This is a genomic window from Mesorhizobium sp. M6A.T.Cr.TU.014.01.1.1, from assembly GCF_004022765.1.
In the GTDB taxonomy this organism is placed as follows: Bacteria; Pseudomonadota; Alphaproteobacteria; order Rhizobiales; family Rhizobiaceae; genus Mesorhizobium; species Mesorhizobium mediterraneum.
Genome location: NZ_RZPG01000020.1, coordinates 1 through 115,343, shown reverse-complemented (window position 1 = coordinate 115,343; position 115,343 = coordinate 1). Strand labels below are relative to the sequence as shown.

The following is a 115,343-nucleotide window of genomic DNA, read 5'->3' as shown; positions in this document are numbered from 1 at the left end:
GACACGCCGCCGACGACCCCGGCGCGCGCATCGCGCCCGAACACCCGCGTGGTGACCAGATGGCCTGCAGCCCACGTGACTGCCGCCGCTGTGAAATAGGCTCCCCAGAACGACCAGGGCGCGGCGCCATGGAAATCGGCATTCACCATGGTGCGGAACAGAAGCAGCGGCATCGCCACCCCGACAGCGAATTCGGCGATGGCCTCGCCCGCCTCGGCCTTCAAATAGCCGGTGAGCCCGGCGAGATAGCCGAGCGCGACAAGACCGAAGACAAAAAGGACGGTTTCGATGAGTGGAGACATTTTTCTCCTGATAGGCGAGCCGCGATCGCAGTGCAATCGCCCCCACCTTCCGAAGCGTTCTGTCCTCGCAAACAGCCGGGATTGGTCGTGCCTTGTCTTTCAGCCGGCTTTGCCGTCCCTATATCAGGTCACCGGAACCCACCTGCGGTGACCGGAAAAGGACGTCTGATGCTTCGATTTGTGCTGGCTCTATTGCTGCTCGTCGTTCCCGCCGCGGTCCATGCGACTGAAGCCGGCTGGGCGCTGTTGCGCGACGGCGGACATGTGGTGCTGCTTCGCCATGCCATGGTCACCGGCACTACCGATCCGGCGAGTTTCGACATCGAGAAATGCGCGACCCAGGTCAACCTCTCGGTGCGTGGCAAGCAGCAGGCACGAAAGATCGGCGCGCTGTTCGCCGCCCGCGCCGCGCCCATAGAGCGCATGCTGTCCAGCCGCTATTGCCGCAGCCTCGACACCGCCCGCATCGCTTTCAGAGCGGAGCCCGAACCGTTCGCACCACTTGACCTGCTGAAGACCGACCCGAGCGAGAAAGCCGCCCAGCTCGAGGCGGTCATGACCGAGATTCGCAATTATTCCGGCTCCGACAATGTGGTCATGGTCACCCATCTGGAAAACATAATGGCCCTCACCGGCATCTCGCCGCGCGAAGGCGAAGCCGTGATCGTCGAGCCGCAAGGCGACGGCCTGCGCGTGCTCGGTCGCGTCACCTTCTAATCCGCGCTGGAGCTGGTTGAAGCGTTCGCCAGTGGTGAAAATCTAACGCTTGGTACGCTAACTGGAATGCCGGTTCCGACCATTCTCACACACATCTACCGCCTAAAGCTGCACATCCGCGCCGATAGGCTCAAATGACCAGAGCGGCCTCGTCAGCTGGTCGATGCGGCAGTGAAAACCGCCAATTGAGCGTCGAAAGCACGCTTGAAGGCCGGCCGCGCTTCGCCGCGGGCTAAATAGGCGGAGAGGTTCGGATATTCGTCCAGTATCCCCGATCCGTTCAACCTGCGCAGGACCCCCACCATCATGAGGTCGCCGGCGCTGAACGCACCATCGAGCCAGTCGGCATCGCCCAGGTGAGCGGAAAGATCGGCTAGCCGCTTACGGATGCGATCCTCAACCCTAGGCAGACGCTTTTCGTGCCAGGTCTCGTCGCGCTCCAGCAGCACGGCTGTTTCCCGTTCAAGGATCGGCGGCTCCAGCGTGCTAACCGCGGCAAACATCCATGTGATCGCGCGCGCCCGGGCATTCGCATCGTCTGGCAACAGGCCACCATGGCGCTCCGCGATGTGGAACACGATCGCCCCCGACTCGAACAAGGCGAGATCGCCTTCTTCATAGGTCGGAATCTGCCCGAAAGGATGAAGCGCACGATGCGCGGGTTTCTTCATCTCGCTGAACGAAACAAGACGAACGTCGTAAGGTTGATCCACTTCTTCGAGCGCCCAACGAACACGCATGTCACGTGCCTGTCCCCTGCCGCGGTCGGGCGACCGTTCAAAGGCTGTAATGGTGGGGGTCATTGGAAGCTCCGGGTGATTACATGAGGCTGTCGGTTAGGTATTCGGTTCTTGCGCTTTGCGTGCAGAGGACGAACGACCGGCGCGGCTCCCGACAACTTACCTCGTTTTCGTTGACCATGGGATTTCGCGGTCCGAACCTTAGCTGCGCGCTCCCTAGGCCTTTGAGCGCGGTTTATTGTGGCCGGAGGGCTGTTCTACGGCATGTACGCTGAGCTTGGAACGATGGCGCCGACGACAATCCGATCGGATGGTTGCGGAACATCGCCGGGAGGTTCCCGCAACACCTATTGCCCTGACAGAACTGCCACCCCATCTGCGCCCGGCGCATCAGGCCCTTTTCCTGCCCGGAAAAACCGATTAGACAGCGCGCAAACACATGCGGACAGATTCCGCCCGCAACCGAAGGAAAAGCCCTTGTCCACCACGTTCGCCAAAGTCGCCAAGATCATCGCCGACACCAGTGAGATCGATATCGACACGATCACCCCTGAAAGCCACACTATCGACGACCTCGGCATCGACAGCCTCGACTTCCTCGACATCGTCTTTGCCATCGACAAGGAATTCGGCATCAAGGTGCCGCTGGAAAAGTGGACGCAAGAGGTCAATGACGGCAAGGCCTCGACCGACGATTACTTCGTCATGAAGAACCTGTGCGCCAAGATCGACGCCCTGGTCGCGGCCAAGAACGCCTAAAATAGTTCGTCTTCAAGCCTGACCCACAACAGCCGCCCATGAGCCCTCACCACGTCGTCATATCAGGCATCGGCCTTGTCTCTTCGCTGGGCGAAGGTCCGGATGCGCATTGGCGCAAACTTGCCCAGCCGGGCCTGGAACCTGTGCTCGAAGCCGCGCGCTTCTCGCCCTACACCGTCCACCCGCTGCCCGAGATCGACTGGAACCTGCAGATCGCCAAGCGCGGCGACCAGCGGCAGATGGAAACCTGGCAGAGGCTCGGCACCTACGCCGCCGGTATGGCGCTGGACGACGCCGGCATCAAGGGCAATGACGAACTCTGCGCGACCATGGACATGGTGGTGGCTGCCGGCGGCGGCGAGCGCGACGAGGCGGTCGACGCCGATATTCTCGTCGCTTCGGAAAGCCGCAACGACCGCGACGTGCTGCTCAACGAGAAACTGACCACCGAATTGCGGCCGACGCTCTTTCTGGCGCAGCTTTCCAACCTGCTCGCCGGCAACATCTCGATCGTCCACAAGGTGACGGGATCGTCGCGCACCTTCATGGGCGAGGAAGGTGCAGGCGTCGCCGCCGTCGAGACAGCCGCCGCGCGCATCCGCTCCGGGCAATCGACGCACATACTGGTCGGCGGCGCCTTCCAGACCGAACACTCCGACATGCTGCTCGGCTATGAACTGGCCGGCTACCTGCATCGCGGTCCCTGGAGACCGGTCTGGCAGAGGCAAGGCGCCGAAGGCGGCGGCGTGGTGACCGGATCCGGCGGCGCGTTTCTCGTCCTGGAACAGCGCGAGCACGCGATCAGCCGCGGGCGAAAGATCTATGCCGAACTCGGCCCGGTCGTATCCGGCCGCGCCAAACGCCGGCAGGGCGAGCTCGATGGCGAGATTGCCGCGCTGCTCAGGCAGGCTGCATTGCCGAACGGCGAGTTGCTGACGATTTCAGGCGCTTCGGGCGCCCATGCCGCTACTGCCGCCGAGAAATCGGTGTTCGGCGCCAACCCGGCGATTGCCGCACGCGGCTTTTCGACGCTGACCGGTCACATGAAGGAAGCGCAGTTTCCCTTCGCCGTGGCGCTGGCGGCACTGGCTGTCGAGCGCAAGGCCGCCTACCCGGCTTTTGACGCCGCCACCGAGAAGCCGTTCAACGGCGTTCCCAGGACCGTCCTTGCAACGGCGATCGGCTATCACCAATTCGAGGGCATGGCGTTGGTCAACGCCGCCGATTAAAGGTCTCAGGACAACAACATGGCCAATCTGAACGATCACATGGGCAGGCCGATCGTCGCCGTCACCGGTATCGGCGTGGTAACGTCGCTGGGCGTCGGCAAGGCCGACAATTGGGCAGCGCTCACAGCGGGCAAGTCCGGCATCCATCCGATCACCCGCTTTCCGGTCGACCATCTGAACACCCGCATCTCCGGCATGGTCGATTTCCTGCCGTCGAGCTCCAAGGGCGCCAGTCTCCTCACCTATGAATTGGCCGAGACCGCCGCGCAGGAAGCCGTGGCCGAAGCCGGCCTTAATCCGGGCGATTTCGGCGGGCCGCTTTTCCTCGCCTCGCCGCCGGTTGAACTCGACTGGAGCGAGCGCTTCTCGCTCTACAATTCCGACAAGCACGACATCGGCGCCGAGAGGCTGCTTCGCGTGGCGCGCGGCTTGAAAGAACTCGATGTTTTCGAGACCACCCAGTTCGGTTCGATCGCCGACCGGCTCGCCGACCGTTTTGGGACGCGCGGCCTGCCGATCACGCTGTCGACGGCTTGCGCCTCGGGCGCCACCTCGATCCAGCTCGGCGTCGAGGCGATCCGCCGCGGCGAATGCGACCGGGCGCTGTCGATCGGCGCCGACGGTTCGGCGACGGCCGAGGCGCTGATCCGTTTCTCGCTGCTTTCCGCGCTCTCCACCCATAACGACATCCCCGAAAAGGCGTCCAAGCCGTTCTCCAAGGACCGGGACGGTTTTGTCCTCGCTGAGGGTTCTGGCGCGCTGGTATTGGAATCGCTGGAGGCCGCACTGGCTCGCGGCGCGACCATTCTCGGCATCCTGCGCGGCTGCGGCGAGAAGGCCGACGATTTCCATCGCACCCGCTCGAAGCCGGACGGTTCGCCGGCGATCGCTGCGGTTCGCGCTGCCCTCGCCGATGCCGGCCTGAGCGAAGACGAGATCGATTATGTCAACGCCCATGGCACCTCGACGCCGGAAAACGACAAGATGGAGCATCTGTCGCTGTCGACCGTGTTCGGCGAGCGGATCGGCTCGATGCCGATCTCGTCGAACAAGTCGATGATCGGCCACACGCTGTCGGCGGCCGGCGCCGTCGAGGCCGCGTTTTCGCTGATGACCATGCGCGAAAGCGTCATTCCGCCGACCATCAATTACGACAATCCCGATCCGGCGATCGTGCTCGACGTGGTGCCGAACATGAAGCGCAACGCCGAGGTCGGCACGGTGCTGTCGAACTCCTTCGGCTTCGGCGGCCAGAACACCTGCCTTGTCATGGCGCGGGAACCGGTCTAAGCGAGCGCTTTCCGCTCAACAGAACCGACAGGCCTAATGCGCGCATTGCAACTTATCGAGGACCGCCGCCTTGAAACGGTGGACCTGCCGCCTCCGGCGCAGCCTGCGCTGGGCGAAGTGACGCTGCGCATCAAGGCCGTGGCGCTCAACCATATCGACGTCTGGGGCTGGCGCGGCATGGCCTTCGCCAAGCGCAAGCTGCCGCTGGTCGTCGGCGCCGAAGCCTCCGGCGAGGTCGAGGCGGTCGGCCCCGGCGTCTCCAGCCTTGTGCCCGGGCAGCTTGTGTCGATCTATGGCGCGCGCACCTGCGGGCTTTGCCGCGCCTGCCGCGAAGGCCGCGACAATCTTTGCGAGCATGTTTCGGGCGTTCACGGCTTCCATCTCGACGGCTTTGCGCAAGAAAAGATAAACCTACCGGCGCGCCTGCTGGTCCCTGCCCCGCCCGGCGTGACGGACATCGGCGCGGCCGTCGCGCCCGTCACCTTCGGCACGGTCGAGCACATGCTGTTCGATAATGCCAAGCTGCAAGCTGGCGAAACCATCCTCATCCATGCCGGCGGCTCGGGCATCGGTTCCGCCGCGATCCAGCTTGCCAGGAAAATGGGCTGCACCGTGATCACCACGGTCGGCTCAAACGATAAGATCGACAAGGCGAAGGCGCTTGGCGCCGACCATGTCATCAACTATCGCGAGGACCGTTTCGAAGGCGTGGTGCGCAAGCTGACGAAGAAGAAGGGCGTCGATGTCGTCTTCGAGCATGTCGGCGCCGACACCTTTGCTGCCTCGATGCTGTGCCTGAAACGCGGTGGTCGCCTGGTGACCTGCGGCTCGACCTCGGGCGTCTCGACCCAGATCAATCTGATGCAATTGTTCCAGCAGCAGCTGAAGCTGCTCGGCTCCTTTGGCTGCCGCATGGAAAACATGGCGGACGCCATGCAGAAAATGGCGGCGGGGCTGGTTTCTCCGGTTATCGACACAGAAGTCGGCTTCGGCGACATCGAGGCCGCGCTGAAGCGCATGGAAGGCCGCGACGTGTTCGGCAAGATCATCCTGCGCGTCGGTTAGACCATGATGTTGGTCTAGGAATGATCGGCGACGCCTTCAGGAAGCTCCGCAGGGACCTGGCGTTCCGCCATGGCAGGCGGTTGCGCCAGTTCAACTATTGGCTGCTGGCGCGCGCCGCGATGACGATGATTTGGGTGCTGCGCCTGCTGCCGGTCGACAGCGCGCTCAATTTCGCCGACCGCGTCGCCCGCCGCGTTGGGCCTTGGGTTGGGCGCCACAACGTCGCCATCGCCAATCTGCGCAAGGCATATCCGGAAAAGAGCGACAGCGAGATCCAGGCCATCGCTTCCGACATGTGGGGCAACATGGCTCGCCTCGCCGCGGAATACATCTTTCTCGATGCGCTCTTCGATTACGACCCGAAAGCGACGAAACCGGGCCGCGTCGAGGTCCGCGGCGTCGATCATTTCGGCGAGATCGCCGGCGAGCAAAAACCGCATATCATCTTCACCGGGCATCTCGGCAATTTCGAGCTGCTTCCGGTGGCGGCAGCCACTTTCGGCATGAACATCACGGCGCTGTTTCGCCCTCCCAACAACCCTTACCTTGCCGACTACATCCTCTCGACGCGCCGCTCGACCATGGGATCGCTCCTGCCCTCCTCGACCGGCGCTTCATTCGCGCTTGCCGCTATCCTGGAGAAAGGCGGCAATATCGGTGTGCTGGTCGACCAGAAATTCTCGGGCGGGCTCGAAACGACCTTCTTCGGCCGCCCATGCGAGAGCAACCGGGTTCTGGGCACTCTGGCGCGGCACTATGACTGCGATGTCTATCCGGCGCGCTGCGTGCGCCTGCCGGGCAACCGCTTCCGGCTCGAGATCGAGGACAAGCTGACCTTGCCGCGCACTGCCGGCGGCAGTGTCGACGTCCATGGCACCACCCAGCTGCTCAACGACGTGGTCGAGCGTTGGGTGCGCGAGGATCCCGGCCAGTGGATGTGGTTCCACAAAAGGTGGGAAATCAGCGGCCGGCGCCGAAAGCGTCAACAGGCGAGACAGCGCGGCAAAGCCGCCTGAGCGGAAGCCGCAACATTGCTTTGTGACGGCAGTTATGCTATAGATTTTGGCGTGGTGCTGATTTGCGCCACCGACCCGCCCGGCTCCCGAGGCGGGTTTTTTTGCGGCGTTCCTGATCGGTCAAAGCTTTGCCTCATCGGCCGTAAGTGCGTGCTCTCGCGTGCCGGAGACGATGATCTCCAGGACCTCATGCTCGTCGGTGTTCCTGATGTAGCGATCGCCGACGTTCTCGCCGCGCTTCAGCACCATCACGCGATCGCCGACAGCGAAGATGTCAACGAGGCGGTGGGAGATGATGATCTGGGCAACGCCCTGCTTTTTCAGTTCCAGCATCGTTTCGAGCAGCCGCTCGGTCGCCATCACCGAGAGATTGGCGGTCGGCTCGTCGAGGATCACCACGCGCGGCTGGAAGGAGATAGCGCGGGCAATCGCCACAGATTGCTGGCGGCCGCCCGACAGGCTCTCGACCTTTTGATAGACGGAGTTCACGTCGACCTTGAGCCGCTTCAGCACACTGTCGGCTTCCGCGTACATTTTCCGCCGATTGACGAAAAGGCCCTTGAGCGGCCAACGGCCAAGAAAGATATTCTGACCGACATCCATATTCCCGCAAAGAGCGAAGTCCTGGTAGATCATCTCGATGCCGGCGTCGCGGCTTTCGTGCGGGCTCTTGAAGTGCACCGGCTGCCCGGCGACGAAGATCTCGCCGGCGTCGCGCTGGTAGGCGCCGGTCAGGATCTTCATCAGCGTCGACTTGCCGGCCGAGTTGTCGCCGACGAGGCCCAGTATCTCGCCGGGATAGAGCACGAGGTCGACGTTGCGGAGCGCCTGCACCGCACCGAAGGCTTTTTCGATGCCCCGCATTTCTACGATCGGTGCAGGCCTGGTCGCGTCACGCATGGGTGGTTTCCGCCGTTCTTGTGCGCCGCGCGAGGCGCGCCCGCAGGCGGCCGAAGATGTTGGCCTGGCGCACCCAGATGTCGATCAGCACCGCCACGATCAGGATGCCGCCGATGAAGACGTTGATCCAGTGCTGCGGCATGGCGAAGCCCTGAACGTTGAGCTGCAGCAGCGCCCGGATCAGGGTGATCACTGCCGCCCCGGCGAGCGCCCCGATCACGGTGCCGTAGCCGCCGAAGATCGAACCGCCGCCGATGATCACCGAGGCGATGGCGTCGAGCTCGCGGAACTGGCCGGCCACCGGGTTGAAGCTGCGGAAGTAGGCGACGTTGATGATCCCGGCCATTGTCGCGCAGAGCGCCGCCAGCATGAGCGCGAGGAACCGCACCCGGTTGGTGTTGATCCCGGCATAAGCGGCGGCGCGAATGTTGCCGCCGGTCGCATAGACCTTCTGCCCGAACGGCATGTAGGCGAGCACGACGCCGGCAATGAGGGCGACGAACAGCATCCAGATGGTCTGGACGCTCACCACCTCGGCGATCGAGCGCAGGAGCCCGTCCGGCAGCGAGATGCGGTAGTGCAGCAGGATGTCGTTCACCTTGCGGCCAAGCAGGTTGTAGCCCTCGGGCCAGCCGGTGAGCTGCTGCCCGGCGACGAACCAGGCGGCGAGGCCGCGGGCGATGTAGAACATGCCGAGCGTGGCGATGAAGGCCGGCAGCTTGAAGCCGACGGTGACGATCGCGTTGACGAGGCCGGCGCACATGCCCGCGAGCAGGCCCATCGCCACGGCGGTCACGGGGTCGGCGCCGAGGACCTTGAGAAAATAGGCGGCGGTGCTGCCGGCGAGGGCAAGCACCGCCCCGACGGAGAGGTCGATATCGCCGGCGGCGATGACGTAGGTGAGCCCGATGGTGATCAGCGCAAGCTCGGTGTAGTTGAGCAGGATCGCGAAGCTATTGGACAGGTTCCACCAGTAGTCCGGCCGGAGCGCGAGGCCGGTCAGCCACAGGAGCACGGCCAGGATGATGGCGAGCGCGTCGCGCCGGGCGAGGAACTTGCCGAACCCGGTGGCCGACAGCGCCATGTCGGTCGCCATCGCGCCCTTGGTCTGCACCCCCTCGATCGCGATGCTGCCGATCTCGTAGGCCGGTGGCGGCGGCCGGCCGCGGAGCCAGGCCCAGAGGCGCCCTGCCACCTGGCGGCGGATGAGATAGGGCTCGATGAGCACCGCGACGATGAGCAGCAGCCCGAGGAACACAGGCACCGCGCCGACCGGCAGCGAGAAGACGGCGTTGACCGTGATCTCCTCGTCACCGATCTTGATAATGCGCGTGATCGGCCAGCCCTCACGCAACACCTTGTCGAGCAGCACCACCAGCAGGGCGCCAAGGCAGGATCCGACGACCCGGCCGCGGCCGCCGAGGATCGAGGCGCCGCCGATGATCACGGCGGCAATGACGATCAGCTCACCGCTGACGCCGTAGAGGGGCGTCACGCCCTTGTCCTGGGCCGCCGACAGCAGGCCGGCAAGCGCCGCGCAGAGCGAGGAGATCAGGTAGGCTCGGATGCGCACCCAGTTGGTCGGGATGCCGGCATAGGACGCCGCCTGCTCGTTGCCGCCGGTGGCGAAGGTCTCGTAGCCCCAGCGCGTCTTGGCGAGCACATAGGCGCCGATTACGGCGACAATGACGAAAATCACGATCTGGTTGTTGAAACCCAGGGCGTTGGTCTCGCCGAGGTGGAAGAACAGCGGATGCTCGCTCGCCTTGGCGGGATAGTAGATCGACTGACCGTGGGTCAGCGCCAGCACGAAGCCGCGGCCGATGAAGAGGATGGTCAGCGTGGCGATGAACGCCGGCACCTTCAGGATGGTGACGAGCACGCCGTTGATCAGCCCGATCAGCGTGCCGAGCAGCAGGCAGAGGACCACCGAGGGGACGATGCCGAGATCGAGGAAGTTCGGCGCGAACAGCCTGGCGAAGACGACGGCGACTAAGCCGTAAGTTGAACCGACCGAAAGATCGAGGTCCTTGTTGACGATGACGAAGGTCACCCCGACCGCGATGATGGCAACCCGCGAGGTGTCGCGGAGCAGCGAGTGGAACGCCCCTGTTGACCCGAAGAACGCGGGATTGACGAGAGCGCCGCCGAGATAGAGCAGCAAAAGCAAGGCAACGAGCCCCACCTCCCAGCCGCCGACAATCTGGGACGGCGCACGGCCAAGTGATGTGGTCGCGGTAAGCGCCATGGTCTCTTCTGGTCGATTTCCCTGCTGCCGCATTGCGGGAGAACTTGCGCCCTCCCGCAATGATTTCAGACGTTCCGAGCGGACTCAGTTCTCGAAGCGCTTGCCGACGTCCTCGACGGTCTCCTTCGTCACCAGTTGGGCACGTGTGTCGAGGTTGGCCGCCGCGATTCCGCGGTCGATCTCCAGATAGAGCTGCATGACCGGCCAGAAGCCCTGCAAGAAGGGCTGCTGCCCGAGCGCACCGGTCAGATCGCCGCTCTTCATCGCATCCTGCTGGGCCGGGCCGAGGTCGAAACCGTAGGCGCAGATCTTGCCGGTCATTCCGGTCTGAGCGACGGCCTTGGCAAGCGCCGGCGTGAACACGTTGTTGCCGGCGAACGCGCCAACGACGTCGCCGCGCGACTCGAACAGCGTCACGATGCCGTTCACCGGATCATTCGGATTGGTGTCTATACCGGTGTTCTCCGGACCCGCGTCGACCTTGAAGGCATCGAGCTTGCCGGCATCCTTCAAGCCCTTGACGATGGCGTTGAAAGCCGAAGTGACGCGATTGTTCACCTCGATGTTGCCCATTGCGGTCGACGACGGCAGGACGATCGAACCCTTCTCGATGCCCTTGTCCGCGAGGCACTTGACGAGCGCCTCGCCGGCGATTGCGGCAGCGGAGGCGTCCTGGCCGGTGTGGCCGATGCCGCTGCGGTTGAGGATCGTGCCGTCAAAGGAATTGGTCGTGGCGACCGGTATGCCCTTCGCCTCGGCGGCCTTGACGATGTCGTTATAGGCGCCGACCTGGGGCGTTGTCATGATCAGCCCGTCGATCGTCGGATCCTGCACGATCTGGTTCAGGATTTCGATCTCGCGGGCAGGGTCGTCGGTCGGCGATTCCGAGCCGAGCAGCAGGATCTTGGCGCCGATCAGGTTGCCGGCGACGGTGGCGCCGACGTAGACCGGATCGAAGAAGCCATTGCCGGCAGTGTGTGTCACGATAGCGAAAGTGAGGTGGCCATCGGCCGAATGGAAGTCCTTGGTACCGGGGGCCTCCTTTGCAGCTTCTTCGAAGCTGTAGCCGCCGACCGCCTTATCGACACCGCCCGATTGTGCGTAGGCGTTCGATACGCCGAGCGATAACGCCGCGGCACACGCCGCGAGCGAGAAAATGCGTTTCATGATTTTCCTCCCTTGCAACCAACGGTCGGAAGCCGTTCGGGCGCGTTTATTCAGGGATTCCGAATGCTTCCTCCCACCCCTCATATTCTGCCCAAAGCCCGCCCACGTAAATAGTGCTCCCACTTTCACCGATGTTCAGAGCGGAAGCCGTCGTCGCTTCACAAGAAGCGCCCGCTCTGACTTCTTGTAGGAGCCGGCGAACCTTCGGTTTTCCGGCTCGCTTGCAGCCAGCCACAGCTAGTTGGTCACGACGATCCGCGTGTTGCGGAAGCCTGCCTGCCTCACCATCGAATAGAAGGCGGCGGCATTGGCGGGGTGCAGCCGGACGCAGCCATGCGACGCCGGACGCCCGAGAGACTTCACCGCGCCCGTGCCATGGATGGCGTAGCCGCCGCGGTAGAACACCGAATGAGGCATCGGCGACATGTCGTATTTGCGCGAATACCACATCCGTGCCGTTCGTTGCGGCCGGTAGGTGCCTCGCGGCGTGATATAACCTTGGCGTGCCGTGGATACGCGCCAGCGGTAGACCGCCTGACCATATCTTACAGTCATCGTCTGCGATGACACGTCGATCCTTGCAACCAGCTTGGCTGCCCAGCCCTCGACCGAAGAACCGAACAGCATTGTTGCCAGTAACGCTACCATGAGAACGGTCTTTTTCATGCGATCAAACCCCTTTGATTGCCCTTGCCTGCCTGCCTTCATGCTATTCTTCTTCTTTTGGCAAGTGAATGAGGTAACCACACACCTCTAACGAAATCACCAATCCAAAGCAGCGAATTTGAACGATTTCCCGCGATAGTTGCCGCAACGACACGCAACCAAGGCGCACCCACCAACAGGCTTGCCAAAGGGCGTTGTTGGCTGCTCAATTCGCCGAATGAACGAACTTCTCCTGAAAGCGGTCGATGATCGGATCGACGACCTGGTCGCACTGACCGCCGACCTGATCCGCTTTCCGACCATCAATCCGCCCGGCGAAGCCTACCGGCCATGCGCCGAATACGTTGGAGCGCGGCTGAAGAAGCGCGGTTTCGACGTCGAATTCATCCGCGCCGAAGGCACGCCCGGCGATACCGATCGCTACCCGCGCGTCAATGTCGTCGCCCGCTTCGATGGCCGCTCGCCCGGCGCCTGCGTGCATTTCAACTCGCATATCGACGTGGTCGAAGCCGGCGACGGCTGGAGCCTCGATCCCTTCGCCGGCATCGTCAGGGACGGCAAGGTCTATGGCCGCGGCGCCTGCGACATGAAGGGGGGCTTGGCCGCCTCGATCATCGCCGTCGAAGCCTTCATGGAGGTCTTCCCCGACTTTCCGGGCGCCATCGAAATATCAGGCACGGTCGATGAGGAGTCTGGCGGCTTTGGCGGCGTCGCCCATCTGGCCAGGCTCGGCTATTTCTCCAAGCCGAAGGTCGATCACGTCATAATCCCCGAGCCGTTGAACAAGGATCGCATCTGCCTTGGCCATCGCGGGGTGTGGTGGGCGGAGATCGAAACCAAGGGCGAGATCGCCCACGGCTCGATGCCGTTCCTCGGTGATAATGCGGTGCGCCATATGGGCGCCGTGCTGGGGGCTTTCGAGGACGAGCTGTTCCCGGCGCTCGACCGCAAGGTGACAAGCATGCCGGTCGTGCCCGACGGCGCAAAGCGCTCGACCATGAACATCAACTCGATCCATGGCGGCCAGACGGAGGATTTCCGGCCCGGCCTGCCCTCGCCCAACGTGCCCGATTCCTGCCGGCTGACCATCGACCGCCGCTTCCTGCTCGAAGAGGATTTGGGCACGGTCAAAAGCGAGGTGACCAATATCCTCGACCGGCTGAAGCGCGAGCGGAAAAAATTCGACTACGAAATCCGCGACCTGATGGAGGTGCTGCCGCTGATGACCGAGCGCGATGCGCCGGTGGTCAAGGCGGTGGCGCAAGGCATCATGGAGATATTCGACCGCGAGCCCGACTACGTCATTTCGCCCGGCACTTACGACCAGAAGCACATTGCCCGCATCGGCCACATCTACGACTGCATCGCCTATGGCCCGGGCATTCTCGACCTCGCCCATAGGCCCGACGAATGGGTCGGGATATCGGACATGGTCGAATCGGCCAAGGTGATGGCGATCGGGCTGAACATACTGCTCAGGAGCGCACGGTAATCCGGCAGCGACGGGGCAAGCTTCAATTGCTTGAGTCGGCGGCTAACGGAAAAACATTCCTGCTGGCGCTGCCGGAAAGCACGAAACGCAATTTACTCCTCGGCGAAATCACGCTTCTATCCACCGGGTTTTGAACATTTTTTTGAGCATATCGGGAGCTGCACGATGAAATTGTGGAAAACCATTCTCACCGCTGCGGGCCTGATTCTGGCCGCCGGAACATCGGCATTTGCCGCGCGGACCGATCTGGTCATCGGCATTCCGCTCGAACCCCCACATCTCGATCCGACCGCGGGTGCCGCGGCGGCGATCGATGAAGTGCTTTACGCCAACGTGTTCGAGGGGTTGACCCGCATCGGCCCGAACGGCGAGGTGCTGCCGGATCTCGCCGACAGCTGGACCATTTCCGATGACGGCAAGGCCTACACCTTCAAGCTCCACACCGGCGTGAAATTCCATGACGGCACCGATTTCAACGCCGACGACGTGAAATTCTCGCTCGACCGCGCCCGTGCCGACAACTCCGTCAACGCGCAGAAGGGCCTGTTCGCTGCCATCGATACGGTCGAGGTGGTCGATCCGACGACGGTCAAGATCGCGCTGAAGAACCCGCAAAGTTCCTTCCTCTACAATATGGGTTGGGGCGACGCGGTCATCGTCGCGCCTGAGACAGCCGACACCAACAAGGAAAAGCCTGTCGGCACCGGGCCGTTCAAGTTCCAGAGCTGGGCCAAGGGCTCCTCGATCACGCTGATCAAATCCGACACTTACTGGGGTGCCCCGGTTGCTCTCGACAAAGCCGAATTCCGTATCGTCACGGATGCCGCAGCCGCCGTGCCGGCGCTGCTTTCCGGCGATGTTCAGGCCTTCCCTTTCTTCGATCCCGACAGCGTCGCGCAGATCCAGGGCGACCCGCGCTTCAAGGTGGTGATCGGCGCGACCGAGGGTGAGACCATCCTTTCGATGAACAACAAGAAGTCGCCTTTCGACAAGCTGCAGGTCAGGCAGGCGATTTCGTTTGCGCTCGACCGCAAGGCGATCATCGACGGCGCCTCGGCCGGCCTTGGCGTGCCGATCGGCTCGCACATGTCGCCCGCCAACAAGGCCTATGTCGACCTCACCGGCCTCTATCCGCACAATGTCGACAAGGCCAGGGAACTGCTGAAGGAAGCCGGCCTGGAGAGCGGCTTCAAGGCGACGCTGAAACTGCCGCCGCCTTCCTATGCGCGGCTTGGCGGCGAGATCATCGCGTCGCAGCTTCGCGACATCGGCATCGATCTGGAAATCGTGCCCGTGGAATGGGCGCAGTGGTTGGACCAGGTGTTCACCAAAAAGGACTACGACCTGACCATCGTCTCCCACACCGAGCCCAATGACATCGATATCTATTCGCGCAAGGATTATTACTTCAACTACGACAATCCGACCTTCGACAAGATCATCGCCGATCTGAACCTCACCTCCGATGAGGCCAAGCGCATGACGCTGCTCGGCGAGGCGCAGAAGATACTGGCCGACGACGCCGTGGTCGGCTTCCTCTACGAACTACCGAAAGCCGGCGTCTGGGACGCCAAGCTCGAGGGTTTTTGGGAAAACGCGCCGATCCAGGCCAACGATCTGACCAAGGTGAAGTGGACGGAATGAGGCAGCTGACAGAAAGGCGAAACTTGCACTCCGTCGCACCCCCCTCTGTCCTGCCGGACATCTCCCCCTCAAGGGGGGAGATCGAGCCCTCATCGCGGCTTTCGCTAACCATCAGCGTTGCAAGGCCAGCGCCGGCATGGAAACTGCCAATCTCCCCCCTTGAGGGGGAGATGTCCGGCAGGACAGAGGGGGGTCCGGCGCGACAGCCCGACCGCTCGATCGCTTCCGTTCCGCCCCCATGACCGCCTATCTCCTCAAGCGTCTTGCCATCGCCCTCATCACGCTGGTTCTGGCCTCCATGGTGGTCTTCGCCGTGCTGGAGATCATTCCCGGCGACCCGGCGCGGCTGATGCTTGGCATGAACGCCAGCGCCGACCAAGTCGATTTGCTGCGCAACCAGATGGGTCTCAACGCGCCCCTTGCCTCGCGCTATCTGCACTGGGCCGGTGGCTTGCTGAGCCTCGATTTCGGCCGTTCCTACACCTATTCGGTGCCGGTCATCGATCTGGTCCGCGAGCGCGTCGTTGTCTCCCTGCCGCTGGCGCTGATCGCGCTGGCGCTGTCCACTATCATTGCCATTCCGGTCGGGCTGTTTTCCGCCGGCCGGCACGGACGGGCCGGGGACACGATTGCGATGGGTGCCGCCCAGCTTGGCGTCGCCGTGCCGAACTTCTGGTTTGCGCTGATGCTGATCTACCTGTTTGCCGTCTGGCTGCGGCTGGTGCCGGCGGGTGGCTTTCCGGGGTGGAGCGCGGGCGTCTGGCCAGCACTGAAATCGCTGTTCCTGCCGGCGATCGCGCTCGCCCTGCCGCAAGCGGCGATCCTCGCCCGCGTCACCCGCTCGGCGCTGATCGAAGTGCTGAACGAGGACTATATCCGCACCGCCCGCGCCAAGGGCCTGCCCTATCGCGCGGTGCTTTGGCGGCACGCGCTGCGCAACGCCATGATCCCGGTGCTGACCATTCTCGGCCTGCAATTCGCCTTTCTGCTCGCCGGCACCATCATCATCGAGAACGTCTTTTACCTGCCGGGCCTTGGCCGGCTGGTGTTCCAGGCGATCACCCAGCGCGACCTGATCGTCGTCGAAAGCGTCGTCATGCTGCTGGTCGCCGCCGTCATCGCCGTCAACCTGCTTGTCGATCTCTCCTATGCGGTCGTCGATCCGCGCCTGAGAAGCCGCCAATGACGCTGCGCTTCGACATCCCGGAAGAAAATTTTGCCGACATCCTGGCCAAGGCCTTCACCAACCGCTCGTTTCTCGCCGGCTTCGTCATCACCGCACTGGTGGCAGTGATTGCCATCGTCTCGTTTTTCTGGACGCCTTTTGACGTCACCAGGCTGATCATCGCCGACAAGACCCAGGCACCCTCGCCGGCGCACTGGTTCGGCACCGACCATTTCGGCCGCGACATTCTTTCCATGATCATGGTCGGCGCCCGCAATTCGATCGCCGTGGCGTTGGTGGCGGTCGGCATTGGCATGGGCATCGGCGTGCCGCTCGGCGCCTTTGCCGCGGCGCGCGGCGGCATCGTCGACGAAGCGGTGATGCGGCTGAATGATCTCGTCTTCGCCTTCCCTGCCCTGCTCTCGGCGATCATGATCACCGCCATTTTCGGGCCGGGCGCGCTCAACGCCATCATCGCCATCGGCATCTTCAACATCCCGGTCTTTGCCCGCGTCGCCCGGGCCGGTGCGCTGGCGATCTGGCCGCGCGAATTCATCCTTGCCGCGCGCGCCGCCGGCAAAGGCAAAACGCTGATCACGCTGGAACATGTGCTGCCCAACATCGTCACATTGCTCCTGGTTCAAGGCACCATCCAGTTCGCGCTCGGCATCCTGGCCGAAGCCGGGCTTTCCTATGTCGGGCTGGGCACACAGCCGCCAATGCCGAGTTGGGGGCGGATGCTGTTCGATGCGCAGACCCGCATGGTGGCGGCGCCGTGGATGGCGATCTTTCCAGGCATGGCGATCGTCGTCACCGTGCTTGGCCTGAACCTGCTCGGCGACGGTATTGCCGACATCCTCGATCCCAAATCGCGGCGGCAGCGATGAGCTTGCTCGAAATCGAGAAACTGTCGCTGAGCATCGGCAACACACCGATCCTGAGGGATGTCGAGCTCTCCGTCGCGCCCGGCGAGGTGATGGGGCTGGTCGGCGAATCCGGCTCGGGCAAGTCGATAACGGCGCTGACGGTGATGCAGCTTCTGCCCTGGGCGGCGCGCGCCACGGGGCGCGTCACCTTCGACGGCATCGACATCCTTGCGGCCAGCGAAGACCAGATGTGCGCGCTGCGCGGCGACGATATCGGCATGGTTTTCCAGGAGCCGATGACGGCACTGAATCCGGTCAAGACCATTGGCGAGCAAGTCGCCGAAGGCATCCGCTGGCACACCAGGGCAAGCCGAGCCGACGCCGAGGACCACGCGCGAAAAATGCTCGACCGGGTCGGCCTGCCGGCGGCGCAGTTTCCTTTGTCACGCTATCCGCACGAGCTTTCCGGCGGCCAGCGCCAGCGCGTCGTCATCGCCATTGCCTGCGCGCTGAAACCCAAGCTGCTGATCGCCGACGAGCCGACGACGGCGCTCGACGTCGTGCTGCAGGCGCAGATCCTCGACCTGTTGCGCGACCTGGTCGCGGAAAACCGCATGGGCCTGCTCTTGATCTCGCACGACCTTGCGGTGGTGACCGAGATGGCGGATCGCATCACCATCCTGCGCCATGGCGAAGTGATGGAGGCCGGCGACACGGCGCGCACTTTGTCGGAGCAGCTTCATCCCTACACGCGACAACTGGCGCAGGCCTCTATGCATGTCCCGGCGCGCGCCAGGACACATGAGGTCGGCCTGGACAACCCCCTGCTCCAGGGTGCCAAACCCCTGCTCCAGGTAGACAGCGTGACGCGGGACTATCCGGGACGTCGAAAATCGCTGCTGAAGCGGGCGGCCCCGATCCGCGCCGTCGACGATGTCTCGTTTTCGATTGATCCCGGCCAGTCAGTGGCTCTGGTCGGACGTTCGGGCTGCGGCAAGTCCACGCTTGCCCGCATGGTCCTGGCGCTGGACGGGCCGACATCGGGAACGATCCGGTTTCGGGGGCAGGTCATCACCGGCAAGAGCGAGGCTGAGCTCAAGCCGGCGCGCCGCGACATGCAGGTGGTGTTCCAGGACCCTTACGGCTCTTTCGACCCGCGCCTGAAGGTCGAAAAGCTGGTCGCCGAGCCACTGCACGTCCTGGAGAAGAAGCCGACGAATGCCGAGCGGCGCGAGATGGTGGCAAAGGCCTTGCACGAGGTCGGCCTCAGCCCACGCGACATGGACAAATATCCCCACGAATTTTCAGGCGGCCAGCGCCAGCGCCTGTCGATCGCCCGCGCTATCATCACCCGTCCCAAACTGGTCGTCGCCGACGAGCCGGTCTCGGCCCTCGATGTCTCTATCCGCGCCCAGGTTCTCGACCTGTTCGCCGAGCTCAACCAGAAGCTCGGCATCGCCTACGTCTTCATCACCCACGATCTGACCGTCGCCCGCGCCATCACCGACGCGGTGATGGTCATGCATGAGGGCAAGATCGTCGAGCGCGGTAGGACGAGCGAGGTTCTCGACCATCCGCAATCCGAAGCCGCCAAGGCGCTGGTCGCCGCGGCGCCCGATTTGCACAGGGCAATAGGGCGCCGGTTACAGGAACAAGGGTGAGCGGCGGGCCGCTTCAGGCTTGCGTTTGCGGCTTCACCGCATCGGCAGGGCTGATGTCGAGCAGGTCGAGCGTGCGGCGCAAGAGCTTCATCTCGTTCCCGGCAAGTTGTGAATCGGCCTTGGCGATCTCGGCCATGTGGCGGGCAAGCAGCTTGCGCCGCTCGACGTCGAGGTCACGAAACTGCGCGATGGCTTGCGAGCTGTTGGTCTCGTAGCCGAACTCGTTGAGATATTCGATGACGCTGTCGATGCTGGCTTCCGGAATGCCGAAGGCTTCCCGGCAGATGCGCCTGAGCGCGACCATTTCGCTCTCGCTGACCGAGCCGTCGGCGAGAATCATACGAAACAGCATGAGCAGTTCCGCCGACAGCACAGGATCGTCCGCAACCTTGCGCACGCCGGGGTCGCCGTCGAAGATCAAGCGTATCTGGTCCAGTAAAGCGAATGCCATCAGCGTCCCTTTCCGATTCGTCAAATGCATGTCGCTCAAAAGTGCGTAGCGGTTTTGAGATAACGACATGCATAAAACAAAAGAGCCAAGCGCGTCGCGGCGCGCTTGGCATAGGTAGCGCGGAATCGGCCTTGCGCAAACGGGTCGGCTGGGTTCGAACGGGGCAATCGCTTCAGGTTTTTAATTCGCCTCCTCATCCTTTTCCGGGCATTGGCGCTGCCCTTCACCTGCCTGCCGGCATCCTCTCCCCGTATAGCGACGGGGAGAGGGGCGCTCTCGTCACCGGTTTCGCCAATCACCAGCGTCGCAGGAAGGGCGCCGAAGCTGCGGCCAGCCCCTTCTCCTGCCCGGCAGGGCGATGAGGGGCGGCGCCAAGATCGACAATTGGTGGTCTCCGCCACAATTTGGAAACTGTCATCCGTCTGAAGGGATTGCCCCTCGTGATCGAACGCGCCGCATCCTTCTGTCCACTTCCCACCAAGCTGCTGGCCGATCCGGCGAACCCGCTGCGCGCGCTGATTGGTGTGTGACGGCGCGCCTGATAGTATGCGGTTGTACGAATCATGTTGGAGGAGCCACACATGAATCTCAGTGCGCCTACACAGCTTATTTTCATCATATCCCTTGTTATCGCCATTCTCGGCCTTCTTGCCGCTTTTGGCGTCCTTGCGTTTATTCCCATACCCGCGGTTTGGATTGCCCTCATCGCTTATATCGTGCTTGCCGGTGGCTGCTTGATGCGCGGCGCTTAAGCACTCGGATCTCAGGCAACTCGGAGCGCCCGGCCACAAGCCGGGCGCTTTTGATTTGGAGGGATGGTCTGTTAGACTCCATGGGCGGAAGGAAAGCTCATGCCCGCCGAGAGCGAAGACGGCAGCCGCCATGAAAATCCCGGCCTCGACCCGTTCGAGATGGTGCGGCGCGCGCCCGGCCCTCGGCTCCGGTGCGCGGTCACCGACATCTGCGGCTACCGCGAAACAATGCCCGGCCGTTTCCGCAACGTCGAATATGCATCGCTGATCGTCCCACTGGTCATCAGCTTTGCTGAACCCTTCGCCATCGGGCTCGGCAAGGAGCCGGGCGACAATGACCGCTTCGCCAGTTTCGCCGCCGGCCTCTATGCCGGTCCGGTGGTGATCGAATCCTTCGGTGGCGCCTGCTGCGTCCAGGTCAATTTCACCCCGCTCGGCGCACGACGCTTCTTCGGCCTTCCGATGAGCGAACTGACCGACCGCATGGTCGGCCTCGACGATGTGCTTGGCCTCGAAGGCATCGCGCTGCGCGAAAGACTTGGCAATGCGCGCGACTGGAGCGCACGCTTTGCCACCGTCGAGGCATTCGTCGCCGCGCGGCTGACTGAGAGCCGGGAAACGCAGTCCGAAATCGCTTGGGCCTATGAACGGATCATCGTCTCGGGCGGCCGCATTCGCGTGTCGTCGCTCGCCGACAGGATAGGCTGGAGCCGCAAGCATCTCGCAGGAAAGTTTTCCAACGCGATCGGCGTCGGCCCCAAGACGCTGTCGCGCATCGTCCGCTTCAACCGGGCGCTCGGCCTTTCAAGGCACGGCCAATCCGGTTGGGCCGATATCGCCGCCGATTGCGGCTATGCCGACCAGGCGCATCTGGTTCGTGAATTCCGCAACCTTGCCGGCGAAACGCCGACGACGCTTGCCACCCAGGCATAGACGCTCAGCGTCTTTACAGAGAACGCTCAGGTAACATTTCTTCAAGACGGGCGAACAGCCTTCGCCCAGACTGGGTTATCCACCAATCCAAACGAAGGAGATCGTCATGCCGAACACCACCGAAGCGCCCAGGCTCTATCCAACCTTGCGCTATCGCAATGCCGCCAAGATGATCGACTGGCTGGGCGAAGCCTTCGGCTTTGCCGTTCATGCCCGCTACGGCGAAGGCGATATCGTCCATCACGCCGAACTGACTTTCGGCTCCTCGATGATCATGCTGGGCACCGCACGCGACGACAAGTTTGGCCAGATGATCGGTGCACCGAGCCCAGGTGGTGGCAGATCGATCTATGTTGCCGTCGACGATGCCGATGCCGCTTATGCCAAAGCAAAAAAGGCCGGCGCCGAAATACTGGAAGAGCTGACCGACCGTGACTATGGCAGCCGCGAGTTCATCTGCCGCGATCCGGAAGGCAATGTCTGGTCCTTCGGAACCTACTGGCCGAAGGCCACCGAGCCCGCCAGCTAACGCGCGAGGGCAAAAATCGCGTCGCAGTCGAGGTGGGTCTCCAGCTTGGCTGCAACCTCGTCCAGCGCCCGTTCGACCTCGGCGCGGTAGTCGATGCCGCCGCCTTTGACGCCGAGGTTTTCGAGGAATTTCGCCCGAAAAGCGTCGGCGGAAAACAGCCCGTGCAGATAGGTGCCCGATACCTTGCCGTCGGTCGAGATAGCGCCGTCATCGACGCCATTGATGACGGCGGATGGCCGCAGCGTGTCCGGACCGGTGGTGCGGCCGAGATGGATCTCATAGCCTTCGAGCGGCAGGTCGAATTGCACCGAGTGCGCGCTGACGTTGCGCACCGTCTTTTCCGGCTCCATCACCGTTTCGACGTCGAGCAGGCCAAGCCCTTCGGTCTCGGTAACGCTGCCCTCGATGCCGTCGGGGTCGCGCACGATACGGCCGAGCATCTGAAAGCCGCCGCAGATGCCGACCACATGCCCGCCGCGCTTGCGATGGGCGACAAGATCACGGTCCCAGCCATTCTCGCGAAATCTCAGGAGATCGCCGATCGTCGACTTGGAGCCGGGAATGACCACCAGCCCGGCGTCCTCCGGGAGATGCTGACCGGGCGGCACGAAGACAACCTCGACTTCGCGTTCGGCCTTGAGCGGGTCGAGATCGTCGAAATTGGCGATGCGTGAAAGCATCGGCACCGCGACCTTCAACGCGCGCTTCTCGCCGGAAGTCAGGCGCTCAAGCACAACCGAATCCTCCGAGGGCAACCGCGCCGCCGCCTTCAGCCACGGCACGACGCCAAAACAGTGCCAGCCGGTGAACCTCTCGATCGCCTTGATGCCGTCATCGAACAGCGAGACATCGCCGCGGAACTTGTTGATGAGGTAGCCGACGATCATGCGCCGGTCCTCTTCCGGCAGGATCAGATGGGTGCCGGCGATCGAGGCGATGACGCCGCCGCGGTCGATGTCGCCGACGAGGATCACCGGCACGTTGGCGCGCGTGGCAAAGCCCATATTGGCAATGTCGCGGCTCCTGAGATTGATCTCGGCCGGCGAGCCGGCGCCCTCGACGATGACGAGATCGGCGCCTTCGCCGACCTTCGCCCAGGAGTCCAGCACCGCATCCATCAGTTGGCCCTTCAGCGCCTGGTAGTCGCGCGCCCGCGCCTCGCCGAACACCTTGCCCTGCACCACCACTTGCGCACCGGTATCGGTCTGCGGCTTGAGCAGCACCGGGTTCATGTGGACGGAGGGCGCCGCGCCACAGGCGATCGCCTGCAGCCATTGGGCGCGGCCGATCTCGCCGCCGCCGGCACCCGGAATGTCGGCGACGGCTGCGTTGTTCGACATGTTCTGCGGCTTGAACGGCCGCACTTTCAGCCCACGTTTTTTCGCTGCGCGGCATAGCCCCGCGACCAGCACCGTCTTGCCGACATCGGAGCCCGTGCCTTGCAGCATGATCGCTCTGGCCATCAGTCCTTGCCCTGTGCCGTCGTTCCGGTGATCGTCGACTTGGCCGCCAGCGGGCCGCCGCGCCAGATGTAGAGCGCCAAGAGAGGCTCCTTGCCGGTGCGCATGGCGTGGCTGACATCGGAGGCATGGTGGATCACCTCACCCGCCTCGCGCCTGCGAAATTCGCCTCCGCCCATGCGCCATTCGGCGCCGCCGGTCAGCGGAATGTAGATCTCCTCGGCGACGTGATGATGGTCGGGATAGACGATATCAGGCCCGAGGATCAGCAGGCCAGCCGCAACCTCGTCGTTGACGAAATGGCCGCGCGTGCCGAATACTTCCAGCCACCCGTAATTGTCGATGAACGTCTTGCCGAAATCCGCCTCGCCGTAGGTCTGCCCCCAGTGCAACTCCCCGCGACGCTCGGCAACCAGCCGCACCAATGGCTGGGCGTTCGCTGCAGCGAGCTCGACGATTCGGTCGAGCTGGCGCAGGCAAGCGAGCGGATGCGGCTCGAGCGGACGCGCCGGCATGGCCCAGCCGATCCGGGCCACGGCATCGCGCACCAGCGCATCATCGAACGTTTCGAGAGTGGCATGGGAACGTTTGAGCAGCTCATCGAAATTTGTCGTCACGCCTTGCTCCAGACACGCATTAGCGCACACCCGCTTCACAGATGGTCGGCTTGCGCGGCGGCATCATTGGTCTAGATTGAGCGGCGCGCAAAGCCAAAAACGACAGGCCAGCAGGCCGGAAACATCAGGGAGCACGCTATGGACGCCGCTGTCGATGCGAGCACCAGCCAGTTCGAGCTCAACGAGGACCAGCGCGCCATCCAGGAGATGGCCGAGGCCTTCGCCGCCGACCGGGTCGCGCCGAATGCGCTCGACTGGGACCGCAACAAGCATTTTCCGGCAGATGTGATCCGCGAGACGGGCCCGCTCGGCCTTGGCGGCATCTATATCAGCGACGATGTCGGCGGCTCGGCGCTCGGCCGGCTCGACGCCGTGCTGATCTTCGAGGCGCTTTCGCGCGCCGATCCGGCATTTTCGTCCTTCATCTCGATCCACAACATGGTGGCGTCGATGATCGACCGCTTCGGCAGCAACGAGCAGCGCCAGCGCTTCCTGCCGAAGCTGACCTCGATGGAATGGCTGGCCAGCTATTGCCTGACCGAGCCGGGCTCGGGGTCAGATGCCGCGGCGCTGAAGACGCGAGCGGTGAAGGGCGGCGACTATGTGCTGAACGGCGTCAAGCAGTTCATCTCGGGCGCCGGCGACAGCGACATCTACATCGTCATGGCGCGCACCGGCGCCGACGGGCCGAAGGGCATTTCCACCTTCGTCGTGCCGAAGGATGCGCCCGGCCTGTCCTTCGGCGCCAACGAGCACAAGATGGGCTGGCACATGCAGTCGACCCGCCAGGTCATCTTCGAGGACTGCAAGGTGCCTGCGCAAAACCTGCTCTCGGCCGAAGGCGCCGGCTTCGGCATCGCCATGGCCGGGCTCGACGGCGGCCGGCTCAACATCGCCGCCTGTTCGCTGGGCGGCGCCCAATCGGCGCTCGACAAGGCGCTGGCCTACACCGCCGAGCGCAAGGCCTTCGGATCCAAGATCAACCAGTTCCAGGCGCTGCAATTCAAGCTCGCCGACATGGAGACCGAGCTGCAAGCAGCGCGCATCTTCCTCTACGCCGCCGCCTCGAAGCTCGACCGCAACGCGCCCGATGCCTCGAAATGGTCGGCGATGGCCAAGCGCTTCGTCACCGACATCGGCTTCAACGTCGCCAATGACGCCCTGCAACTGCATGGCGGCTACGGCTATTTGCACGACTACGGCATCGAGAAGCTGGTCCGGGATTTACGCGTCCACCAGATTCTCGAAGGCACCAACGAAATCATGCGCGTCATCATCGCACGCGCCCTGATCGGCCGCTAAAGCATCTAGCCAGTGGGCAGTAGGCAGTAGGCAGTAGGCAGTAGGTGAAAGATGACCGGCAAGATCAATTCGTACAAGGATCTTATCGTGTGGCAGCAGGCGATGGATCTGGCCGTCACCACCTACTCATTGACCAAGGCATGGCAAAAGAGGAATTGTATGGGTTGACCAGCCAAATCCGCCGCTCAGCGACCTCTATCCCCGCAAACATCGCGGAAGGTTATGGCCGAGACAACAGAGGCTCTTATCAACAATTTCTCAGAATAGCCCAAGGGTCGCTGAAGGAGTTCGAGACGCACCTCCAGATCGCTGAACGCATTGGCCTTGCCACCCATGATCAAGCCTATCACATGCTGTTAGCAACCGAGGGCATCGGAAAAATGCTTCGCCAACTTATTATCAAGCTTGCGCCCAAATAGACCGCCTACTGCCTACTGCCTTACCCAAATCACGGAGCGCCATTATGACCACCATCGCCTTTATCGGCCTCGGCAACATGGGTAATCCGATGGCCGCCAACCTCGTCAAGGCAGGGCATACCGTGCACGGGTTCGATCTGATGCCGGAAAGCCTCGTCATCGCCAGGGATCATGGCGTCGTCGTCATGGCCAATGCCATTGCCGCGGTGAAGGGCGCCGATGTGGTCATCACCATGCTGCCGGCCGGCAAGCACGTCCTGTCGGTCTACGAAGACATCGCGCCCAAGGCGAAAAAAGGCGCGCTGCTCATCGATTCCTCGACCATCGACGTCGAATCGGCCCGAAAGGCCCACGCGATCGCCGCAAGACATGAGCTTTTGTCGATCGACGCGCCGGTTTCCGGCGGCACCGGCGGCGCCACCGCCGGCACGCTGACCTTCATGGCCGGTGGCTCGAAGGACGCCTTCGCCAAAGCCGAGCCAGTCCTCAAGCCAATGGCCGGCCGTATCGTCCATTGCGGCGATGACGGCGCCGGACAGGCGGCAAAGATCTGCAACAACATGATCCTCGGAATTTCGATGATCGGCGTCGCCGAAGCCTTCGTTCTGGCGGAAAAGCTCGGCCTGTCGCATCAGGCGCTGTTCGACGTCGCCTCGACCTCCTCCGGCCAATGCTGGTCGCTGACCACCTACTGCCCGGTGCCTGGTCCGGTGCCGACATCGCCGGCCAACAATGGCTACAGGCCTGGGTTTGCCGCAGCATTGATGCTGAAGGACCTGAAACTGTCACAGGAAGCCGCGCAAAGTGCCGGCGCGGTGACGCCGCTCGGCGCCGAAGCCGCCCAGCTTTATGCGCTGTTCAACGCCCAAGGACACGCCGGTGCCGATTTTTCCGGCATCATAAACTTTTTGCGCGGTACCCCGGCGTAAGCCTCGAACTCGACGAGGCTTTTCGATTTCCCGGCAAAAGAAACATCGCAAATTTAGATTTGCTTAAACTCTCGATAACCCCCCGGTAACGATGTGCCTGTAAAACGGAATGCGAGGCGGCATATCGCATCCGCCCGGCGCTCCGGATCAGGTCTCGCGTACCGGAGCCCGTAAGTTTCGCAAGTGTTCCGTTAGCGAAGCGCCATGCGTATCTGGCAAAGCCGCGTTCCCGATGGAGCGCGGTTTTTGCATTTCGTATTCTTCAAGGACAGTGACACGATCGCCCCGGCGCGCCTCCAGATGATCGTCGGCCTGGTGGCGGCGATCCTGAGCTACGTCGACCCACAGGTGGCCGCTCCAGTGCTCCCTAGCGCGAGGGTTCCGGTCGCTCGTCATGTTCGTTCCATGGCCTCGCGATCGAATCCCCCCGCCGCCGTGAGCACGATCTGAGATGACCTAGCTCCTGAAGCTCATTGGATCGAACATCATGAAACCTTCTCATTTTTAAGCCGTTATCGCCGGTATGTCCGAGGCTAAATTCAAGCCGAAATCGATCTCCAAATCGCGCGATGCCGAGAAGTCGCGCCAGGAGAAGCAATCGACTGTCGAAGTCGCGTCTGAGGTCGCCGGCGCGGCCCCGCCGCCGGACTTCATCGAACCCGATCCAGAGCTCACTCCTGAGGAGGCCGAGCAGGCACGCAAGAGATACTTGCTGAGGCGTTTCTGGATCAGCGCGCGCGGTTATTGGGGCCGCGGAGGCGATAGGCTCGCATGGCCGTTCACGATCGGGCTCTTGGTCCTGATCATCATCAATGTCGGCTTCCAGTATGGGATCAATGTCTGGAACCGCGCAATTTTCGACGCCCTTGAGCAACGCAATGCCCGCACCGTTTATATCCTGAGCGCCGTTTTCGTGCCGCTCGTGCTCGGAAGCGGCAGCCTTGTCGTTGCGCAAGTCTTCCTTCGCATGACGATTCAGCGCCGCTGGCGTTCCTGGCTCGCCACCGCGGTCATCGCGCGTTGGCTTGCAAGCGGCCGCTACTTTCAGTTGAACCTCGTCGGCGGCGATCACCAGAACCCCGAAGCCCGCATCACCGAGGATTTGCGGATTGCCACCGAATCTCCGGTCGATTTCATCGCCGGCGTCATCAACGCGTTTCTGTCGGCCTCGACCTTCATCGTGGTGCTCTGGACGATCGGTGGGGCCTTGACCCTGACGATCGCAGGTTCGACCGTGACCATTCCCGGCTTTCTCGTCATCACCGCGGTAACCTATGCCGCGATCACATCCACCTCGATGGCGGTCATTGGCCGCCACTTCGTCCGCCTCTCCGAGGAAAAAAATCAGGCGGAAGCCGAATTCCGCTACACGCTGACGCGGGTGCGGGAAAACGGCGAGAGTATAGCATTGCTCGGTGGCGAGGAGGAGGAGCGTAGCGGCATCGGCAAGACGTTCGCCCATGTGCTCAAGCAATGGGCGCTTCTTACAGGCCAGCACATGCGCACAGCGCTGGTGTCGCAGGGGGCAAGTTTGTTTGCGCCTGTCGTGCCCGTTTTGCTTTGCGCTCCAAAGTTTCTCGAAGGCAGCATGACACTTGGACAGGTAATGCAGGCTGCCTCTGCCTTTGCCATCGTGCAGGGCGCGTTCGGATGGCTGGTCGACAACTACCCCCGTCTCGCCGATTGGAACGCCTGCGCACGGCGCATCGCCTCACTGATGATGTCACTCGACGGACTCGAGCGCGCGGAACAGAGCAACACACTGGGACGCATAAAGCGCGGCGAAACTGCAGGCGATGCGATGCTCAGCCTGAACAATCTGTCCGTGTCGCTCGACGACGGCACCGCCGTGGTCAAGGAAACTAGGGTCGTGATCGAACCAGGCGAGCGGGTGCTCGTTGCCGGCGAATCCGGCTCAGGCAAGAGTACGTTAGTGCGGGCCATCGCAGGTCTGTGGCCGTGGGGTGGCGGCAGCGTCAACATCCGCGCCGACAGACGGCTGTTCATGCTGCCGCAAAGGCCTTACGTACCTACCGGGACGCTTCGCCGCGCAGTCGCCTATCCAGGCGCCGCCGATCGCTGGACGCTGGGTAAGATCAAGGCTGCCCTCAACAAGGTCGGACTCGATTATCTGAACGACAAGATCGAGGACGACGCGCCATGGGACCAGACCTTGTCGGGTGGCGAAAAGCAGCGGCTCGCCTTCGCACGTCTTCTGCTGCACAGCCCCGATATCATCGTGCTGGATGAAGCAACGTCAGCACTCGATGAAAAGAGTCAGGACAAGATGATGGAGATGATCATTCACGAATTGCCGAAGGTCACCATCATAAGCGTAGCGCATCGCGCCGAGTTGGAAGCCTTCCATAGCCGCAAGATCACATTGGAGCGGCGCGAGGGCGGCGCAAAGCTTGTCAGCGACGTCGATCTTGTCCAGCGTAAGAGCAGACGGAACTTGCTTGTGCGATTTCTCGGGCGCCGGCGCGCCTACCGAAACGCAGCACGACATTGAGCAAAGCGGCGCTGCCCGAGACAAAAAGTGAAGTCCGCCGGGCGGGCCTGGGGCAAGGGCAGCAAGAAAGCAGCCCGCGCCGCGCGCACTGCGAACTAAGTCCGACGTCTGCTCGATGGCTTGGCGATGGCGGCTTGGCCGACAACTTCGGGCGCATCGCCGGCCCCGATGGCAGATGATCGTCGGCCTGGTGGCGGCGGTCCTGACCTACGTCGACGACCACCGCGTCAGCTGCACTATTTGCGTGCGAGCACGACGTGAGCCTCTTGGGGGAATGTCAGCTCCCCTCCAGTTGAATAGATTGCCAGCGAGGAACTTACATCCCCCATGATCGCTGCGATGACTACGTCCCGTTGTCCGGCATCCATTCCGCTGACCAGCCCAGCCTGCGGAGTCGCTGCCAGCTGTAGTCGCACATATTCCTTTGACGAGGGGAATCGGATGTTCTGTGTCGTCGTGTGGATGGTCACCTGACGAAATCCCGCCCCGGTCACAAATCGGTAAAGCTCGTCCGCGTCGGCGAGTGAATGCTCGGACCGTTTCGTCGCCGAAGCGCCTGGACCGAGATGCCGATCCAGGGCATCCGCCAGCGCCTTTGCCGCAGGAGTATGCTCAATAGCGCTGAAAACGCTTAAGGCCAGTCGGCCGTCAGCCACCAGAACCCGGAACATCTCACGCAGCGCACTCGATCGGTCCGGAAAAAACTGCAGTCCGAGCTGGCAAAGAACCAGATCGAAGGTGGAGTCAGGGAACGGCATCTCGAGCGCGCTTCCCTCGTGCCAGTCAATACGCGGTCCAGCGCCGCTAGGGAGCGATCGAGCAACGGCAAGCATGCCCGTGTTGATGTCGAGGCCGATGACCTGCCCACTTCCCATACGCTCGGCCGCCGAGCGTGCCACCACGCCTGTGCCGCAAGCTACGTCCAGAACCCGCTCACCAGATCGAGGCGCAGCACGATCCACCAGGTCGGCAGCCCACAGGGCTGTGATTGCCGGAACCAGGTAGCGCTCGTAGAGTTCCGCGGCGCTACCTTCCAGCTGCCATTGCTCCTGCCGGGCCATAGCGTCCCTCCCGCACAATGAGCCGCTCCGACAACGGGCCCGATCGGCGCTTCAAGCAGCCATCATAAAGCGCCTATCTGTCACAGAGCAACCGGGCGATAGAAACAAGGATACAGAGCAGATCGTTAGGACGGTCCGCACACCTTGCGAGCGTCGCTTTCTGGAGCTGCGTTAGTCAGTCGGAGGCTAATGGCGTTTTTAACGGAACGCTAATATAAAAGGACGTTCGAACGAGCAGCGCCTGCCAAATCCCTGAGGGAATGCCATGCGAAGGTTCATCTTCACGGCAATGTGTATCGCCGCCGCAACGGCCGCTAACGCCCATGATTGGTACGAAGACAAGATTGACCCAGAGACGAAATTCAGGTGTTGCGGTGGTTCTGATTGCCGCGCCATACCTCGGTCTTCGGTGCGGTCCAGGATAGACGGCGGTTACACTTATTTGCCGCATAATTTCACCATCCCACGGGACCGTGTACAGGAATCCCCGGACGGCCAATACCATATCTGCGAGAATACCTACGTCGTAACCAATCAGCTGTATTGGCGTTGCTTTTTCGCGCCTCGTGTCGATGTCTCTCTACTTCTCGCACGTTAAGGTAAATACGGCGCGTCGCGGCCGCATTCCTCGTAGCGACCCTTGGTGAGCGGCTCCTCCGGTTGATACTCGCAGGACAGCCCGTCGACCCTGGGGCAGGACCGACACGGCGCGCATCAGATTGATGTTGCGGTCGATGACCCATCGAATGCTTCTGGAAGCTGACCTTCTTGGGGTTCGTGCTCAGGGTGTAGGAGACCTGATTGCCAAACTCACGGCCGATCCTCGCCTGGCGAGATCTTCGGCAGAATGCGGCATTCAAACGCCGGGCGTCTGGCTGCAGGACACCCGGCGATCGTTTTACCCTACCGCTTGCGCAAATCCGCTTGGGCCAGATCAAGCGCCTTGGCGATGCGGCCGCAAGCCATGTCGATTGTCTCGCGCGTCCAGATCAGCGGCGGCGACAGGATCATCGTGTCGCCGGTGGCGCGCAGCATCATGCCTTGCGCAACTGCGTGGTCGCGGACAAGCACGGCCGCGCTTCCGGCCGGCAGGAAGCGCTCCTTGGTCGCCTCGTCCCTGACGATCTCGATCGCCCCCATCAGCCCGATCGAGCGCACTTCGCCGACCAGATCGTGACCGCCAATGTGCTCCTGCAGCGCCTTGGCGAAATAGGGTCCAGTGTCGTTCTTGACCCGATCGACCAAACCTTCCCGCTCCATGATCTCGAGGTTCTTCAGCGCCACAGCGCAGGCCACGGGGTGGCCGGCATAAGTATAGCCGTGATTGAACTCGCCGCCCTTCTCGACCAGCGTCGCGGCGATGCGATCACCGACCAGCAGCGCCGACAGCGGCTGATAACCGGAGGTCAGCGCTTTGGCGGTGGTGATGGTATCGGGCTCGATGTCGAAGGTCTGAGCTGCGAACCACTCGCCGGTGCGGCCATAGCCGGTGATGACCTCGTCCAGCATCAGGAGGACATCGTATTTGCGGCAGATGCGCTGCACTTCCGGCCAATAGCTCATCGGCGGTATCTTCACGCCGCCTGCCCCCATCACCGGCTCGCCGATGAAGGCGGCGACCTTGTCGGCACCGGCTTCGAGGATGGCGTCCTCGACGGCCTTGGCCGCGCGCAGGCCGAAATCATGGTCGCTTTCACCGGGCAGAGCCAGCTCGTAGGCATAGGGCATCATCACATGCACGATGTTGGGAACCGCGCCGTTGAGCTGCTTGTGCATCGGCTCCATGCCGCCCAGCGAGGCGCCGGCGATGGTCGAGCCGTGATAGGCGGTCTTGCGCGAGATGATGCGGTTCTTCTCCGGCTTGCCTTCCAGTGCCCAATAGTGGCGGACAAGGCGCAGCGCCGTATCGTTGGCCTCCGAACCGGACGAGCCGTAGATCACCTGGTTGACGTGCTTCGGCGCCAGTTCCGCCAGCTTTTTTGCCAGCAGCACCGGCGTCGGTGTCGAGCATTTGAAGAAGGAATTGTAGTAGGGCAATTCCTTCATCTGGGCGTAAGCCGCGTCGGCCAGCTCATCGCGGCCGTAACCGATGTTGACGCACCACAGCCCGGCCATGCCGTCGAGGATTTCCGTGCCTTCGGAATCGTAGATGAACGGACCGTTGGCGTGAGTGATGATGCGTGAGCCGGCCTCGCGCATCTCCTTGTGATCGGTGAACGGATGAAGGTGATGCGCAGCATCGATCTGCTGAAGCTGCTTCAGCGAATAATTCTGGTAAGTCATGTCTGATCTTTCCTCTTGAACCAATCCGGCGTTTTGCAGCCGGGGCGGATTCGTCAGAGGAGCGCGGGTGGCGAATAGCCGATGCGAGCGCAAAGCCGCAAAAGCTCGGCGCGAAGCGTGCGCGGCGACGGCGTCACCGCCACCCCAAACGCGCAACATGTCCCCATCCGAGCCATGCAGCACCTTATGCCGCCTGATGCGATCAGTTCAAGTCGTTCCGTTCAAGCGGTGCTGGTCAGCGCACGTTGCAGGAAAACATACTTCATTGCGGCCTGTGCCGCTTGCGGCCGGCGATCACCGCGCCCGCCATGGCCGCCCTCGGTCTCCTCGAAGAACAGCGTCTTCGCATGGCCGGCAGCCTGCAGCCGCCCGGCCATCTTGCGCGCGTGGCCGGGGTGGACGCGGTCGTCGGCGGTCGATGTCGTTAGCAGCACCGGCGGATAGGCAGCGTCGGCCTTCACATGCTGATAGGGTGAGTAAGCCGCCAGCCACGCGGCGTCTTCCGGCTTAGCCGGATCGCCATACTCGGCCATCCAGGAGGCGCCAGGCGGCAGCTCGGTGTAGCGCAGCATGTCGAGCAGCGGCACGTCGATAATCACCGCACCGAAAAGCTCGGGATGCTGGGTCAGCGAAACGCCGGTCAGCAGGCCGCCATTCGAGCCGCCTTGGATGCCGAGCGTCGCCGGCGTGGCGACGCCGCGTTTCACGATGTCTTGCGCGACCGCGGCGAAATCGTCGAAGGCCTTCTGGCGATTGGCCTTGAGCGCAGCCTGGTGCCAGTTCGGACCGAACTCGCCGCCGCCGCGGATATTGGCCTGCACATAGGCATTGCCCTTTTCCAGCCACAGCCTGCCGCGCACGCCGGCATAGCCGGGCAGCAGCGGCACTTCAAAGCCGCCATAGCCATAAAGCAATGTCGGCACCGGACCGTCCTGGTCGCGTTGCCTGACGACGAAGTAAGGGATCATGGTGCCGTCTTTCGAGCGTGCCTCGAACTGTTCCGACACAAGGGACGAAGCATCGAAACGCGCCGGCTGCGATTTCACTGTTGTCAGCGTCGCAGCATCGTCGTCCGACCAGATGATCGAGCTCGGCGTCAGGAAATCGGTGAAGGAGAAGGAGACGCTGGAGCCGAAATGTTCGGCATGGGCGATGCCGACATTGCCATTCTCCGGCAGCGCGACAGGCTTCAGCGACCAGCGGCCGTCATCGCGCTCGCAGACGACGACCTTGCCGCGCACATTGTCCATCAGGTTGATGAACAACCGGTCCTGCGTGCGGGCAATGCCGGCGATCGAAACCCGATGCGCCGGCTCGAGCACGGCATCGATTGGTCCCAACGCATCGGTTTCGATCCAGCGCGCGAAATCCAGCGAATAGAGGCCGTCAGGCTGGCACAGCGTGCCATCCGGCGCCGTCCACGGGCTACGCACCCCGAAGACGAACTGATCCCGGAACAGCGCCGTGTCGGTGACGTCGTCCGGCAGCGGGAAGCGCCTGTTCTCGCCGGAAGGCAGACGCAGAAAACTGTGCGAGGCAAAGAAGTCGAGCGTCCGGGTCAGAAACAGATGCCGCTTGTCGCCGTCGAACTCGAGGGAACCGCCGGCGGCGAGATCCTGCTTCTGCGCCTCGAAGATCGGCGTCGCATCCTCCAGCCTGGTGCCGCGCTGCCAAAGCTTGACCACGCGTGGATAACCGGACTGGGTTTTTTCGTCCTCCTCGAAGGCGGCCGAAACGATGACGGTGTCCTTGTCCAGCCAGCTGAAGCCCGATTTCGAGGCGGGCGCGCGAAAGCCACCCTCGACAAAGGACTTGGTGTCGATGTCGAATTCACGCATCTCACTGGCGTCGCCACCATCCGGCGACAGGCTGAGCAGGCAGCGGCTGAAGTCGGGGTAAAGCCGGCTGGCGCCGCTGAACACCCATTTCACGCCCTCTTTGGCGGACAGATTATCGAAGCCGATGATCGTCTCCCAATCCGGCTTCTCGGTCTTGTAGGAAGCGACCGTCGTGCGCCGCCAGAGGCCGAGCACATTGGTCTTGTCCTGCCAGAAATTGTAGACATGGCCGCTGAGTGCAGACCCGACCGCAATGTTGTCCTCGGCCGTCATCAGGTCGAGCGCGGTCTGGAAGGAGGCCTGGTAGGACGGATCATCCTGCAATTCACCTGTTGTAACCGCGTTCTGACGGTGGACCCAGTCGAGCGCTTCCTTGCCTGTCCTGTCCTCCAGCCAGAGAAAGGGATCCTCGGTCTCGCCAACTGGACCCTGCTGCTTCTGTGCGATCGACTTTGTCATGTGGTCTCCGAAAAATTCGTCGAGTTCGGTGCCACAAACATCGGCGTGGCGCTATCGAGATTCAATTGAAACACGTAAAATGAACGGCCTCCGTATAGCTAGGCCTTCTGCGTGGGGTGAAGGAAACTTCATGCAACGTCTCTACATTGCGAATGAGAAGTTTGATCCGGTCAACGGCACAGGGTGGAAGGAGTACATTCAGTGGTCGGGCCTTACCCAGTTGACCGAGGTTGTCACGCTCGACGGGATGCTCTGCGCATTCGCACTACCAGAGACGAAGGACAGCCACTGGCCCCACATTGTTAACGAAGACAACATGCTCAACTTCTTTGTGGACCTGGACTTCCTTCTTTCGGAGTTGGCGATACGAGCAATCTCAACGTCCTTGGCGTGATCCGAAGGCCATCAACGGACGTGCGCCACCTTGATTGGAATGGATTCACGTTCCTCGGCTATGACTTGCTGGACCAGGACGTTTCAACAAGCGCACTAACCAATTGCGGCGGCTTTCCGGAAGCATTCGCGAACTCGGAACTCTCCAGCGTCGGACTGATCCCAGACTTTAATCGCGCTGTTGAAATTCAAGGAACGCTGCGAAGCAAATACTATCCACCTGAACACCACGCCGATTGTGACCTCCGGGCTATTTTCAGACAGCAAGGCAATTAAGGCTACTCCGATACGTAGCTCACACGATCCGCCGCCGCATGACGGTTGTAACCGCCAGCGCCAGGCAAATCGCGCCGAGCGTGATCGGCAGGCCGCCTGCACCGAGAATATCCATGGCGCCGCCCGCCAGCGGCGGTACAGCGATGCCGCCAACGCCCCACATCAGCGAGAAGGCGGCGTTGCCGGCGACCAGCGCCGAGCCGGTGAAGCGCTCGCCGAGTTCGATGATCGACATCGTATAGATGCCGTAGGAAACCGCGCCCCAGATAAAGACGCATGGCCAGATCAGCGGCGTCTCGATGAGAACCGGCAACAGCACGCATCCGAGCACGGTCAGTGACACGCAGATAAACCGCACCAGACGCGCCGTCAGCCGTTCCGCCAGCAGGCCGAGCGGCACCTGCATGGCGATGTTGCCGGCGATCATCACCGACAGCAGCGCCGACATGCGGGCTTCGGCGATGCCGTAATAGGTCCCGTAGACCGGCAGCAGCGCCAGCACCGCCTGTTCGAAACCGGCGGCGACGACGACCGCCGACAACAGCAGCCATGCCATCGGCATGAACCCCATGACCGAAACCCGGTGCCCGGCCTCATCGACCTTCGGCAGCCGTCGCAGCACCAGCGCCAGGCAGGCGCCGCAAAAAACGAATGCGACGATGCCGACGAGAAACGGCGGCCATCCTTCGGTGCCGACGGCAAGCAGGCACAGCGGGCCGGCCGCGAAACCTGCCGAAATGACTGTGGAATAGATCCCCATCACGCGACCGCGGCGCGCCGGCGGCGCCAGGGCGATCACCCAGATCTCGCTCAGCACATAGAGCGGATTGGTCACCACGCCGATCAGGAAGCGCAGCGGAAACCACAGATAGACATTCTGCGTCCAACCGATCAGCGCCAGCGTGATCGCGGAAAGCGCTGCGCAGGTGAGCGCCGTGCGCCCTGCCCCGAATCGGCGCGCCAGCGCCGGGATGAGCGGCGACGAGACGATGAAGCCGACCGGCGTCATCGCCGCAGACAGCCCGATCATGGCCGGCGAGATGCCTTGTCGCTGCAGGATGAAGCTCAGCAGCGGATAGGAGAGCCCCTGCGCGATGGCGAACACCGAGACGGTCGCGATTACCCCGGTGAGCGCCGCCCACGGCATTCCCGTTTCGTTGCCGCTGGTGCCGGTCGCAACCATTCTGCCATCCCTGCATTGGAGATCTGCTCGGCTAGTCACCCAGCTACCGGTCCGGTCCCGCGAAAGAAAGGGCCGGCCAGCAAAAACCATTTGCGCCAACGGATCGCCGGCTCAACGGTTCCGGCGTCCGGACGACCGGTAGAGCGCGAACGCGATCAGCAGCGCATCGAGGCCAGCGATCACCGCCGGCAGGCCGAGCGGACCGATCCCCTGCATCAGCGCGCCGGCGCCGGGCGGGCCGACAATGCCGCCAGCGCCCCACATCAGCGCGAAGGCTGCGTTGCCGGCGACGAGTGCTGTTCCCTTGAACCGGCTGCCTAGCTCGACCAGCGCCATCGTATAGACGCCGTAGCCGACCGCGCCCATCACCACCAGCACGGGCCAGACCAGCGGCGTCGTGATCAGGAGCGGCAGCGAGAGCGCGCAAGCGGCCGTCGCCAGCGCGCAAAAGACGATCATCGCCCGGCCGCCGAAGCGCTCGGCCATCAGCCCAAGCGGAATCTGCAGCAGGATGTTGCCGGCCGACAGCGCCGTCACCAGCGCCGCCAGCGTCGCTTCCGGCAAGCCGTAGCCGGTGCCGAAGACAGGCATCAGCGCATAGGTGCTCTGCTGGACCGCGGCCGCAACCAGGACCGCCAGCAGCAGCGCCGGCGCCAGCTTGGCGAAGCCTACGATGCCGCCCGAGACCTGGCCGTCATCCTCGAAACCGGTCAATTTGGACGAGACGGCGCGCAGGATCAGCGCACAGAGCGCAAAGCCTGATATCGCCGCGACGAAGGGAGGCCATCCCGATGTGCCGACCGTGATCAGGATCAGCGGCCCCGCCGCGTAGCCGGCGCCCAGCAGCGTATTGAACACCCCCATCACCCGGCCGCGGCGCGTCGGCGGCGCCAGCGACAGCGCCCACACCTCGCCAAGCACATAGAGCGGATTGATGACCACGCCGACGAGAAAGCGGATGATGAACCACGCCACCCAATCCTGCAGATAGCCGATGCCTAAGAAGCAGAGCGCGCCGGCCAGCGAACAGCCGACGGCGAGGTTGCGCGCGCCGACCAGACGGACGGCCGCCGGCACGAACGCAGCCGACAGGATGAGGCCAACCGGCATCATCGCCGCGGAAAGACCGATCAGCGCCGGAGACATGCCTTGCCGCTGCATCAACAGCGTAAACAGCGGATAGCTAAGCCCCTGCGCGGCGCCGAACATGGCCAAAGCGGCAGTGACGCCGGCAAGCGCTGCCCACTGCGTTGCCGCCTCGCCATCGCTCGAACCGGTCGCGACCATTCGCCATCCCTGTGAATCGCCCACCCTCGGGGGGTCGGCAAGCTACCCGGCTAGCGGTTCGGTTTGGGAAAAGGAAGGGCCGCCCGGGCAAATCTGCTGCGCCACGTCATCCGCTCCGTGCGTGTGCCCAACGATCGGTCAGCTGCCCTTCCGACATGTCGCTTCCCTCGTCCTAGTGGTCGCCGCCTCCGCAATGGCGGGACAGCCGGCGGTCCATTATGCCGCCGCACTGTCGCAGCGTACGAGGCTTGTCATGACCGCCGCCCTTCATCCCGCCGAACCGGCATTGGCAAACGATCGCGCCCGTCGCGGCGGCCGCGCGGGCAAACGTGCCGGCGCAGCGGCGGCGTTCGAGCAGCCGCCTTTCCGTCAGCTGAAAATCCCGCTGACGCCGACGAAGCTGGTCTCGGACGACGAGCTGGAATCGATCCACCTCGCCTCGTTGCGCGTGCTGCGGGAAATCGGCGTCGACGTGCTGCACGACGAAGCAAGGCGCATCATGAAGGCACATGGCGCGGATGTCCGCGAAGGCAGCGAGCGAGTGCGCTTCGACAGCGACATGATCCTCGAACTGGTTTCGCATTGTCCGTCGGAGTTCACCATCCACGCCCGCAATCCGGCGCACAATGTCCGCTTCGGCGGCGACAATCTGATCATCTCGATGATGGCGTCGGCGCCCAATTGTTCCGACGTCGACCGCGGCCGCCGGCCGGGCAACCAGCAGGACTACCGCAACTTCCTCAAGCTCGCGCAGATGCACAACATCCTGAACTGCACAGGCGGTTATCCGGTCGAGCCGATCGACATCCATCCGTCCGTCCGGCACCTCGAATGCATCCGCGATCTGAGCGTGCTCACCGACAAGGTGTTCCACATCTATTCGCTCGGCAAGGAGCGCAATGTCGACGGCATCGAGATCACCAGGATCGCGCGCGGCATCAGCCACGAGCAACTGCTCGAAGAGCCGTCGGTGTTCACCATCATCAACACCAATTCGCCGCTCAAGCTCGATGTGCCGATGATGGAAGGCATTATCCAGATGTCGAGCAAGGGCCAGGTCGTCATCGTGACGCCGTTCACCCTGTCGGGCGCCATGGCGCCGGTGACGATAGCCGGCGCGCTGGTGCAGCAGAATGCCGAAGCGCTGTCCGGCATTGCATTCGCCCAGATGGTGCGCAAAGGCGCGCCCGTCGGCTATGGCGGCTTCACCTCGAATGTCGACATGAAGTCCGGCGCGCCGGCCTTCGGCACGCCGGAATACATGAAGGCGCAATTGGTCGGCGGCCAGCTCGCCCGCCGCTACAACATCCCCTACCGCACCTCCAACACCTGCGCCGCCAACACGGTCGACGCACAGGCCGCCTATGAAAGCGTGTTCTCGCTATGGGGCGCCATCCAGGGCGGCGGCAATCTGATGATGCATGCGGCCGGCTGGCTGGAAGGCGGCCTGCGCTGCTCCTACGAGAAGACCATTCTGGACATCGATCTGCTGCAGATGATGGCGGAATTCCTGACCCCGCTCGACCTCTCCGAGGAGGCTCTCGGCTTCGACGCCATCCAGTCGGTCGGTCCGGGCGGCCATTTCTTCGGCACCCAGCACACCCAGGACCGCTACAAGACCGCCTTCTATTCGCCTATCATCTCCGACTGGCGCAATTTCGAGACCTGGGCGGAAGCCGGATCGCCGACGGCTATCGAAAAAGCCAATCGGGTCTGGAAGGAGCGGCTGGCGACCTATGAAGAGCCCTACATGGACCCGGCTATCCGCGAGGAGCTCAACGCCTTCGTCGAGAAACGCCGGTCCGAAGGCGGCGCGCCGACCGATTTTTGATGATTGTGTCGTTGATGAACTGATCATTCGTATGGATTTGATGAACGGTCGACCCCCACTCCGTCGAGCTACGCTCGACACCTCTCCCCCGATCGACGGGGGAGAGGAAGGGCGCGAAGCGATTCCGGCTGGCACCCTTCCTCTCCCTCCGGAGGGGGGAGAGGTGGCGCCGCGAAGCGGCGACGGAGTGGGGGAAGCCGTTCATGAAACGCGCAGTCGCCGCAAAACAGGGACAACGAAGCGAGCGCGTAGCCTTCGGCAAGCGGGCAATCAGGCGGAAGCACTGCTTTGGCTTGAACTAAAGGCGCGCAAGCTTGGCGGCTACCGCTTTACGGGTCAGTTCTCCATCGGCCCCTTTTTTGCAGACTTTGCTTGCCGCGAAAAATGGCTTGTCGTTGAAGTCGATGGACACCAACATGCCGGCAGTTCATATGACCGCCGCCGTGACGATTTCATGCGCGCCCAAGGTTATTCGATCCTGCGTGTTTGGAACCATGACGTCCTGAAACATCGTACTTCCGTCTGTGAAACCATCCTTGCCGCGCTTGATGGCAGGCTGGCCGAAGACATCGCTGTATCCGACCTCCGCTTTGTTTTCACGCCCCGCTCACTCGATTCAATCTCTTCAAAAACGGAACTATCTTCATGAAATCTCATGCAAAAGCGGTTGTCATCGGCGGCGGCGTCGTCGGCTGCTCGGTGCTCTATCATCTGGCCAAGGCCGGCTGGACCGACATCATGCTGATCGAGCGTTCGGAGCTCACCTCCGGCTCGTCCTGGCACGCAGCGGGCGGCTTCCATACGCTCAATGGCGATCCCAACGTCGCCAAGCTGCAGGCCTATACGGTGCAGCTCTACAGGGAGATCGAGGAGCTTTCCGGCCAGTCCTGCTCGCTGCACCTGACCGGCGGCGTGATGATGGCCGACACCCCCGAGCGCATGGACTTTTTGCGCCTTGCCCACGCCAAAGGCCGCTATCTCGGCATGGACACCGAGCTGATCACACCGTCGGAGGCCAAGGCGATGTTCCCGCTGATGGACGAGACGAATTTCGTCGGCGCCATGTGGGATCCGGTCGAAGGCCATCTCGATCCTTCCGGAACCACCCACGCCTACGCCAAGGCCGCCAGGAAGCTCGGCGCCGAAATCGTGCTGCGCAACCGGGTCGTCGAGCTGACGCAGGAAGTCGACGGCACCTGGAATGTCGTCACCGAGCAAGGCACGGTCAAGGCCGAGCATGTCGTCAACTGCGGCGGCCTGTGGGCGCGCGAGATCGGCCGCATGGTCGGTGTCGAGCTGCCGCTGCTGGCCATGGAGCATATGTACCTTTTGACCGAGCCGATGCCGGAGGTCGAGGAATTCAACAAGTCGACCGGCCGCGAGATGATCGGCGTGATGGACTTAAAGGGCGAGATCTACACCCGCCAGGAACGCAACGGCATCCTGCTCGGCACCTACGAAAAGGCCTGCAAGCCATGGTCTCCAGTCAACACGCCATGGGATTTCGGCCACGAGTTGCTGCAGCCCGACATCGACCGCATCGCGCCGTCGCTCGAAATCGGCTTCAAGCATTTCCCCGGCATCGAGAAGGCCGGCATCAAGCAGATCATCAATGGCCCCTTCACCTTCGCGCTGGACGGCAACCCGCTGGTCGGCCCGGTGCAGGGCCTGACCAACTTCTGGTGCGCCTGCGCCGTCATGGCCGGTTTCTCGCAGGGCGGCGGCGTCGGGCTGGCGCTGTCGAACTGGATGGTCAATGGCGACCCCGGCTTCGACGTCTGGGGCATGGACGTCGCTCGCTTCGGCGAATGGGCGAGCCTGCGCTACACCAATGCCAAGGTGCGCGAAAACTATTCGCGCCGCTTTTCCATACGCTTTCCCAACGAGGAATTGCCGGCTGCTCGCCCGGCTCAGACGACGCCGCTCTACGACACGATGCTGGCCAACAATGCCGTCATGGGCGATTCGTGGGGCCTCGAAACGCCACTCTGGTTCGCGCCGAAAGGCACGGAGCCGAAGGATATCGTTTCGTTCCACCGTTCCAACGATTTCGGGCCGATCGGCGAGGAAGTGCGTGCGACCCGCGAAAGGGTCGGCGTCACCGAGATCGCCAACTTCGCCAAATACGAAGTGTCCGGGCCGGGATCGGAAGATTTCCTCAACCGGCTGATGACCAACCGCATGCCGAAGATCGGCCGCATCGTGCTGACCCCGATGCTGAACGAGTTCGGCAGGCTGATCGGCGACTTCACCATCGCCAAGGCTGGTGAAGAGCGCTTCATGATCTGGAGCTCGTCGGCGGCGCAGAAATATCATATGCGCTGGTTCGAGAAGCACCTGCCGAGGGATGGTAGCGTCCGCATCCACCGCTTCGACCAGACGCTTGTCGGCCTCTCGATCGCCGGGCCGAGATCGCGCGATCTGCTGCAGAAGCTTGTTGACGTGGATGTCTCGACCAAGGCTTTCCGCTTCATGGATTTCCGCGAGATGGCGGTCGGCGGCGCGCCCTGCATGGTCAATCGCATCACCTATACCGGCGATCTCGGTTACGAGATCTGGATGGCGCCGGCCTACCAGCGCCTTGTCTACAAGGCGATCAAGGATGCCGGCGAAGAGTTTGGCCTTGTCAATTTCGGCATGCGCGCCTTGCTCTCGATGCGCCTGGAAAAGAATTTTCCGACCTGGTTTCGCGAGCTGCGCCCGATCTACGGGCCGTTCGAAGGAGCAATGGATCGCTTCATCAAGCTGGAGAAGAACGACTTCATCGGGCGCGAAGCGGCGGCCAAGGAACAGACAGAAGGGCCGAAACGGCGCCGTGTCTCCTTCATCGTAGATGCCGCGGATGCTGACGTGATGGGCGACGAGCCGATCTGGGCCAAGGTCGGCGGCAAGGATTTTGGCACGGTCGAAAAGCCGCACGGCTATGGCGCGCCACGCTTCGATATATCAGGCAAGGAAGTGCGCGGCTCCAGGGCCGCGGAAGGCGCCTCGGCCGTGCGCGGCATCGTCGACGGCGACTGGCGCGTGGTCGGCTGGATCACCTCCGGCGGCTATGCGCATTACGTCCAGAAATCGATGGCGCAGGGCTATGTGCCGGCCGCCTTGGCCGAGAACGAGAGCGCCGGACTGTTCGAGATTGAAATCCTCGGACACCGGCGGCCGGCCCGCATCAATGTCGAGCCGCCTTTCGATCCGAGTGGCGAGAAGATGCGGGCATAGGCGGTCAGGGTTGCTGCCCAAGGCCGCCGCCCATCCCAAGGCTGCTACAACATTGTGCGGGGCACGGTCTCATGCTAGCGCAGCCGGTGCAACTGGCACGGGCGATGAGAACTCCTTGAAGTATTCGATGAAATGGGCCGAATGGCTTGCCGAGGGCAGGATCGGCCGTTTCCCCGCGGCGATCGTGTTGGTCGCGCTTTATTGCTGCACACAGGTCGTCGTGCTGTCGCTGGCGAGCCTGTGGGCGGGAACCGGGGTCGGTGTCGATGACTCCGAACAGCTGATGTATATGCGGTTTTTGTGGGCCGGCTATGGCGGCTCGCAGCCGCCGCTTTACTCCTGGCTCGGCTGGTTGACGTCGTCGGTTTTCGGAACCAACATCTTCGCGCTTAAATTACTGAAGTATTCCCTGATTTTCGTGGCCTTGACGTCGGTCTTCGTCGCGGTGCGCAAACTCGGCTATTCCCAGCGCACCGCAGTTGCCTCCATTCTAGGTCTGTTGCTGTTTCCTCAGCTGGTCTGGGAAATGCAGCACACCTTATCGCATACCATTGCCGCCTTTTGTTTTTCGGGGCTGCTGCTGCTTGCGCTCGTCGAGCTTCTGCAGCGCAAATCGCTGCTGACCTATGCCTTGTTCGGCCTGGCGATCGGTGCGGCTGTGCTGGCGAAATACAATCTTTTCATCCTGATTGCCGCGATGCTGGCGGCGACCTTATCGCTGCGCGAGACCCGCCAGGTCATCCTGCGTCCGCAAATCATGATCAGTATGGCCTTGGCGCTGCTGGTCTGCCTGCCGACATTGTATTGGACCGCCACGCATCCGAGCGAATTGCTGGCGCGCAGCTATAAGTTCGGCATCAATGAAGGCGACGGTGCTTTGCTCGTCGCGTTGAAAGGCATCATCGGCTTTGGCGATGCCGTAATGAATTTTGCCATCCTGCCGGTCGTTATTTTCGCAGTGGCGATGCTGGTGGGACGGGTCAGTCCATCGACGCTCCGCCAACGGCTTCCAGATTCGGAAAAACTATTGTGGCGCATTCTCGGCTTCGGGCTCTGCATCACCATTGTCCTGGTGATCGCCAGCGGCGCCACCACGTTCAAGGCGCGCTGGTTGTTGCCGGTCCTGCTTTTTTTGCCTGCCGCCTTCGCCGCCCGCATGGACACCCTCGGCGACAAAGGCAGGACGGCGCAAAACCTCACCATCACCGTTGCAGCCACACTGGCCATACTGATCTTGCCGGCGACATGGGCCTATCAGGTCTATGGCGGAAAGGGCCAGGGACGCGTCGTCCGTCTAGACTACCCGACGCTGTATCATGATCTGACCGCAGATGGCGCAGTCAAGACGGTCATGTCGGACTGGCACTGGGTGGGCAATCTCAGGCTCGTCGACCCAGACCTTGTCGTCCTCGGAGAAGAGGTGCCGGGTTTCGCCGCGTTGCTGCAGGAGCCCGCCGTTCTGATCTGGCTCGACAGGCCAAGCCCGGAACCGGAAATCCTGGACCGCATCAGCCAGGCGGGTTTCATCCTGGACAATGAACGCCGCAGCCTCAGGGTTCCCGAATTTCTCGGTTCGAGCGACGGCAGGCTTGTGACCGTCGTCAAGTTGAAAAAGCGAAATGCCAATGCTCCTGCGGCCGATTGAGATCGGGAGGATAGGAAAGTGAGCGAGCCAGGCGTCGAGCGACGGTTCGGTCGCCACCGCAAGATCATGCCGTTCGAGCCGGACGAAGCGGACTCTATCGACGCGTTGCGCCTGAAGTCGCGGCAGAAGGCCGCTGAACTCAACCAGCATGTGCTTGGCTACGGCGCACTGGCGGAAGCCGAGTGGCAATCTGCCGGTATTGCTGCTCCCGACCTGCCCACCATGCGCCAATACCGGCTCGACCGCATCCGCGCCGAGCTGAAGCGCCGCGACTATGCGGGAGCCCTGCTCTACGATCCGATCAACATCCGCTATGCGACCGACTCGACCAACATGCAGCTCTGGGTCGCGCACAATCCGACAAGGCATTGTTTCGTTGCCACCGAAGGCCCGGTGGTGCTGTTCGATTATTTCTCCTGCGAGCACCTTTCCGACCACTCCGGCGTCGTCGACGAGGTGCGGCCGGCTGTGTCGTGGATGTATCTCTATAGCGGCGAGCTGACCGAGCAGAAGACCCGCCGCTGGGCGGCCGGCATAGCCGATCTGGTGAGGGAACATGGCGGCGGTATCAGCCGCATCGCCGTCGATCACATCAATCCTGAGGGCGTCGAGGAACTCGCCCGCCTCGGCATCTCCATCGGCAATGGCGAAGCGCTGATGGAAAATGCGCGTCTGATCAAATCGCCCGACGAAATCCTGGCCATGCGCCGGTCGATCGTCGCTTGCGAGGCGGCTATGGGCGAGATGGAAGCAGCGTTGCGGCCAGGAATTTCCGAGAACGAATTATGGGCCGAACTCCACCGCGGCAACATTGCGCGTGGCGGCGAATGGGTCGAGACCCGGCTCTTGACGTCCGGCCCGCGCACCAATCCGTGGTTCCAGGAATGCTCGTCGCGAATGATCGAAGCCGGCGATCTCGTCGCTTTCGATACCGATCTGATCGGCCCTTACGGCTTCTGCGCCGACCTGTCGCGCACCTGGCTCTGCGGCGAAACCGAGCCGTCCACCGAGCAAGGCGACCTGTTTCGCACCGCCGCCGACCAGATCGCCCACAACATTGGCCTGATGCAGCCGGGCACTTCGTTCCGCGACCTAGTCGAGCGATCGGCGGTGCCGCCTGGTGATTGCTTCCCGACGCGCTACGGCGTGCTCTATCACGGCGTCGGCCTGGCCGACGAATACCCGACGCTGCCGCATGCGATCGACTGGACCGACGACACGCCCGACGGCGTGCTTGTGTCAGGCATGGTGCTTTGCGTCGAGAGCTACATCGGCCGGCTCGGCGGACGCGAAGGCGTCAAGATCGAGGACCAGATCCTGATCACCGAAACCGGCAACGAGCAGCTTTCAAGCTACCCGCTGGATGAGCGACTGCTCGTCGGCTGAAGGGCGGAAAGCTCAGTAGCCGCAGTCGATTTTGCGCCTGGCCTTGTCGAAAACGCGGTCGAACCGCGCTCGATTGGAGTTCCGATCCTTGGCCGGAAAGGCTTGCAGGAGCGTAGCCTTGTCGGCGCCCATGCCGGCCAACGTGTTGATCGCCAAGTCGCCATAGCTGGCATGCAGCGGGATGATCCCCGCCCGGATACGCTCCAGCAATGGCTCGATGGCGGGAGCGCCTCGCTCGCCGAGGCGGCAGAGGCCTTGCACTCCTGCCAGATAGGAATGCTGCCAGAAATTGCCCTTGTCGAGCGGCTGCAGCGCCGCGTCGTCGATCAGATAGAGCATCGTCGGGATGGCGTCGGCGCCGAACACGGAAAGCCTGGTCAAAGCCTGAAAAGCGGCGACGCGCCGGGGCGTATCCTTTGCCAGCCTTTCGAGGTCGGCACGATGCTCCGGGATCACTTGATCGGGCAGGGACTGGATAGCTATGGCCAGGCGCCCAGCTTGCGGTGCTTCGATGTTGCCGAATTTGCTTACCTTGATATCGATTTCGAAAAGCCGCGCGAAAAGCGCGTCGGCAAGCCGCGCCATGCTCTCGGGCGCCACGTCCTTCGCATATTTCGCTGCTGCGAAGACGCTGTCTGAAACGCCCAGCCGGCGGTCGTTCAGGGCTGCTATGGCGAGGTCGACATCGGGCTGCGACGCAGTCTGCCTACCGCGCAGCCTGTCAAAGAAATCATTGGCAAGCGAGTTGGTGACGGCGTCGATGGGGCCCGGCTGACTGAGCTTTGCGGCAAGGACCGCGGCCGCATCGTTCGAGTCGTCGACTGCTGGCAGCGTAAGCTCCATGCCGAGCGTGCCGGTTACGAATGCGCTCCAATCGGGCCGGTCGGCGAACTGGACGATGTAGGTAAGGTCGAGCGTTCTCGGGAAGCCGATGCGAATATCGAACTGATAGCCGGTCACATAGCTTGGCAAAAGCAGCGGCAGCAGCCGGTAGGAAGCAACGCCGGTCCATCGGTAGACCTCGGAGAAGGTTGCTCCGTCCTTGTTGTGCACAGAGATGCGGTAGACCGCGATTGTATCGGCGGTCGGATTGAGCCCTGCCTGGTAGTCGTTCACCCCACGCTTGATCTGCCCGGCGCTGACCACCGTGTCAGCTTCGGCAAGTGGCGCCTCGGATTCGATCAGGCAATTGCCCTTGGCGATCTCAAGCCGCATGCGCTCCGAAGCCTTGGGTGCGTTCCGCGCCGTGGGACTCTTTTCGAGATCAAGGAGGCGGACATCGGCAAGCTCGACTGGCGGACATGACGCCCGGCGCTCCATGTGGAAGGTCCGGGCGATGGAGGAAAAGTCCGGCTCCGGCATCTCCGCGGGATAGCTCATTACCATGATACGCCGGGCGCTGCGTGTCAGCAGCGCACGCATGCAGAAATCGTCACAGCGGGTCTGGGTCTTTGTCCAGAAGGCTGTCCGATCGGAGCGAACCGCCAGCGTCTCGGCCCGGAACGGCCGCACGATCCGGTCGTTGTCGCCCGATACCAGCGCCATCGTGGTCCGGTCCATTGACCTGTTGATCAGGAAAGGCGGCACCGCAAGCAGTGCCACCGCGATCAGCGGGCTCGTCAACCAGTTTAATCGGCCCGGGACCCCGAAGCTGATTGCCCATGTCAACAGCAGGAACAGGAACACCGGCGGGATCAGCGCCATCAGCAGGGCGAGCGGGATGCCGACGATGCTGATCGCCGCGACGATGGCTATCTGCGGCAAGAGCAGACATGGCAGTGCCGCCAGCCCCAGGACCAGCAGCACGGTCCGAAATGTCCATCTCTGAATGGTTGCCACCGCCATGGTGCTGTCCCCGCGAAGTCACGCGCAGGTTGCGCGCACATGGTGACGGTCGCGTAAAGATCAGCCCAGGCCCGGATCTATTGCCAATCAGAGTTAGCGAACGGTTGTGCCGACGGCTCCGAGAGAGATCAGCAGGTCGACGAGGATGTTCTTGACCGGCTCCGGTGTCGTTCTGGCGGTGATGAAGGGCAGGCCTTTTCGCCTTCCCGTCCAGCCAACGACCTTCACCGCTTGCGCCGCTGGCTCGAAGCGTTGCGCCAGCGCCCAGCTCTTGCAGTCGATGGCCGCGACATCGGCACGGCCCTCGGCGATGGCGACGATCGAGGCACGGTGGCCGCCGCTTTCGCTGCGCGCCGTAAAGATGTCCAGGCTTTCGCCCATTGCTTCCAGGTCGCGCGTTAGCCCGATGAAGCCGGACATCGAATCGAGGCTGTTGAAGGTAAAGTGCTTGCCACGCAGAATATCGAGCGGGACGAGAGGGCTGCCTTCGGACGGTGAACCAACCGATGGCGCTTCACCTGCCCGCATCACGAGCGCGCTCGAATAGAGTTCGCCCTGCCCGCCCTCGAAGGCATCGTAATTCGGCTGGCCGATCACCTGGACATGCGTCGACAGGCCGAGTTCCATCGGCCCCCAGCAGGTCTGCGCGAACAGCAGCGCCGGATGCAGCCAGAGGCCGTGAAAATCCAGTTCGTCCGGCGGCAGCGTCGCCGGATCGGGCGCGATAACCTTTCCGGCGGCGTCGCGGATGCCGCCTTCTACAGGCCGCAGATCGGCATTGACGCGAGCGATGGTCTGCGGCGCGCCGATGCCTTTTTGCCGGAAGGCATCACGCAGCCGTGCCCATTGGGCATCGACCTCGCTCCGCATTTCGGGCCAGTCATACATCGGCAAGGCGGCAACGAAATCGCTCATGCCGGGACTTTGATCGTTACGCTGAGAAACTGACGAGACCATTGACGCGCACCTGGCTATCGCCGCGGCGATGCCGCAAAATTCATTCTTTCGGCGGCTCGGCCGGCACCGGCGCGCTGCCAAGGCCATTGAGGCTGCGCGCCCTGACGCGCGGCTTGAACGCCCGGCCTGGTTCCGGCGCGCGCCGCAGCACGGGGTGAACGATCGGCTCCTTAGCCCTGAACGCATAAGCCTTGAGCAGCGCGAAATAGTTCGGATAGGCATAGCCATTGTTCATCCGCAGCCACTCGTCACGGCGGTCGGCAAACAACTTCGGCAACCGGTACCAGGCCACCGTCGGGCTCTTGTGATGGACGAAATGCAAATTGTTGTTGAGGAACAGGAAGGACAGCGGCGAACGCTCGACGATCACCGTGCGGCCTTCCGGATGCTCCGACCACTGGTGCTCGGCGAAAGTGCGGATCGAAATCAGCGACTGGCCGAGCCACACCGGCACCAGGATGTAGAGCCACAACGGGATGCCGAAGCCGAACTGCACGACCGGCAACACGACGGCTAGGCCGATCGCGTGCAGCAACCACGCCTTGCGGATCACCTTGTCGCCGGCAAGCATCTGCTTGGCATCGTCGATGAAGAAGCCGATGCAGGAGAGCCACGGGCCAAGCACGAAGCGGCCGACCATGGTGTTGTTGATCTTCAGCAGAAATTTCATCGCCGGCGGCAACTCGTCATGGTGCCACAGCGCCTTGTAGTAGCTTTCGGGGTCGTCCAGCGGATCGGTCAGCCGTTCGTCGGCATGGTGGTGCAGGTGAATGGTCTTGAACCGGCGGAACGGCCAGACGAGGCCTATCGGCAGGAAGACGAAAACTTCGTTGAGCTGTGCATTGCGGGTCGGATGGCCGTGCAGGACTTCGTGAGCCAACGAGGATTGCAGTGCGGCGACTAACGCCAGAACGGCGAGCGCCAACAGCGGGTACGATGGCCAGAAGAGCGAGCCGGCGACGAGCCAGGTGCCGTAACAGAAAAACGCCAGAAACACGGTCGGCCATTCGATGGCCGGTGCATTGCGTCGTCTGTTATTCGTGCTCGTCATCGATCGACCACTGCCCTTCCAGTCGCCGGAATCATTTTTGATTCCTGACAGCATTGTGTCAGGAGCGTTGAATCGCTGCAACGCGACAAAGCGCACAAGATGTTGCGATTGCGCATTTTCAGCCGCATATGTTATATTTTGTAAACAAGCTGGAGGATTCATTTACGCCTAAGGTGCCGCTTCGGTGGCTTCGGCGGATTTTTTTCCTCCCAATGGCCGGAATGACGATATGGACAAACGCGACCTGTCGACGATCTTTCGGGAGCGCCTGAAAATGCTCTTGACACGGTCCGACTTGAACCAGTCCGCCTTCGCGACGGCGGTGGGCATCGACCGTTCGGCGCTTTCGCAGTTGCTGTCCGGCGCCTCGACACGCCTTCCTCGCGCCGAAACGCTGCTCAACATCGCCGCCGAATTCAAGGTATCGCTCGACTGGCTGCTCGGCCTCAGCCAGGACGAAGGCGTCACCGGTGAAATCCGCGAGAGCCTGGAGATCGAAGAAGCGCCCGATGGCTTTGACCGCACGCTGCTGGCAAGGTGGCATGCCGAGGCCGCAGGCACGAAAATCCGTTACGTGCCGGCCGGCATTCCCGATCTTCTGCGCACCGAGGCGCTTGTCGACTACGAGGCGGGCATCGCCAACAAGAGTCGCGAGGCGCAGGCCGGTGAGACGCAGTACCGCATCGACTACAACCGGCGGCCGGAAACCGACATGGAGGTCTGCATGCCGCGCCACACGCTGGAGATTTTTGCGCGAGGCTTAGGCGTGTGGGACCGTTTCCCGGAGGCCGACCGCCACCAGCAGCTTCTCCACATGGCGACGCTGCTCGACGATCTCTATCCCACTTTCCGCCTGTTTCTCTATGACGGGCGGATGCGCTATTCGATCCCCTACACCATCTTCGGACCTTATCGCGCCGCCATTTATGTCGGCGACATGTATCTGGTGCTGAATGCGACCCAGCCGGTCCGCACGCTGACCAGCCATTTCGACAATCTGATCCGCGCTGCCGACATCAACGCGCATGAAGCAGCCAGCTTCACGCAAAGGCTGGCAGAGATGCGATTTTGACGGCCTGTTTCTCGCGTCGACATTGACGCCATATAAAGAGTTCTTTATATCCTTATCTCGACAAAGAGTTCCCCGGAAGGCGTATTTCCAATGACCAACCCGATTGACGCGCTGCTTGCCGAAAAGGGCGTTCTGCTCGCCGATGGCGCCACCGGCACCAATCTGTTCGCCATGGGGCTCGAGGCCGGCGAGGCTCCAGAGTTGCTGAACGAGACCGCGGCGGACACCATCACCAGCCTGCACCAGAACTTTGTCGATGCCGGCGCCGACATCATCCTCACCAACTCCTTCGGCGGCACCCGTCACCGGCTGAAGCTGCACCATGCGCAGGACCGCGTGCGTGCGCTGAACAAGCGCGCCGCCGAGATCGCCCGCGCCGTCGCCGATAAAGCCGGCCGCAAGGTCATCGTGGCGGGCTCGGTCGGCCCGACCGGCGAGTTGCTGGTGCCGCTCGGCGCCATGACCTATGACGAAGCGGTCGAGGCCTTTGCCGAACAGATCGAGGGCCTGAAGGCCGGCGGCGCCGAAGTCGCCTGGATCGAGACCATGTCGGCGCCGGACGAAATCCGCGCCGCCGCCGAAGCCGCCATCCGCGTCGGCCTGCCCTATACCTATACCGGCTCCTTCGACACCGCCGGCCGCACCATGATGGGGCTGTTGCCGAAGAACATACACGGCGTCGCCGATGGACTGTCGCAGGCGCCGCTCGGTGTCGGCGCGAATTGCGGTGTCGGCGCCTCCGACATCCTCGCTTCGCTGCTCGACATGACCGAGGCGAAGCCGGAGGCGACGGTGATCGTCAAGGGCAATTGCGGCATTCCGGAATTCCGTGGCGCCGAAATCCACTATTCCGGCACGCCCGAACTGATGGCCGACTATGTCAGGCTCGCCGTCGATGCCGGCGCCAAGATCGTCGGCGGTTGCTGCGGCACCTCGTTCGCTCACCTAGCCGCCATGCGCAAGGCGCTCGACGCACACACCAAGTCGGATCGCCCGACCGTCGAGAAAATCGTCGAGCGCATCGGTCCGATGCGCAACAGGCAGGCGACAGTCAACACAGCCGAGACCAGCGAAGCCCGCCGCGAGCGCCGGCGCAGCCGCGCCTGACGCTTTCGGCTACCCGGCACTTTCGTCGAGGCGTCACGACCAATGTCGGAATTACAATGTTGAAAAAGGCCGGCAAGGTTTCCCCTGCCGGCCTGCCGCACCCGCCCGTGGGTCGGCTTCCCGTATCAGAACGATCCCATCTGAAGAAAACCGGCCATCATCGCCACTACCGATTGCCGCCCAGCGCCGAGGCAAGGCGCACAAGCGAGAGGAACTCGGAGCGGTACCCGAACGGGTCTGCTCCCCGGGCGGCAGTGGCAATTTCCACGATCTTGTCGTAGCCGAACTTCGCGGTCGCATCCTCGTCGCGCAGCTTCTGGCCGAACGCCGCGACGGCAACCGAGAACCGCTGGTCGGTGCTGGCCTGGTTGAAATCAGCCACTTCGTTGGCCGATGTCACCGGCGTGGTGATCAGCTTCGAGGCATCCTCGTTCGGCAACTTGTAGCGGATCTTCACGAAGGCATATTCGTCGGCGTTGGCGGCGCCGCCATTGTTCACCGACGCCTGGCCGTAGCGAAGCGGGTCGATCTGCTCGCCGCCGTTGCCCTTCGGCGTGATCTCGTAGATCGCGGTGACCGAATGGCCGGAGCCGATCTCGCCGGCATCGACGCGGTCGTTGTTGAAATCCTCGCGGTTCAAGGCGCGCGTCTCATAGCCGATCAGCCGGTATTCCGAGACCTTGTTCGGGTTGAACTCGACCTGGATCTTCACGTCCTTGGCGATGGTGAACAGCGTCGAGGACGCATCCTCGACCAGCACCTTCTCGGCCTCCGCCAAAGTGTCGATATAGGCAGCGGTGCCATTGCCGTTCTGGGCAATGGTCTGCATCATCTGATCGTTGAGATTGCCGCGGCCAAAACCGAACACCGACAGGAACACGCCGGTCCTGCGTTCCTGCTCGATCAGCCGCTTCAAGTCGTCATCGTCGGTCTGGCCGACATTGAAGTCGCCGTCCGTGGCCAGCATCACTCGGTTGACCCCGTCCTTGACGAAGGATTTCTGCGCCAGCCGGTAAGCTTCCTTGATGCCCGCCTCGCCGGCCGTCGAGCCGCCGGGCGTCAATGTGTCGATGGCATTGAGGATCTTGTCCTTCTCCGAGACCTTGGTCGGCTCCAGGACAGTGCCGGCGTCACCCGCGTAAGTGACGATCGAGACTGTGTCGTCGGGCCTCAACTTGCTGACCAGAAGCCGGAAGGCCGACTGCAGGAGCGGCAGCTTGTCCTGCTCGTTCATCGAGCCCGACACGTCGATCAGGAACACCAGATTGGCCTTGGGCTGCTCGGCCGGCTTGGCGTCGAAACCCTTGATGGCGACATGCATCAGCCTAGTATGCTCGTTCCATGGCGTCGGCATGACGCTGACGGTCGAGTTGAACGGCATCGAGGCAGTGTCCGGACCTTTCCAGTCATAAGGGAAGTAGTTGATCATCTCCTCGACGCGGACCGTGTCGGCCTGCGGCACAACACCTTCCCTGAGCGAACGCCGCACGAAGGAATAGGAGGCCGTATCGACATCGATCGAAAAGGTCGAGACCGGGTCTTCGAGCGCGGCACGCACCGGATTGGTCTTAAAATCCTCGACGCGGTCGCGGTTTTGCTCCGGCAGCAGCATCTGATCGGCTGGTGCGGTCGAAGGCTGAGCCATCAACCTGGATTGGGCGACAGTACCGGGCACACGGCCAATCTGCGCGGCGCCATCGGCTGCAGGAGCCGTGGCACTTGAACCGCCAGCCAGCGCCTCGCGAGGCGAGGGCTCGGGCGCATTGCGAGCCAGCATATCCTGTTGCACCAGGCCACCAAGCGCATTCGACTCGGGCTTCGGCGGCGATGCCGGCGCAAGCGCCTCGGCCGCGGCGCGGCTTTCGGCGTCGACATCAGCTTTCTTCTGTTTGTCGGCCCCGGCCACGGTGAGCGGCCTCACCGTGGCCGGCGCTTTAGCCGCTGGTTTGTCGGCCAGCGTTTCGGTGATCTTCTCGTCCCCGCCGGAATGGAACGGCTGCTGCTGCAGCATATAGATGGTGGCGTATCCGGCGATCGGCAGGGCGACGAGCCCGGCAATGGCCGGCGTGGCGAAGAGCTTCTTTTGCATGATTTCACTCCAGAGCTTTTGTGCTCGCTCTGTGAGACGAAGTCCGTTCGCCGATCCTTGGGCGGCAGGTGAAGTTTTTTCGTCCAGGTCGTAAGCCCGCATGGCGGCCTCGAAGGCACGCGCCTTCGCGTCGGTGCCCGGTGCCGGTGTTGCGACGTCGCGCAGCCTCTTGAGTTCGTTATCGTCGACCATGATCACACTTCCCCGGCTGAACGCATGAGCGTCTTCAACCGTTTCTTCGCTTCATGGATGTGCCAGGAAACCGTCGTCTCCGAGATCGTCATTGCCTCGGCGGCGGCTGCGTGGCTCAGCCCTTCACCATAGACGAGCAGCACTGCGTCACGCTGCTTGCCCGGCAGCATCCGCACTGCCGCCCAAAGCGCCTCGGTCGGATCTTCAGGCTCGACTTCTCCCGAGATCAGTGCGTAAGCGCCGTAGGCGTCGATCTTGACCGTCTCGCGGGCGGTCTTGCGCATCACGTCGCGTGCCGCATTCAGCGTCATGGTGTAGAGCCAGGTGGTGAAGGCGCCGTTGCCATGATAATCGCGGATCGCCCGGCCAAGCCGGACGCAGACTTCCTGGGCGATATCCTCGGCGTCGGCCTTTTTTCCGCACCAGCGATAGGCGGCGCGATAGACGAAGTCATAGTGCCTTTCGAGCAATTTGCCGAAAGCCCCCCTGTCTCCGCCCTTCGCCCGCCCGATCAGTTCGGCGTCGGAGGCTTCGCTTTCATCCAGCATCATCGCCATCATTGCCTGTTGGACGAAGGCTAATGACGATTCCTTGGGATGATGGAAGAAATCTTTTGGGAGGCGGTCACTTGAAGACCATCTACGCCCTATCCAAGCGTCTCCGCGAACAGCGTCGCCAATCGTTTCCAGTGGCGCTCGGCGCCGGTTGCATCGAAGGCGCCGTGGTCCGGCACGCACCAGCCATGCGCCATGCCGGCATAGTTTTCGATGACGTGGTCGACCTCGGCCGTGCGTAGCGCTTCGGCCAGTCGCGCCGACTGTTCGGGTGGGAAGCTGCGGTCCACACCAGCCGTGCCGACATAGACCCGCGCCTGGATCGACGCAGCCTTCCGATGCGGGCTGTCGGCGGCATCGCTCGCCAAATTGCCGCCATGGAAACTGGCGGCGGCAACGATGCGGCCGGCCGCGGCGGCATTCAGCGCCCGCGCTCCGCCCATGCAATAGCCGACGGCGCCGACTGGTCCGGCCACCCCTTCGGCATCGAGAGCATCGAGGAAAGCGCCGCTGTCGCGGATGGTCATGTCCTGTGTCGTGCCGCTGAGAAGACCCGTGATGACGGCCTTGCGCTTCTCGTCGCTGAATGCGGTCTTGGCCTCGAAGGGGGCGTAGGGCGCGTTGCGTTAGAAAAGGTCCGGGACCAATACCGCGTAATTGTCGCCTGCAAGCCGTTCCGCCATTTGGTCGAGCGCCGGCCGCGGGCCAAAAGCGTCCATATAGAGGATGATTGCGGCCTTGGCCGGGGCTGCCGAGCGGAACAGACCGGCTTTTACCAAGCCGTCGCTGGTTTTGATCTGAATGTCCCGCTTCGCCATCACCACTCCTTTGACTTGTCGTGCGATAGATATCCGCGCAGTCCGTCAGGGCAAGTCGTAATGAGGCAACCGCATTCAAGATTCCGTGCGGCATTCGGCGACGCTACAGATGCGCAAACGCCGCCATGTGAAAAGCTTGAGCCTCTGGGGGATAGCGATAGGCCGTGCCATAGGGACAGGCGTTGCGATCGAGACAACCGCCGGTTCGGCAAGGCGCGCCGTTTTGCCCACGCACATGCGCCAGACACGTTTGATGCGCGAAACCATCCGCAGAATACGCGTCGACCGGACAGGATTTCAGGCAAGGTTTTTCCAGACATGCATCGCAAAGGTGAATCACGTCGCGAGGTTCTTGGAGCGCAATCTCGTCCTCGAACAGCAGCGCGCCGCGATAGGCGTGCCAGAGCCCGTATTGCGGATGCATGAGGATGCCGAGCGGCGACGGCTTCAGTCCCTCCGCCCGCTTCGCCCATTGCTGGAACGGCAGATACGGCCTGTCGGACGGTGACACGGCACGCGCGCCGAATTTCTTCGCCACCGCGCCGATCACTTCACGCGACCACGTATCGAGCGGATTGGCGATGGTTTGCGGTTGGCTTCCTTTCCAGCGCAGGAAATGCGGCCACGGCGAAGCGCCCGCCTGCCCCACCAACAGCACGGATCTGGCGGCAGCGCCGGAGAGACCGGAAGGTGCTTGCTCGCCGTCCGTAAAATTGAAGCCGCCACGAAGCATGAGACCGTGAGCGGAAAGCGCAGCCGCGACGGTTTCGACCATGCTGCGCTCAAGGAACTCTGTCACCCTTCGATCCTTGAAAACGGGATTACTCCCCTTTTCTCAAGCGTCTCACGCAAATTATCGGCGTAGCGATGCGCAAACGCCTCTACTTCACCTTTGGGCCGGGCAAAATAGCGGTCATAAAGTGTTGAGTAGTCCTCACCTTGGGCGAACGGCGCTTCCACTTTTCCAAGCCAATCAACCCAGTGACCGATCTCATGCAGAAGCGTGCGATAGAGCTGCGTGGCTCGCACGGAATCGAGTGAGGTGGAAACGAGATGCTTCTTCCCAACCCGGCTGACTTTGTGACCATCCAAACGAAGTCTGTCCAACTCTGCCGCATCCTCAGGGTCCAGCGATGTGGACCATTCGATGGTGTCGCCAACGTTACAGGCTTCCAAAAATAAGGCCGGACCACTTTTTTCGATGGAGGATCCGCGAAAACCAAGATCGGCATAATAAAACATTCGCCCCCACGCCGGCCTGAGTACGCGCGCTTTTCGCGTCGGTTGGCGCAAGACAAATGTTTCCAGCCCGGCCCAGTCAGCGAGAGGAACATGAGAGAGAAAGAAGACAACATCTTCGACCGAGCATGCGTGAACACACCCACCGCTCGTCTTTTCGACAATGAGTGTTACGTCCCTGCCATTCACCGTCCTGCGCAGCATCTGGCCAGGATTGAGCTGCGCCGCACACCATCCAGCGGATATCCACGGTCGGGGAACGATCATGCGGTTGTTTTGCCCATGGCCCTGCTTCGGCGTGCCAATATTCCGGTTTCGCCTGACTGGATTGAAAGGCATCCGCACCCGTCCCCCGATAAATCGCTCATCCATCAAAGGTGAACGCCTTCAGCTAGGCGAGCGGAATAGCACGGGATCGCGGTGGCCACCAACATGCTGGCTGCCGGTCGCTGAGCGGATTGATCACGGTCGTCCCCCGCCAACGCAGGAAATGCGGCCATGGCGCGGCGCCCGCCTGCCCCACCAGCAAGACGGATCTGGCGGCAGCGCCAGAGGGGCTAGGTGGAGGCGCTTCACATACTGCGAAATTGAACCCACCGCGAAGCATGAGACCGTGAGCGGCCAAGGCCTTGCCAACGCCTTCATAACGAGGTCGCGACCCGTGAGATTGCAACCCAAAGGACGTCACATCGGACATAGTCGCCTTATGAAGCTCGTAAGCTGCGTGACTCTCGTTTCGGATCGTGAGGGCGGGAACACCCCGAGACCATATGGCTCCAAGCCTTCCCCCGATCATCGACGATCGTCAACCAGCACCTAAACCCGTTTTCGTCATCCGAGCAGACAGGGGCATCAATGATATTCCGAGACAGGTCAAACTCCACCTCGATCGAACAAGTTTGAAGTTTCAAGCCGCGAACCGCGGCTTGGGCCTCAATCATGGAACGATACCGTCCTATCATCGAAGCGAAGGCTGGCAATGTCGCGGAAGACTCTTCTGACAGGTCTATTCGAATTTTGGACGTCGAATTTTCTTGTGCCAATGAATGGAGTTTGCCAACGCCCCAGTAGCCATTAACGTCGTTGTTACGGCTCACGAACGATCTGGCGATATCGATCGCAACACCCTTGAAAACCTTCCTTCGAGCCATATCGGTCTCCGGGCAAGCGATGTCCGAAGACGTCGGAGGGGCGGACTCAAATCATCCCTTTCGGTCCGGGTCGGAGAAGGCGCTCCGCCAGACTTCCTTGTGGATGATGTTGGCGACTTTAGCCCCGCCTGACTCGGGCTCCTTTCAGGTGAAGGCGTCGGCCATTGACGCCTTTTTCCTGCCGATGAAATCCTTCAGCCCGTCGTCGATGCCCGGATCGAGATACGGCGCCTCGTAGCTTTCCAACCAGCGGCGGGCGAGTTCGTTGGCGCGCTGCGGCGCGGTCTTTTCGCCTTCGGCCAACCACTGCTCGTAGGAATTGTTATCGGCGATGTTGGAACGGTAGAAGGCGGTCTGGAAATTGGCCTGGGTGTGGTCACAGCCGAGATAATGGCTGCCTGGACCCACCTGGCGGATGGCATCCATCGCCTGGCCGTTTTCCGACAGGTCGACGCCTTCCGAGAACTTCTGCGTCATGCCGAGCTGGTCGATGTCCATCATGAACTTTTCGTAGCAGGAGGCGAGCCCGCCCTCGAGCCAGCCGGCCGAATGCAGCACGAAATTGGTGCCGGCAAGGATCGTCGAGTTCAGCGTGTTGGCGCTCTCGTACGCCGCCTGCGCGTCCGGGACTTTCGAGGCGCACAGCGAACCACCGGTGCGGAACGGCAAGCCGAGCCGGCGCGCGAGCTGCGCCGCGCCATAGGAAACCAGCGACGGCTCCGGCGTGCCGAAGGTCGGCGCGCCCGACTGCATCGAGATCGACGAGGCGAAGGTGCCGAACAGCACCGGTGCGCCCGGCCGGATCAGCTGCGTGAACGACGCGCCGGCCAGCACTTCGGCCAGAACCTGGGTCAGCGTGCCGGCGACCGTCACCGGGCTCATCGCGCCGGCGAGGATGAACGGCGTGACAATGCAGGCCTGGTTGTGGCGCGAATAGACCTTCAGCGCCCCCAGCATGGTCTCGTCGAACACCATCGGCGAATTGGCGTTGATCAGGCTGGTCAGCACCGTGTTGTTCTCGACGAAATCGTCGCCGAACACGATTTTTGCCATCGCCACCGTGTCCTCGGCGCGCTCCGGCGCGGTGACCGAGCCCATGAACGGCTTGTCCGAATATTTGATATGACTGTAGATCATGTCGAGATGGCGCTTGTTGACCGGCACGTCGACCGGCTCGCATACCGTGCCGCCCGAATGGTGGATCGACGGCGCCATATAGGCGAGCTTCACGAAATTGCGGAAATCCTCGATCGTTGCATAGCGCCTGACGCCGTCGAGGTCGCGCACGAAGGGTGGTCCGTAGACCGGCGCGAAGACGGTGGCGTTGCCACCGATCTGCACTGAGCGCTCGGCATTGCGGGCGTGCTGGGTATAGACGGACGGCGCTGTCTTCAACAGCGAGCGGCAGAGGCCTTTCGGGAAATGCACGCGCTCGCCCTTGACGTCGGCGCCGGCCTCTTTCCACAGCTGCAGCGCCTCGGCGTCGTCGCGAAAGATGATGCCGATCTCTTCGAGCACCGTGTCGGTGTTTTTCTCGATCAGCGCCAGCCCTTCCTCGTCCAGCACCTCATAGACGTTGATCTTGCGCTTGATGTAGGTGAGCTGGGTGCCGGGGCCGCCACCCGAGCGCGCTGCCCGCCGGGCAGCGGCACCACCGCTGGCGGCACGTCCGCGCCGCGCGTTTGACGCTTCCTGGTCGACCGGCGCGTTCTCACTCATGATCGTTCTTCCCTGACTTTTGTTCTGGCATAATTGTTACGGCCGCATATTGCGCCTTCTGGCCGGATCGTAGCCATGCACCCTATTCGAAACGGCCCGCCAGCGCCAACGCCTGTCGCAAAATCGACAAGAATTCCAATAGATTTGCGGTCGCTTTCCTTTTGCGGGAAGTCGCAAATCAGCTATGGACGCAAGGCTGTAGCGGGTTAGGTATTGACGTGATATTTGAGGCCCCGCAACTGTATCCGTGCGGCAAGGAGCTGGATTAAAAATGGCCGACGACGAGATCATCCTTTCCGAGCTTTCCGACGACGAGCTCGTGCAGCAGATGCACGACGACCTTTATGACGGGCTGAAGGAAGAGATCGAGGAAGGCACCAATATCCTTCTCGAGCGCGGCTGGGCGCCTTACAAGGTGCTGACCGAGGCACTGGTCGAAGGCATGCGCATCGTCGGCGAGGATTTTCGCGACGGCATCCTGTTCGTGCCGGAAGTGCTGTTGTCCGCCAACGCGATGAAAGCCGGCATGTTCATCCTGCGTCCGCTGCTCGCCGCCACCGGCGCGCCTAAGCAGGGCAAGATGGTGATCGGCACCGTCAAGGGCGACATCCACGACATCGGCAAGAACCTTGTCGGCATGATGATGGAAGGCGCCGGCTTCGACGTCATCGACCTCGGCATCAACAATGCGGTGGAAAAATATCTCGACGCCATCGAGCAGCACCAGCCCGACATCATCGGCATGTCAGCGCTGCTGACGACGACCATGCCCTACATGAAGGTCGTCATCGACACGATGAAGGAAAAGGGCATCCGCGACGACTATGTCGTGCTGGTTGGCGGCGCGCCGCTCAACGAGGAGTTCGGCAAGGCCGTCGGCGCCGACGCCTATTGCCGCGACGCCGCCGTGGCGGTCGAGACCGCCAAGGACTTCATGAAGCGCAAGCACAACGTCCGCGCTTCGGCCTGAGCTGGCGAGGAGAAGACAGGAGCATCAGTACGGAAGCCCGTACTGATGCTATGATAAAGGCCGATGCGGCGCGTAACGCTGGCATGTCAAAACATTTAGTAAGCGACAGCGATCCGCGTAGCGAACATACCCGATGAAACCATTAAACGGGACGTTGAGCGCGGCAAGCCTTGCTCGGGGCGTTCGGGCGGGTTGAAACGCCTATTCTGACTCTTTCGCCTCTTCCTTTTTCAGGACCGGCGTGTCGGCAGTTGTCGTATTTGCAATGCTTGCGACTTTGGTTTGCTGATCTACGCTTGCAGCTTTGGTTTGCTGATCTACGGAAGCCGTCGTTTTGGTGTGGCCAACACATTCCGCTGCGGCGCCGGACACAGAAAGGCCCAGAGCGGCGACAACTAAGAGAGCGGTCTTCATCGTAAGGCTCCTAGTTTCGTTGTTGAGGGTACTAGAAAAGGGTAACGGCATATCCCCTGCTCGAAAAGTCAAATTTTCGTGCCTGCCCCCGAAGAAAACAATTGCAACAGGCGGACACGACGTCCGCGCCTCGGCCCGATCTCGGCGAATTCGGCATGCACACTAAACCGAGTCGCGCCTTGCAGCGCGACTTTGCTGTTCCCAGATGTTACAAGGACTTAACGCGCATCGCTTGAACTACGTTGATCGCGATGCGCGTTGATGAGATTGCGGATCAGGGATTCTCGACGGTGTCCTCAACCGCGTTTGCTGTCGATTTGACGTCCTTGCCGACGCCGCGGACGGTGTTGGCGCAGGCCGAAAGTGCCAGGGCGCAAGCGAGAATGGCAATGGGTGTAAGGCGCAACAGTTTCATGGACGGTGTCTCCCTCGTTCGATAGATTCGAAACAAATAGCAACGAAACCCGGTTCTATGAGCGCCGTGCAAAAACTACAACCCGATCAAGGCGACAGGCTGCTCGTCATCGCCTGCGGGATGATTGCGCGCGAAGTTCTGGCCGTCAAGGAGCAGCTGGGGCTCGACCATCTCGACCTGACCTGCCTGCCGGCGGAGTTCCATTTCTACCCGGACCGCATCGCGCCGGCCATGGACAAGGCAATCGAGAAGGCCAAGGCGGATGGCTATAGAAACATCTTCGTCGGCTACGCCGATTGCGGCACCGGCGGCCTGCTCGACCGCGTCTGCGAGAAGCATGGCGTCAAACGCATGGCCGGGCCGCATTGCTTTGCCTTCTACCAGGGCATGGACGCCTATGCGAAGGTCGCCGATGACGACATGATGTCGTTCTACATGACCGACTTCCTGTGCCGCCAGTTCGACGCCTTCTTCATGAAGCCGCTCGGCCTCGACAGGCATCCGGAGCTGATCAAGGACTATTTCGGCAATTACGAGAAGCTGATCTATATCGCCCAGACCGACGATCCGGAACTCGACAAGGTCGCCGAGAAGGCCGCGAAAATGCTCGGCCTCGCTTATGAGCGCCGCTCGACCGGTTATGGCGACCTGACGGCGGAGCTGGCCAGCGCCGCACACGGCTGACCGTTCGATCAGGCGGTCCCTTCTTCCGCTGCAAGCGCGGCGAGCACATCGGCAAAGCTCGTCTTGCAGACGAAGCCCAGCCTGTCCCTCGCCCGCGAGGCGTCGTAGACACGGTCGATCGAGGAAAACATCGTCCAGCCTTTCCGCGCATAGAATGCCGGAAATTCCGGAAAATAGCGCGCCACGACGGACGGTGCGTCGGCGATCAATGCCTCGCAATCGTCGGGTCGGAACGGCGTTGGCGCTGAGACGATGACGATGTCGAAGCCTAGCTGTGGCGCCTTCTCCAGCGCCGCGGCATGAGCCTCGGCGGCATCTTCCACGGTCAGCCGGCGAAACAACAGCTCATTGGCCTTGATGTTGGCGTCCGACTGCTCGATCGCATGCCCCATGTCGTCTGCTTCGGGAAAAAACCTTGCGGTGCGCAGCACGATCACCGGCAGTCCGGACTGAATGTGATAGAGGCGGCAAAGATGTTCGGCCGAAAGCTTGGTGACGCCGTAGATGTTGCGCGGCTCGGGCGACATGTCTTCCGTCAACCAGGCGGCCTTGCGCGCACCGCCGGTCAAGCCGGCGCGTATGGCTTTCGAGATCATCAGCGAGGTCGTCGACGTGAAGACGAAGCGCTGAATGCCTGATGCCACCGCCGCGTCGAGCAGGTTGAGCGTGCCGCGCACATTCGTCTCGATGAAATCCTCATTACGTTGGTGTTCGATGTCAGGCTTGTGCAGCGCGCCGCTGTGGATGATCGCCTCGATGTGATTTTTGCTGACCGTCCGCATGACCAGATCACGGTCGGCGACCGAGCCGATCACCTGCGTTTGCACCGACGGGACGGGATCGAGGCCGACGAGGTCATGGCCAAGGGCCCGCAGGCGCGGCGCCAGCGCGCTGCCCAGCCAGCCTGACGATCCCGTAAGCAAGATCCGCATCGGCGAAACCACGAATTTTAACCTGGCCGCTGTTAAGCACGGATGACAGGCCTCCGCGAACGGGTAAGTTATGTGCCAAACGAGAAAACAGGCTGTTCCAGCCATCGACCGGGAAACGCACCGATGATTGCTCGCCTCTTGATTGCCGCCGCAGGCGTTGTCTGCTTCGCCCTGCCCGCGCTCGCCGATGGCGAGGTGCAGAAGCTGATCACGCCCGCCGACAAGGTGAGGCTCGACAAATATGATGAGACGCGTAAGGCCGCCCTTGATGAAGCCAAGGCCGGCGACGCCGCCGAGGTCAAGCAGCTCGACGCCTTGCTGGCAAAGCCGCTGGTCTCGTTTTCCGACAAGGACCTGACCGGCAACTGGCAATGCCGCACCATCAAGGCTGGCGGACTAAGCCCGCTCGTCATCTATGGCTGGTTCAAGTGCAAGGTGAGCGACGATGGTTCGGGCTGGATGCTGGAAAAAATCACCGGCTCGCAGCGCACCAAGGGCCGTTTCTTCGACGACGGCGAAAAGCGCTCGATCTATCTCGGCTCCTTCTCCGTCAACAACGATCCCGCGAAACCCTATGGCAGCGGCCCACAAAGCGATCAGGTCGGCTACGCCTTTCGCAACAGCGTCAACGAATGGCGCATCGAGTTCCCGGCGCCCTATCACGAATCGAAGCTCGACATCCTTGAATTCAAGCGCTGAGCCTGCGGCCCTGGTTCCGATCACCAAGGATTAACCCGGCCGGCCTAGCATCTCGCCCGCTGAGAGCAGGTCTTTTCGGGGCGGCACAAACATGGAACCGTTGAAATCAAATCCGCGGCCGATCGTCGTCGTCACCGAAGGCGGTCCGCATATCTGGGCCATCGTCAACGCCATCTCTGACCGACTCGGGCCGGTGAGCGTCATCCTCGAAAGCCCTGAATCCAAAAAGCAATTGCTGCTCGGGCGCGCCCGGCGCCAAGGCTGGCTACAGGCCATCGGGCAGCTCGGCACAATGGTGCTGACGCGGCTCGGCAAGCGGTTTTTCGCCGGGCATGCAGCCCGCATCATCGCCGAACAGAAGCTGCAGACGGAATCAAAGCCCGGACAAGCGATCATCCACGTTCCCTCAGCCAATGCGCCGGAGTGCCTGCAGGCGATCAGGGAAATCCAGCCCGGCGTCGTGCTGCTCGCTGGCTGCCGCCTGCTGTCGAGGCAGACACTTGCCAGAATTCCTTGCCCGGTCCTCAATTACCATGCCGGCATCGCTCCGAAGTATCGCGGCATGAATGGCGGCTACTGGGCGTTGGCCTCCGGCGACGCGGAGAACTTCGGCACCACCGTGCATTTGGTCGACGCCGGCGTCGACACCGGCGGCGTGCTGCGGCAGGTGCGCGGCAAGCCTGAGGCAGGCGATACGATTTCAAGCTATGCGCTGCGGCAGGCGGCATTCTCACGCGACATCTGCGTCGAGGCGGTCAGGGATGCGCTGGCCGACAAGCTTGCCACCTCAGATCCCGGCCTGCCTTCCAAACAATGGTATCATCCGACGATCTGGTTCTACCTCTGGACCGGCGTAAAAACCGGCGTCTGGTAAGGAGCGCCGATTTACCGGACAGCGCCTCGGCGATAAGCTTGCAGGCATGAGCGAAATCGACCACCGCACCATTATCGCCGGTCTGTCGGTCGAGGATCGTCGCGACCTCACCGCCAAGCTGGATAGGCCCGGCATTGTCCGGCTGGCTGTCCATGGCGGACTGGTTGTCGTGCTGGGCGCGATGATCACCGCCCGCATCCCATTCTGGCCCATTATCATGCTGCCGCAGGGGATCCTGATCGTCTTCTTCTTCACGCTGTTGCACGAGACCATCCACGAAACCGCTTTCAGGACAGCGTGGCTCAATCGCGCCATCGCCACCGTGACCGGCTTCCTGATCCTGCTGCCGCCGGTCTGGTTCCGCTATTTCCATTTCGCGCACCACCGACACACGCACGATCCGGACAATGATCCCGAACTCATGAGCCCGAAACCGGAGACCATCGCCCAGTATTTGCGCTATCTCTCCGGCCTCCCCTATTGGATCGGCATGGCGCGCGTGACTGTCGTCAACGCCGCCGGCCGCAACCGCGACGGCTTCGTGCCGGAAAAGGGCCGCGACAAGGTGATTTCGGAAGCACGTTGGTTCCTGATCGCCTATGCGGTGCTGCTGGTGGCCTCGCTGGTCGCGCAGTCGGCGCTGCTGCTGTGGGTCTGGATTGTGCCGGTGCTCGTCGGCCAACCCTTTTTGCGGGCCTATCTGCTGGCCGAGCACGCACTGTGCCCGCATGTCGCCAACATGCTCGAAAACACCCGCACCACCTTTACCACAAGGCTTGTGCGCTTCGTGGCGTGGAACATGCCTTACCATTCAGAGCATCACTGTTATCCGGCCGTTCCCTTTCACCGCCTGCCGCGCTTCCACCAGATCGTCGCCGAGCATCTGCGCACGACCGAGCGAGGCTACGTTCGCTTCCACAGGAAGCTCGTCGGCAGCTTCGATCGTCGCGGCGGCTGATCCAAACCAAGCCAAGCATCGAAAATTTCCACCTTTCCTTTTGCGCCCTGCGATTGCGTCGCTTTTGAATGCGCGCGCGTCGTCCCATAACAAGCAGCCCAACAGCGCTTCCGGCAATGCTCGGAACACGAGGAGTAAGAAATTCATGGCCGATCTGATCGTCGTCTACTGGCGCGACATCCCCGCGCAGGTCATCGTCAAGAAGGGCCGGCAGAACGCCAAGCGCGAACTGCCGCTGCGCTTCACCGAGGCGATCGACATGTGTGCGATGCGCACCGGCGCCGGCGGTACCGACGACTACCTGGCCGAATGGCGCAAGGCCGACCCCGTGCCGGTCAGCGACGATCTTGAAGGCGAGGCTGAAAAAGCCTTTCAGGATATCGACGCGAAATACGACCGCGAGCGGCTGGTCGCTCTGGTCAAGGCGGGCGGAAAAGAAGATGCCTGAACCAACCCCGGCGGTTACCCAGGCCACTTTGGTCAAGAAGGCGGCGCCGAAATCCGACTACAAGCCGGCCGACGTGTCGCCGCAGCGGCGCGTGCAGCGCTCGTTCGCGGTCAGGCTGTGGTCCGTGCGGCATTCGCGATTGCTCGAATGGTTCTACGCCAGGTTCGCCGACATGTTCTTGACTCTCCACCCGCTGTGGAAGGGCATCGGTTACGGCCGCGTCGAAGCCCCGATCAAATTCGTCGAAAAACGCGTCAAGGGTTTTATGTTCGATTGCCGCATGTGCGGCCAGTGCATCCTTTCCTCCACTGGCATGTCGTGCCCGATGAATTGCCCCAAGCAATTGCGCAACGGCCCTTGCGGCGGCGTGCGTGCCAACGGCAATTGCGAGGTCGAGCCTGATATGCCCTGCGTCTGGGTCAAGGCCTGGGAAGGCTCACGCAACATGAAGCATGGCGACAAGATCCTCGACGTGCAGAAGCCGGTCGACCAGTCGCTGCGCGAGACCTCGGCATGGCTGCGGGTGACCGCGCAGGCCGCAGCCGCGCGCGAAGCCGCCCGTAACGCTCCGAAGACCGGGGCACCGACATGATCGGCCGCCAGCGCGACGAGAACCCGGCCGGCATTCATCTGCCGCTTGAGCCCCTGCCCGGCCACACGTCGCGCGGACGCTTGGAGCGCGTCCTGAGGCGCGGTGAGTTCGCGGTGACCACCGAGCTCAACCCGCCCGACAGCGCCGATCCGGAAGATGTCTACAACCGCGCCAAAATCTTCGACGGCTGGGTCGACGCCATCAACGCCGTCGACGCGTCGGGCGCCAACTGCCACATGTCGTCGGTCGGCATCTGTGCGCTGCTGACCCGCATGGGCTATGCCCCGATCATGCAGATCGCCTGCCGCGACCGTAACCGTATCGCCATCCAGGGCGACGTGCTGGGCGGGGCGGCGATGGGCGTCGCCAACATGCTGTGCCTGACAGGCGACGGGGTCCAGGCCGGCGACCAGCCCGGCGCCAAGCCGGTGTTCGATCTCGACTGCATGTCATTGCTGGAAACCTGCCGCATCATGCGCGACAACGGCAAATTCCTGTCCGGCCGCAAGCTGACGACGCCGCCGCAGCTTTTCCTCGGCGCGGCGATCAACCCGTTCGCGCCGCCGATCGATTTCCGACCCTACCGGCTAGGCAAGAAGATCGCCGCCGGTGCCCAATTCGTGCAAAGCCAATACTGTTTCGACGTGCCGATGTTCCGCACCTACATGCAGCAGATCCGGGACCTCGGTTTTACGGAAAAATGCTTCATCCTGTGCGGGGTCGGACCGCTGGCCTCGGCCAAGACCGCCAAATGGATCCGCTCCAACGTGCCGGGCATTCATATCCCCGATCAGATCGTCAAGCGACTGGAAGGCGCCCAGGATCAGAAGAAGGAAGGCAAGCAGCTCTGCATCGACATCATCAACGAGGTGAAGGAAATCCCCGGCGTTTCCGGCGTCCATGTGATGGCCTATCGCCAGGAGGAATATGTCGCCGAGATTGTCGATGAATCGGGCGTGCTGAAGGGCCGCCAGCCCTGGAAACGCGAAATCCGCCGCGACGACCAGCTCGTCGCCGACCGTCTAGACCACATATTGCACGACGAGATCACCGAAACGCAGGTCGACATGGTCAAGACCGCGCATTGATGGCGCGGACGGTCACCATTCGCTTGATCGAGATCAGAAACGATATAAAGAAGTCTTTATATCACGACGGAGAGATTTCATGACCCGGACGATCGTCGCCTCGGCGACACGAGAAATCATCATCGGCTTCGACCAGCCCTTCTGCGTGATCGGCGAACGCATCAATCCGACCGGGCGCAAGAAGCTCGCCGCCGAGATGATCGCGGGCAATTTCGACACTGTCATCAGGGACGCGCTGGAACAGGCCGCCTGCGGCGCGACCATGCTCGACGTCAATGCAGGCGTGACCTCTGTCAATCCGAACGAGACCGACCCCGGCCTGCTGGTGCAGACGCTGGAGATCGTGCAGGGACTGGTCGACCTGCCGCTGTCGATCGACAGTTCGGTGACCGCCGCGATCGAGGCGGCGCTCAGGGTCGCCAAGGGCCGGCCGCTGGTCAACTCCGTCACCGGCGAGGAAGAAAAGCTCGAAGCCATCTTGCCGCTGGTCAAGAAATACAACGTTCCGGTGGTCGCCATCTCCAACGACGAGACCGGCATTTCGATGGATCCGGACGTGCGCTTCGCCGTCGCCAAGAAGATCGTCGAGCGCTGCGCCGATTTCGGCATTCCGGCGCACGATGTTGTCGTCGACCCGCTGGTCATGCCGATCGGCGCGTTGGGCGATGCCGGCCGCCAGGTCTTTGCCCTCCTGCGCCGGCTGCGCGAGGAGCTCAAGGTCAACACCACCTGCGGCCTCTCCAACATCTCGTTCGGCCTGCCGCACCGCCACGGCATCAACGCCGCCTTCATCCCGATGGTGATCGGCGCCGGCATGACCTCGGCGATCATGAATCCGGTGCGACCGCAGGAGATGGAAGCGGTACGCGGCGCCAACGTGCTGAACGGCACCGACGAGAACTGCACCAACTGGATCAGGACCTACAAGGACTACAAGCCGGCCGAAGGCGGCCAGGCGGTCGCAGCGCCGACGCAAGTCAACGCGCCGGGCGAAAGCAATGGCAACGGCGGCCGCCGGCGCGGTGGCCGTGAAGCCCGTATGGCCCGAGGATAAGCGCGCAATCGTGAACTCTCCTGCCAACATCACCGACCCGCTCGTGCTGTTCATGCCGTCCGGCAAGCGCGGGCGGTTTCCGGTCGGCACGCCGGTGCTCGATGCCGCGCGCCAACTCGGCGTCTATGTCGAGAGCGTGTGCGGCGGACGCGCCACTTGCGGGCGCTGTCAGGTCGAGGTGCAGGAAGGCAACTTCGCCAAGCACAAGATCGTCTCTTCCAATGACCACATCTCGCCCAAGGGCGCCAAGGAAGAGCGCTACGAACGCGTGCGCGGCCTTCCCGAACGGCGACGCCTGTCCTGCTCGGCGCAGATCCTCGGCGATCTCGTCGTCGACGTGCCACAGGACACGGTCATCAACGCGCAGACCATCCGCAAAGACGCCGACACCAGGGTCATCGCCCGCGATTCGGCAATCCATATGTGCTATGTCGAGATCGAAGAGCCCGACATGCACAATCCATCAGGCGATCTCGATCGCCTGAAGATCGCGCTGATGAAGGACTGGGGGCTCAAGAGCCTCGATTTCGACTTCCATCTGTTGCCGCAGGTGCAAGGCATCTTGCGCAAGGGCAACTGGACCGCGACCGCCGCGATCCACAAGGATGCCGACAGCGAGACCGCGCGGGTCATCTCTTTGTGGCCCGGTCTCAAGAACGAGGCCTACGGGCTTGCCTGCGATATCGGCTCGACCACCATCGCCATGCATCTGGTGTCGCTGCTGTCGGGCCGCGTCGCTGCCTCGTCGGGCACGTCGAACCCGCAGATTCGCTTCGGCGAGGATCTGATGAGCCGCGTCTCCTATGTGATGATGAACCCGGACGGCCGCGAAGGCATGACGGTTGCGGTGCGCGAGGCGATCTCGGGTCTCGTCGACAAGGTCTGCGCGGAAGGCAACGTCCAGCGCAACGACATCCTGGATTCCGTGTTCGTCGGCAATCCGATCATGCATCACCTGTTCCTCGGCATCGACCCGACCGAACTCGGCGGCGCGCCCTTCGCGCTGGCCGTCTCGGGCGCCGTGCACATCAAGGCGTCGGATATCGGCCTGAAGCTCAATCAGGGCGCCAGGCTCTATATGCTGCCTTGCATCGCCGGCCATGTCGGCGCCGACGCGGCTGCGGTGACGCTGTCGGAGGGTCCGCACCGGCAGGATGAGATGATGCTGATCGTCGACGTCGGCACAAATGCCGAGATCGTGCTCGGCAATCGTCAGCGGGTCGTGGCGGCCTCCTCGCCCACCGGCCCGGCCTTTGAGGGGGCGGAAATCTCCGGCGGCCAACGCGCGGCGCCCGGCGCCATCGAGCGCGTCCGCATCGATCCCGACACGCTGGAGCCGAAATACCGCGTCATCGGCTCGGAACTGTGGTCCGACGAGCCCGGCTTCCTCGACAGCGTGCAGGCGACCGGCGTCACCGGCATATGCGGCTCCGGCATCATCGAGGTGGTCGCCGAGATGTATCTGGGCGGCATCATCTCAGAGGACGGTGTCATCGACGGCAGCCTCTCCGCCCGCTCGCCGCGCGTCACTGCCAGTGGCCGCACCTTCTCCTATGTGCTGAAGGAAGGCGAGCCGAGGATCACCATCACCCAGACCGACGTGCGCGCCATCCAGCTCGCCAAGGCCGCGCTTTATGCCGGCACCAAGCTGTTGATGGAAAAGCAGCACACCGATCATGTCGACCGCATCCATTTCGCCGGCGCCTTCGGCTCCTTCATCGATCCGAAATACGCCATGGTGCTGGGACTGATCCCCGATTGCGATCTCGACAAGGTCTCGGCCGTCGGCAACGCCGCCGGCGCCGGTGCGCGCATGGCGCTGCTCAATCGCGGCTATCGCCGCGAGATCGAGGAAACAGTGAGCCAGATCGAGAAGATCGAGACCGCGCTGGAGCCGAAATTCCAGGAACATTTCGTCTACGCCATGGCGCTGCCGAACAAGGTCGACCCGTTCCCGAAACTGTCGGCGGCGGTGAAGCTGCCGCCGCGCAAGACGGTCAGCGAGGACGGCATTGCCGGCGATGCCGCCCCGCGGCGGCGTTCGCGCGAAGGCCACGCGGCGCGGCGCGGCCGGGGGTAACGTCCCGCCGGCGAAAGCTGCATTTCGCCCTCATTCTCGTTTGCATGCAAATGTTTCCGGATCAGCCCAAACTGAAACAAGGCGCTGTTTTCGTGTAATCCACCAGATACATGTGCGGCGCATTTAACCGGCATCGAACGGCAGGCAGGAAATAACTTTCGGCCGCCGCAGCACTCCAAAGGAGATGAAGATGTCGATGTTCGAAAGCCTCGGCCGCTATGGTATGGCCATCAGGAATGCACACAAAAGAAACAGGTCCGTCCGGGCGCTGAACAGCCTGCCGCCCGAAATTCAGAGGGACATCGGCTGGCCCGTGTCGCCGCGCGAAGACCCGCAGGTCACCTTCTCGGCTCTGCTCCTGGGTTCGGCGCGCTGATGACCTTCGCCGACAAATGCAAGCTGCTGGCCAAGCGCCGGAGCCGTCATGCGGCTCCGGCGGCAAGCGACCGTCGACTGCGCGCCGCACGGCTGCCCCGGCGCTGAGCATTGCAGCGAGCCAGACTGGACGCTGGCCTTGATTGCCAGCCAGATCACACCGCCGTGTTAAGACTGCGCAAATCTTGACATTTTGGGCGAAGGCACGATCTTCGATAGCGAGGGGTTCTCTTAGTCGGCTCAGCCGAAGTCCGTGTGTCCGCATGCCAAGTCTCAAAAGCCACGTCGTGTCCTTCGTGCTCAGGCATAGCCGCAAGCAGGCCTTTTCCAGCCCGGAAAACCTGCAGCGCTGGATCGCGTATGCGCGCAAGACGGAGAATCATCAGCCGCCCGCACCGCTGCGATCGCGTTTCGAGATCACGACGCGCAGCGTGGACGGCTTTCCCGTCTACGAGATCGCGCCGAAGGCCGGTGTGCGAAAGCGGATTCTCTACCTGCATGGCGGCGCCTATGTCTTTCAAATCACGTCCTATCATTGGGGGCTGATCGCCGATATGGCCGACCGGCTGGGCTTCGGCATTACCGTGCCGATCTATCCCATTGCTCCCGAACACGATTTCCACGCCATGTTCGGCATGGTCGGCGAGGTCTACCGTCAGCTGCTCGACGAAACGGAAGCGCAGGATATCGTCTTCATGGGCGATTCCGCCGGCGGCAACATGGCCGTGGTGCTGACCATGATGGCCGCGGAAGACGCCCAGCCCTTACCGTCGCGCCATGTGCTGATTTCGCCCGGCCTCGACTTGTCGCTCGCCAACCCCGAAGTGTTCGAGGCGGAACGCTACGATCCATGGCTGGGAATTCCGGGCGGGCTGGAGGCAGTCCGGCTCTACAGTGCCGGCATAAATCCCAGTGACTGGCGCATCAGCCCGCTTTACGGTGACCTCTCGGTGTTGCCGAAAACGCTGCTTCTGACCGGTTCACGCGATATGCTAACCCCCGACAATCTGATCTTCGCGCAAAAGGCCCGTGCCGCCGGTGTCGAGATAGAGGTCGTGCACGAGCAAGGCATGTTCCATGTCTGGCCACTGATCGACATGCCAGAAGCGCGGCGCGCGCGGGACAGCATCGTGACGTTCCTGACCAGCGACACCGAAAGCTATCACGCCAAAGCCGGCGAATTGGCACTGCAAAGGACAGGTCGTAGCGACCCCGCTCACGACCTGGCTGCGCCGTTGAGGTCGTAGCTAGAGCATTTTGCAGCCAAACGTCTTCGTTTGGCGTCCGACAAAATGCGTTAAAACAAAGACTTGGAGCGCGGTTTTGGTTCCACCAAAACGCAAAGCGCGCTAAGTCAGAACTTGCCGGTTTCCCTGAACACTTCGAAGGTCGCACGGATGTGGTCGGCAACCGCCTTCACCGGCGCGCTGGCGTCCGGCGCCACGACCATGGCGAGATTGTAGGTGCCGATATCCGGCATGCCGTCCTTCGGGCAAAGCTCAACCATCTCGCTGCCGAGGAACGATTTCGGCAGCGGCGCCACCGCGAGGTCGGACATGATCGCGGCGCGCTGGCCGGCCGTATGCGCGCTCATATAGGCGACGCGATAGTTGCGGCCCTCACGGCCGAGCGCTTCGAGTGCCCCGGCCCGCCAGGCGCAGCCCTCTTCCCACAATGACACCGGCAATGGCTCGCGCAGATGCGCGCAGCCGCCCTTGGCGCCGGCCCAGACGATCGGTTCGGTGAGCAGCACCTCGGCGCCGAGCGCGCTGGTCTTGTACGAATTGGTGAGTAGCGTGATGTCGAGCGCCCGGTCGTCCATGCGCCGGCGCAGATTGATGCTCTGGTCGATGGTGACGTCAACCGCGATCGAGGGATGCGACTGCGCAAAACGCTTCAGCACATGCGGCAGCACGCGCTCGCCATAGTCGTCCGGCGAGCCGAGCCGCACCACCCCGACAATATCGGGGATGATGAACTTCGACACCACCTCGCGGTTGATCGACAACAGCCGGCGGGCGTAGCCGAGCAGCATCTCGCCATCGGTGGTCAGCGTCACCGAGCGCGCGTCGCGCGCGAACACGGAGCGACCAAGAATATCCTCAAGCTTCTTGATCTGCATGGAAACAGCCGACGGCGTGCGGAAGACGGCATTGGCCGCGGTGGTGAAACTGCCGGTCTCGGCGATCGCCACGAAAGTGCGCAAAACGTCGAGATCAAGCAGCGGCAACGGATGATTGAGTGGGGCGTTCATCGGGATCGACCTTCAATTTTTCTGATTCAAACCATCATTCCATTTCGTTTGATTGAACATCACTTTGGGAGGATAGTCAACTCCATCGAAGGCAGACGTACCGAGGCCGCCTTGAAACGACTGTGACATTGATCTGCAATCGACACGAAATGAAGCTGAAACAAACCTGAAGTAGCTCTCATACGGGGCAAACTTCCGGCCCAACGCAAAGGAGAATGAAATGTCCATCCTGTCATCCATCGGCCGCATCGCGACCGAATTCAGCGCGGCCCGCGCCCGCTATCAGACCGAACGCGCCATCCGCTCTCTGCCGATCGAACTGCAGAAGGATATCGGCTGGCCCGAAGCCGCAGACACCAAGACCACCACTCGCTACGGCGTCGGATCCTGGGCTGGTGGAGCAAAATAGATCGTGTGTATTCAAAGCTGAAGGCCTGCCGCGCAGACGCTGCCCGGCAGGCCTTTTTATTTGTGGTCAAATGACCTTCCGAGCCATGTCGCCGCTGCATGGCGTATATGAAGGGGCTGCATAGCAGCCGACATTTCGAACTAACGCCTTGTAAGTGATCATAAATCTTAGGCGGAATGCCCAAATATGTCGCATTCCGTGTCGCTTTTCATATCAAGTGCTTCGCTTTTGCGATTTAGTTTCCCCTCACGTAAGCCTATATCAGCGCCAGCAAACGAGCTGCCCCACTCCATCAAGCGAAGGCGACCCGTCTGAGCAACCGAATGGAGATGATCATGAAGCTTTTTGCCCGCCTTTTCGCTCGCCGTGAAATGAACCTGACGACCGCGCTCGAGCGCCAGCGCCTTGCCAACACCATGCCCGGCCAGACCGGCGCCATGGCCGCCGCGCGTCTTGGTTTCGTCGCCTGATCTGACAAGCTTGCGAGCAGCGCTTCTTTCTGCTGCTTCGAAATTGATCAGAGCGCCGCTTCGGTCCTGCCGAGGCGGCGTTTTGTCGTGCGCCGACCACATCCGGCATATGTGCTCAATCCGGCAGCATGTTGGATCCGTCACCGTATAACGATTGCCCATTTGCGACCCATGTCGCAAATAAAGTCTTTCCGTTGCCGCCTAGCCAATTGACAGGAAAGGTTTTTCCTGATGTCGCTATGCTGATCGCGACATCCTGTTCGCGCCATTGCAGCGTGAGGGCTACCCTGTGAACGTCGTAAATCATCCGATCACGCGATCGTTTGTGTTCTTCCTGGTCCCCGATTTCACCATGATCGCTTTTGCGACGGCGCTCGACCCGTTGCGTTCGGCCAACCGGATGCTCGGCTACGAGGCCTATCGCTGGCGGCTCGCCAGCATCGACGGCAAGCCGGTGCGCGCCTCGAACGGCGTCGAATGCGCCGTCAACACCTCGCTGGAGGACGAGCGCAAGAAGATGTCTGGCCCCGAACGGCCCAACATGGCGGTGGTCTGCAGCGGCATCAATGTCGAGCGTTACCAGAACAAATCGGCCTTCGCCTGGCTGCGCGAGGAATACAACCGCGGCGTCGCCCTCGGCGGCCTATGCACCGGCGCACATATATTGGCCGCCGCCGGCCTGTTGTCCAACAAGCGCTGCGCCATTCATTGGGAGAACCTGCCGGGATTTTCCGAGGCATTCCCCAAGGCCAATGTCTTTGCCGACCTCTTCGAGATCGACCAGAACATCTACACCTGCGCCGGCGGCACTGCGGCGCTCGACATGATGCTGAAGCTGATCGGCGACGATTTCGACGACAATCTCGTCAACCGGGTGTGCGAGCAAGTGTTGACTGACCGCGTGCGCAGCCCGACCGATCGTCAGCGCCTGCCTTTGCGCGCGCGCCTTGGCGTGCAGAACTCCAAAGTGCTGACCATCATCGAATTGATGGAAGCAAACCTGTCCGAGCCGCTGTCGCTGATCGAGATCGCCGATCATGTCGACCTGTCGCGCCGGCAGATCGAGCGCCTGTTCCGCACCGAGATGGGCAGATCCCCTGCCCGCTACTATCTGGAAATCCGGCTCGATCGGGCCCGGCACTTGCTGATCCAGTCATCGATGCCGGTGGTCGAGGTGGCGGTCGCTTGCGGCTTTGTCTCTGCCTCGCATTTCTCCAAATGCTACCGCGAGCTCTATGCGCGCTCGCCGCAGCAGGAGCGCGTCGATCGCAAGCAGTTGCTGGCCGCGTAAACAGCCAACATCTTGCACGCGTAGCCTCTGGCGGGGAGCGCTTGAAATCTAGCGGCTGTCGTACATCCAGCTTCGGTCGCGCCACATTTTTTCGCCGACCTGGCAGTCGGTGGCCGGCTTGTCTTGCGCCAGCACCACCGGCGAATGTGCCGCTTCGTCCGCCGCCCACTGTGGGGACGCAGGCCCGGCAAGCTCGAGCACCAGCTTGCGGCGGATCGCTTCGGGAAACTGCGTCCACTCATTGACCGGAATCATGAACGCGCCGGGCCCACCGATGACGCAGTCGGTGTAGTAGCGGTCGAGATAGTTGACGTCGTAGACGCTGGTGAAGCCGCTTCGGGTCATCAGCGGCAGGCCATTGATGGTGATGCCTTGCTTGACCAACCCGTCACGAACCACGTCGACGGGAGCACCTTGATTGTTGGGGCCGTCGCCTGAAATGTCGATGACGCGCTTGACGCCCCGAAAGCCGCTTTCGGCGAAGAGATCGCTGCCGAACTGCAGGGCACCGGAAATCGAGGTGCGCCGGGCGCTGTTGGGCGCATGGGCGGAGAGCTGCTCGACCACCCGCTCGGCGTCGGCACGATTGGCGATCACCGTCCACGGCACGATGACATGCTGCCAGGTCGTGCCGGCCCATTCGACATAGGTGACGGCGATCTTGCCATAGGCGCCATCGGCTATCGCCTGCAGCACCGTGTCGTGCGTCAGGGCCGCCACATAGCCGCGACGCTGGATTTCGAGCTCGGCTGGCGACATCGAAAGCGAAACGTCAACGGCAAGAACCAGCTCGACGTCGACCGGCTCGGCGGCGCGGGATTCTGGCGCCAGCCCAAGCGTCAGCGCAGCGGCAGCAGAGAGGAGATGTCTTGCGCGGGGAAAAGCAGACATGCCGCAAGGTAAGCGAGAATCGTCGCGTCACAAAGCGAAAAGCCCAGCGCTGGGCTGGGCTCTTGCGTTCACGTTTTTGCGAGGCCACCCCATTGTAGCGGCCCGGCAAGTCATCATCGCTCAGCTGCGCGGATTGAGATTCTCCGGATCGTAGAGCGGCTTGTAGCCGACAGCGGCCACCTCGACCGGGTATGTCTCGCCGAAATACTCAACATTCAGCTTGCGGCCCTCCTGGCAATACGCCCAGGGCAGATAGGCGAGCGCAATGTTCTTGCCGATGGTCGGACCATAGGCGATCGAGGTCGTGAAGGACCGGCGGCCGAGTTCGTCGACCAGCGTCTCGCCCGTTTCCGGGTCCATCACCGGCATCGTGCCGACCGGATAGCGGGCAACCCCCTTGGGATCGACATTGTCCGTCATGACGAGTGTGCAAAGCATGGCCGGCTGATGCGCTCGGGCGCGATATTCCAGATGCTTTGCCTTGCCGCTGAAATCGGCCTCCTTGACCTTCGGGCGGGCAAGATCGGCCTCCAGCAGATTGTACTCGGTCAGAAGATCCGCGTTCTGCAGGCGCAGGCTCTTCTCCATGCGGCGGCTGTTGGCATAGGTCTCGACGCCAAAAGCCATCACGCCGGTCGAACGCAACGCGTCCCAGACGGCCAGGCCGTCCTCGTATCGCATATGCAGTTCCCAGCCCTGCTCGCCGACATAGGAGATGCGGAAAGCGGTCACGTCCTTTCCGGCAATCCTGACAGGCTTGATCGCTGCGAAGGCAAAATTCTCCGGCGTCAGCCCGTCCGGGTTCTCGACGACCTTCTGCAAGGTCGACCGCGCGTTCGGACCCCAGATGCCGATGGTCACGTATTTTTCAGTCACGTCCGTGACGGTGACATCGAAGCCTTTGTCTTTTGCCGTCCGCCGCATGTACTGGAAGTCGCGCGGACCGGCATCGGCGCCGTCGATGACGCGGCAGCGGTCGGCCATGCGGATGACGGTCAGGTCGGCGCGCACCATGCCCTCGTCGTCGAGGAAATGGGTATAGATGCCCTTGCCGATGTTGGTATCGCCGCCGATCTTGGCCGCGCATAGCCACTCCATCAGCGCGACGTGATCCGGGCCTTCCACGTCGTACATCGCGAAATGCGATAGGTTGACGATGCCGCAATCCTCGCTCATGGCGAGATGCTCGGCATTTGAGACGCGCCAGAAATGGCGGTTGTCCCACTCGTTTTCACGGACTGGCACCCGGTTGCCGTATTTCTCGAGCAGGTGCTCGTTGGCGGCATAGCCATGGGCGCGCTCCCAGCCGCCCAGTTCCATGAAATAGCCGCCGAGTTCCTTCTCGCGCGCCCAGAAGGGCGAGCGGCGCACGTCGCGAGCCTTAGAGAAGGGCTCGCGCGGATGGACCGCCGGATTGTAGACCTTCATCGCCGTTTCGGTGCAGCGGTCCCAGATGAACTGCTCTTTCGTCTGGTGCGGATAGAAGCGCGCATAGTCGATGGCGTGGTGGTCGATCGACGTCCGGCCGTCGGTCATCCAGTCGGCGATGAGCTTGCCCATGCCGGGGCCGTCCTTGACCCAGATCGCGACGGCATACCAGAGGCCGCGCACCTTCTGGCTCTCGCCCATAGAGGGGCCGCCGTCTGCCGTCACCTGCAGAAGCCCGTTGAAGGAATGGCTCTCATTGTAGCCCAGTTCGCCCAGGATCGGCGTCAGTTCCATGGCGCGCTCGAGCGGCGCCAGGATCTGTTCCATGTCGAGGTCGCGCTGCGAGGGCGAAAGACGGGCCTGGTTCTTCTCCAGAAGGTCGCGCGGATGGCAAAGGCGCGGATTGGTCTCTTCGTAATAGCCCCACTCGATCTGCCCACCTTCGGCGGTCTTGGGATCGCCGGTGTCTCGCATGTAAGCCGAATTGCCCTGGTCGCGCAGCAGCGGCCAGCCGATCTCCTTGCCGGTGCCGGCGAACTCGGTATACGGCCCGAAGAAGGTGAGCGGATGATCGATCGGCATCACCGGCAGGTCCTCGCCCACCATTTCCGCGATCAACCGGCCCCAGATACCCGCGCAAACAATCACGTAGTCGGCTTCGATTGTGCCGCGATCGGTCACCACGCCTTTGATGCGCCCATTCTCGACGATAAGCGACTTGGCCGGTGTGTTCGCGAAGGATCTGAGCTTGCCGGAGGCTTCCGCCTGGTCGACCAGCTTGCCGGCGACTGTTTGCGAGCGCGGGATGACGAGACCGGCATCGGGATCCCACAGGCCGCCCTGCACCATCTCTTCTTCGATCAGCGGGAATTTCTGCTTGATCTCGGCCGGCTCGATCAGGCGGGCGCGCGTGCCGAACGCCTTTGCCGAGGCGATTTTGCGCTTGATCTCCGCCATGCGATCGTCGTCGCCGACGCGGGCGACCTCGAGGCCGCCGATGCGGGCGTAATGGCCCATCTTCTCGTAGAAATCGATGGAGTAGAGCGTCGTCCAGCAGGACAGGAAATCATGGCTGGTCGTGTAGCAGAAGTCGGAGGCGTGCGCTGTCGAGCCGATGTCGGTCGGGATGCCTGATTTGTCGATGCCGACGATATCGTCCCATCCGCGCTCGATCAGGTGATGGGCGACCGATGCGCCGACAATGCCGCCCAGCCCGACGATGACGACCTTCGCCTTTTCCGGAAATCCTGCCATTGCCCGCGACTCCAAAGTGCTGTTGCAGGCGCCGGCGCCCGCTTGACCGGCGCACAATATGCAGGCGACGGCCATCGTGCTACCGCCTGTTTGCGACACGCCGCAGGTGCGGCGCGACCCCGACGCATAACGCCGAAAAATCGGAATCGATTTTCGCTGGGATCATGCGCAGAAAGAAGTTCTACAGCGTCCTTTGCGCGTCCAAAGGACGCGTCGCGCAGCAGTAGAGATCAGCGGCTTCAAGCGAAAATGATGCGCGCCGGGCTGGAGACGGAACTCATGGTTTATCGCCCGGAATGACGTGCAACACTGCGGCTCGTCGCCCTTTGATGCTCGTCCACAGCGCCGTGAATGGACCAGCGAGCAGCAGAAACGGCGGAATCAGGTTGGGAAAGTAGATGCGGGTGTCGTGGATCGGGAAGACGGTGAACTTGGCCAGCACGCCGAGCACCAATGCCGCGAACAGGATTCCGGCGCGGCGGTCGAGCTTGAAGCCGGCGCGGCTTGAGGCATACCACCCCGCCAGCGCCAGCACCGAGACGCCGATCCAGCTGTTGAGGCTGACGGCGCGGACCAGGGAGGCGGCAAAGGCCCGGAGATAGGCGACAACCGAGAACGGTGGATCGAAGCCGTCCATATTGTAGTGCTGCTCGATGCTGGAGAACCACAGATGCGGCCACCAGCCGGGATGCTGCGCCCAATGGGAGATGGCGAAATAAGCGACCAGGGAGGCGGCAAACCCGGCCAGCGCGCCCCACGCTTTCTGCCGGAAGGCGACCAGCAGCACGGCGAAGATGGCAAGGAAGACAATGTTGTCGGGCCGCGCCATGAAGGCGAGGAAAAGCAGGACCGCTGTCGCGACCTCGCGACCGCGCACATACGCAAAAAGCCCGCCGAGGAACAGCGCCGAGCACAGCAGATCCGGCGTCGCGGCCCGCGCCACATCGCCGAATTCGGCCATGATCAGCACCGCGCCGGCGACCGGCGCCAGCGCCAGCGCGCCTTCGGACCGCAGCCAGAGCAGCGCGATCCCACCGAACAGCAGCACCGACAATACCTGTAGCAGCCGCATCGCCTCGACCGGCGACATCACAGAGCTCATCGTCGAAAGGATCTCGGCGTAGAGGAACTTGACCCGATACATGCCGAGCAGCGAATGGAAGTCGGTGGCATTTCCGGCCATATGGCTGCGGAAGCCGCCGCCGTCATCGACCAGCGCTTTGTAGTCGCCCGCCGATACACCGTCCCTGACCGTGCCATAGGCATAGTCGTGCAGCGCCTTCGCATCGGCATAGGTGCCTTCCTCGGCGATCGCCAGATAGGGCAGCATGTCCCAATTGGCGTCGGGCATGAACCATGCCGTCACGGCAGTCAGAAGGATGTAGAGGGCAAAGGCCGCCGCCCCGATCGGTGCGGCAAGACGCGCATAGGTGCCCTCGCCCCACGCCAGACCGGCCTCGGTGAGCCGGTCGAGCAGGTTTGTCGGAACGGGGGATTTGGTCAGCATGGTTTCGCTCAGCAGCCTAGCGGACCTGGCTTTTGACGAAATCCTTCACGATCGACACGATGCCGCGCGACAGCAGGCTGTCGAGCGCCTCGACAAAGCGATCGACATGTTCGCGCTGGCAGATCAGCGGCGGTTCGAGACGGATGACGTTGCGGTTGTATTCGGTGAAGGCGACGAGCACGTCGTAGTCGCGCAGCAGCAGCGCTCCGACGAAGCCGGACAAGGACCCCTTCAACTTGTCGTCAAGCACGCTGACCACAGGCCGCAGCACCATCGGCAAGGTCTGCGAAAAGTCGTGGAATTCCAGCCCGACCATAAGCCCCTTGCCCCGCACGTCCTTGATGATCTTGGGATATTTCTCCTTGAGCGCTTGCAGCCGTTGCAGGAGGTAGTCGCCGGTCATCGCGGCGTTGTCGATCAGTCCCTCGTCGTAAAGCACGTTGAGCGCCTCGATCGAGGTGACGCAGGCCTCGCCCATGCCGCCGAAGGTGGCCATGGCGTGGATCATCGCCGTCTTCGGCGTGCCATAGGCCTTCATGTAGACCTCGCGCCTGGCGATCATGGCGCCGACCGCCGCCTTGCCGCCACCGAGCGACTTTGCCAGCGCCGTCACGTCAGGAACGACGCCGTAATGCTCGAAGGCATAGAAGCGGCCGGTACGTCCATAGCCGCACTGCACCTCGTCGGCGACCCACAGCACGCCGTACTGGTCGCAGAGCGCGCGCAGCTTTTGCCAGTATTCGGCAGGCGCCTGGATGATCCCGCCGCCGCCCTGAATGGTTTCCAGCACGATGACGCCGACCTCGGGATCGGAGCGGAAGGTGCGCTCGACCGCCTCGATGTCGGCGAACGGGATACGCACGACATTGTCGGCGACCTTGAAGTCGGCGCGGTAGAGCGAGCCGTCTGTAATCGCCAGCACACCCTTGGTCTTGCCGTGGAAGGAATTCTCGGCATAGACGACCTTCGGCCGCTTCGGGCCGGCGGCTCGCTCGGCGAGCTTCACGGCCGCTTCCATGGCTTCTGAGCCGGACGAGCCCAGAAACACCATGTCGAGATCGCTGGGCGAGCATTTGGCGAGATTGTGCGCCAGGGCCGCCGCATATTGCGACATGAACGCGATGGCGATTTCCTGCCGCTTCTCATCCTGGAATTTCTTGCGCGCTTCGAGAAGGCGCGGATGATTGTGGCCGAAGGCCAGCGAGCCGAAACCACCGAAGAAATCCAGGATTCTGCGGCCGTTCTGATCGATGTAGAACATGCCTTCGGCACGCTCGATCTTGATCTTGTGGAAGCCGAGCAGCTTCATGAAATGCAGCTGGCCGGGGTTGAGGTGCGCCTTGAACAGGTCGGTCATGCGCGCGACGTCCATCGTCTTGGCCTGCTCGACGCTGATCAGATCGGGCTTGACGGTGGTGGCGGGCGAAAGCGCCGGCGCGCTGACCGTGGCGCGCGCAGTCGTGTGGTCTGGCTTGGTCATGACGGTCATCTCAAGAGTCTCCTGCTGGCCCTTCACTCGGCGGGCACATGTTTGGCGGCGACGGCATGGCCGTCTTTCTTGGCGCGATATTCGCTGTAGGCGGCGATCAGCATGTCCTCGTCGCGATATTGCGGCACCCAGCCGAGTTGGCGCTCGGCCTTGGACACGTCGAGCACGCAGTCCTCGTCGGCGATCAGATACTGCTCCGGATCCATGATCGGCATGTTCAAGAGGTCGAGCAGGTCGAGCGTGCGCTTGACCGCCCAGCCCGGTGTCGGAATCAGGATCGACTTCGAACCGGCATGCCTGATCAGATCGCCGAGCAGTTTCCTGACCGGCGGCGGATTGAGCGAGCCGAGATTATAGGCCTCATCAGGCACGCCCGCCTTCCAGGCGGCGCGCGCGGCCTCGGCGCAGTCGAACACCGAGATGAACTGATAGGGGTTCTTGCCCGAGCCGATCATCGGCACCGGAAGGTTCCAGTCGATCAGCTTGAACAGTTTCTCGAGGATGCCGAGGCGGCCGGGGCCGATGATGAGGCGCGGCCGAAACAGCGAGATCGACATGCCGCGCTTGCGCCATTCGGCGGCCAGTTCCTCGGTCTTCTGCTTCGACCAGCCATATTCGCCGAGCGGCGCGACCGGATGGTCCTCCGTCATCGGCTGTGTGACCGTGTGGCCGTAGATCATGTCGGTCGTGTAGTGGACGAGCCTCGGAGCACCGGCCTTGTCCATCGCCTGCAGGATGTGCTCGGTGCCGTGGAAATTCACCGGGAAGAAGAACTCGTAGCGTTTGGCGCGCACCTGGATCGGCGATAGCATTTTCGCCGACAAATTGTAGACCATGTCGTCGGCCTTCAGCCCGACCGAAGCGACCGAGGCCGGATCGGTGACGTCGCAGCTGATAGTGCGGACCGAGCGGTAATGCGGCAGATCGCTTTTAGCGATATCGGCGACAACCACCTCCTCGCCGTCGGCCAGAAGTTTCGGGGCAAGGTGGCGGCCGACGAAACCGTCACCGCCGAAGATCACATGTCTCATCGAACGATCCCACTGTGAATCTTGTCGGACGAAAGGGAGGCCGTTTCCTCGTCATGCCCGCGCCCACCCAAATCCCGGCCACTTTGGGCGATCAGCACCGTGCCGACGCAGATGAAAGCGATGCCGGCGATACGCCAGCCATTGAGGTCCTCGCGGAAGACGAAATAGGCGAAGATCGCAACGGCGACATAGGCGAGGCTGAGGAATGGGTATGCGAAACTGAGCTCGACCTTGGACAGCACATAGAGGTGCGACGCCATCGAGATGACGAAGGTGCACAGGCCGAGGAAAACCCACGGGCTGAAGACGATCTGCAACAGCTTCAGCAATGGATTGGTGCCCTCGAAGGAAATCTGGCCGAGCGACATCATGCCCTGCTTCAGCATGAGCTGCGCAGCGGCGTTGGTCATGACCGTGAACAGAATGAAGACGATGTATTTCATGTCTTTTCCAGAGACCCTTCCTCGTTCTATTAAAAACCTGCAAACATTTCGTGAAGCACAGGAAAACTCGAAGAAAGCTTTACCTTATCGTTCCATTAACCATGAACTATTCGAATCTTATCGAATCCTCGGCTTCGGCGGGGTCGCGTCGCGCGTCGAGCTTTTTCGCCGTTCGCGCCCAGAAGCTCGACATGAAGGCGGGGTCGCGGATGGCTTCGAGGCGCTGCCATTCCGGAAAGGACGCGGCGAAAACGTCGGCACCCATTCGGGCGTCCTTGTAAGGATTGACCGCGCCACCGGCCTCGACGGTGATTTGGTCGAGCTCCTTCAGCAGCGCCAGCGTCGCCCGGCCACGGTTGGGAAAATCCAGCGTCAGCGTGAAACCCGGTCGCGGGAACGACAGCAGTGCCGGCGAGCGGATCGAGCCGAAGCGCTTCAAGACCGTGAGAAACGAGCCCTGCCTGGCTCGTTTTGCCGCCGCAAGCAACGCCGGCACCGCCCGGCGCGCGACGTCTTCCGGCACCACGCTCTGGTGCTGGAAGAGCCCGTTCGGTCCGTAGAGCCGGTTCCAATTGCCGACCCCGTCGAGCGGAAAGAAAAAACCCTGGTAGCCGACCCGACGCGGCGCCGTGGACCGGCCTTTCTTCCACCGGTAAGCGGCATTGAAGGCAGTCAGGAACGGCCGGTTGAGCACGTTGAATGGCGGCTGGAACGGCACCGAAAGATTCCCGCATGCACGCAAGGCCACATGGGAGCCATGCTCGGCGTGATTGCCGGTGAACAGCAGCCCGCGCCCACGGCCGTGGCCGCCGGCAAGCTGGTCGATCCAGGCCACGACGTATTCGTTGGCCTGGTCGGCCGCTTGGGCAAGCTCGAAGAACTCGCCGAGGTCGCGGAACGGGGTCGCCGTCTCGACGATGTCGAGCGATGGCACCCGCATCAGCCGGATAGATGCCGACAGGATCAGTCCGGTCAGCCCCATGCCGCCGATCGTTGCGGCAAACAGGCGTGCGTTGTCGGTGGCCGAGCAGTAGTAGGTCCGTCCATCCGATCTGAGCAGCGTGAAGGATTCGACATGGCAGCCGAAGGTGCCGCGCCGGTGATGGTTCTTGCCGTGAACATCATTGGCGATGGCGCCGCCGAGCGTGACGAACTGCGTGCCAGGAACGACGGCCGGAAAGAAGCCGTATGGCGCTGCATGGGCGATGATGTCGGGCAGAAGCATGCCGGCCTCGGCCTCCATCACGCCGGTCTCGGCATTAAAGGCGCGGATGCGATTCAGCGGCCGCATGTCGACGACCTTGCCAGCCTCGTTCTGGCAGGAATCGCCATAGGAGCGGCCGTTGCCATAGGCGAGCAAGGCGTTTCTTGTCGCCTTGCCGCCCTTCAGCAACGCAACAGCGTCGTCCGCCGGGATCACATCGAGTGCCGGCGGCGTGGCAAGGCCGAAGCTCTGAAAACGCTGCTTCGCCACGCCTACCAGCCTCCGGCGACCAGAAACACGGCGCCGATGAGCACGACGATCTGGCTGCGCCAGTCGCGAATGATGAAGACGACCGGATCGTCGTGCATCTCGTCGCGGCGGGCGAGTATCCAGACGCGCATGGTCAGGTAGAGCACGATCGGGGCCAGCGGCCAGACCAGCCAGGGGTGCGGATAGAGTTCGCGCACCGCAACGCTGTCCATATAGAGGGCCAGCACCAGTGCCGAGGAAAAGGCCGAGGCCATGCCCGCCTGGGCGACGATCTCCTGGTCTTCGGTGCGGTAGCCGCGGCCGGCAATGCGCTCGCCGGCTGGAATGGCGGTCGTGCGCAGCTCAACGAAACGCTTCACCAGCGCCAGCGACAGAAAAAAGAAGATCGAGAAGGCCAGCAGCCAGAACGAGACGTCGACGCCGGTCGCCGCGGCGCCCGCCAGAACGCGGATCGTGTAGAGACCGGCCAACGTCAGCACGTCGATCAGGAGCATGCGCTTGAACGACAGCGAATAGGCGGTGGTGACAATGATGTAGCCGCCGAGAACGCCGAGGAATTCGATCGGCAGCAGAAGCCCTGCTCCAACACCTATTGCAAGCAGCACCGCCATCGAACCGAGGCCGAACGGGATCGACAGCGCGCCGCTGGCGAATGGCCGGTTGCGCTTGGTCAGATGTTTGCGGTCGAGCGCCAGATCGAAGAAATCGTTGAGGATGTAGATGGCGGAAGCGACCGCGCTGAACGAGACGAATGCCAGCAAGCATTCCCAGATCATGTCGGCGTTGAAGTATTCGTGCGACAGCACCATCGGCACCGCGATCAGCGAGTTCTTCAGCCACTGATGAACACGCAGCATCTTGACGATGGTCCTGAATGTCGGCTTCGGCGCCGGCATCATTTCGGCACTGTGCGCGGCCTGCCAGCGCGCAGCATGGCGGTCGGGCGCGACGACGATTGCCGTGCGCGCGGCGTCGAATACGCTAAGGTCGTGCCGGCTGTTTCCGGCATAGTCGAAGCCGCCGTCGCCATAGGCGGCGACAAGCGAAGCGCGCTTTCTGCCTGCAGTCATGTTGTAGGGGCCATCGGTCGCCAGGACGCGGTCGAATATCCCGAGATGCGCGGCGATCGCCTCGGCGAATTTGCGTGGCGTGCCGGTCGCCAGCACAATCTGGCGGCCCTCGCCATGTTCAATGCGAAGGCGCTGAAGCAGCGTCTCGCGATAAGGCAGCGATGCAGGGTCGATCTCGACGCGTTGAGCGATGGCCTGCTTCAACTGCGCCGGCCCGCCGGCAAGCCAAAACGGCACGAGGAAGATATAGAGCGGATTCTTCTTGAGAAGGATGAACAGCCCTTCCCACAACAGGTCCGTCGCGATCAGCGTGCCGTCGAGATCGACCGCAAGCGGAATTGCGTTCCTGTCCGACCGCGCATCCATTTTCGTTGCCCTGCCTGAAAGCGCATGACCCCGAAAACCGATTTTTTCGGAAAGGATCATGCGCCGATCCAAAACCAGCGCCGTGCTTCGGCGTCTTCGGCTCGATATAGCGGGGAACAGCGCAGCGAACGTTAAAACGCCCAGCCTGGCTTGGCTTGCATGACGGAATTTCGCTCTTCATCGTTAAGCATCGATGACCCGAAACGATAAAAAGGCCGGGCATTCCCGGCCTTCGAAAGCAAGCAGTCAACGTTACTTCATGCGGGTTACTTGATACGGGCGACCCCGCCTGAGATTTCGATCGTTTCCGAGCCGGTCAGCGCCTCGAGGTCGCCATTCGGCATGGTAACGAAACACCCGCTCGGGCAGAATTCCGCGGTTTCGCCGGCGGCCAGCGCCAGCTCCGTTTTGCCACCGCCTTCGGTCACGACCAGCGTGCGGGTCTCGGCGTCCTTGTTGGTCGCGCTGGCGGCGAAGGCTGAACCGCCCACGGCAAGAAAAGCGATGGCGGCGACGAGAGACTTCCACATTTGCAATATCGGTGTTTCCACCGCCTCTGTTGCATTTCGCAAGGCATTCTCGCCCTTTGCATGTGAGCTTATATGAGATGCAAGCTGAACGGCAACTGAATGCCGCATTCATGCCGCATTTGGTTCTCGCTGCGCCGAGAGCTGGCATCAGCTGAATCTTGATAGATCCTAATCGGGATCCGGCTTGCGGATCTTGCGCCCGGATTTGGCCAGGCGTTTCGCCTCGGCCACGGCTTCCGCCTTCGCTTGCTCCTGTTCGGCAAAATCGACTTCGATCTTGTCGTCGTCGATCGGCCACGCCTCATGCTTCTTGGTCTCGACGACGGCGCGCGGCGCCGATGGAATTTCGATATGTTGGTCGGCGAACACATCGAGGACGGCAAACCGGATGTCGTTCTGCACGACGTTGCCGTTCATCACGTCCGCCAGGAACACGCGGATTTCGAATTCGAGAGCGACCGGCCCGAAATTGGTGAACAGCACGAAGGGTTCGGGATTCTTCAGCACCAGCGGATGGCCACGCGCGATCTCCAAAAGCGCAGCATGGGCCTGTTTTACGTCGCTGCCGTAGGCGACGCCGACCTTGATGTCGATGCGACCGAGCTTGTTCCGGTGCGTCCAGTTGCCGACGGCATTGTTGATCAGGTTTGAATTGGGCAGGATCACCGACTGCCGCTGGAACGTCTCGATCTCGGTAGCGCGCACGCTGATCTTCTTGACCGTGCCGCTGATGTCACCGGCGACGATCCAGTCACCGACCTTGAATGGCCGCTCCGCCAAAAGGATCAGGCCGGAGACGAAGTTGGAGACGACGTTCTGCAGGCCAAAGCCGATACCGAGGGACAGGGCGCCGGCGACAAGCGCCAGGTTGGAGAGATCAATGCCAGCCGCCGAGACGCCGACGAGCGCTGCGAGCGCGACGCCGGCATAGCCGACCGCCAACCGGATCGAGTTGCGCACGCCGGTATCGACCTTGCCGCGCGCCATCACCGAGCCGTCGAGCCAGCCCTGGAACCAGCGCGTCAGGAAATAGCCGATGATGAAGACAACGATGCCGCTCAGGATGCCGGTCAACGAGATCGTCACCGAGCCGATGGTCAGGCCCGTCGCCAGCTTGTAGCCCCAGGCCTGGATGTCGCCGGGCTGGAAGCCCCACATCAGCAGGATCAGCGGCAGGAATACCAGCACGATCATGACATTGATGGCGACGCTGACGACCAGGCCGAGCTGGTCGAGCGCGGACTCCTCATAGCTGGAATTGACCGACAGCCAGCGCCCGATCGACGTGTTGGCAAAGCCGCCTTCCTCGCTGATCGCCCGCGCCGACAGGAAGCCGATATACGCGGTGACCAGTATGGTGCCGGTGACCACGACCTGCAGCGAGACGAAGATGGCAAGGCCGATATAGCCGAGCAGCGCCGCGGCGATGGTGAAAAGGCCTAGCGCGAAGGCGGTGTACCGCAGCCACGCCGGCCAGGGCCGCCAGCGTCCGTCGGTGGCCTTGAACGGTTTCAGCAGCCCCATCAGGATCAGGATGACGCCAACGATGATGGTGGCGACAAAACTTCTGGCGATGGTCAGCGACAGCGGCGAGCCCATCTTGTCATTGACGACCGACAGGAAATTATTGATGCCGATAACCACCGCCATGGCCGTCGTCAGCCGCACCAGCCAGCGTGCCGGACCGGTTTCAACGGGTATGAGCCGCCAGTTCGGCAGCCGCGGCTCCAGCGCCGCATTGGTCAGCCGGTTGACGCAGAACACCACCGCTATGACGGCGACCAGCGCATTCAGGAATACACCGATATCGCCACGCAACACGTTGTAGTAGTTGAAAAAGAACACGGTCGAGACCAGGAAGACGCCGACCGCCAGCGTCGGCAGCAATGTCGACCAGAACGCCACCGACAGCCGGCTGAGATAGGAGGGGTCCTCAACGGAAGGGTCCGCTTCGAAGACACGCCCGAACAGACGCCGCCCACCGACAAAAAGCACCGCCGCCAGGGAAAGCGCCGTCAAGGTCGCGGCCAGCACGGCCTGGAACTTGAACTTGAAGGCGAAGGTCAGCCACGATGACACCGCCTTGTAGAAGCCGGCATATTCATCGTTGGCATCGGAAATGACCTTCGGGCTCAACGCATCGGACAGAACGTAGCGCTTGGTGAGCAGATTGCGAAACAGCTCGCTGCGCATGTTGGCGATCCTGTCGATGAGGCCGCTGATGCGGATCGACAGATTTTGCGCCGCGGCGATGACAGCATTGATCTCGGCCTTTTCGGACGCCAGCGCCTGGCGTTCGGTGGCCACGATATCGGGCTCGGGCGGCTGGCCCGCGGCCGGCGGCGCCCCGAGCTGATCGAGCCTTGCGTTGATCTCCGAAAGGCGCGGGCGGAAGGCAAGCGCGCTGTTCAGCGCACCTCGCGACATTTCCTCGAGTTGCAGGCGGATATCGACAAGGCTGGCGTCGTCGTCACCGTCCTGCTGGATTTTCTTTTCGAGATTGTCGGTCCTCGTCGTCAGGTCCTGGAGGATTTTCTGCTGGTCGGCGACCACTCCGGAGGGAGCCTGGTCAAGCCCCTGCGCCACCGCACCAAGCGACAGCGGCGCCGAGGCAACGATCGCCAGGACCAGAACGAAGCGGAGCAGTCGGAAAAGCATGATTGTTTGGCGACTCACAGGCAGCAAGGCGTTCTAAAGCTCGTCCTTGATAAAGACGCTCATACCAGGGAGCAAGCCGTCCCGCTCTGCCCGTCGATTTCGGAGTCGGCCAGTCGAAAAGCGATGGCGCAATATTGGCTTTGCGGCAGCGGCCTGCTCTATAGTGTGCCGCATCGCCCAAAACGGATGACAAAAAGCCAGAACGGATAATAAAAAGAATGGCGGAATATTCGGCCTTCTCGCTTCTCAAAAACGCGCTGACCGGCAACAAGGACTGGAAGCCGGCCTGGCGCAAACCGGACCCGAAGGCATCCTATGACGTGATCGTCATCGGCGGTGGCGGCCATGGCCTGTCGACCGCCTACTATCTCGCCAAGGAGCACGGCATCACCAATGTCGCGGTGCTGGAAAAGGGCTGGCTCGGCTCCGGCAATGTCGGCCGCAACACGACGGCCGTTCGCTCCAACTACCTGCTGCCTGCCAACACCCGCTTTTACGAACATTCGATGAGGCTGTGGGAGAACCTCTCGCACGACCTCAACTACAACGTCATGTTCTCGCAGCGTGGCTGCCTGAACCTGGCGCACACGCCTGCCCAGCTTGACGATCTTGCGCGACGCGGCAACGCTATGCGCCATCTCGGCGTCGACGCCGAACTGATGACCACGGCGGAGATCGCACGCCTGATACCGGCGCTGGACGTCTCAGGCGCGGCTCGCTTCCCGGTCGTCGGCGGGCTGATGCAACCGCGCGCCGGCACCGCCCGCCACGATGCCGTCGCCTGGGGCTATGCGCGCGGCGCTGACCGTCGCGGCGTCGACATCATCGAGAATTGCGAGGTCACCGGCTTCCTGCGTGATGGCGACCGCGTCACCGGCGTCTCGACCTCGCGTGGTGAGATCCGCGCCAAGAAAGTGGCGGTCGCGGTGGCCGGCAGCACCGGACGGGTCATGCAGCTTGCCGGCATCGAGACGATGCCGATCGAGAGCCATGTTCTGCAGGCCTTCGTGACGGAATCGCTGAAGCCGTTCGTCAATACTGTCCTCACCTTCGGCATGGGCCATTTCTACATGTCCCAGTCGGACAAGGGCGGCCTTGTCTATGGCGGCGATCTCGACGGCTACAACAGCTACGCCCAGCGCGGCAGTTTGCCTATTGTCGACGAGGTGATGAGCGAGATGCTGGCGCTATTTCCGGGTCTCGCCCGCGTGCGCATGCTGCGCTCCTGGGGCGGCGTCTGTGACATGTCGATGGACGGTTCGCCGATCATCACCACCGGCCCGCTGCCGGGCATGTATCTCAACTGCGGCTGGTGCTACGGCGGCTTCAAGGCAACGCCGGCGTCTGGCTGGTGCTTTGCCTGGACCATCGCCAAGGACGAGCCGCACGACTTCAACGCGCCCTTCACGCTCGACCGCTTCCATCGCGGCATGGTGATCGACGACAAGGGCCAGGGCGCGACGCCGCGGCTGCATTAGGTAAGACGAAAATGCTGATCACTTGCCCCTATTGCGGCCCGCGCGATGTCATCGAGTTCACCTACCAGGGCGACGGCAACCGCGAGCGCCCTCAGCCCGCCTCGCAGAATCTCGACGCCTGGAACGCCTATGTCTACGATCGGTTGAATCCGGCGGGTGACCACAACGAGATCTGGCAGCATTCCGGCGGCTGCCGCGCCCATCTCAGGGTCGTGCGCAACACGCTGACACACGATATCTCCAGCGTCGCCTTCGCGCGCGGCGACCACAAAGCCGCTGCGCGCCACAAGGCGGAGGGCAAGTCGTGAGCCCACGCCGCACCGATGCCGGTGGTCGGATCGACCGGCTGCGAACCATCCGGTTCACCTTCGATGGCGCGCCTTACACCGGCCATGCCGGCGACACGCTTGCCTCGGCGCTGCTGGCCAACGGCGTCACCTTGTTCGGGCGCTCGTTCAAATATCACCGCCCGCGCGGCGTGCTGACATCAGGCGTCGAGGAGCCGAACGCCCTGGTGACGGTGCTGCGGGGCGAGGTTCGCGAGCCCAATATTGCCGCGACCATGGTCGAGATCTATGACGGGCTGACCGTTGTCAGCCAGAACCGCTTTCCATCGCTGTCCTGGGATGTCAGCGCCGTCAATCAGCTCGGCGGCAAGCTTCTGTCCGCCGGCTTCTATTACAAGACCTTCATGGGACCCGCGATCGGCCCGCTGAAGAGCACGCGTTTCTGGATGTTCTGCGAGCATTTCATCCGCCGGGCCGCCGGTCTCGGCCGCGCCGGGACTGCTCCCGACACGGCGCGTTATGAGCGCATGAACGCTTTCTGCGATGTGCTGGTGGTCGGCTCAGGTCCGGCCGGGCTGATGGCCGCCAGGGCCGCCGCCGATCAGGGCGCGCGTGTCATCCTCAGCGAGCTCGAACCGCATTTCGGCGGCTCGGCCAACTGGTCAGGCGAGACGATCGACGGCATGCCCGGGGCGGACTGGGCAGCGCGAGCCGCCGGCCAGCTCGAAGGCTATGACAATGTCCGCCTGCTGCCGCGCACCACGGTCTGGGGCTATTACGACGGCAACACGCTCGCTGCGCTTGAACGGGTTACCGACCATAAGGAGAGACCAGGCAAGGGCGAACCGCGCCATCGCTACTGGACCATTCGCGCCAAATCGGTGGTTCTGGCCACCGGCTCCTTCGAGCGGCCGCTGGTGTTTCCGGGCAACGACCGGCCGGGTGTGATGCTGGCGCATGCCGGCGAGCGTTACGCCAACGAGTACGGCGTGCTGCCGGGCCACAGGATCGCGCTCTTCACCAACAATGACAGTGCCTATCGCTCCGCCCTTGCGCTGAAGAAGGCCGGTGCGGCGATCATCGCCATCGTCGACGTGCGGCCGGAGCTTTCGAGCGAGATGCGCGAGATCGCCGACGAAGCGGAAGCCAAGATTCTTTCCGGTCACGCCGTGGTCGCCACCGAAGGCGGCAAGGCGCTGTCCGGCATCAAGGTGCAGCGCTTCGACATGGTCAACGGCGCGCTTGCCGGCGATCCGCGCAGCATTCAAGCCGACTGCCTGCTGATGTCGGGAGGCTGGTCGCCGACCATCCATCTGGCCAGTCAGGCCGGTGCCAAGGCGGAATGGAATGCCGCCAGGCAAGCCTTCCTGCCACCGAAGCCAACCCAGCAATGGATTGGCGCCGGCGCTTTCACCGGCAGCTTCTCCACCGCCGAGGCCATCGCCGAAGGTCGCGCCGCCGGGCTTTCGGCGGCCGGCGGGACCGGCGCACCAACGGCCTTGCCGGTCGTCGAAGCAGCACCCGGCGATCCCGACCCGGCGCCTGTGTTCGAGATCAAGGCCGATGGAAAAAGCTTCGTCGATTTCCAGCACGACGTGACCGCGGAGGATGTGCGGCTGGCGCATCGCGAAGGCTTTGTCTCGGTCGAGCACCTGAAACGCTACACCACGCTCGGCATGGCGACCGACCAGGGCAAGAACTCCAACATACCCGGCCTCGCCATCATGGCCGAAGCGCTGGGCAAGCCGATCCCCGAAGTCGGCACGACACGCTTCCGCCCGCCCTTTTCCGCGGTGTCTATCGGCTCGCTCGCCGCAGAACGCTTCGGCGACCTGAGGCCAGAGAGGCTGACGCCGATGCATGACTGGCACGTCGCCAATGGCGCAACCATGTATTCGGCCGGCCTCTGGTATCGCCCGATGATTTATGGCCATCCCGGCGAGACGATCGAGCAGGCCTATGTGCGCGAAGCCAGGGCGACGCGCGAGAGCGCCGGCATCGTCGACGTCTCGACACTGGGCAAGATCGCCGTGCAGGGTCCGGACGCAGCGGAATTCCTCGATCTGGTCTACACCAACATGTTCTCGACGCTGGCCGTCGGCAAGGCCCGCTACGGGCTGATGCTGCGCGAGGACGGCCTCGCTTTCGACGACGGCACGACGTGGCGGCTCGGCGATCAGGGCTTCCTGATGACCACCACCACGGCCAATGCCGGCAAGGTGATGCAGCATCTGGAGTATTTCCTTGACGTTATCTGGCCGGAGCTGAAGGTCCACGTCACCTCGGTGACCGACGAATGGGCGGGTGCCGCCATCGGCGGACCGAAGGCGCGAGCCATTCTTGCCGCTTGCATCACTGGCACCGCCGTCGACAACGCCACGCTGCCTTTCATGGGCATCGTGCACGGCAAGATATCAGGCGTGCCGGTGATGATCTGCCGGCTGTCTTTCTCCGGCGAAATGGCCTTCGAAGTTTACTCCGGCGCCGGGTACGGCACCCATGTCTGGGAAGCGTTGATCGAAGCCGGCAAGCCGTTCGGACTGGTGACTTACGGGCTCGAGGCGCTGGGCACGATGCGTATCGAGAAAGGCCACGTCACCGGCGCCGAGATCGACGGCCGAACCACGGCGCGCGACCTGCATCTCGACTGGATGCTGTCCAAGAAAAAGCCCTTCATCGGCTCGGCGATGATGGATCGCGAGGGGCTGATCGCTCCCGGCCGGCTGGAACTCGTCGGTCTGATTTCGCTGGACAACCAGCCGCTCAACGGCGGCGCGCACATCGTCGAGGCGCTTGACGAAGCCAATCCGCACGATTCCATCGGCCACATCACCGCTTGCTGTTATTCGCCGGCGCTCGGCAAATACATCGCGCTCGCTTTGGTTAAGGACGGCAAGGCACGGCGCGGCACGCGTGCCCATATCTCCGATCCCCTGCGCAACCGGTTCGGCCCGGTCGAGATCGTCTCCAACCACTTCTTTGATCCGGACGGGAGCCGCATGCATGGTTGAGCGCCAATCACCGCTTGAGCTGGCACCGCTTGAGCCGGAACTGCGCACCGGCTCGCACGGCGATTTCGAACACGGCATCGATGTCATCCTCTCCGAAACCAGGCCGGGATCGATCCTGCAGCTCGCTGCCTGGCCGGGCCAGGAGAAGAAGTTGATATCAGGCATCCGCACCGTTACCGGCCTTGCTCTGCCCGATGGCGCCGGCGCCGGCAGCACCGACGGCGTGAGGTCGGTGTTCGGCTTCGCGCCGGGAAAATTCACAGTGGTCGACGGGGCCGAAGGCCTGGCATCAGCCTTTGCCAATGTCGTCACCCCGGCGATCGGCACGGTGACCGACCTGTCGCACGGCCGCACCGCGATCCGCATCGCCGGACCAAAGGCCGAATGGGTGCTGGCAAAACTCTTCGCCATCGACTTCGCGCTGCCGGCCTTCCCGGTCGGCGCCGGCCGCTCGACCATGCATCACGACGTCTTCGCCCAGATCCAGCGCACCGGCGCCGACCAGTTCGACATCTATGTGTTCCGGTCGTTTGCGCGCTCGTTCTGGAAGGCGCTATGCCATGCCAGCGAGGAAGTCGGCTACGAAGTGCAGTAGACCGAGGCGACGCGTCACCTCACTTGGCGAACGTCACCCACTCTTCCAGCGGCGCGCGGTCGGTGCGGAACTCGTTTTCGGGCTTGGACGTGTCCTCATGGCCGAGCGCCATGCCGCAGACGACGATCTCCTCATCGGGGATGTTGAGCACCGGCCTGATCTGCTTGTGATAAGGTGCAAAGGCCGCCTGAGGACAAGTGTGCAGGCCCCTGCCCCGTGCCGCCACCATGATGTTCTGCAGGAACATGCCGTAATCGATCCACGACCCCTTGTTCAGCCGCCGGTCGACGGTGAAGATCATGCCGACCGGCGCGTCGAAGAAGACGAAGTTGCGGTCGTGCTGCGCGCGCATCCTGTCGACCTCGCGCCGGCCGATGCCGAGCACGCCGTAGAGGCCGAAGCCGTTCGCCCGCCGCCGGGTGAGATACGGTTCGAAGAACTGGTCCGGGTAGTAGCGATACTCGTCCCACTCGGCCTTTTCGGCGCGGATACCGGAATTGAGGATGGCATCGGTGATCCGCTGCTTGACCTCGCCCTTGGTGACGTAGACCCGCCAAGGTTGCATGTTGGTGCCCGAAGGCGCACGAGCCGCTACAGCGAGAATGGCGCGGATCGTCTCGTCGTCGACCATATCGGGCAGGAAGGCGCGCACCGAACGGCGCGACGTGATCGCCTCGTCGACGATCGCCGCATCCTTGGCGATCCGGGTGTTGTTTTCCAGCATGGGCCGTCCTTAGCGCATGGCCCCGGAAATCGGGATCGGTGTCCGGAAGGATCATGCGCAGTCTAGAAAATGACAGAGCGTCCTTTGCGCGTCCAATTGGACGCGCGGCGCGCTATCGTGGGTCTCGACCGGACGCCCTCACTCGCCGTTCGTGGCCGAGCCTTTGCCTGAACCGTCAAAATGGCGCAAGCAAATCTTGTAGCCTCATGAAAATGCCCTTGATTTTTTCACGAACTTGACCCCTCATGAAATTTGCCCGAAATTTTTCACCAAGGGGAATTTTTCAGTAAGAGAAATGGCTTGACCTCAACCGCCGTCAGATCGGAGCAGGAAAATCGCGAACGGCTGCTGGCCGGCGATATCAGGGCTCTGCGCCGGGCGCGCGGGCTGACGCTTGCCGAGGTCGGCCTGAAGCTCGGCCGCTCCGTCGGCTGGGTCAGTCAGGTCGAGCGCGGCCTGTCGATACCCTCGCTCAGCGATCTCAGGGCCTTCGCGGAATTGTTCGGCGTGCCGGTCAGCCTGTTCTTCAGCCATGACGTGCCCGTCGAGAACGAGCGCGGCGTGGTCGTGCGCGCCGGCAGCCGCCGCACGCTTGGCACAAGCGATTCCGGCCTGGTGGAGGAGCTTCTGTCGCCCGATCTCGGCGGTAGCTTCGAGATGCTGCGTTCGGTCTTCGCGCCGGGTGCGGAGCTAAAGACCGAGGCGCGCCGGCCGACGGAGGAAGCCGGATATGTCGCTTCCGGCAGCTTCGACATCGAGGTATCAGGTGTCTGGCACCGGCTTGGTGAGGGCGACTCCTTTCGCTTCGACGGCAAGCCGTTCCGCTGGCGCAATCCTGGAGCGGAGCCGGCGGTAGTCATCTGGGTGGTTTCACCACCTGTTTACTAGAGGTTTGGAGAAGAACATGGCCGGTTTGCCGACCACGGCACGTGTGGTGATCATCGGAGGTGGTGTCGTCGGCGCCTCCTCGCTCTACCATCTCGCCAAGGCGGGCTGGACCGACTGCGTGCTCCTGGAAAAGAACGAGCTCACCTCCGGCTCGACCTGGCATGCGGCCGGCAACGTGCCGACCTTCTCCTCCTCATGGTCGCTGATGAACATGCAGCGCTATTCGACCGAGCTTTATCGCGGACTGGCCGATGCGGTCGGCTATCCCATGAACTACCACGTCACCGGCTCACTCAGGCTGGCCCATACGGCCGAGCGCATGCAGGAGTTCCAGCGCGCCAAGGGCATGGGCCGCTATCAGGGCATGGACATCGACGTGGTCGGGCTCGACGAGATCAAGCGCCGCTACCCGTTCATCGAAACGCATGAGCTGAAGGGCGCGCTCTACGATCCGAGCGACGGCGATATCGACCCGGCGCAGCTGACCCAGGCGCTGGCCAAGGGCGCCCGCGACATGGGTGCGAAGATCATCCGTTTCTGTCCGGTCACCGGCGTGCGCCGCGAGAAGGACGAGTGGGTGGTCGAGACCGCGCAGGGCGAGATCCGCTGCGAGATCGTCGTCAACGCCGCCGGCTACCGCGCGGCCGAAGTCGGCAAGATGTTCGGCCGCGACGTGCCGATGATGGTGATGAGCCATCAATATATCCTGTTCGAGGAAATCCCCGAACTGGCCGCATGGTCAAAGGAGCAAGGCAAGAAACTGCCGCTGCTGCGCGATGTCGACACCTCCTATTATCTGCGCCAGGAAAAGAACGGCATGAATCTCGGCCCCTATGAGCGCAATTGCCGTGCGCATTGGGTCGGCCACAATGACCCAATGCCCGATGATTTTTCGTTCCAGCTGTTCCCCGACGATCTCGACCGGCTGGAGGACTATCTGGCCGATGCCGTCGCCCGCGTGCCTATCCTCGGCACCGCCGGCCTGTCAAAAGTCATCAACGGCCCGATCCCCTACGCGCCGGACGGCAACCCGCTGATCGGCCCGATGCCCGGCGTGCCCAACGCCTTCGAGGCCTGCGTCTTCACCTTCGGCATCGCTCAGGGCGGCGGCGCCGGCAAGGTGCTGGCCGAATGGGTGACGGAGGGCCAGACCGAATGGGACATGTGGTCCTGCGATCCGCGCCGCTTCACCAGCTTTGCCTCGGCCCCGGATTACTGCATCGCCAAGGGCATGGAGATCTACGGCAACGAATACGCCATCCAATTCCCACGCCATGCCTGGCCGGCTGGACGCGACCGCAAACTGTCACCGATCCACGATCGCATCAAGGCGCTCGGCGCCTGCTTTGACGCCTATAATGGTTGGGAGCGCGCCACTTGGTACGCGCAAGCCGGCGACGACGTCTCGGAAGCCGCGACGCTGACCTTCCGCCGCGACGGGCCCTGGCAGCATCGCGTCCGCGAAGAATGCCTCGCCGTGCGCGACGCCGCCGGCATTTTGGACCTGCCTGGCTTCTCCCGCTTCAACCTCGACGGCCCTGGCGCTGCCGAATGGCTAAGCCAGCAGGTCACCGGGCTGGTGCCGAAACCCGGCCGCATCGGCCTCGTCTATTTTGCCGACGACAAGGGCCGCATCGTCACCGAAATGTCTGTCGTGCGTCACGATGAGAACCTGATGACGCTGATAACCGCCGCGGTGGCGCAGTGGCACGATTTCGAGTGGCTGAAATCACGCATGCCGAAGCATGCGACATTCAAGCTGATCGATCGCACAGAGGAATATTTCACGCAGATCGTCGCCGGACCCAACTCGCGAAAAATCCTCGCCGATATCTGCGCCGCCGACCTTGCTCTGCCCTGGCTCACGCATCAGGAAACGACAATCGCAGGCCGCTGGGCGAGGCTACTGCGTGTATCCTTCGCCGGCGAACTCGGCTGGGAAATCCACACCAAGATCGACGACACCGCCGCGATCTTCGATGCCGTCTGGGCGGCCGGGCAGAAGCATGGCCTGAAGCCGTTCGGCATGTACGCGCTGGATTCGCTGCGGCTCGAAAAAGGCTATCGCGCCTGGAAGGGAGACCTGTCGACCGACTACTCGATCCTGCAGGGCGGGCTGGAGCGCTTCGTCAAATGGGACAAGCCGGATTTTCGCGGCAAGGCGGCGTTGCAGAACGAGAAGCAGCAGGGTGTCAAGAAACGCTTCGTCACGCTGACCGTCGAAAATCCCGGCGACTGCGATGCGCCCACCATGTCGACGCTGTGGCATGACGGCGAGATCGTTGGCGAGACAACATCCGGCGGCTGGGGTCATCGCATCGACAAATCGATCGCGCTCGGCATGCTGCGCGCCGACCTCACCGAGCCGGGAACCACGGTCGAGGTTGAAATCTTTGGCGAGCGCTTCAAGGCGGTCGTACAGAACGACGAGCCGCTGTGGGATCCGAAGAACGAGAGGCTAAGAGCATAATGCCCAGACCATCATCGCGTATTTCCGGCATCGTACCTTCCGGCAAGGATGGCTGGGAGGTTCATTCCGCTGCCTGGGCACGCAAGGAGGCCGGCGAGGACATCATCATGCTGTCGGTCGGCGACCATGATTTCGATGCGCCGGGCCAAACCATCGAAGCCTGCGTGACAGCGGTTCGCGCCAGCAACCACCACTACACCCCGCTTCCCGGCATTCCGCGCCTGCGCAAGGCGATGGCGGCGGCCTCGACCCTCTGCACCGGCGTTGCGACCAACCCCGACCAGGTCATCGCCACGCAGGGTGGACAGGCGGCACTCTACGCTGCCGTGCAGGCCGTGCTCGACCAGGGCGACCACGCCATCGTGGTCGCGCCCTATTACGCCACCTATCCAAACACCTTCAGTGCGGCGGGCGCGGAATTCACTGTCGTCGAGACGCCGGCCGAGGATGGTTTCCAACCCCGCGCGGACATGATCCGCGCCGCCCTTCGCCCGAACACGCGGGCCATCCTCATCAACACACCGAACAATCCGACCGGCGCCGTCTATTCGCGGCAGCATCTTGAAGAGCTGGCGCAGATCTGCCGCGAGCATGACCTCTGGCTGCTGTCGGACGAGGTCTACTGGACGCTGGGTGGTGGCGAGCATATCTCGCCCCGCGCCCTGCCCGGCATGGCCGAGCGCACGCTCGTCATCAACTCGATGTCCAAGAGCCATGGCATGACCGGCTGGCGCATGGGCTGGCTGACCGGCCCCGAAACGATGATCTCGCTGCTGATCAACCTCAATCTGGTGACGACCTATGGTTTGCCGGCCTTCATCAGCCTCGCTTGCGCCGAGGCGCTGGAAAACGGCTACGGCGTCACGGAGATTGCCGAACGCTATGCTGCAAGGCGCAGCGTCGTCCTCGATGCCATGCGCGGCATGAACAACGTCACCGTGCGCGGTTCCGAAGGCGGCATGTATGTCATGCTCGACATATCGGCTCTCGAGCCCGACGACGAGAAGTTCGCCTGGGCTCTCCTCGACAAGGAAAAGGTCGGCGTGATGCCCGGCTCAAGCTTCGGCGAGGCGGCCGCCGGCCATATTCGCGTCAGCCTCTGCCAGCCCGAGGCGGTGCTTTTGGAAGCAGCCCTTCGCTTGCGCCGTTTTGCTTCCAGCTATCGCCGTGAGGCTGCATGAGCGCCCTGCCCGCCAAAACCATTCCTCCCAAAGCAAGGGCTGTCATTATCGGCGGCGGTGTCTCCGGCTGCTCGGTCGCCTACCATCTGGCCAAGCTCGGCTGGACCGATATCGTGCTGCTCGAACGAAAGCAGCTGACATCGGGCACGACATGGCACGCCGCCGGCCTGATCGGCCAGTTGCGCGGCTCGCAGAACATGACGCGGCTGGCGAAATATTCGGCCGACCTCTACGTCAAGCTGGAAGCCGAGACCGATGTCGGCACCGGCATGCGCCAGGTCGGCTCGATCACCGTGGCGCTGACCGAGGAGCGCAAGCACGAGATCTATAGGCAGGCGTCTCTCGCCCGCGCCTTCGACGTCGACGTGCGCGAGATTTCGCCTGGTGAAGTCAAGGAGATGTATCCGCATCTCAACATTTCCGACGTGGTCGGCGCCGTGCATCTGCCGCTCGACGGCCAGTGCGACCCGGCCAACATCGCCATGGCGCTGGCCAAGGGCGCGCGCCAGCGCGGTGCGACCATCGTCGAGAACGTGAAGGTCACCAAGGTCCATACCAGGGATGGCCGCGTCACCGGCGTTTCCTGGGCGCAAGGCGACGAGCAAGGCATGATCGAGGCCGATGTCGTCGTGAACTGCGCTGGCATGTGGGCGCGCGAGCTGGGTGCACAGAATGGCATCACCATCCCGCTGCACGCCTGCGAGCATTTTTATCTCGTCACCGAGCCGATCCCCGGCCTGACCCGCCTGCCGGTGCTGCGCGTGCCGGACGAATGCGCCTACTACAAGGAAGATGCCGGCAAGATGATGCTCGGTGCCTTCGAGCCGGTGGCGAAACCTTGGGGCATGGATGGCATCCGTGAGGATTTCTGCTTCGACCAGTTGCCCGAGGATTTCGAGCATTTCGAGCCGATCCTCGAAATGGGCGTCAACCGCATGCCGATGCTGGCCAGCGCCGGCATCCACACCTTCTTCAACGGTCCCGAGAGTTTTACGCCCGACGATCGCTACTATCTCGGCGAGGCGCCGGAGCTTTCCGGCTATTGGATGGCGACCGGATATAATTCCATCGGCATCGTCTCCTCCGGCGGCGCCGGCATGGCCCTGGCGCAATGGATCAACGATGGCGAGGCACCCTTCGATCTGTGGGAGGTCGATATCCGCCGCGCCCAGCCGTTCCAGAAGAACCGCCGTTACCTCAGAGAGCGCGTCTCCGAGACGCTCGGCCTGCTCTACGCCGACCATTTCCCGTACCGCCAGATGGCGACTTCACGGAACGTGAGACGCTCTCCCCTACACGAACATCTGAAGGCGCGCGGCGCGGTGTTCGGCGAAGTCGCCGGCTGGGAGCGCGCCAACTGGTTCGCCCGCGAAGGCCAGGAGCGCGAATACCGCTATTCCTGGAAGCGGCAGAACTGGTTCGACAACCAACGCGACGAACATCTGGCGGTCCGAAACGGCGTCGGCCTGTTCGACATGACCTCGTTCGGCAAGATCCGTGTCGAGGGCCGCGACGCCTGTGCCTTCCTGCAGAAGCTTTGCGCCAACGACATGGACGTGGCGCCGGGCAAGATCGTCTACACCCAGATGCTCAACCAGCGCGGCGGCATCGAGAGCGACCTCACCGTCTCGCGGCTGTCGGAAACGGCGTACTTCCTCGTTGTGCCCGGCGCGACGCTGCAGCGCGACCTGGCCTGGCTGCGCAAGCACCTCACCGATGAATTCGTCGTCATCACCGATGTGACCGCTGCAGAAGCCGTTCTCTGCCTCATGGGCCCGGATTCAAGGAAGCTGATTCAAAAGCTGAGCCCGAACGATTTCTCCAACGAAACCAATCCATTCGGCACGTTTCAGGAGATTGAAATCGGCATGGGACTGGCCCGTGCTCACCGCGTCACCTATGTCGGCGAGCTCGGCTGGGAGCTTTATGTCTCGACCGACCAGGCCGCCCATGTCTTCGAGGCAATCGCTGAGGCTGGCGCCGAAGTCGGCCTAAAACTCTGCGGTCTGCACACGCTGGATTCCTGCCGCATCGAAAAGGCCTTCCGGCACTTCGGCCACGACATCACCGACGAAGACAATGTGCTGGAAGCAGGCCTCGGCTTCGCGGTGAAGACCGCCAAGGGCGATTTTCTTGGCCGCGATGCCGTGCTGAGGAAAAAAGAAAGCGGATTGAACCGGCGCCTGGTGCAGTTCCGCCTGAGAGACCCTGAGCCGCTGCTCTTCCACAATGAGGCAATCCTGCGCGACGGCAAGATCGTCGGCCCGATCACCTCAGGCAATTACGGCCACCATCTCGGCGGCGCCATCGGGCTCGGCTACATCGAGTGCCAGGGCGAGAGCGAGGCGGATCTGCTGTCGTCGTCCTACGAGATCGAGATCGCCGGCGAGCGCTTCGCCGCCGTGGCATCGCTGAAACCGATGTACGATCCGAAAGCGGAACGGGTGCGGATGTAAGGGGCACCCTTCCCTTCTCCCCTTGTGGGAGAAGGTGGCCTCGCGAAGCGTGGTCGGATGAGGGGTGTTGGACGGATCGCTGCGCCGAAAAGCTAAGCGCCTCGAAACGGTTGATTTTCCCATGGCCTCGTTTCTTCCAGCACCCCTCATCCGTCTCGGCGCTGCGCGCCGATCCACCTTCTCCCACAAGGGGAGAAGGTAATTTCTGCCGGCTCAAAACCGTTCCAGCTTCCTTCTTACTTTCTCCAGAAATGCCGCCCTCGTCTTTGGCGTCGACGCGTCCATCAGGTAGTGGGCCAGAAAGAACGTTCGGCAGCGGGTGGCGCAGAGCGCCCGCATGCCGCGCAGGATTGTCTTGCGTCCCGGCTGTCCGACGACCACGCTCCACCAGGTCGGTGCGCCGCAGGTCGTGATTACCCCGATCTTCGTCACATGCCTCATCAGCGACTGAATCCGTCCCTTGCCCGCTGGAAGCGTAAAGGCGACGTCGGTCGCCCAGACCCGGTCTAGCCACCCCTTCAGCATTGCCGGCAGCCCGTACCACCATGTCGGGTAGATGAAGAGGATTGCCTGGGCCCAGTTGAGGTGGTCGATGTGCGGCTTGAGCGCCGGGTCCTGCGGGGCGTGCTCATTGTAGGAGCGTCGCTCGCCGCAGCCCATGACCGGATTGAAATTCTCCGCATAGAGGTCGAGCAGCCGCACCTCCCAGCCCCTCGCCTTCAGCACCTCGATGGCACTATCCCGGATCGCGGCGCAAAAGCATTCGGGCACAGGATGGCAGTAAACCACCAGGACCCGCATCAGAAGGCATCCATGCTGGCGGCGACCTTCGCCATGAATCTTTTCCGCGTTTCATCGGTCGACAGGTTCATCGAGTAATGCGCGAGATAGGAAACGGAGGCGCTTGGCTTGACCGTGGCGCGCAACACACGCTTGACCAGCTTTCGCGGCGGGTCGCGCATCAGCATTGCATGGAGCCGGCTGCCGCCATAGGTGGTGACCGCCGCCAGCTTGCGGATGTTGTGCAGCGACGGCTTCACCTTGCCGTCGACCAGCTTGAACGACACGCCAGGCAGGAAAACGCGGTCGAAGAACCCCTTCAGGATCGCCGGATAGCCGTAGTTCCACACCGGGAATGACAGCACCAGCGCCTCGGCCTTTTGCAGCCTCTCGATATAAGCGGCCGCCGGATCAGCGGCGCCGCGCTCGTCGTGATAGCTGACCCGTTCGGCGCGCGTCAGCCTGGGATCGAAATTCTCGGCATAGAGGTCGCAATCGTCGACGGCATGGCCAGCGGCCGTCAGCCGCTCGACGATCACCTTGTGCAAACCGGCATTGAAGCTGGCCTCGACCGGATGGGCGTAGAGCACGAGGATTTTCATTGAAGTGCTCGCAGGTTGGCGCGAGGCACTCCCCTCTGCCCTGCCGGGCATCTCTCCCTCAAGGGGGGAGATTGGCCGTCACCATCGGTTTTGCCAAACACCAACGCGGCAAGGGGATCGAGGCGTAGAAACTGCCAATCTCCCCCCTTGAGGGGGAGATGGCCGGCAGGCCAGAGGGGGGTACAGCGCCACACGCTCGTCATCGTTCAACCCGCCTTCTCCAACCCCTTGAACAGGAACGACTTGCCCGAGCGATAGTCGTAGTCCGGGTTTTCCCAGGCGATCATCTTGCCGGGATTGAGCAGCCCTTGCGGATCGGTCTCGCGCTTGAAGGCGAGCTGCACCTCGTCCGTCTGCTTCATGCCGCCCTCTTCCAGCGTGTAGCGGTGCGGATTGAAGACCCAGCAGCCATTGTCTTCATGGATGCGGATGATCTCGTCGAGCCGCTCCGCTGTCGTGAAGCGGACCAGCGGCAGTCCGGCCACGCCGATCGCGCCATCGAAGCGGATGAATTCGAGATGCGTCGGCACCTCGTCGCCGAAGCGATCGATCATCGCCTTGACGTAAGCGAGGTGATCCGGCGAGGGATAGCGGGTCTGCAGATAAGTAATCGTCGGGTCGACCCTGATGGCACGCAGCGTCGTGTGGTTCCAGGTCAGCTCATAGGCCGGCGGCAGGCCTTTGAGATCGGCCTCCTTGTCGGCGCGGAAGACGATCTCGCCCTTGCTGCGTGCGGTGAGGGCGACAAAGGCATCCATCGCATGCGACGCGATCATGCAGACGACGATGCTTTGCTCGCGCCGGAAGAATTTCTGGTGCCGCTTGAAATAGTCATAGGGGATCGGAGCGGCGATCGGCGTGATCAGTTTCGCCAGAATGCCATCCTGGATGGCAAGACCATTGCCGAAACCGGCTGCATCCATGAAATCGTCGAAGCCGACTATGACATCGATCCAGTCGTAGCTTGCGGTCAGCGGCATCTCGACCTCGGTGATGATGCCGTTGGTGCCGTAGGCATGCATGACCTTCAGCACCTCCTCGCCGGTAAGATCCATGATGCGAGGCTCCGCCTCCATCGTCACGGTCCTGAGCCTGATGACATTGCCGAGGTCGCGCAGCCCGCCCCAGCGGATCGAGCCAATGCCGCCTGAACCGCCGGCGACAAAGCCGCCTATACTCGCCGTGTTGTAGGTTGACGGCGACATCCGAAGCTCCTGTCCGGAATGCGCCCGCGTCGCTCTGTCGATGTCGGCAAGCACGGCACCCGGCCCGGTCACGACGCGGCCCGGCGCAATCGTCTTGATCGTATTCATCTCGGCAAGGTTGAGCACGACGCCGCCGGACAGCGGCATAGCCTGCCCATAATTGCCGGTGCCGCTGCCGCGCGGCGTCACAGGAATGCCATGCCGGTGGCAGGCGGCGAGCACGCGGATCACCTCGTCTTCCGTCTTCGGCGTCACGATCAGGTCGCCGGTCACATGGTCGAGCTGCTGCTTCAGCACCGGGCTGTACCAGTAGAAATCGCGGCTCTTCTGCTGGACGATCGCCGGATGGTCGTCGATCTTCAGGCCGTCGAGATCGCGCTTCAGCGCCGAAATGTCCATCATTTCTCCATCAGATCATCGAGTTCGGCATAGTCGGGCAATCGGCGCTCGATGGCGCGGCCGTCCCGCACCACGGTGCGATCCGATTCAGGCCGCGACAGCAATTCCGTCCAGCTCCGCCCCTTGAAGACGACGAAGTCGGCCGCGCCGCCGGCGGCAAGCGTGCCGAAACCATCGAGCCGCATCACCTTGGCCGGTGTTGCAGTCACCGCTTGTGGCCAGTCGCCGACTGGGTGATCGAAATGCAGGATACGCGTCGCCATGCGATAGACTTCCAGCATGTCGAGATCGCCATAGGCGTAGAACGGATCCCGGGTGTTGTCGGAGGCGACGGCCACCGGAATGCCGCGCGCTTTCATCTCGTGCAGCAGCGTCACGCCGCGCCAGCGCGGTGTGGTGTTGTCGCCGCGCCGGTCCTGCAGATAGAGATTGCACATCGGCAGCGACACCACGGCGAGCCGCGCCTTCGCCACCTTGTCCAGCGTGTCCAGCACATCGAGATCGGGCTGGCGTGCCAGCGAGCAGCAATGGCCGACAAGGATGTTTCCCTCAAAACCGTTCCATAGTGCCGCCTCGGCGATCTTCTTCAGCGAGATCGCCGAGGCGGCGTCGGTCTCGTCGGCATGGAAATCGAGGTCGAGGCCATGCTTGATCGCCTGCGCAAACACCTGGTCGAGAAGCTCTTCCAGGTCCGGCAGCATGTAGGTGACGACGCCGAGCACGCCCTTGGCCGCGGCGACGCGTTTGGCCAATCCTTCGAACCATTTCCTGTCGCGCACGCCTTCGATGCCGAGCAGACAGGCCGCCTGCAGCTCGATGCGGCCGCGCCATTGCTCCCGCATCGTCTCGAACACCGGCCAGGAGATCTCCTCCTGCGGCGCGACGCTGTCGAGATGGGTGCGCAGGCCTTTGGTGCCGTGCGCGTACGCTGAGCGCAGCGAAAAATCCATGCGGCGGGCAACATCGTCCGCGCTCCAACGGGCAGCGCGGTCAGCGCCGGTGGCATTCAGCGCGCCCATGAACGTGCCGTCGGGATTGGGTTTTCGAGGCCAGATATGGCCCTTGTCGATATGGGTGTGGCAGTCGACAAAGCACGGCATGACGATGCGGCCGCCGAGGTCGATCGTGCCTGCCGGTGTATTGGACTGGCGATGCGCGACGACGCTGGAAATCCTGCCGTCGGCGACGGCGATATCGGCGAGCGCAAAGCCATCGGCGTCGAAGGCTGCGGCAAGGCCCGGCGTCAGTGACGCATGAAGTCGGACGTTCGCAAGATGATAAGAACCAGAGGCCGGTATCAAGCCTTACCCCCCTCTGTCCTGCCGGACATCTCCCCCTCAAGGGGGGAGATTGGCAGCTTCGACCGAGGCGCTTCCTTTGCCGCGTCCGAGATTGGCGAAAACAAAACATGCAGCCGATCTCCCCCCTTGAGGGGGAGATGTCCGGCAGGACAGAGGGGGGTGTTTCGCGCAGACATTTCACCCACCTTACCGCTCCTGCTTCAGCGCGCTTTCGTGCCAGCGCCGCAGGATCAGATGCGAGATCAGCGACAGCACCAGGAAGATCAGAATGCCGGTGAACGAGATCAGGATCAGCGCCGCGAACAGCCGCGGTGCGTTGAGCCGGTAGCCGGCCTCGATGATGCGCGAGGCAAGCCCCGACGACTGGCCGGTGGCCCCGGCGACGAACTCCGCCACCACCGCGCCGATCAGCGACAGGCCGCCGGCGATCTTCAGCCCACCAAGAAAATAGGGCATCGCCGCCGGCAGCCTGAGATAACGCAATTGCTGCCAGCGGGTCGCGCCGTTGAGCTTGAACATGTCGCGCAGATTGCGGTCGACGGAATTGAGGCCGAGTGTGGTGTTGGACAGGATCGGGAAGAAGGCGACGATCCAGGCACAAAGCAGAAGCTTCGTCGTCTGGTTGTCGACGTAGATGTTGATCAGCGGGAAGATCGCGACGATCGGCGTCACCTGCAGGACGATGGCGAACGGGAAGAACGACATCTCCACCCATTTCGATTGCGCGAACAGCACCGCCAGCCCGACCCCGCCGACGACGGCGAGTAGCAGGCTGAGGAAGGTGATCCTGAGCGTCACCAGCAGCGACGAGAACAGCAGCCCGGCATCGTCGAACAGCGTTTGCAGCACCACACCGGGGCGCGGCAGGATATATTTCGGAATGTCGTTCCAGACGCAGACGCGATCCCACAGCCAGATCGCCAGGATCATGATCGCCAGCGGCAGCACCCATCGGCCGATCTGCTCGAGCCGCTCCTGGCGCACGCGACGCGCCTCCTCGGGGTCGAGCGTCAGTGCGTGTTCTTCAATGGCCGTCATGAGGGGGTCCGGCGGTTGAGTTGATGGCGCCGATCAGCACATCGGATGCCTGGCGGCAGAGCGCGGCATAGTCGGGCGAGGTACGGAAGGTCTCGTTGCGCGGATAGGGCGCATCGATGGCGAGTTCTTTGAACACTCGGCCCGGTCGCGCCGCCATGACGACGACGCGGTTGGAGAGGAAAACGCTTTCAAAGACGCTATGGGTAACGAAGACGACGGTGAAACGCTCCTCCTGCCACAGCTCCAGAAGATCGTTGTTGAGCTTGAAGCGGGTGATCTCGTCCAGTGCCGCGAACGGCTCGTCCATCAAAAGAACGCGCGGCTTGGTCACCATGGCGCGGGCGATCGAGACGCGCATCTTCATGCCGCCGGACAGCTCGCGCGGCACGGCATTCTCGAAGCCGGTCAGGTGAACCCGCGCCAGCATCTCCATCACGACAGGCGCAGCCTTAGCCCGCGACACGCCCTTCAACCGGAGCGGCAGCCAGACATTGTCGAAGACATCGGCCCAGGGCAGCAAAGTCGGCTCCTGGAAGACGAAGCCGATGTCAGGGCGATCGACAGAGCTGCTGCCGCGCCAGTCGAGCAGCCCAGAGGTCGGCGTTGCAAGACCCGCGATGAGGCGCAAGGCCGTCGACTTGCCACAACCGGACGGGCCGAGAAGGCTGAGGAAGTCGCCTTCCCGGATCGCCAGGTCGACGTCGCTGAGCGCTGTCACGCCATTCGAAAAGACCTTGCCGACGCCGCGCAGCGCCAGCAGCATCGGACCTGTGCCCGATGCGCTTGCCGGCGCTTGCGCCACTTTCTCCTGCATCATGCCCGGGTGCTATTTCTTCAGGTCGATCCCGACGCCCTTGTTGACGAAGGCCAGCGTGTAGGACTTCTTGATGTCGATATCGGCCGGCACGACCTTGGCCTTGACCATTTTATCGTAGAAGCTCTGGATACGCGCGTCGGTCATTGCGCCGATGCCGAGTTTTTCCGTGTCGCCGGAATCGACGATGCCGAATTTCTTCATCTGCTCGATCGAAAACGCGATCTGCTCGTCGCTGATGTCGGGATTGTCCTTCTTGATCGCCGCATTGGCGGCAGCGTTGTCACCGTAGAGGTAGTTGTACCAGCCCTTGGCCGAGCCATCGACGAAGCACTGAACCACCTCCGGCCGCTTGTCGATCGTGGCCTGCATGGTCTCGATCGTCGTCGCATAGGTGTCGAAGCCGTAGTCGGCGAGCAGGAACAAATTTGGCTGGAAGCCGCCTTCCTTGGCGACGGCATGGGGCTCCGAGGTCACGTAGCCTTGCTGGATCGATTTTGGATTGGCGATGAAAGGTGCGGGGTTGAAGGTGTAGGGCACGCGCTTGGCCGGATCGAAGCCGAATTCCGTTACCATCCATTGGAAGAAGCTCTGTGCACCTTCGTCAGCGATGATGTACTGATCCGCGTTCTTCAGATCCTCCCATTTATCGAGCCCTTGACCTGGATGGGCCATGATCACCTGCGGCTCTTTCTGGAAGGAGGCAGCGACCACGCGCAGCGGAATCTCCTGCTGGACGGCGTCGAAGGCCTGCAGCATGTTGCCGCCCATATAGAAGTCGATCTTGCCGGCGAGCAACAGCGGCCGCCCGCTGACCTGCGGGCCACCTTGCATGATCGTTACGTCGAGCCCGCAAGCGGCATAGGTGCCATCCACCGCGGCCTGATAGTAGCCGCCGTGCTCGGCCTGGGCGAGCCAGTTGGTGCCGAAGGTGACCTTCTCATTTGCTGCCGCGCTCAGCGTGCTCGCGGCAACCAGCACGATCGCACCAGCCGAAATCTTAAGTTTTCCGTCCATCCGCACCACCCTTTGTTGGCTCGGGCGCGTCACGCGCCGAGCTCGACACCATCGATTCAAGAAGCAAGACACATGCCATCGCCGGGACCGCCCGCTTGCGCAACAGTCGTGCGCGAAGGCCGGACTGGTCATGCTGTACCGGAAGCATCGTGCCTATTTTTTGAACGCCTGTCCACAATCGCCCTGATAACATGCACTGCATCTTGAAGGTTCGCCTAATCCGGCTTTAGAGCGACGTGCGCCCAAGTGGACGCACAAAGTACGCTCTAAAATTTTTGAGTCTTCGCATCGTGCTTTCCGAAAATCGATCCCGATTTTCGGGCCGATGCGATAGGCTGGCGGAGACTGGAGATTGTCATGTTCAAATTCCTGACGCCGAAGTCGATCAAACCGCCTTTTGCCCGCTACAGCCATGGCGTCGAGGTGCCGCCCGGCAAGAGGCTGGTGCTGTGTTCTGGCCAGGTTGCCATCACTCTGGACGATCAGATCCCGGAGGATGCCGGCGCACAGGCTGAACTCTGTTTTCAGAACATATCATCGATTCTCGGCGAGGCCGGGCTTGGACTCTCCGATATCGTCCGCATCAACGCCTATGTCACCGACCGCGCTTTCCTGCGGCCCTATATGGACGTCCGCGACCGCCTGTTCACCAGCCCGGCACCAGCATCGACGCTGATGATCGTGTCCGGTTTCGCCCGGCCCGAATTCAAGGTCGAGATCGAGGTCATCGCGGCAGGGTGAGGAACTAGCCGAAGGGTACGAATCGACAGGCCAGCGATCTCAAGTTACACGACAAAGGTTGGTGCCGCCCCTCATCCGCCTGCCGGCAACCTTCTCCCCTTATAGTGACGGGGAGAAGGGGCACTGCCGCAACGCTGGCGATCCCCCTCTCCCCGTTCTTCACGGGGAGAGGGTAAGGGTGAGGGGCAGCGCAAACGCGCATTCAGTCTTCGAGGTTCACAATGGCCGTTCCAAATAAACGCGTGTGGTGGGGCGATTACCGGACCACCGAATACGCCACCATCGACCCGGAGGCGACGATCGCCGTTCTGCCGGTGGCAGCGATCGAACAGCACGGCCCGCATCTGCCGGTTTCGACCGACACCTCGATCATGAACGGCATGCTCGACACGGTGATCGCCCGCCTGCCGGGTGATCTCGACATTCGCATCCTGCCCGTCCAGGCGGTTGGCAAGTCGAACGAGCACCTGCATGCGCCGGGGACCCTCACTCTGCCGGCGGCAACCTTGATCGAGGCCTGGACCGAGCTTGGCCTGTCGATCGCGCGGGCCGGCATCAGGAAACTGATCGTCGTGAACTCGCATGGCGGCAACGAGGAGATCATGGGCATCATCACGCGCGAATTGCGCGTGCGCGCAAAGATGCTGGCGGTGAAGACGAGCTGGCAGCGCTTTGGCCGGCCGGCCGGCATGTATACCGCGCTTGAGGATCGCCACGGCATTCATGGCGGCGATGTCGAGACCTCGCTGATGCTGCATTTCCGGCCGGATCTGGTCGACATGGCAAAGGCCGACAATTTCGTGTCCAATGTCGCCCGCGCCGAAAAGGAATTTTCGCTGCTGCGCCACACCGGAACGCACGCCTTCGCCTGGATCGCTACCGATCTCAACCCGAACGGCGTGGTCGGCGATGCCAGCATTGCAACGGCCGAAAAGGGCAGGCTTACCGCCATCCATCAGGCCGACGGTTTCATCAGCCTGTTGAAGGACGTTCGCAAGGCCAAGCTGGTCGATTGGCTGGCCTAGGGGTGTTTCTCAGGTCAAGGTGAGCCAAAATGCGGATTTCTGCACACGCCGCGCTTGAGGTTCAAGGCAGACAGCCACTTTTGATGGCGCTAGTTTCCAGACCGTGCGTAAAGCAAAGTATCGCCGGTTGCTTCTAGTCTCACATCCATGGGTGCGCGATGGTTGTCGTCACAAAGGCACTGACCCTTGCTGACTTCCATGAAGCCGGCGCACTCATCGCGGAGATGGGCCAATGGGACGTTGCACAATGCGGCGTGCACGGACTTCCGTCCGAAGATGTGATTTCCGCCTACTATTCTGACGATGCCGCGAGCTTGTTGGAGAAATGCACCTCGCCCAGCACAGGCATGTACCTCGCTCGGGCTGGCTCTGTCGCCTTAGGTTGCGTCGGCTACGTCAGTCATGGAGATGTTGCCGAGATCATTAAGCTCTTCGTGCGTCCGGAAGAACGAGGAAAAGGCGTAGGCGCCCGCCTACTTGCGACGGCGCTCGATGCTATCGAGCAGTCCAGGTGCCAAAAGGTGAACCTAGTGACAGTTTCATTCATGACGAATGCAATCACCCTTTACCGCCAGTTCGGCTTTCAAGAGTGCGAACCGTTCGAACCGGCACCGAAGGGCTTGGAGGAAGCTACGCGGTACATGGAAAGGGTGATCAATAGCTTGGATGAAAACAGGCGCAGCCCATCCAGATCGGGATGGATCAGGTTCTGACCAGAATCAGCCGTCGATCTTCAGCGCGAACGGCGTGCCTTCGAAGGCGTCCGCACCGCGCCCAATCGCCTCGATGGCGCGGCTCATGCGGCCGTTGCGATCAAGCAGCGCGTCGGCAACTGCGATCAGTCGCGGATTGGGCGTCGCCGTCGGCGATAGCGCCCGCAGCGTCTCAGCCAACTCGACCTCGTCGCGCTTCGGCGCCAATGCGGCCGCGATGATGTAGGCCGAGGCCGTCGAACGGCTGATGCCGGCATAGCAATGTACGACCAGCGGCCTCGCACGATCCCATCGGCGCGCAAAATCGAGCAAGTCACGGACATGGATTTCGCCCGGCATGGTCATGCCGTCCTGCGCCACCGCAATGTCGTGCATGACCAGATGCAGATGGTTTTCCCTGATGATCGAGGCCGGGCGCGTCACCTCGGTACCGGCAGCCAGCAGGGAAAGCAGCCGCTCGGCGCCGGTTTTCGCGACCGTTTCCTCGACCTTCGACAGCGAACAGACATGGATCATTGCTTGGATCTCCTAATGCATGTCGCGCAAAAGTGCGCAGCGGTTTTGCGACAACGACATGCATAAAAACAAGAACTTAAAGCGCGTCGCATGAATCCGTTCAAATGCGACGCGCTTTAGGCGTTATCGTCGCGCTGTTGCGCCCAGTCGGCAAGAGCCGATTCGAGCCGCTGCCATTCTTCCTCCGGACCCGGCAGCCCGGCGCGCAGCACATGCGGCCGGCCGGAGAAATGACGAAGCAGGATGCCACGCTCGCCAAGTGCCGAAAACAGGCCGGCGGCGTCCGTCAGCCTGACATAGCGGAACAGCGTGGTGCCGCCGGCGACAGGCACGCCGAAGCGGCCGAACAGCGCATCGAGCCGCGCCGCATCCTCGGCCAAACGGCGTCGCATCTCGGCCTGCCAACCGGTGTCGGCAAGTGCGCGGATCCCATATTCGAGCGCCGGTCCGGCGACCGCCCATGGCCCGAACTGCGCCTCCAGCCGCTCGACCGTCAGCGTGTCGGCCAGTGCAAAGCCAAGCCGCAGCCCGGCGAGGCCAAAGAACTTGCCGAAGGATCGCAATACGACGATGCCGCCTTGCTCGACATCGCCGGTCAGGCTTTCGCCCAGCGGACCGACATCCATGAACGCCTCGTCGACGACCAGCAACCCGCCTCTGGCGCGCAATTTTCCCGCAAGCGCAAGCAGCTTCTTGCGTTCGATGATGCGCCCGTCTGGATTGTTGGGGTTAACGACGATGGCAAGGTCGGCTCCTGCCAGGGCTTCGAAATCATCGACCTCCATCACAGCATGGCCGGCGATCGCCGCTGCCCGCTGATGTTCGGCGTAGGTCGGCCCGAGCACCAGCGCCTTACCGGGGCTCGCCAGCGAGGCGACGCGCGGCAACAGGATCTGGGTGCCAGGCGCCGACATCACATGCGCTGCCGATGGCGAGCCATAGGCGCTTGCCGCGACGTCGGCCAACTCGCGGGCGCGCGCGGCTTCCGGCAATCTCGACAGGGCGGTGGCGGGCAACTCGAAAAACGGATAGGAGTGCGGATTGATACCGGTCGAGAGGTCGACGAAGGGTTGTGGCGCGTGCGGGAAAAGCGCTCTCGCCCGGCCAAGGCTTCCGCCGTGATCCACCACTGTCGCCGCTCCATCAAGAGACTTCATGTCGATCCTGATCGCTTTCCTGTCACTGGTTGTTGAATTCGCTGTCGGCTACCCGGCCTGGCTGTTCGGCGCCATCGGCCATCCCGTCACCTGGTTCGGCAGGCTGATATCCTTTCTCGACCGCAGGCTCAACCGCGATACTGATTCCGACGCCCTGCGTCGCCGGCGCGGTGTTCATGCGCTGCTGATCATCGTGCTGGTGCCGGCCGCCATCGCTTTCGCAGTTGAAACCATGCTTTCGGGCATTCCAGCCGGATTGATCCTCACGGCGATTCTGGCGACGTCGCTGCTGTCGCAGAAGAGCCTGGCCGAGCATGTCGAGGCGGTGGCCGACGGGTTGGACAATGGCGGACTCGATATCGGCCGTGTTGCCGTCTCGCGGATCGTCGGCCGCGATCCGGAAAAGCTCGACAGATCAGGTGTCTGCCGCGCGGCGATCGAAAGCCTGGCCGAGAATTTTTCCGACGGCGCCGTCGCGCCCGTCTTCTGGATCGGCGTCGGCGGCTTGGCCGGCGGCGTCGCCTACAAGGCCGCCAACACCGCCGATTCGATGATCGGCCACCGCACGCCGCGCCACGAGGCCTTCGGCCGGGCGGCGGCGCGCTTCGACGATCTGATCAACCTGCCGGCGTCACGGCTGACCGCGCTGCTCATCGTGGCTGCCTCTTTCTTCGTCAAAGGCGCCGATGCCGGCAACGCCTGGCGCACCGTGCAGCGCGACGCGAAAAAGCACCGCTCGCCCAATGCCGGCTGGCCTGAGGCAGCGATGGCCGGCGCGCTTGGCCTGGCGCTCGCCGGCCCGCGTTCCTATGACGGCGTCATGGTCGACGATGCATTCATGGGCGAAGGCGGCCGCCGCGATGCGGAAAGCATCGACATCAGGCGGGCGCTGAAACTCTACCGGACGGCCGACCTTCTGCTGATCGCGCTGTTCGGCCTGCTGTCGGCGATCGTCATCGCTGCGTGACGTTTAATCCGGTCGAGATCGGCTAAAACAAAAAACCCGCCTCAAAGGCGGGTCGCTGGCGCAAATCTGCACCATGAATAAATTCCTAGCATAACTGCCGTCACAAAGCAATTGATTTCGGGCCACGACGTGGCCAATCGCTTCAGGTTTGCGCTGCCCTCACTCTTACCATTCCGGGGCGAGCCGCTTCGTGCGGCTTTCCCTTCTCCCCTTGTGAGACCTTTGCACAGAAGCCGAACGGTGATTCTGTGGTGAAGGTTGGAGCAGGGAGATTCGGGATGGCGGATCGTGTTTTGGGTCAGTTGAGTCTGGCGGACGGTCTGGCGGCGTCGGATGAGACGATT

Annotated in this window: 98 protein-coding genes and 3 pseudogenes (1 of these 101 running past the window's edge); 54 read left to right on the top strand and 47 right to left on the bottom strand. The window is 62.6% G+C overall.

The features are described 5' to 3' along the window. Nucleotides 1–302: the 5' portion of an AEC family transporter gene (locus EN885_RS22230; protein WP_127294448.1), read on the bottom strand. It extends 646 nt beyond the left edge of the window; the window shows 302 of its 948 coding nt (coding positions 1–302); its start codon is at nt 300–302; its stop codon lies off the left edge, out of view. Nucleotides 303–470: 168 nt separating this feature from the next. On the opposite strand from EN885_RS22230, the gene EN885_RS22225 reads away from it, so the two are divergent. Continuing rightward, nucleotides 471–1,019, top strand: a complete 549-nt coding sequence (locus tag EN885_RS22225; RefSeq protein WP_128242632.1) for a histidine phosphatase family protein — start codon at nt 471–473, stop codon at nt 1,017–1,019. Between the two features lie 152 nt (nt 1,020–1,171). On the opposite strand, the gene EN885_RS22220 is transcribed toward EN885_RS22225, so the two are convergent. Further along, nucleotides 1,172–1,822, bottom strand: coding sequence for a glutathione S-transferase family protein (locus EN885_RS22220; protein WP_095486659.1), 651 nt, complete (start codon nt 1,820–1,822; stop codon nt 1,172–1,174). Between the two features lie 414 nt (nt 1,823–2,236). On the opposite strand from EN885_RS22220, the gene EN885_RS22215 reads away from it, so the two are divergent. The 5 genes from EN885_RS22215 to EN885_RS22195 are packed head-to-tail and all read left to right on the top strand — an operon-like array spanning nt 2,237 to nt 7,118. Next, nucleotides 2,237–2,518 (top strand): acyl carrier protein, encoded by a 282-nt coding sequence (locus EN885_RS22215; RefSeq protein WP_095486660.1) that lies wholly within the window; start codon nt 2,237–2,239, stop codon nt 2,516–2,518. 38 nt (nt 2,519–2,556) lie between these two features. Continuing rightward, nucleotides 2,557–3,747: a beta-ketoacyl-ACP synthase gene (locus EN885_RS22210; RefSeq protein WP_128242633.1), complete on the top strand. Its 1,191-nt coding sequence runs from the start codon at nt 2,557–2,559 to the stop codon at nt 3,745–3,747. Between the two features lie 18 nt (nt 3,748–3,765). Continuing rightward, a complete protein-coding gene (locus tag EN885_RS22205; protein WP_128242634.1) occupies nt 3,766–5,037 on the top strand; it encodes a beta-ketoacyl-ACP synthase in 1,272 nt (423 codons plus the stop codon). A gap of 36 nt (nt 5,038–5,073) precedes the next feature. Next, nucleotides 5,074–6,102, top strand: coding sequence for a zinc-binding dehydrogenase (locus tag EN885_RS22200; RefSeq protein WP_127294440.1), 1,029 nt, complete (start codon nt 5,074–5,076; stop codon nt 6,100–6,102). Between the two features lie 20 nt (nt 6,103–6,122). Then, nucleotides 6,123–7,118 carry a lipid A biosynthesis lauroyl acyltransferase gene (locus tag EN885_RS22195; protein ID WP_164897583.1) on the top strand — a complete coding sequence of 332 codons (996 nt, stop codon included), beginning with the start codon at nt 6,123–6,125 and terminating at the stop codon, nt 7,116–7,118. Nucleotides 7,119–7,238: 120 nt separating this feature from the next. Here the strand turns inward: EN885_RS22195 and EN885_RS22190 are convergent, their stop codons facing one another. From EN885_RS22190 to EN885_RS22175, 4 genes are all read right to left on the bottom strand, one after another. After that, the gene (locus EN885_RS22190; protein ID WP_128242635.1) at nt 7,239–8,018 is read right to left on the bottom strand and encodes an ATP-binding cassette domain-containing protein; all 780 of its coding nucleotides are present in this window, start codon (nt 8,016–8,018) and stop codon (nt 7,239–7,241) included. After that, entirely contained in the window at nt 8,011–10,266 is a 2,256-nt protein-coding gene (locus EN885_RS22185) for an ABC transporter permease (RefSeq protein ID WP_127204671.1), read from the bottom strand. Before EN885_RS22185 ends, EN885_RS22190 begins: the two co-directional genes overlap by 8 nt. An 84-nt stretch (nt 10,267–10,350) precedes the next feature. After that, nucleotides 10,351–11,433 carry a substrate-binding domain-containing protein gene (locus EN885_RS22180; RefSeq protein WP_127204672.1) on the bottom strand — a complete coding sequence of 361 codons (1,083 nt, stop codon included), beginning with the start codon at nt 11,431–11,433 and terminating at the stop codon, nt 10,351–10,353. A gap of 237 nt (nt 11,434–11,670) precedes the next feature. After that, complete coding sequence (locus EN885_RS22175; RefSeq protein ID WP_127204673.1) at nt 11,671–12,099, bottom strand: L,D-transpeptidase; 429 nt, start codon at nt 12,097–12,099, stop codon at nt 11,671–11,673. 217 nt (nt 12,100–12,316) lie between these two features. Here EN885_RS22175 and EN885_RS22170 point away from each other — a divergent pair, with 217 nt between their 5' ends. From EN885_RS22170 to EN885_RS22145, 5 genes are all read left to right on the top strand, one after another. Next, complete coding sequence (locus EN885_RS22170; protein WP_095486668.1) at nt 12,317–13,591, top strand: acetylornithine deacetylase/succinyl-diaminopimelate desuccinylase family protein; 1,275 nt, start codon at nt 12,317–12,319, stop codon at nt 13,589–13,591. Nucleotides 13,592–13,756: 165 nt separating this feature from the next. Continuing rightward, a complete protein-coding gene (locus tag EN885_RS22165) occupies nt 13,757–15,235 on the top strand; it encodes an ABC transporter substrate-binding protein (protein ID WP_127204674.1) in 1,479 nt (492 codons plus the stop codon). Between the two features lie 238 nt (nt 15,236–15,473). Continuing rightward, complete coding sequence (locus EN885_RS22155) at nt 15,474–16,421, top strand: ABC transporter permease (RefSeq protein WP_095486671.1); 948 nt, start codon at nt 15,474–15,476, stop codon at nt 16,419–16,421. Continuing rightward, the gene (locus EN885_RS22150; RefSeq protein ID WP_095486672.1) at nt 16,418–17,287 is read left to right on the top strand and encodes an ABC transporter permease; all 870 of its coding nucleotides are present in this window, start codon (nt 16,418–16,420) and stop codon (nt 17,285–17,287) included. Before EN885_RS22155 ends, EN885_RS22150 begins: the two co-directional genes overlap by 4 nt. Next, nucleotides 17,284–18,927, top strand: coding sequence for a dipeptide ABC transporter ATP-binding protein (locus tag EN885_RS22145; protein WP_128242636.1), 1,644 nt, complete (start codon nt 17,284–17,286; stop codon nt 18,925–18,927). Before EN885_RS22150 ends, EN885_RS22145 begins: the two co-directional genes overlap by 4 nt. A 13-nt stretch (nt 18,928–18,940) precedes the next feature. On the opposite strand, the gene EN885_RS22140 is transcribed toward EN885_RS22145, so the two are convergent. Next, nucleotides 18,941–19,378, bottom strand: a complete 438-nt coding sequence (locus EN885_RS22140; protein ID WP_095486750.1) for a TerB family tellurite resistance protein — start codon at nt 19,376–19,378, stop codon at nt 18,941–18,943. A 581-nt stretch (nt 19,379–19,959) separates the two neighbouring features. On the opposite strand from EN885_RS22140, the gene EN885_RS22135 reads away from it, so the two are divergent. From EN885_RS22135 to EN885_RS22125, 3 genes are all read left to right on the top strand, one after another. Beyond that, the gene (locus EN885_RS22135; protein ID WP_095486751.1) at nt 19,960–20,130 is read left to right on the top strand and encodes a hypothetical protein; all 171 of its coding nucleotides are present in this window, start codon (nt 19,960–19,962) and stop codon (nt 20,128–20,130) included. Between the two features lie 99 nt (nt 20,131–20,229). Next, nucleotides 20,230–21,063: an AraC family transcriptional regulator gene (locus tag EN885_RS22130; protein WP_128242637.1), complete on the top strand. Its 834-nt coding sequence runs from the start codon at nt 20,230–20,232 to the stop codon at nt 21,061–21,063. Between the two features lie 106 nt (nt 21,064–21,169). Further along, a complete protein-coding gene (locus EN885_RS22125) occupies nt 21,170–21,592 on the top strand; it encodes a VOC family protein (protein WP_128242638.1) in 423 nt (140 codons plus the stop codon). Here the strand turns inward: EN885_RS22125 and EN885_RS22120 are convergent. Together EN885_RS22120 and EN885_RS22115 are read right to left on the bottom strand one after the other, a co-directional pair. After that, nucleotides 21,589–23,055, bottom strand: a complete 1,467-nt coding sequence (locus EN885_RS22120) for a cobyric acid synthase (RefSeq protein ID WP_128242639.1) — start codon at nt 23,053–23,055, stop codon at nt 21,589–21,591. The two genes, EN885_RS22125 and EN885_RS22120, sit on opposite strands and share 4 nt — an antisense overlap. Then, nucleotides 23,055–23,669 carry a dimethylsulfonioproprionate lyase family protein gene (locus EN885_RS22115; protein ID WP_127294424.1) on the bottom strand — a complete coding sequence of 205 codons (615 nt, stop codon included), beginning with the start codon at nt 23,667–23,669 and terminating at the stop codon, nt 23,055–23,057. The genes EN885_RS22120 and EN885_RS22115 overlap by 1 nt, the downstream gene beginning before the upstream one ends. A gap of 138 nt (nt 23,670–23,807) precedes the next feature. Between EN885_RS22115 and EN885_RS22110 the strand changes: the two genes are divergently transcribed. The 5 genes and pseudogenes from EN885_RS22110 to EN885_RS22085 form a co-directional block, all read left to right on the top strand. Further along, nucleotides 23,808–24,971, top strand: a complete 1,164-nt coding sequence (locus tag EN885_RS22110) for an isobutyryl-CoA dehydrogenase (protein ID WP_128242640.1) — start codon at nt 23,808–23,810, stop codon at nt 24,969–24,971. A 51-nt stretch (nt 24,972–25,022) separates the two neighbouring features. Then, a pseudogene (locus EN885_RS22105) lies at nt 25,023–25,390 on the top strand (four helix bundle protein). Nucleotides 25,391–25,434: 44 nt separating this feature from the next. Next, a complete protein-coding gene (gene mmsB, locus EN885_RS22100; RefSeq protein WP_128242641.1) occupies nt 25,435–26,319 on the top strand; it encodes a 3-hydroxyisobutyrate dehydrogenase in 885 nt (294 codons plus the stop codon). A gap of 204 nt (nt 26,320–26,523) precedes the next feature. Continuing rightward, nucleotides 26,524–26,769 carry a hypothetical protein gene (locus EN885_RS22090; RefSeq protein ID WP_128242642.1) on the top strand — a complete coding sequence of 82 codons (246 nt, stop codon included), beginning with the start codon at nt 26,524–26,526 and terminating at the stop codon, nt 26,767–26,769. A 73-nt stretch (nt 26,770–26,842) separates the two neighbouring features. Continuing rightward, nucleotides 26,843–28,851: pseudogene (locus EN885_RS22085) on the top strand (ABC transporter ATP-binding protein/permease); the annotation flags it as partial. Between the two features lie 216 nt (nt 28,852–29,067). Here EN885_RS22085 and EN885_RS22080 read toward each other — a convergent pair. The 3 genes from EN885_RS22080 to EN885_RS22065 all read right to left on the bottom strand — a co-directional run bounded on the left by EN885_RS22080 (nt 29,068) and on the right by EN885_RS22065 (nt 34,472). Continuing rightward, nucleotides 29,068–29,892, bottom strand: a complete 825-nt coding sequence (locus tag EN885_RS22080) for a methyltransferase domain-containing protein (RefSeq protein WP_128242644.1) — start codon at nt 29,890–29,892, stop codon at nt 29,068–29,070. Nucleotides 29,893–30,795: 903 nt separating this feature from the next. Beyond that, complete coding sequence (locus EN885_RS22075; protein ID WP_128242645.1) at nt 30,796–32,175, bottom strand: aspartate aminotransferase family protein; 1,380 nt, start codon at nt 32,173–32,175, stop codon at nt 30,796–30,798. Nucleotides 32,176–32,396: 221 nt separating this feature from the next. Further along, nucleotides 32,397–34,472 (bottom strand): prolyl oligopeptidase family protein, encoded by a 2,076-nt coding sequence (locus EN885_RS22065; protein ID WP_128242646.1) that lies wholly within the window; start codon nt 34,470–34,472, stop codon nt 32,397–32,399. A gap of 130 nt (nt 34,473–34,602) precedes the next feature. Here EN885_RS22065 and EN885_RS34320 point away from each other — a divergent pair, with 130 nt between their 5' ends. Next, on the top strand, nt 34,603–34,866 hold the full coding sequence (locus EN885_RS34320; protein ID WP_245493124.1) for a hypothetical protein: 264 nt from the start codon (nt 34,603–34,605) through the stop codon (nt 34,864–34,866). A gap of 294 nt (nt 34,867–35,160) precedes the next feature. Here EN885_RS34320 and EN885_RS22055 read toward each other — a convergent pair whose 3' ends face one another. Both EN885_RS22055 and EN885_RS22050 read right to left on the bottom strand, forming a co-directional pair. Continuing rightward, entirely contained in the window at nt 35,161–36,324 is a 1,164-nt protein-coding gene (locus tag EN885_RS22055; RefSeq protein WP_128242647.1) for an MFS transporter, read from the bottom strand. Nucleotides 36,325–36,435: 111 nt separating this feature from the next. After that, nucleotides 36,436–37,611 (bottom strand): MFS transporter, encoded by a 1,176-nt coding sequence (locus EN885_RS22050; RefSeq protein WP_128242648.1) that lies wholly within the window; start codon nt 37,609–37,611, stop codon nt 36,436–36,438. 253 nt (nt 37,612–37,864) lie between these two features. On the opposite strand from EN885_RS22050, the gene EN885_RS22045 reads away from it, so the two are divergent. From EN885_RS22045 to EN885_RS22025, 5 genes are all read left to right on the top strand, one after another. Next, a complete protein-coding gene (locus EN885_RS22045; protein ID WP_128242649.1) occupies nt 37,865–39,442 on the top strand; it encodes a trimethylamine methyltransferase family protein in 1,578 nt (525 codons plus the stop codon). Between the two features lie 187 nt (nt 39,443–39,629). Next, a complete protein-coding gene (locus EN885_RS22040; protein WP_245493123.1) occupies nt 39,630–40,091 on the top strand; it encodes a DUF559 domain-containing protein in 462 nt (153 codons plus the stop codon). Next, complete coding sequence (locus EN885_RS22035) at nt 40,088–42,661, top strand: FAD-dependent oxidoreductase (RefSeq protein WP_128335217.1); 2,574 nt, start codon at nt 40,088–40,090, stop codon at nt 42,659–42,661. Before EN885_RS22040 ends, EN885_RS22035 begins: the two co-directional genes overlap by 4 nt. A 115-nt stretch (nt 42,662–42,776) precedes the next feature. Beyond that, nucleotides 42,777–44,306: a glycosyltransferase family 39 protein gene (locus tag EN885_RS22030; protein ID WP_245493122.1), complete on the top strand. Its 1,530-nt coding sequence runs from the start codon at nt 42,777–42,779 to the stop codon at nt 44,304–44,306. A gap of 66 nt (nt 44,307–44,372) precedes the next feature. Next, entirely contained in the window at nt 44,373–45,692 is a 1,320-nt protein-coding gene (locus tag EN885_RS22025) for a Xaa-Pro peptidase family protein (protein WP_128242690.1), read from the top strand. 12 nt (nt 45,693–45,704) lie between these two features. Here EN885_RS22025 and EN885_RS22020 read toward each other — a convergent pair whose 3' ends face one another. From EN885_RS22020 to EN885_RS22010, 3 genes are all read right to left on the bottom strand, one after another. Beyond that, nucleotides 45,705–47,537: a hypothetical protein gene (locus EN885_RS22020; RefSeq protein ID WP_128242652.1), complete on the bottom strand. Its 1,833-nt coding sequence runs from the start codon at nt 47,535–47,537 to the stop codon at nt 45,705–45,707. Nucleotides 47,538–47,630: 93 nt separating this feature from the next. Next, nucleotides 47,631–48,452 (bottom strand): PhnD/SsuA/transferrin family substrate-binding protein, encoded by an 822-nt coding sequence (locus EN885_RS22015; protein WP_128242653.1) that lies wholly within the window; start codon nt 48,450–48,452, stop codon nt 47,631–47,633. Between the two features lie 82 nt (nt 48,453–48,534). Continuing rightward, nucleotides 48,535–49,545 (bottom strand): fatty acid desaturase, encoded by a 1,011-nt coding sequence (locus tag EN885_RS22010; RefSeq protein ID WP_164897892.1) that lies wholly within the window; start codon nt 49,543–49,545, stop codon nt 48,535–48,537. 229 nt (nt 49,546–49,774) lie between these two features. Here EN885_RS22010 and EN885_RS22005 point away from each other — a divergent pair, with 229 nt between their 5' ends. Continuing rightward, nucleotides 49,775–50,617 (top strand): helix-turn-helix transcriptional regulator, encoded by an 843-nt coding sequence (locus EN885_RS22005; protein WP_029351899.1) that lies wholly within the window; start codon nt 49,775–49,777, stop codon nt 50,615–50,617. A gap of 90 nt (nt 50,618–50,707) precedes the next feature. Next, nucleotides 50,708–51,724 (top strand): betaine--homocysteine S-methyltransferase, encoded by a 1,017-nt coding sequence (gene bmt, locus EN885_RS22000; protein ID WP_128242654.1) that lies wholly within the window; start codon nt 50,708–50,710, stop codon nt 51,722–51,724. Nucleotides 51,725–51,890: 166 nt separating this feature from the next. Here the strand turns inward: bmt and EN885_RS21995 are convergent, their stop codons facing one another. The 6 genes and pseudogenes from EN885_RS21995 to EN885_RS21965 all read right to left on the bottom strand — a co-directional run bounded on the left by EN885_RS21995 (nt 51,891) and on the right by EN885_RS21965 (nt 59,486). Continuing rightward, nucleotides 51,891–54,005 (bottom strand): VWA domain-containing protein, encoded by a 2,115-nt coding sequence (locus EN885_RS21995; protein WP_128242655.1) that lies wholly within the window; start codon nt 54,003–54,005, stop codon nt 51,891–51,893. Nucleotides 54,006–54,007: 2 nt separating this feature from the next. After that, the gene (locus tag EN885_RS21990; RefSeq protein ID WP_128242656.1) at nt 54,008–54,562 is read right to left on the bottom strand and encodes an RNA polymerase sigma factor; all 555 of its coding nucleotides are present in this window, start codon (nt 54,560–54,562) and stop codon (nt 54,008–54,010) included. A gap of 89 nt (nt 54,563–54,651) precedes the next feature. After that, a pseudogene (locus tag EN885_RS21985) lies at nt 54,652–55,377 on the bottom strand (dienelactone hydrolase family protein). A 103-nt stretch (nt 55,378–55,480) separates the two neighbouring features. After that, nucleotides 55,481–56,152 (bottom strand): 4Fe-4S dicluster domain-containing protein, encoded by a 672-nt coding sequence (locus tag EN885_RS21980; RefSeq protein ID WP_128242692.1) that lies wholly within the window; start codon nt 56,150–56,152, stop codon nt 55,481–55,483. Nucleotides 56,153–56,172: 20 nt separating this feature from the next. Further along, nucleotides 56,173–56,988 carry a hypothetical protein gene (locus EN885_RS21975; RefSeq protein ID WP_128242657.1) on the bottom strand — a complete coding sequence of 272 codons (816 nt, stop codon included), beginning with the start codon at nt 56,986–56,988 and terminating at the stop codon, nt 56,173–56,175. Between the two features lie 923 nt (nt 56,989–57,911). Then, nucleotides 57,912–59,486 (bottom strand): trimethylamine methyltransferase family protein, encoded by a 1,575-nt coding sequence (locus tag EN885_RS21965; RefSeq protein WP_095486699.1) that lies wholly within the window; start codon nt 59,484–59,486, stop codon nt 57,912–57,914. A gap of 271 nt (nt 59,487–59,757) precedes the next feature. On the opposite strand from EN885_RS21965, the gene EN885_RS21960 reads away from it, so the two are divergent. Next, the gene (locus EN885_RS21960) at nt 59,758–60,456 is read left to right on the top strand and encodes a B12-binding domain-containing protein (protein WP_095486700.1); all 699 of its coding nucleotides are present in this window, start codon (nt 59,758–59,760) and stop codon (nt 60,454–60,456) included. Between the two features lie 201 nt (nt 60,457–60,657). On the opposite strand, the gene EN885_RS21955 is transcribed toward EN885_RS21960, so the two are convergent. Both EN885_RS21955 and EN885_RS21950 read right to left on the bottom strand, forming a co-directional pair. Next, nucleotides 60,658–60,870: a hypothetical protein gene (locus tag EN885_RS21955; protein ID WP_095486756.1), complete on the bottom strand. Its 213-nt coding sequence runs from the start codon at nt 60,868–60,870 to the stop codon at nt 60,658–60,660. Between the two features lie 274 nt (nt 60,871–61,144). After that, nucleotides 61,145–61,285, bottom strand: coding sequence for an entericidin A/B family lipoprotein (locus EN885_RS21950; protein WP_095486701.1), 141 nt, complete (start codon nt 61,283–61,285; stop codon nt 61,145–61,147). 57 nt (nt 61,286–61,342) lie between these two features. Here EN885_RS21950 and EN885_RS21945 point away from each other — a divergent pair, with 57 nt between their 5' ends. Further along, complete coding sequence (locus tag EN885_RS21945) at nt 61,343–61,969, top strand: DUF1638 domain-containing protein (protein ID WP_095486702.1); 627 nt, start codon at nt 61,343–61,345, stop codon at nt 61,967–61,969. 8 nt (nt 61,970–61,977) lie between these two features. Here the strand turns inward: EN885_RS21945 and EN885_RS21940 are convergent, their stop codons facing one another. Further along, nucleotides 61,978–62,901, bottom strand: coding sequence for an NAD(P)-dependent oxidoreductase (locus EN885_RS21940; RefSeq protein WP_128242658.1), 924 nt, complete (start codon nt 62,899–62,901; stop codon nt 61,978–61,980). Between the two features lie 123 nt (nt 62,902–63,024). Here EN885_RS21940 and EN885_RS21935 point away from each other — a divergent pair, with 123 nt between their 5' ends. From EN885_RS21935 to EN885_RS21890, 10 genes are all read left to right on the top strand, one after another. Continuing rightward, nucleotides 63,025–63,600 carry a DUF4893 domain-containing protein gene (locus tag EN885_RS21935; RefSeq protein WP_095486704.1) on the top strand — a complete coding sequence of 192 codons (576 nt, stop codon included), beginning with the start codon at nt 63,025–63,027 and terminating at the stop codon, nt 63,598–63,600. A gap of 91 nt (nt 63,601–63,691) precedes the next feature. Beyond that, nucleotides 63,692–64,474: a formyl transferase gene (locus EN885_RS21930; protein WP_095486705.1), complete on the top strand. Its 783-nt coding sequence runs from the start codon at nt 63,692–63,694 to the stop codon at nt 64,472–64,474. A 46-nt stretch (nt 64,475–64,520) separates the two neighbouring features. After that, complete coding sequence (locus EN885_RS21925) at nt 64,521–65,432, top strand: fatty acid desaturase (RefSeq protein WP_245329949.1); 912 nt, start codon at nt 64,521–64,523, stop codon at nt 65,430–65,432. Between the two features lie 145 nt (nt 65,433–65,577). Next, nucleotides 65,578–65,880 carry a virulence factor gene (locus tag EN885_RS21920; RefSeq protein WP_095486706.1) on the top strand — a complete coding sequence of 101 codons (303 nt, stop codon included), beginning with the start codon at nt 65,578–65,580 and terminating at the stop codon, nt 65,878–65,880. After that, nucleotides 65,873–66,472 carry a methylenetetrahydrofolate reductase C-terminal domain-containing protein gene (locus tag EN885_RS21915; RefSeq protein WP_095486707.1) on the top strand — a complete coding sequence of 200 codons (600 nt, stop codon included), beginning with the start codon at nt 65,873–65,875 and terminating at the stop codon, nt 66,470–66,472. Before EN885_RS21920 ends, EN885_RS21915 begins: the two co-directional genes overlap by 8 nt. Next, complete coding sequence (locus EN885_RS21910) at nt 66,469–67,560, top strand: methylenetetrahydrofolate reductase (RefSeq protein WP_095486708.1); 1,092 nt, start codon at nt 66,469–66,471, stop codon at nt 67,558–67,560. Before EN885_RS21915 ends, EN885_RS21910 begins: the two co-directional genes overlap by 4 nt. 79 nt (nt 67,561–67,639) lie before the next feature. Beyond that, nucleotides 67,640–68,614 carry a methyltetrahydrofolate cobalamin methyltransferase gene (locus tag EN885_RS21905; RefSeq protein WP_128335216.1) on the top strand — a complete coding sequence of 325 codons (975 nt, stop codon included), beginning with the start codon at nt 67,640–67,642 and terminating at the stop codon, nt 68,612–68,614. After that, entirely contained in the window at nt 68,559–70,694 is a 2,136-nt protein-coding gene (locus tag EN885_RS21900) for an ASKHA domain-containing protein (protein ID WP_128242659.1), read from the top strand. The genes EN885_RS21905 and EN885_RS21900 overlap by 56 nt, the downstream gene beginning before the upstream one ends. 190 nt (nt 70,695–70,884) lie before the next feature. Continuing rightward, nucleotides 70,885–71,070 carry a hypothetical protein gene (locus EN885_RS21895; protein WP_095486758.1) on the top strand — a complete coding sequence of 62 codons (186 nt, stop codon included), beginning with the start codon at nt 70,885–70,887 and terminating at the stop codon, nt 71,068–71,070. 262 nt (nt 71,071–71,332) lie between these two features. After that, on the top strand, nt 71,333–72,316 hold the full coding sequence (locus tag EN885_RS21890) for an alpha/beta hydrolase (protein ID WP_095486711.1): 984 nt from the start codon (nt 71,333–71,335) through the stop codon (nt 72,314–72,316). Between the two features lie 107 nt (nt 72,317–72,423). Here EN885_RS21890 and EN885_RS21885 read toward each other — a convergent pair whose 3' ends face one another. Beyond that, a complete protein-coding gene (locus tag EN885_RS21885) occupies nt 72,424–73,323 on the bottom strand; it encodes a LysR substrate-binding domain-containing protein (protein ID WP_095486712.1) in 900 nt (299 codons plus the stop codon). 220 nt (nt 73,324–73,543) lie between these two features. Between EN885_RS21885 and EN885_RS21880 the strand changes: the two genes are divergently transcribed. The 3 genes from EN885_RS21880 (at nt 73,544) to EN885_RS21870 (ending at nt 75,493) form a co-directional block, all read left to right on the top strand. Continuing rightward, a complete protein-coding gene (locus tag EN885_RS21880) occupies nt 73,544–73,732 on the top strand; it encodes a hypothetical protein (RefSeq protein ID WP_095486713.1) in 189 nt (62 codons plus the stop codon). 335 nt (nt 73,733–74,067) lie between these two features. Further along, entirely contained in the window at nt 74,068–74,202 is a 135-nt protein-coding gene (locus EN885_RS34715) for a hypothetical protein (RefSeq protein WP_013894968.1), read from the top strand. 352 nt (nt 74,203–74,554) lie between these two features. Beyond that, the gene (locus EN885_RS21870; protein ID WP_348627380.1) at nt 74,555–75,493 is read left to right on the top strand and encodes a GlxA family transcriptional regulator; all 939 of its coding nucleotides are present in this window, start codon (nt 74,555–74,557) and stop codon (nt 75,491–75,493) included. A gap of 48 nt (nt 75,494–75,541) precedes the next feature. On the opposite strand, the gene EN885_RS21865 is transcribed toward EN885_RS21870, so the two are convergent. The 10 genes from EN885_RS21865 to EN885_RS21820 form a co-directional block, all read right to left on the bottom strand. After that, entirely contained in the window at nt 75,542–76,384 is an 843-nt protein-coding gene (locus tag EN885_RS21865; RefSeq protein ID WP_127206259.1) for a DUF1194 domain-containing protein, read from the bottom strand. 120 nt (nt 76,385–76,504) lie between these two features. Beyond that, nucleotides 76,505–79,066, bottom strand: coding sequence for an FAD-dependent oxidoreductase (locus EN885_RS21860; protein ID WP_126106099.1), 2,562 nt, complete (start codon nt 79,064–79,066; stop codon nt 76,505–76,507). Nucleotides 79,067–79,343: 277 nt separating this feature from the next. Next, complete coding sequence (locus EN885_RS21855; RefSeq protein WP_128242661.1) at nt 79,344–80,573, bottom strand: hypothetical protein; 1,230 nt, start codon at nt 80,571–80,573, stop codon at nt 79,344–79,346. A 16-nt stretch (nt 80,574–80,589) separates the two neighbouring features. Continuing rightward, on the bottom strand, nt 80,590–82,062 hold the full coding sequence (locus tag EN885_RS21850; RefSeq protein WP_128242662.1) for an aspartate aminotransferase family protein: 1,473 nt from the start codon (nt 82,060–82,062) through the stop codon (nt 80,590–80,592). A gap of 23 nt (nt 82,063–82,085) precedes the next feature. Beyond that, nucleotides 82,086–83,093 (bottom strand): NAD(P)-dependent oxidoreductase, encoded by a 1,008-nt coding sequence (locus EN885_RS21845; RefSeq protein ID WP_128242663.1) that lies wholly within the window; start codon nt 83,091–83,093, stop codon nt 82,086–82,088. After that, on the bottom strand, nt 83,090–83,536 hold the full coding sequence (locus EN885_RS21840) for an EamA family transporter (protein WP_095486719.1): 447 nt from the start codon (nt 83,534–83,536) through the stop codon (nt 83,090–83,092). Before EN885_RS21840 ends, EN885_RS21845 begins: the two co-directional genes overlap by 4 nt. A 106-nt stretch (nt 83,537–83,642) precedes the next feature. Beyond that, complete coding sequence (locus EN885_RS21835) at nt 83,643–85,010, bottom strand: FAD-binding oxidoreductase (protein WP_127294364.1); 1,368 nt, start codon at nt 85,008–85,010, stop codon at nt 83,643–83,645. A 2-nt stretch (nt 85,011–85,012) separates the two neighbouring features. Next, complete coding sequence (locus EN885_RS21830; RefSeq protein WP_128242693.1) at nt 85,013–86,446, bottom strand: UbiA family prenyltransferase; 1,434 nt, start codon at nt 86,444–86,446, stop codon at nt 85,013–85,015. A gap of 266 nt (nt 86,447–86,712) precedes the next feature. Continuing rightward, entirely contained in the window at nt 86,713–86,976 is a 264-nt protein-coding gene (locus EN885_RS21825; RefSeq protein WP_095486721.1) for a hypothetical protein, read from the bottom strand. A gap of 168 nt (nt 86,977–87,144) precedes the next feature. Next, nucleotides 87,145–89,634 (bottom strand): mechanosensitive ion channel family protein, encoded by a 2,490-nt coding sequence (locus tag EN885_RS21820; RefSeq protein ID WP_128242664.1) that lies wholly within the window; start codon nt 89,632–89,634, stop codon nt 87,145–87,147. A 218-nt stretch (nt 89,635–89,852) separates the two neighbouring features. On the opposite strand from EN885_RS21820, the gene EN885_RS21815 reads away from it, so the two are divergent. From EN885_RS21815 to EN885_RS21800, 4 genes are read left to right on the top strand one after another with little or no spacing between them, the layout of a single operon-like run. Then, complete coding sequence (locus tag EN885_RS21815; protein ID WP_128242665.1) at nt 89,853–91,112, top strand: sarcosine oxidase subunit beta; 1,260 nt, start codon at nt 89,853–89,855, stop codon at nt 91,110–91,112. Between the two features lie 11 nt (nt 91,113–91,123). Continuing rightward, nucleotides 91,124–91,420, top strand: coding sequence for a sarcosine oxidase subunit delta (locus EN885_RS21810; RefSeq protein WP_128242666.1), 297 nt, complete (start codon nt 91,124–91,126; stop codon nt 91,418–91,420). Next, a complete protein-coding gene (locus tag EN885_RS21805) occupies nt 91,417–94,410 on the top strand; it encodes a sarcosine oxidase subunit alpha (protein ID WP_128242667.1) in 2,994 nt (997 codons plus the stop codon). Before EN885_RS21810 ends, EN885_RS21805 begins: the two co-directional genes overlap by 4 nt. Further along, nucleotides 94,403–95,005: a sarcosine oxidase subunit gamma gene (locus tag EN885_RS21800; protein WP_095486726.1), complete on the top strand. Its 603-nt coding sequence runs from the start codon at nt 94,403–94,405 to the stop codon at nt 95,003–95,005. The genes EN885_RS21805 and EN885_RS21800 overlap by 8 nt, the downstream gene beginning before the upstream one ends. A gap of 19 nt (nt 95,006–95,024) precedes the next feature. On the opposite strand, the gene EN885_RS21795 is transcribed toward EN885_RS21800, so the two are convergent. After that, entirely contained in the window at nt 95,025–95,729 is a 705-nt protein-coding gene (locus EN885_RS21795; protein WP_128242668.1) for a nitroreductase, read from the bottom strand. Between the two features lie 300 nt (nt 95,730–96,029). Here EN885_RS21795 and EN885_RS21790 point away from each other — a divergent pair, with 300 nt between their 5' ends. From EN885_RS21790 to EN885_RS21775, 4 genes are read left to right on the top strand one after another with little or no spacing between them, the layout of a single operon-like run. Then, entirely contained in the window at nt 96,030–96,617 is a 588-nt protein-coding gene (locus EN885_RS21790; protein ID WP_128242669.1) for an XRE family transcriptional regulator, read from the top strand. A gap of 16 nt (nt 96,618–96,633) precedes the next feature. Beyond that, the gene (locus tag EN885_RS21785; protein ID WP_128242670.1) at nt 96,634–99,087 is read left to right on the top strand and encodes an FAD-dependent oxidoreductase; all 2,454 of its coding nucleotides are present in this window, start codon (nt 96,634–96,636) and stop codon (nt 99,085–99,087) included. Continuing rightward, the gene (locus EN885_RS21780) at nt 99,087–100,268 is read left to right on the top strand and encodes a pyridoxal phosphate-dependent aminotransferase (RefSeq protein WP_128242671.1); all 1,182 of its coding nucleotides are present in this window, start codon (nt 99,087–99,089) and stop codon (nt 100,266–100,268) included. Before EN885_RS21785 ends, EN885_RS21780 begins: the two co-directional genes overlap by 1 nt. Next, nucleotides 100,265–102,724 (top strand): FAD-dependent oxidoreductase, encoded by a 2,460-nt coding sequence (locus EN885_RS21775; protein ID WP_164897891.1) that lies wholly within the window; start codon nt 100,265–100,267, stop codon nt 102,722–102,724. The genes EN885_RS21780 and EN885_RS21775 overlap by 4 nt, the downstream gene beginning before the upstream one ends. Before the next feature lie 213 nt (nt 102,725–102,937). Here EN885_RS21775 and EN885_RS21770 read toward each other — a convergent pair whose 3' ends face one another. The 7 genes from EN885_RS21770 to EN885_RS21735 all read right to left on the bottom strand — a co-directional run bounded on the left by EN885_RS21770 (nt 102,938) and on the right by EN885_RS21735 (nt 109,880). Next, the gene (locus EN885_RS21770) at nt 102,938–103,525 is read right to left on the bottom strand and encodes an NAD(P)H-dependent oxidoreductase (protein ID WP_128242672.1); all 588 of its coding nucleotides are present in this window, start codon (nt 103,523–103,525) and stop codon (nt 102,938–102,940) included. Next, on the bottom strand, nt 103,525–104,106 hold the full coding sequence (locus EN885_RS21765) for an NAD(P)H-dependent oxidoreductase (RefSeq protein WP_128242673.1): 582 nt from the start codon (nt 104,104–104,106) through the stop codon (nt 103,525–103,527). The genes EN885_RS21770 and EN885_RS21765 overlap by 1 nt, the downstream gene beginning before the upstream one ends. A 206-nt stretch (nt 104,107–104,312) precedes the next feature. Further along, complete coding sequence (locus EN885_RS21760; RefSeq protein ID WP_128242695.1) at nt 104,313–105,710, bottom strand: FAD-binding oxidoreductase; 1,398 nt, start codon at nt 105,708–105,710, stop codon at nt 104,313–104,315. Next, nucleotides 105,710–107,011 (bottom strand): cytosine deaminase, encoded by a 1,302-nt coding sequence (locus EN885_RS21755; protein WP_128242674.1) that lies wholly within the window; start codon nt 107,009–107,011, stop codon nt 105,710–105,712. The genes EN885_RS21760 and EN885_RS21755 overlap by 1 nt, the downstream gene beginning before the upstream one ends. Before the next feature lie 186 nt (nt 107,012–107,197). Beyond that, a complete protein-coding gene (locus EN885_RS21745) occupies nt 107,198–108,049 on the bottom strand; it encodes an ABC transporter permease (RefSeq protein ID WP_128242675.1) in 852 nt (283 codons plus the stop codon). Next, nucleotides 108,036–108,866 (bottom strand): ABC transporter ATP-binding protein, encoded by an 831-nt coding sequence (locus tag EN885_RS21740; RefSeq protein ID WP_128242676.1) that lies wholly within the window; start codon nt 108,864–108,866, stop codon nt 108,036–108,038. Before EN885_RS21740 ends, EN885_RS21745 begins: the two co-directional genes overlap by 14 nt. A gap of 9 nt (nt 108,867–108,875) precedes the next feature. Next, on the bottom strand, nt 108,876–109,880 hold the full coding sequence (locus tag EN885_RS21735) for an ABC transporter substrate-binding protein (RefSeq protein WP_128242677.1): 1,005 nt from the start codon (nt 109,878–109,880) through the stop codon (nt 108,876–108,878). Between the two features lie 357 nt (nt 109,881–110,237). On the opposite strand from EN885_RS21735, the gene EN885_RS21730 reads away from it, so the two are divergent. The 3 genes from EN885_RS21730 to EN885_RS21720 all read left to right on the top strand — a co-directional run bounded on the left by EN885_RS21730 (nt 110,238) and on the right by EN885_RS21720 (nt 112,359). After that, nucleotides 110,238–110,621, top strand: a complete 384-nt coding sequence (locus EN885_RS21730) for a RidA family protein (RefSeq protein WP_128242678.1) — start codon at nt 110,238–110,240, stop codon at nt 110,619–110,621. A gap of 221 nt (nt 110,622–110,842) precedes the next feature. Then, on the top strand, nt 110,843–111,646 hold the full coding sequence (locus EN885_RS21725) for a creatininase family protein (RefSeq protein ID WP_128242679.1): 804 nt from the start codon (nt 110,843–110,845) through the stop codon (nt 111,644–111,646). A 158-nt stretch (nt 111,647–111,804) separates the two neighbouring features. Next, nucleotides 111,805–112,359 (top strand): GNAT family N-acetyltransferase, encoded by a 555-nt coding sequence (locus EN885_RS21720; RefSeq protein WP_128242680.1) that lies wholly within the window; start codon nt 111,805–111,807, stop codon nt 112,357–112,359. 6 nt (nt 112,360–112,365) lie between these two features. On the opposite strand, the gene EN885_RS21715 is transcribed toward EN885_RS21720, so the two are convergent. Together EN885_RS21715 and cobD are read right to left on the bottom strand one after the other, a co-directional pair. Next, a complete protein-coding gene (locus EN885_RS21715) occupies nt 112,366–112,875 on the bottom strand; it encodes a tyrosine phosphatase family protein (protein WP_128242681.1) in 510 nt (169 codons plus the stop codon). 116 nt (nt 112,876–112,991) lie between these two features. Further along, nucleotides 112,992–114,032 carry a threonine-phosphate decarboxylase CobD gene (gene cobD / locus EN885_RS21710; RefSeq protein WP_095486742.1) on the bottom strand — a complete coding sequence of 347 codons (1,041 nt, stop codon included), beginning with the start codon at nt 114,030–114,032 and terminating at the stop codon, nt 112,992–112,994. Between cobD and cbiB the strand changes: the two genes are divergently transcribed. Beyond that, on the top strand, nt 114,031–114,999 hold the full coding sequence (cbiB, locus tag EN885_RS21705) for an adenosylcobinamide-phosphate synthase CbiB (protein ID WP_128242682.1): 969 nt from the start codon (nt 114,031–114,033) through the stop codon (nt 114,997–114,999). The genes cobD and cbiB overlap by 2 nt on opposite strands. Nucleotides 115,000–115,343 lie beyond the last annotated feature (344 nt).

Coding starts and splice junctions, on each gene's coding strand:
- EN885_RS22145 (WP_128242636.1), top strand. CDS start 17,284: ATGAGCTTGCTCGAAATCGAGAAACTGTCGCTGAGCATCGGCAACACA.
- mmsB (WP_128242641.1), top strand. CDS start 25,435: ATGACCACCATCGCCTTTATCGGCCTCGGCAACATGGGTAATCCGATG.
- EN885_RS21865 (WP_127206259.1), bottom strand. CDS start 76,384: ATGTCTGCTTTTCCCCGCGCAAGACATCTCCTCTCTGCTGCCGCTGCG.
- EN885_RS22130 (WP_128242637.1), top strand. CDS start 20,230: ATGCCCGCCGAGAGCGAAGACGGCAGCCGCCATGAAAATCCCGGCCTC.
- EN885_RS21870 (WP_348627380.1), top strand. CDS start 74,555: ATGATCGCTTTTGCGACGGCGCTCGACCCGTTGCGTTCGGCCAACCGG.
- EN885_RS22090 (WP_128242642.1), top strand. CDS start 26,524: ATGCGTATCTGGCAAAGCCGCGTTCCCGATGGAGCGCGGTTTTTGCAT.
- EN885_RS21955 (WP_095486756.1), bottom strand. CDS start 60,870: ATGAAGACCGCTCTCTTAGTTGTCGCCGCTCTGGGCCTTTCTGTGTCC.
- EN885_RS21995 (WP_128242655.1), bottom strand. CDS start 54,005: ATGGTCGACGATAACGAACTCAAGAGGCTGCGCGACGTCGCAACACCG.
- EN885_RS21840 (WP_095486719.1), bottom strand. CDS start 83,536: ATGAAATACATCGTCTTCATTCTGTTCACGGTCATGACCAACGCCGCT.
- EN885_RS21765 (WP_128242673.1), bottom strand. CDS start 104,106: ATGAAAATCCTCGTGCTCTACGCCCATCCGGTCGAGGCCAGCTTCAAT.
- EN885_RS21745 (WP_128242675.1), bottom strand. CDS start 108,049: ATGACGGCCATTGAAGAACACGCACTGACGCTCGACCCCGAGGAGGCG.
- EN885_RS21795 (WP_128242668.1), bottom strand. CDS start 95,729: ATGCTGGAAAACAACACCCGGATCGCCAAGGATGCGGCGATCGTCGAC.
- EN885_RS22165 (WP_127204674.1), top strand. CDS start 13,757: ATGAAATTGTGGAAAACCATTCTCACCGCTGCGGGCCTGATTCTGGCC.
- EN885_RS22080 (WP_128242644.1), bottom strand. CDS start 29,892: ATGGCCCGGCAGGAGCAATGGCAGCTGGAAGGTAGCGCCGCGGAACTC.
- EN885_RS22210 (WP_128242633.1), top strand. CDS start 2,557: ATGAGCCCTCACCACGTCGTCATATCAGGCATCGGCCTTGTCTCTTCG.
- EN885_RS22205 (WP_128242634.1), top strand. CDS start 3,766: ATGGCCAATCTGAACGATCACATGGGCAGGCCGATCGTCGCCGTCACC.
- EN885_RS21780 (WP_128242671.1), top strand. CDS start 99,087: ATGCCCAGACCATCATCGCGTATTTCCGGCATCGTACCTTCCGGCAAG.
- EN885_RS34715 (WP_013894968.1), top strand. CDS start 74,068: ATGAAGCTTTTTGCCCGCCTTTTCGCTCGCCGTGAAATGAACCTGACG.
- EN885_RS22185 (WP_127204671.1), bottom strand. CDS start 10,266: ATGGCGCTTACCGCGACCACATCACTTGGCCGTGCGCCGTCCCAGATT.
- EN885_RS21830 (WP_128242693.1), bottom strand. CDS start 86,446: ATGGATGCGCGGTCGGACAGGAACGCAATTCCGCTTGCGGTCGATCTC.
- EN885_RS21915 (WP_095486707.1), top strand. CDS start 65,873: ATGCCTGAACCAACCCCGGCGGTTACCCAGGCCACTTTGGTCAAGAAG.
- EN885_RS21925 (WP_245329949.1), top strand. CDS start 64,521: ATGAGCGAAATCGACCACCGCACCATTATCGCCGGTCTGTCGGTCGAG.
- EN885_RS21810 (WP_128242666.1), top strand. CDS start 91,124: ATGCTGATCACTTGCCCCTATTGCGGCCCGCGCGATGTCATCGAGTTC.
- EN885_RS21990 (WP_128242656.1), bottom strand. CDS start 54,562: ATGGCGATGATGCTGGATGAAAGCGAAGCCTCCGACGCCGAACTGATC.
- EN885_RS22135 (WP_095486751.1), top strand. CDS start 19,960: ATGAATCTCAGTGCGCCTACACAGCTTATTTTCATCATATCCCTTGTT.
- cbiB (WP_128242682.1), top strand. CDS start 114,031: ATGTCGATCCTGATCGCTTTCCTGTCACTGGTTGTTGAATTCGCTGTC.
- EN885_RS21825 (WP_095486721.1), bottom strand. CDS start 86,976: ATGTGGAAGTCTCTCGTCGCCGCCATCGCTTTTCTTGCCGTGGGCGGT.
- EN885_RS21945 (WP_095486702.1), top strand. CDS start 61,343: ATGAGCGCCGTGCAAAAACTACAACCCGATCAAGGCGACAGGCTGCTC.
- EN885_RS22220 (WP_095486659.1), bottom strand. CDS start 1,822: ATGACCCCCACCATTACAGCCTTTGAACGGTCGCCCGACCGCGGCAGG.
- EN885_RS21715 (WP_128242681.1), bottom strand. CDS start 112,875: ATGATCCATGTCTGTTCGCTGTCGAAGGTCGAGGAAACGGTCGCGAAA.
- EN885_RS21725 (WP_128242679.1), top strand. CDS start 110,843: ATGGCCGTTCCAAATAAACGCGTGTGGTGGGGCGATTACCGGACCACC.
- EN885_RS22120 (WP_128242639.1), bottom strand. CDS start 23,055: ATGGCCAGAGCGATCATGCTGCAAGGCACGGGCTCCGATGTCGGCAAG.
- EN885_RS22140 (WP_095486750.1), bottom strand. CDS start 19,378: ATGGCATTCGCTTTACTGGACCAGATACGCTTGATCTTCGACGGCGAC.
- EN885_RS21885 (WP_095486712.1), bottom strand. CDS start 73,323: ATGAACGCCCCACTCAATCATCCGTTGCCGCTGCTTGATCTCGACGTT.
- EN885_RS21920 (WP_095486706.1), top strand. CDS start 65,578: ATGGCCGATCTGATCGTCGTCTACTGGCGCGACATCCCCGCGCAGGTC.
- EN885_RS21960 (WP_095486700.1), top strand. CDS start 59,758: ATGGCCGACGACGAGATCATCCTTTCCGAGCTTTCCGACGACGAGCTC.
- EN885_RS22050 (WP_128242648.1), bottom strand. CDS start 37,611: ATGGTCGCGACCGGTTCGAGCGATGGCGAGGCGGCAACGCAGTGGGCA.
- EN885_RS22125 (WP_128242638.1), top strand. CDS start 21,170: ATGCCGAACACCACCGAAGCGCCCAGGCTCTATCCAACCTTGCGCTAT.
- cobD (WP_095486742.1), bottom strand. CDS start 114,032: ATGAAGTCTCTTGATGGAGCGGCGACAGTGGTGGATCACGGCGGAAGC.
- EN885_RS22015 (WP_128242653.1), bottom strand. CDS start 48,452: ATGAGCGATTTCGTTGCCGCCTTGCCGATGTATGACTGGCCCGAAATG.
- EN885_RS22020 (WP_128242652.1), bottom strand. CDS start 47,537: ATGGCGGTGGCAACCATTCAGAGATGGACATTTCGGACCGTGCTGCTG.
- EN885_RS21975 (WP_128242657.1), bottom strand. CDS start 56,988: ATGGATGAGCGATTTATCGGGGGACGGGTGCGGATGCCTTTCAATCCA.
- EN885_RS21855 (WP_128242661.1), bottom strand. CDS start 80,573: ATGCTGACCAAATCCCCCGTTCCGACAAACCTGCTCGACCGGCTCACC.
- EN885_RS21730 (WP_128242678.1), top strand. CDS start 110,238: ATGTTCAAATTCCTGACGCCGAAGTCGATCAAACCGCCTTTTGCCCGC.
- EN885_RS21890 (WP_095486711.1), top strand. CDS start 71,333: ATGCCAAGTCTCAAAAGCCACGTCGTGTCCTTCGTGCTCAGGCATAGC.
- EN885_RS21980 (WP_128242692.1), bottom strand. CDS start 56,152: ATGGTCGAAACCGTCGCGGCTGCGCTTTCCGCTCACGGTCTCATGCTT.
- EN885_RS22035 (WP_128335217.1), top strand. CDS start 40,088: ATGAAATCTCATGCAAAAGCGGTTGTCATCGGCGGCGGCGTCGTCGGC.
- EN885_RS21770 (WP_128242672.1), bottom strand. CDS start 103,525: ATGCGGGTCCTGGTGGTTTACTGCCATCCTGTGCCCGAATGCTTTTGC.
- EN885_RS21785 (WP_128242670.1), top strand. CDS start 96,634: ATGGCCGGTTTGCCGACCACGGCACGTGTGGTGATCATCGGAGGTGGT.
- EN885_RS22065 (WP_128242646.1), bottom strand. CDS start 34,472: ATGACAAAGTCGATCGCACAGAAGCAGCAGGGTCCAGTTGGCGAGACC.
- EN885_RS22010 (WP_164897892.1), bottom strand. CDS start 49,545: ATGACGAGCACGAATAACAGACGACGCAATGCACCGGCCATCGAATGG.
- EN885_RS34320 (WP_245493124.1), top strand. CDS start 34,603: ATGCAACGTCTCTACATTGCGAATGAGAAGTTTGATCCGGTCAACGGC.
- EN885_RS22200 (WP_127294440.1), top strand. CDS start 5,074: ATGCGCGCATTGCAACTTATCGAGGACCGCCGCCTTGAAACGGTGGAC.
- EN885_RS22195 (WP_164897583.1), top strand. CDS start 6,123: ATGATCGGCGACGCCTTCAGGAAGCTCCGCAGGGACCTGGCGTTCCGC.
- EN885_RS21850 (WP_128242662.1), bottom strand. CDS start 82,062: ATGACCGTCATGACCAAGCCAGACCACACGACTGCGCGCGCCACGGTC.
- EN885_RS22170 (WP_095486668.1), top strand. CDS start 12,317: ATGAACGAACTTCTCCTGAAAGCGGTCGATGATCGGATCGACGACCTG.
- EN885_RS22190 (WP_128242635.1), bottom strand. CDS start 8,018: ATGCGTGACGCGACCAGGCCTGCACCGATCGTAGAAATGCGGGGCATC.
- EN885_RS21760 (WP_128242695.1), bottom strand. CDS start 105,710: ATGGACATTTCGGCGCTGAAGCGCGATCTCGACGGCCTGAAGATCGAC.
- EN885_RS21815 (WP_128242665.1), top strand. CDS start 89,853: ATGGCGGAATATTCGGCCTTCTCGCTTCTCAAAAACGCGCTGACCGGC.
- EN885_RS22155 (WP_095486671.1), top strand. CDS start 15,474: ATGACCGCCTATCTCCTCAAGCGTCTTGCCATCGCCCTCATCACGCTG.
- EN885_RS21820 (WP_128242664.1), bottom strand. CDS start 89,634: ATGCTTTTCCGACTGCTCCGCTTCGTTCTGGTCCTGGCGATCGTTGCC.
- bmt (WP_128242654.1), top strand. CDS start 50,708: ATGACCAACCCGATTGACGCGCTGCTTGCCGAAAAGGGCGTTCTGCTC.
- EN885_RS22150 (WP_095486672.1), top strand. CDS start 16,418: ATGACGCTGCGCTTCGACATCCCGGAAGAAAATTTTGCCGACATCCTG.
- EN885_RS21860 (WP_126106099.1), bottom strand. CDS start 79,066: ATGGCAGGATTTCCGGAAAAGGCGAAGGTCGTCATCGTCGGGCTGGGC.
- EN885_RS21845 (WP_128242663.1), bottom strand. CDS start 83,093: ATGAGACATGTGATCTTCGGCGGTGACGGTTTCGTCGGCCGCCACCTT.
- EN885_RS22180 (WP_127204672.1), bottom strand. CDS start 11,433: ATGAAACGCATTTTCTCGCTCGCGGCGTGTGCCGCGGCGTTATCGCTC.
- EN885_RS22225 (WP_128242632.1), top strand. CDS start 471: ATGCTTCGATTTGTGCTGGCTCTATTGCTGCTCGTCGTTCCCGCCGCG.
- EN885_RS21880 (WP_095486713.1), top strand. CDS start 73,544: ATGTCCATCCTGTCATCCATCGGCCGCATCGCGACCGAATTCAGCGCG.
- EN885_RS21965 (WP_095486699.1), bottom strand. CDS start 59,486: ATGAGTGAGAACGCGCCGGTCGACCAGGAAGCGTCAAACGCGCGGCGC.
- EN885_RS21895 (WP_095486758.1), top strand. CDS start 70,885: ATGTCGATGTTCGAAAGCCTCGGCCGCTATGGTATGGCCATCAGGAAT.
- EN885_RS21720 (WP_128242680.1), top strand. CDS start 111,805: ATGGTTGTCGTCACAAAGGCACTGACCCTTGCTGACTTCCATGAAGCC.
- EN885_RS21775 (WP_164897891.1), top strand. CDS start 100,265: ATGAGCGCCCTGCCCGCCAAAACCATTCCTCCCAAAGCAAGGGCTGTC.
- EN885_RS21735 (WP_128242677.1), bottom strand. CDS start 109,880: ATGGACGGAAAACTTAAGATTTCGGCTGGTGCGATCGTGCTGGTTGCC.
- EN885_RS21930 (WP_095486705.1), top strand. CDS start 63,692: ATGGAACCGTTGAAATCAAATCCGCGGCCGATCGTCGTCGTCACCGAA.
- EN885_RS21935 (WP_095486704.1), top strand. CDS start 63,025: ATGATTGCTCGCCTCTTGATTGCCGCCGCAGGCGTTGTCTGCTTCGCC.
- EN885_RS22055 (WP_128242647.1), bottom strand. CDS start 36,324: ATGGTTGCGACCGGCACCAGCGGCAACGAAACGGGAATGCCGTGGGCG.
- EN885_RS21900 (WP_128242659.1), top strand. CDS start 68,559: ATGGCAACGGCGGCCGCCGGCGCGGTGGCCGTGAAGCCCGTATGGCCC.
- EN885_RS22110 (WP_128242640.1), top strand. CDS start 23,808: ATGGACGCCGCTGTCGATGCGAGCACCAGCCAGTTCGAGCTCAACGAG.
- EN885_RS22005 (WP_029351899.1), top strand. CDS start 49,775: ATGGACAAACGCGACCTGTCGACGATCTTTCGGGAGCGCCTGAAAATG.
- EN885_RS21800 (WP_095486726.1), top strand. CDS start 94,403: ATGGTTGAGCGCCAATCACCGCTTGAGCTGGCACCGCTTGAGCCGGAA.
- EN885_RS22175 (WP_127204673.1), bottom strand. CDS start 12,099: ATGAAAAAGACCGTTCTCATGGTAGCGTTACTGGCAACAATGCTGTTC.
- EN885_RS22025 (WP_128242690.1), top strand. CDS start 44,373: ATGCCGTTCGAGCCGGACGAAGCGGACTCTATCGACGCGTTGCGCCTG.
- EN885_RS22045 (WP_128242649.1), top strand. CDS start 37,865: ATGACCGCCGCCCTTCATCCCGCCGAACCGGCATTGGCAAACGATCGC.
- EN885_RS21940 (WP_128242658.1), bottom strand. CDS start 62,901: ATGCGGATCTTGCTTACGGGATCGTCAGGCTGGCTGGGCAGCGCGCTG.
- EN885_RS21950 (WP_095486701.1), bottom strand. CDS start 61,285: ATGAAACTGTTGCGCCTTACACCCATTGCCATTCTCGCTTGCGCCCTG.
- EN885_RS21740 (WP_128242676.1), bottom strand. CDS start 108,866: ATGATGCAGGAGAAAGTGGCGCAAGCGCCGGCAAGCGCATCGGGCACA.
- EN885_RS21905 (WP_128335216.1), top strand. CDS start 67,640: ATGACCCGGACGATCGTCGCCTCGGCGACACGAGAAATCATCATCGGC.
- EN885_RS21910 (WP_095486708.1), top strand. CDS start 66,469: ATGATCGGCCGCCAGCGCGACGAGAACCCGGCCGGCATTCATCTGCCG.
- EN885_RS22075 (WP_128242645.1), bottom strand. CDS start 32,175: ATGACTTACCAGAATTATTCGCTGAAGCAGCTTCAGCAGATCGATGCT.